This is a genomic window from Nitrosomonas oligotropha (genome assembly GCF_900106555.1).
Taxonomy (GTDB): domain Bacteria; phylum Pseudomonadota; class Gammaproteobacteria; order Burkholderiales; family Nitrosomonadaceae; genus Nitrosomonas; species Nitrosomonas oligotropha_A.
The window spans coordinates 173014-288356 of sequence record NZ_FNOE01000001.1 but is presented as its reverse complement, the minus strand read 5'-3'; the positions used below and the strand labels follow the sequence as shown (position 1 = coordinate 288356).

The 115343-nt window shown below is 49.8% G+C and carries 110 protein-coding genes, 1 tRNA gene and 2 pseudogenes (2 of these 113 only partly in view); 45 read left to right on the top strand and 68 right to left on the bottom strand.

Annotated elements, in window-relative coordinates; all coding sequences use genetic code 11:
• A protein-coding gene (cphA, locus tag BLU57_RS01390) for a cyanophycin synthetase (RefSeq protein WP_090315231.1) crosses the window boundary here: on the top strand, positions 1 to 2546 show its 3' portion. It extends 28 nt beyond the left edge of the window; 2546 of the gene's 2574 nt are visible here — the last part of the coding sequence; its start codon lies off the left edge, out of view; it ends in the stop codon at positions 2544 to 2546.
• Positions 2547 to 3111: 565 nt separating this feature from the next.
• Here the strand turns inward: cphA and ftsZ are convergent.
• From ftsZ to mraZ, 16 genes are all read right to left on the bottom strand, one after another.
• The gene (gene ftsZ / locus BLU57_RS01385) at positions 3112 to 4263 is read right to left on the bottom strand and encodes a cell division protein FtsZ (protein WP_090315228.1); all 1152 of its coding nucleotides are present in this window, start codon (positions 4261 to 4263) and stop codon (positions 3112 to 3114) included.
• 68 nt (positions 4264 to 4331) lie between these two features.
• A complete protein-coding gene (ftsA, locus tag BLU57_RS01380) occupies positions 4332 to 5570 on the bottom strand; it encodes a cell division protein FtsA (protein WP_090315226.1) in 1239 nt (412 codons plus the stop codon).
• A 20-nt stretch (positions 5571 to 5590) separates the two neighbouring features.
• On the bottom strand, positions 5591 to 6367 hold the full coding sequence (locus BLU57_RS01375; RefSeq protein WP_090315224.1) for a cell division protein FtsQ/DivIB: 777 nt from the start codon (positions 6365 to 6367) through the stop codon (positions 5591 to 5593).
• Entirely contained in the window at positions 6357 to 7274 is a 918-nt protein-coding gene (locus tag BLU57_RS01370) for a D-alanine--D-alanine ligase (protein ID WP_090315222.1), read from the bottom strand. Before BLU57_RS01370 ends, BLU57_RS01375 begins: the two co-directional genes overlap by 11 nt.
• Positions 7274 to 8230, bottom strand: a complete 957-nt coding sequence (gene murB, locus BLU57_RS01365; RefSeq protein ID WP_256206052.1) for a UDP-N-acetylmuramate dehydrogenase — start codon at positions 8228 to 8230, stop codon at positions 7274 to 7276. The genes BLU57_RS01370 and murB overlap by 1 nt, the downstream gene beginning before the upstream one ends.
• 46 nt (positions 8231 to 8276) lie before the next feature.
• Entirely contained in the window at positions 8277 to 9704 is a 1428-nt protein-coding gene (gene murC, locus BLU57_RS01360) for a UDP-N-acetylmuramate--L-alanine ligase (RefSeq protein WP_090315218.1), read from the bottom strand.
• Positions 9694 to 10785: an undecaprenyldiphospho-muramoylpentapeptide beta-N-acetylglucosaminyltransferase gene (murG, locus tag BLU57_RS01355; RefSeq protein ID WP_090315216.1), complete on the bottom strand. Its 1092-nt coding sequence runs from the start codon at positions 10783 to 10785 to the stop codon at positions 9694 to 9696. Before murG ends, murC begins: the two co-directional genes overlap by 11 nt.
• On the bottom strand, positions 10782 to 11942 hold the full coding sequence (gene ftsW, locus BLU57_RS01350) for a putative lipid II flippase FtsW (RefSeq protein ID WP_090315214.1): 1161 nt from the start codon (positions 11940 to 11942) through the stop codon (positions 10782 to 10784). The genes murG and ftsW overlap by 4 nt, the downstream gene beginning before the upstream one ends.
• 3 nt (positions 11943 to 11945) lie before the next feature.
• Entirely contained in the window at positions 11946 to 13361 is a 1416-nt protein-coding gene (gene murD / locus BLU57_RS01345; protein WP_090315212.1) for a UDP-N-acetylmuramoyl-L-alanine--D-glutamate ligase, read from the bottom strand.
• Positions 13358 to 14443 carry a phospho-N-acetylmuramoyl-pentapeptide-transferase gene (gene mraY, locus BLU57_RS01340; RefSeq protein ID WP_090315210.1) on the bottom strand — a complete coding sequence of 362 codons (1086 nt, stop codon included), beginning with the start codon at positions 14441 to 14443 and terminating at the stop codon, positions 13358 to 13360. Before mraY ends, murD begins: the two co-directional genes overlap by 4 nt.
• A complete protein-coding gene (locus BLU57_RS01335) occupies positions 14434 to 15837 on the bottom strand; it encodes a UDP-N-acetylmuramoyl-tripeptide--D-alanyl-D-alanine ligase (protein WP_090315208.1) in 1404 nt (467 codons plus the stop codon). The genes mraY and BLU57_RS01335 overlap by 10 nt, the downstream gene beginning before the upstream one ends.
• Complete coding sequence (locus BLU57_RS01330) at positions 15834 to 17381, bottom strand: UDP-N-acetylmuramoyl-L-alanyl-D-glutamate--2,6-diaminopimelate ligase (RefSeq protein ID WP_090315206.1); 1548 nt, start codon at positions 17379 to 17381, stop codon at positions 15834 to 15836. Before BLU57_RS01330 ends, BLU57_RS01335 begins: the two co-directional genes overlap by 4 nt.
• Before the next feature lie 5 nt (positions 17382 to 17386).
• Positions 17387 to 19111: a peptidoglycan D,D-transpeptidase FtsI family protein gene (locus tag BLU57_RS01325; RefSeq protein ID WP_090315204.1), complete on the bottom strand. Its 1725-nt coding sequence runs from the start codon at positions 19109 to 19111 to the stop codon at positions 17387 to 17389.
• On the bottom strand, positions 19108 to 19410 hold the full coding sequence (ftsL, locus tag BLU57_RS01320) for a cell division protein FtsL (RefSeq protein WP_090315202.1): 303 nt from the start codon (positions 19408 to 19410) through the stop codon (positions 19108 to 19110). Before ftsL ends, BLU57_RS01325 begins: the two co-directional genes overlap by 4 nt.
• Positions 19411 to 19414: 4 nt before the next feature.
• Positions 19415 to 20359, bottom strand: coding sequence for a 16S rRNA (cytosine(1402)-N(4))-methyltransferase RsmH (gene rsmH / locus BLU57_RS01315; RefSeq protein ID WP_090315200.1), 945 nt, complete (start codon positions 20357 to 20359; stop codon positions 19415 to 19417).
• Between the two features lie 21 nt (positions 20360 to 20380).
• Complete coding sequence (gene mraZ, locus BLU57_RS01310) at positions 20381 to 20827, bottom strand: division/cell wall cluster transcriptional repressor MraZ (RefSeq protein WP_090315199.1); 447 nt, start codon at positions 20825 to 20827, stop codon at positions 20381 to 20383.
• 316 nt (positions 20828 to 21143) lie between these two features.
• On the opposite strand from mraZ, the gene BLU57_RS01305 reads away from it, so the two are divergent.
• Positions 21144 to 21761, top strand: a complete 618-nt coding sequence (locus tag BLU57_RS01305) for a DNA-3-methyladenine glycosylase family protein (RefSeq protein ID WP_090315197.1) — start codon at positions 21144 to 21146, stop codon at positions 21759 to 21761.
• Positions 21762 to 21781: 20 nt separating this feature from the next.
• On the opposite strand, the gene BLU57_RS01300 is transcribed toward BLU57_RS01305, so the two are convergent.
• Complete coding sequence (locus tag BLU57_RS01300) at positions 21782 to 22756, bottom strand: DUF2971 domain-containing protein (RefSeq protein ID WP_090315194.1); 975 nt, start codon at positions 22754 to 22756, stop codon at positions 21782 to 21784.
• Positions 22757 to 23123: 367 nt separating this feature from the next.
• On the opposite strand from BLU57_RS01300, the pseudogene BLU57_RS16810 reads away from it, so the two are divergent.
• The 10 genes and pseudogenes from BLU57_RS16810 to BLU57_RS01255 form a co-directional block, all read left to right on the top strand.
• Positions 23124 to 23240 (top strand): annotated as a pseudogene (locus BLU57_RS16810) (hypothetical protein); the annotation flags it as partial.
• 35 nt (positions 23241 to 23275) lie between these two features.
• A complete protein-coding gene (locus tag BLU57_RS16200; RefSeq protein WP_218131616.1) occupies positions 23276 to 23527 on the top strand; it encodes a nucleotidyltransferase substrate binding protein in 252 nt (83 codons plus the stop codon).
• Between the two features lie 13 nt (positions 23528 to 23540).
• Positions 23541 to 23846 (top strand): nucleotidyltransferase family protein, encoded by a 306-nt coding sequence (locus tag BLU57_RS01290; protein ID WP_218131615.1) that lies wholly within the window; start codon positions 23541 to 23543, stop codon positions 23844 to 23846.
• 55 nt (positions 23847 to 23901) lie between these two features.
• Positions 23902 to 25059 (top strand): cysteine desulfurase family protein, encoded by a 1158-nt coding sequence (locus BLU57_RS01285; protein ID WP_090315190.1) that lies wholly within the window; start codon positions 23902 to 23904, stop codon positions 25057 to 25059.
• An 86-nt stretch (positions 25060 to 25145) separates the two neighbouring features.
• Entirely contained in the window at positions 25146 to 25904 is a 759-nt protein-coding gene (locus BLU57_RS01280) for a phosphocholine cytidylyltransferase family protein (RefSeq protein ID WP_090315188.1), read from the top strand.
• Positions 25901 to 26353 (top strand): HIT family protein, encoded by a 453-nt coding sequence (locus BLU57_RS01275; protein WP_090315186.1) that lies wholly within the window; start codon positions 25901 to 25903, stop codon positions 26351 to 26353. Before BLU57_RS01280 ends, BLU57_RS01275 begins: the two co-directional genes overlap by 4 nt.
• 22 nt (positions 26354 to 26375) lie before the next feature.
• Positions 26376 to 27446 carry a fatty acid desaturase family protein gene (locus BLU57_RS01270; protein ID WP_090315184.1) on the top strand — a complete coding sequence of 357 codons (1071 nt, stop codon included), beginning with the start codon at positions 26376 to 26378 and terminating at the stop codon, positions 27444 to 27446.
• A complete protein-coding gene (locus BLU57_RS01265) occupies positions 27446 to 28174 on the top strand; it encodes a 2,3-bisphosphoglycerate-dependent phosphoglycerate mutase (RefSeq protein WP_090315182.1) in 729 nt (242 codons plus the stop codon). Before BLU57_RS01270 ends, BLU57_RS01265 begins: the two co-directional genes overlap by 1 nt.
• A 15-nt stretch (positions 28175 to 28189) precedes the next feature.
• Positions 28190 to 28789 (top strand): DNA-deoxyinosine glycosylase, encoded by a 600-nt coding sequence (locus BLU57_RS01260; protein WP_090315180.1) that lies wholly within the window; start codon positions 28190 to 28192, stop codon positions 28787 to 28789.
• 278 nt (positions 28790 to 29067) lie between these two features.
• A complete protein-coding gene (locus BLU57_RS01255) occupies positions 29068 to 30096 on the top strand; it encodes a VanZ family protein (protein ID WP_090315177.1) in 1029 nt (342 codons plus the stop codon).
• A gap of 45 nt (positions 30097 to 30141) precedes the next feature.
• Here the strand turns inward: BLU57_RS01255 and BLU57_RS01250 are convergent, their stop codons facing one another.
• From BLU57_RS01250 to BLU57_RS01230, 5 genes are all read right to left on the bottom strand, one after another.
• A complete protein-coding gene (locus BLU57_RS01250) occupies positions 30142 to 31599 on the bottom strand; it encodes a DUF4139 domain-containing protein (RefSeq protein ID WP_090315175.1) in 1458 nt (485 codons plus the stop codon).
• Between the two features lie 33 nt (positions 31600 to 31632).
• A complete protein-coding gene (locus BLU57_RS01245; protein WP_090315173.1) occupies positions 31633 to 31992 on the bottom strand; it encodes a DUF3135 domain-containing protein in 360 nt (119 codons plus the stop codon).
• A gap of 256 nt (positions 31993 to 32248) precedes the next feature.
• The gene (locus tag BLU57_RS01240) at positions 32249 to 33523 is read right to left on the bottom strand and encodes a methyl-accepting chemotaxis protein (protein ID WP_176776337.1); all 1275 of its coding nucleotides are present in this window, start codon (positions 33521 to 33523) and stop codon (positions 32249 to 32251) included.
• Positions 33516 to 33725 (bottom strand): PAS domain-containing protein, encoded by a 210-nt coding sequence (locus tag BLU57_RS01235; protein WP_176776336.1) that lies wholly within the window; start codon positions 33723 to 33725, stop codon positions 33516 to 33518. Before BLU57_RS01235 ends, BLU57_RS01240 begins: the two co-directional genes overlap by 8 nt.
• Positions 33726 to 33988: 263 nt before the next feature.
• Entirely contained in the window at positions 33989 to 34456 is a 468-nt protein-coding gene (locus BLU57_RS01230; protein ID WP_256206028.1) for a YbaN family protein, read from the bottom strand.
• A gap of 172 nt (positions 34457 to 34628) precedes the next feature.
• Between BLU57_RS01230 and BLU57_RS01225 the strand changes: the two genes are divergently transcribed.
• The 4 genes from BLU57_RS01225 (at position 34629) to BLU57_RS01210 (ending at position 39881) form a co-directional block, all read left to right on the top strand.
• Positions 34629 to 35081, top strand: coding sequence for an FKBP-type peptidyl-prolyl cis-trans isomerase (locus tag BLU57_RS01225; protein WP_090315301.1), 453 nt, complete (start codon positions 34629 to 34631; stop codon positions 35079 to 35081).
• A 179-nt stretch (positions 35082 to 35260) separates the two neighbouring features.
• Positions 35261 to 38467 (top strand): DUF748 domain-containing protein, encoded by a 3207-nt coding sequence (locus BLU57_RS01220; RefSeq protein ID WP_090315167.1) that lies wholly within the window; start codon positions 35261 to 35263, stop codon positions 38465 to 38467.
• A gap of 72 nt (positions 38468 to 38539) precedes the next feature.
• Positions 38540 to 39052 carry a DUF2141 domain-containing protein gene (locus tag BLU57_RS01215; RefSeq protein ID WP_090315165.1) on the top strand — a complete coding sequence of 171 codons (513 nt, stop codon included), beginning with the start codon at positions 38540 to 38542 and terminating at the stop codon, positions 39050 to 39052.
• A 10-nt stretch (positions 39053 to 39062) separates the two neighbouring features.
• Positions 39063 to 39881, top strand: coding sequence for an alpha/beta hydrolase (locus BLU57_RS01210; RefSeq protein WP_256206029.1), 819 nt, complete (start codon positions 39063 to 39065; stop codon positions 39879 to 39881).
• A gap of 20 nt (positions 39882 to 39901) precedes the next feature.
• Here the strand turns inward: BLU57_RS01210 and BLU57_RS01205 are convergent, their stop codons facing one another.
• Positions 39902 to 40447, bottom strand: a complete 546-nt coding sequence (locus tag BLU57_RS01205; RefSeq protein ID WP_176776335.1) for a hypothetical protein — start codon at positions 40445 to 40447, stop codon at positions 39902 to 39904.
• Between the two features lie 211 nt (positions 40448 to 40658).
• Here BLU57_RS01205 and BLU57_RS01200 point away from each other — a divergent pair, with 211 nt between their 5' ends.
• Positions 40659 to 41186, top strand: coding sequence for a CinA family protein (locus tag BLU57_RS01200; RefSeq protein WP_090315163.1), 528 nt, complete (start codon positions 40659 to 40661; stop codon positions 41184 to 41186).
• A gap of 18 nt (positions 41187 to 41204) precedes the next feature.
• Here the strand turns inward: BLU57_RS01200 and BLU57_RS01195 are convergent, their stop codons facing one another.
• From BLU57_RS01195 to BLU57_RS01185, 4 genes and pseudogenes are all read right to left on the bottom strand, one after another.
• On the bottom strand, positions 41205 to 41822 hold the full coding sequence (locus BLU57_RS01195; RefSeq protein WP_090315161.1) for a YqhA family protein: 618 nt from the start codon (positions 41820 to 41822) through the stop codon (positions 41205 to 41207).
• Between the two features lie 212 nt (positions 41823 to 42034).
• A pseudogene (locus tag BLU57_RS16805) lies at positions 42035 to 42169 on the bottom strand (integrase core domain-containing protein); the annotation flags it as partial.
• 339 nt (positions 42170 to 42508) lie between these two features.
• Positions 42509 to 42709: a helix-turn-helix domain-containing protein gene (locus BLU57_RS16800; protein WP_218131614.1), complete on the bottom strand. Its 201-nt coding sequence runs from the start codon at positions 42707 to 42709 to the stop codon at positions 42509 to 42511.
• A gap of 217 nt (positions 42710 to 42926) precedes the next feature.
• Positions 42927 to 44144, bottom strand: coding sequence for an NnrS family protein (locus BLU57_RS01185; RefSeq protein ID WP_256206030.1), 1218 nt, complete (start codon positions 44142 to 44144; stop codon positions 42927 to 42929).
• A gap of 133 nt (positions 44145 to 44277) precedes the next feature.
• On the opposite strand from BLU57_RS01185, the gene BLU57_RS01180 reads away from it, so the two are divergent.
• From BLU57_RS01180 to scpB, 6 genes are read left to right on the top strand one after another with little or no spacing between them, the layout of a single operon-like run.
• A complete protein-coding gene (locus BLU57_RS01180) occupies positions 44278 to 45138 on the top strand; it encodes a 3',5'-nucleoside bisphosphate phosphatase (protein WP_090315157.1) in 861 nt (286 codons plus the stop codon).
• Between the two features lie 42 nt (positions 45139 to 45180).
• Positions 45181 to 45813, top strand: a complete 633-nt coding sequence (locus BLU57_RS01175) for an L-threonylcarbamoyladenylate synthase (protein WP_090315154.1) — start codon at positions 45181 to 45183, stop codon at positions 45811 to 45813.
• The gene (locus BLU57_RS01170; protein WP_090315152.1) at positions 45806 to 46471 is read left to right on the top strand and encodes a site-2 protease family protein; all 666 of its coding nucleotides are present in this window, start codon (positions 45806 to 45808) and stop codon (positions 46469 to 46471) included. The genes BLU57_RS01175 and BLU57_RS01170 overlap by 8 nt, the downstream gene beginning before the upstream one ends.
• Positions 46472 to 46497: 26 nt before the next feature.
• Positions 46498 to 47700: a tryptophan--tRNA ligase gene (locus BLU57_RS01165; RefSeq protein WP_090315150.1), complete on the top strand. Its 1203-nt coding sequence runs from the start codon at positions 46498 to 46500 to the stop codon at positions 47698 to 47700.
• A gap of 24 nt (positions 47701 to 47724) precedes the next feature.
• A complete protein-coding gene (locus tag BLU57_RS01160; RefSeq protein WP_090315296.1) occupies positions 47725 to 48525 on the top strand; it encodes a segregation and condensation protein A in 801 nt (266 codons plus the stop codon).
• The gene (gene scpB, locus BLU57_RS01155; protein WP_090315148.1) at positions 48500 to 49135 is read left to right on the top strand and encodes an SMC-Scp complex subunit ScpB; all 636 of its coding nucleotides are present in this window, start codon (positions 48500 to 48502) and stop codon (positions 49133 to 49135) included. The genes BLU57_RS01160 and scpB overlap by 26 nt, the downstream gene beginning before the upstream one ends.
• Here scpB and BLU57_RS01150 read toward each other — a convergent pair.
• The gene (locus BLU57_RS01150) at positions 49129 to 49959 is read right to left on the bottom strand and encodes an inositol monophosphatase family protein (RefSeq protein WP_090315146.1); all 831 of its coding nucleotides are present in this window, start codon (positions 49957 to 49959) and stop codon (positions 49129 to 49131) included. The two genes, scpB and BLU57_RS01150, sit on opposite strands and share 7 nt — an antisense overlap.
• 184 nt (positions 49960 to 50143) lie before the next feature.
• Entirely contained in the window at positions 50144 to 51037 is an 894-nt protein-coding gene (locus tag BLU57_RS16395) for a PEP-CTERM sorting domain-containing protein (RefSeq protein ID WP_256334334.1), read from the bottom strand.
• A 509-nt stretch (positions 51038 to 51546) separates the two neighbouring features.
• On the opposite strand from BLU57_RS16395, the gene BLU57_RS01140 reads away from it, so the two are divergent.
• From BLU57_RS01140 to BLU57_RS01125, 4 genes are all read left to right on the top strand, one after another.
• The gene (locus tag BLU57_RS01140; RefSeq protein ID WP_090315145.1) at positions 51547 to 52230 is read left to right on the top strand and encodes a response regulator transcription factor; all 684 of its coding nucleotides are present in this window, start codon (positions 51547 to 51549) and stop codon (positions 52228 to 52230) included.
• 297 nt (positions 52231 to 52527) lie between these two features.
• A complete protein-coding gene (locus tag BLU57_RS01135; protein WP_256206031.1) occupies positions 52528 to 53217 on the top strand; it encodes a response regulator transcription factor in 690 nt (229 codons plus the stop codon).
• Positions 53218 to 53437: 220 nt separating this feature from the next.
• On the top strand, positions 53438 to 54430 hold the full coding sequence (locus tag BLU57_RS01130) for a multicopper oxidase domain-containing protein (protein WP_090315141.1): 993 nt from the start codon (positions 53438 to 53440) through the stop codon (positions 54428 to 54430).
• A 36-nt stretch (positions 54431 to 54466) separates the two neighbouring features.
• Positions 54467 to 57253: a multicopper oxidase domain-containing protein gene (locus BLU57_RS01125; protein ID WP_256206032.1), complete on the top strand. Its 2787-nt coding sequence runs from the start codon at positions 54467 to 54469 to the stop codon at positions 57251 to 57253.
• A 343-nt stretch (positions 57254 to 57596) separates the two neighbouring features.
• Here BLU57_RS01125 and BLU57_RS01120 read toward each other — a convergent pair whose 3' ends face one another.
• Positions 57597 to 58514, bottom strand: coding sequence for a hypothetical protein (locus tag BLU57_RS01120; protein ID WP_090315290.1), 918 nt, complete (start codon positions 58512 to 58514; stop codon positions 57597 to 57599).
• Positions 58515 to 58813: 299 nt separating this feature from the next.
• Here BLU57_RS01120 and aat point away from each other — a divergent pair, with 299 nt between their 5' ends.
• Genes aat through BLU57_RS01090 form a run of 6 tightly spaced genes read left to right on the top strand, consistent with a single transcriptional unit; the run spans position 58814 to position 63053 of the window.
• Positions 58814 to 59512 (top strand): leucyl/phenylalanyl-tRNA--protein transferase, encoded by a 699-nt coding sequence (gene aat, locus BLU57_RS01115; protein ID WP_090315138.1) that lies wholly within the window; start codon positions 58814 to 58816, stop codon positions 59510 to 59512.
• A gap of 12 nt (positions 59513 to 59524) precedes the next feature.
• Positions 59525 to 60232: an arginyltransferase gene (locus tag BLU57_RS01110; protein WP_090315136.1), complete on the top strand. Its 708-nt coding sequence runs from the start codon at positions 59525 to 59527 to the stop codon at positions 60230 to 60232.
• 39 nt (positions 60233 to 60271) lie between these two features.
• The gene (locus BLU57_RS01105) at positions 60272 to 61303 is read left to right on the top strand and encodes a quinone-dependent dihydroorotate dehydrogenase (RefSeq protein WP_090315133.1); all 1032 of its coding nucleotides are present in this window, start codon (positions 60272 to 60274) and stop codon (positions 61301 to 61303) included.
• 1 nt (position 61304) lies between these two features.
• Entirely contained in the window at positions 61305 to 61964 is a 660-nt protein-coding gene (gene rsxB / locus BLU57_RS01100) for an electron transport complex subunit RsxB (protein WP_090315129.1), read from the top strand.
• Position 61965: 1 nt separating this feature from the next.
• On the top strand, positions 61966 to 62604 hold the full coding sequence (gene nth / locus BLU57_RS01095) for an endonuclease III (RefSeq protein WP_090315128.1): 639 nt from the start codon (positions 61966 to 61968) through the stop codon (positions 62602 to 62604).
• 11 nt (positions 62605 to 62615) lie between these two features.
• Positions 62616 to 63053 carry a DUF1841 family protein gene (locus BLU57_RS01090; protein WP_090315126.1) on the top strand — a complete coding sequence of 146 codons (438 nt, stop codon included), beginning with the start codon at positions 62616 to 62618 and terminating at the stop codon, positions 63051 to 63053.
• 73 nt (positions 63054 to 63126) lie between these two features.
• Here the strand turns inward: BLU57_RS01090 and BLU57_RS01085 are convergent, their stop codons facing one another.
• The 18 genes from BLU57_RS01085 to fnr all read right to left on the bottom strand — a co-directional run bounded on the left by BLU57_RS01085 (position 63127) and on the right by fnr (position 80179).
• Positions 63127 to 63456, bottom strand: a complete 330-nt coding sequence (locus tag BLU57_RS01085; RefSeq protein ID WP_090315123.1) for a c-type cytochrome — start codon at positions 63454 to 63456, stop codon at positions 63127 to 63129.
• Positions 63457 to 63483: 27 nt separating this feature from the next.
• Entirely contained in the window at positions 63484 to 63810 is a 327-nt protein-coding gene (locus tag BLU57_RS01080) for a c-type cytochrome (protein WP_090315120.1), read from the bottom strand.
• 107 nt (positions 63811 to 63917) lie between these two features.
• Positions 63918 to 65843, bottom strand: a complete 1926-nt coding sequence (locus BLU57_RS01075) for an ATP-binding cassette domain-containing protein (RefSeq protein ID WP_090315118.1) — start codon at positions 65841 to 65843, stop codon at positions 63918 to 63920.
• A gap of 180 nt (positions 65844 to 66023) precedes the next feature.
• The gene (locus tag BLU57_RS01070; protein ID WP_090315116.1) at positions 66024 to 66449 is read right to left on the bottom strand and encodes an Hsp20/alpha crystallin family protein; all 426 of its coding nucleotides are present in this window, start codon (positions 66447 to 66449) and stop codon (positions 66024 to 66026) included.
• Positions 66450 to 66666: 217 nt separating this feature from the next.
• Complete coding sequence (locus tag BLU57_RS01065; RefSeq protein ID WP_090315114.1) at positions 66667 to 67314, bottom strand: hypothetical protein; 648 nt, start codon at positions 67312 to 67314, stop codon at positions 66667 to 66669.
• A 367-nt stretch (positions 67315 to 67681) separates the two neighbouring features.
• Positions 67682 to 68278: a ribonuclease HII gene (rnhB, locus tag BLU57_RS01060; protein WP_256206033.1), complete on the bottom strand. Its 597-nt coding sequence runs from the start codon at positions 68276 to 68278 to the stop codon at positions 67682 to 67684.
• 24 nt (positions 68279 to 68302) lie between these two features.
• Positions 68303 to 68746, bottom strand: coding sequence for a 3-hydroxyacyl-ACP dehydratase FabZ (gene fabZ / locus BLU57_RS01055; protein WP_090315112.1), 444 nt, complete (start codon positions 68744 to 68746; stop codon positions 68303 to 68305).
• 56 nt (positions 68747 to 68802) lie between these two features.
• Entirely contained in the window at positions 68803 to 69294 is a 492-nt protein-coding gene (locus BLU57_RS01050; protein ID WP_090315287.1) for an OmpH/Skp family outer membrane protein, read from the bottom strand.
• Between the two features lie 67 nt (positions 69295 to 69361).
• On the bottom strand, positions 69362 to 71668 hold the full coding sequence (gene bamA / locus BLU57_RS01045; RefSeq protein ID WP_090315111.1) for an outer membrane protein assembly factor BamA: 2307 nt from the start codon (positions 71666 to 71668) through the stop codon (positions 69362 to 69364).
• A 3-nt stretch (positions 71669 to 71671) separates the two neighbouring features.
• Entirely contained in the window at positions 71672 to 73039 is a 1368-nt protein-coding gene (rseP, locus tag BLU57_RS01040; protein ID WP_090315110.1) for an RIP metalloprotease RseP, read from the bottom strand.
• A 152-nt stretch (positions 73040 to 73191) separates the two neighbouring features.
• Positions 73192 to 74379, bottom strand: a complete 1188-nt coding sequence (gene ispC, locus BLU57_RS01035; RefSeq protein WP_090315108.1) for a 1-deoxy-D-xylulose-5-phosphate reductoisomerase — start codon at positions 74377 to 74379, stop codon at positions 73192 to 73194.
• Positions 74376 to 75200: a phosphatidate cytidylyltransferase gene (locus BLU57_RS01030; protein WP_090315106.1), complete on the bottom strand. Its 825-nt coding sequence runs from the start codon at positions 75198 to 75200 to the stop codon at positions 74376 to 74378. The genes ispC and BLU57_RS01030 overlap by 4 nt, the downstream gene beginning before the upstream one ends.
• Before the next feature lie 21 nt (positions 75201 to 75221).
• On the bottom strand, positions 75222 to 75983 hold the full coding sequence (uppS, locus tag BLU57_RS01025) for a polyprenyl diphosphate synthase (protein ID WP_090315104.1): 762 nt from the start codon (positions 75981 to 75983) through the stop codon (positions 75222 to 75224).
• 1 nt (position 75984) lies between these two features.
• Positions 75985 to 76542: a ribosome recycling factor gene (frr, locus tag BLU57_RS01020; RefSeq protein ID WP_090315099.1), complete on the bottom strand. Its 558-nt coding sequence runs from the start codon at positions 76540 to 76542 to the stop codon at positions 75985 to 75987.
• A gap of 50 nt (positions 76543 to 76592) precedes the next feature.
• A complete protein-coding gene (gene pyrH / locus BLU57_RS01015; protein WP_090315098.1) occupies positions 76593 to 77309 on the bottom strand; it encodes a UMP kinase in 717 nt (238 codons plus the stop codon).
• 32 nt (positions 77310 to 77341) lie between these two features.
• Positions 77342 to 78226, bottom strand: a complete 885-nt coding sequence (gene tsf / locus BLU57_RS01010; RefSeq protein WP_090315096.1) for a translation elongation factor Ts — start codon at positions 78224 to 78226, stop codon at positions 77342 to 77344.
• Between the two features lie 206 nt (positions 78227 to 78432).
• Complete coding sequence (gene rpsB / locus BLU57_RS01005; RefSeq protein WP_090315095.1) at positions 78433 to 79158, bottom strand: 30S ribosomal protein S2; 726 nt, start codon at positions 79156 to 79158, stop codon at positions 78433 to 78435.
• A 271-nt stretch (positions 79159 to 79429) separates the two neighbouring features.
• On the bottom strand, positions 79430 to 80179 hold the full coding sequence (gene fnr, locus BLU57_RS01000) for a fumarate/nitrate reduction transcriptional regulator Fnr (protein WP_090315093.1): 750 nt from the start codon (positions 80177 to 80179) through the stop codon (positions 79430 to 79432).
• A 178-nt stretch (positions 80180 to 80357) separates the two neighbouring features.
• Here fnr and hemN point away from each other — a divergent pair, with 178 nt between their 5' ends.
• Positions 80358 to 81824: an oxygen-independent coproporphyrinogen III oxidase gene (gene hemN / locus BLU57_RS00995; RefSeq protein WP_371113135.1), complete on the top strand. Its 1467-nt coding sequence runs from the start codon at positions 80358 to 80360 to the stop codon at positions 81822 to 81824.
• A gap of 29 nt (positions 81825 to 81853) precedes the next feature.
• Here hemN and BLU57_RS00990 read toward each other — a convergent pair whose 3' ends face one another.
• On the bottom strand, positions 81854 to 82162 hold the full coding sequence (locus tag BLU57_RS00990) for a c-type cytochrome (RefSeq protein WP_090315091.1): 309 nt from the start codon (positions 82160 to 82162) through the stop codon (positions 81854 to 81856).
• Between the two features lie 655 nt (positions 82163 to 82817).
• Between BLU57_RS00990 and BLU57_RS00985 the strand changes: the two genes are divergently transcribed.
• From BLU57_RS00985 to BLU57_RS00975, 3 genes are all read left to right on the top strand, one after another.
• Positions 82818 to 83582 (top strand): DUF2490 domain-containing protein, encoded by a 765-nt coding sequence (locus tag BLU57_RS00985; protein WP_090315090.1) that lies wholly within the window; start codon positions 82818 to 82820, stop codon positions 83580 to 83582.
• Positions 83583 to 83828: 246 nt separating this feature from the next.
• Positions 83829 to 86744, top strand: a complete 2916-nt coding sequence (rapA, locus tag BLU57_RS00980) for an RNA polymerase-associated protein RapA (protein ID WP_090315088.1) — start codon at positions 83829 to 83831, stop codon at positions 86742 to 86744.
• A 104-nt stretch (positions 86745 to 86848) separates the two neighbouring features.
• Positions 86849 to 87148: a GIY-YIG nuclease family protein gene (locus BLU57_RS00975; RefSeq protein WP_090315283.1), complete on the top strand. Its 300-nt coding sequence runs from the start codon at positions 86849 to 86851 to the stop codon at positions 87146 to 87148.
• Between the two features lie 304 nt (positions 87149 to 87452).
• Here BLU57_RS00975 and BLU57_RS15960 read toward each other — a convergent pair whose 3' ends face one another.
• From BLU57_RS15960 to BLU57_RS00905, 15 genes are all read right to left on the bottom strand, one after another.
• On the bottom strand, positions 87453 to 89264 hold the full coding sequence (locus BLU57_RS15960) for a type ISP restriction/modification enzyme (protein ID WP_218131613.1): 1812 nt from the start codon (positions 89262 to 89264) through the stop codon (positions 87453 to 87455).
• Positions 89265 to 89353: 89 nt separating this feature from the next.
• Positions 89354 to 90883 (bottom strand): hypothetical protein, encoded by a 1530-nt coding sequence (locus BLU57_RS16180; RefSeq protein WP_218131612.1) that lies wholly within the window; start codon positions 90881 to 90883, stop codon positions 89354 to 89356.
• 12 nt (positions 90884 to 90895) lie between these two features.
• Positions 90896 to 92770 carry a restriction endonuclease gene (locus BLU57_RS16175; RefSeq protein ID WP_218131611.1) on the bottom strand — a complete coding sequence of 625 codons (1875 nt, stop codon included), beginning with the start codon at positions 92768 to 92770 and terminating at the stop codon, positions 90896 to 90898.
• Between the two features lie 10 nt (positions 92771 to 92780).
• Positions 92781 to 93890 carry a protein adenylyltransferase Fic gene (fic, locus tag BLU57_RS00960; protein ID WP_090315086.1) on the bottom strand — a complete coding sequence of 370 codons (1110 nt, stop codon included), beginning with the start codon at positions 93888 to 93890 and terminating at the stop codon, positions 92781 to 92783.
• 112 nt (positions 93891 to 94002) lie between these two features.
• On the bottom strand, positions 94003 to 95094 hold the full coding sequence (gene ychF / locus BLU57_RS00955) for a redox-regulated ATPase YchF (RefSeq protein ID WP_090315084.1): 1092 nt from the start codon (positions 95092 to 95094) through the stop codon (positions 94003 to 94005).
• A gap of 56 nt (positions 95095 to 95150) precedes the next feature.
• Positions 95151 to 95720 (bottom strand): aminoacyl-tRNA hydrolase, encoded by a 570-nt coding sequence (pth, locus tag BLU57_RS00950; RefSeq protein WP_090315082.1) that lies wholly within the window; start codon positions 95718 to 95720, stop codon positions 95151 to 95153.
• Positions 95721 to 95856: 136 nt separating this feature from the next.
• Complete coding sequence (locus BLU57_RS00945; RefSeq protein ID WP_090315081.1) at positions 95857 to 96477, bottom strand: 50S ribosomal protein L25/general stress protein Ctc; 621 nt, start codon at positions 96475 to 96477, stop codon at positions 95857 to 95859.
• Between the two features lie 60 nt (positions 96478 to 96537).
• A complete protein-coding gene (locus BLU57_RS00940) occupies positions 96538 to 97488 on the bottom strand; it encodes a ribose-phosphate pyrophosphokinase (RefSeq protein ID WP_090315077.1) in 951 nt (316 codons plus the stop codon).
• A gap of 156 nt (positions 97489 to 97644) precedes the next feature.
• A tRNA-Gln gene (locus BLU57_RS00935) sits at positions 97645 to 97719 on the bottom strand.
• Between the two features lie 6 nt (positions 97720 to 97725).
• Positions 97726 to 98565, bottom strand: coding sequence for a 4-(cytidine 5'-diphospho)-2-C-methyl-D-erythritol kinase (gene ispE, locus BLU57_RS00930; protein ID WP_090315075.1), 840 nt, complete (start codon positions 98563 to 98565; stop codon positions 97726 to 97728).
• Positions 98566 to 98607: 42 nt separating this feature from the next.
• Positions 98608 to 99282: a lipoprotein insertase outer membrane protein LolB gene (gene lolB / locus BLU57_RS00925; protein ID WP_256206036.1), complete on the bottom strand. Its 675-nt coding sequence runs from the start codon at positions 99280 to 99282 to the stop codon at positions 98608 to 98610.
• A 36-nt stretch (positions 99283 to 99318) separates the two neighbouring features.
• Positions 99319 to 99597 carry a cell division topological specificity factor MinE gene (gene minE / locus BLU57_RS00920; RefSeq protein ID WP_090315071.1) on the bottom strand — a complete coding sequence of 93 codons (279 nt, stop codon included), beginning with the start codon at positions 99595 to 99597 and terminating at the stop codon, positions 99319 to 99321.
• A complete protein-coding gene (gene minD, locus BLU57_RS00915; protein WP_090315069.1) occupies positions 99594 to 100406 on the bottom strand; it encodes a septum site-determining protein MinD in 813 nt (270 codons plus the stop codon). Before minD ends, minE begins: the two co-directional genes overlap by 4 nt.
• Before the next feature lie 24 nt (positions 100407 to 100430).
• Positions 100431 to 101201, bottom strand: a complete 771-nt coding sequence (minC, locus tag BLU57_RS00910) for a septum site-determining protein MinC (protein WP_090315067.1) — start codon at positions 101199 to 101201, stop codon at positions 100431 to 100433.
• 96 nt (positions 101202 to 101297) lie between these two features.
• Positions 101298 to 103034 carry a tetratricopeptide repeat protein gene (locus tag BLU57_RS00905; RefSeq protein ID WP_090315066.1) on the bottom strand — a complete coding sequence of 579 codons (1737 nt, stop codon included), beginning with the start codon at positions 103032 to 103034 and terminating at the stop codon, positions 101298 to 101300.
• Between the two features lie 428 nt (positions 103035 to 103462).
• Here BLU57_RS00905 and lnt point away from each other — a divergent pair, with 428 nt between their 5' ends.
• The 7 genes from lnt to BLU57_RS00870 all read left to right on the top strand — a co-directional run bounded on the left by lnt (position 103463) and on the right by BLU57_RS00870 (position 110625).
• Complete coding sequence (gene lnt, locus BLU57_RS00900) at positions 103463 to 104920, top strand: apolipoprotein N-acyltransferase (RefSeq protein ID WP_256206055.1); 1458 nt, start codon at positions 103463 to 103465, stop codon at positions 104918 to 104920.
• A gap of 45 nt (positions 104921 to 104965) precedes the next feature.
• Complete coding sequence (glyQ, locus tag BLU57_RS00895) at positions 104966 to 105892, top strand: glycine--tRNA ligase subunit alpha (RefSeq protein ID WP_090315061.1); 927 nt, start codon at positions 104966 to 104968, stop codon at positions 105890 to 105892.
• Complete coding sequence (gene glyS / locus BLU57_RS00890) at positions 105889 to 108039, top strand: glycine--tRNA ligase subunit beta (protein ID WP_090315059.1); 2151 nt, start codon at positions 105889 to 105891, stop codon at positions 108037 to 108039. Before glyQ ends, glyS begins: the two co-directional genes overlap by 4 nt.
• A gap of 1 nt (position 108040) precedes the next feature.
• Positions 108041 to 108580: a D-glycero-beta-D-manno-heptose 1,7-bisphosphate 7-phosphatase gene (gene gmhB / locus BLU57_RS00885; protein ID WP_090315057.1), complete on the top strand. Its 540-nt coding sequence runs from the start codon at positions 108041 to 108043 to the stop codon at positions 108578 to 108580.
• Positions 108581 to 108582: 2 nt separating this feature from the next.
• Complete coding sequence (locus BLU57_RS00880) at positions 108583 to 109308, top strand: lysophospholipid acyltransferase family protein (RefSeq protein WP_090315055.1); 726 nt, start codon at positions 108583 to 108585, stop codon at positions 109306 to 109308.
• 7 nt (positions 109309 to 109315) lie between these two features.
• Entirely contained in the window at positions 109316 to 110002 is a 687-nt protein-coding gene (locus BLU57_RS00875) for a M48 family metallopeptidase (protein ID WP_090315280.1), read from the top strand.
• Positions 110003 to 110139: 137 nt separating this feature from the next.
• Entirely contained in the window at positions 110140 to 110625 is a 486-nt protein-coding gene (locus BLU57_RS00870) for an FKBP-type peptidyl-prolyl cis-trans isomerase (protein WP_090315053.1), read from the top strand.
• Positions 110626 to 110656: 31 nt separating this feature from the next.
• On the opposite strand, the gene mutS is transcribed toward BLU57_RS00870, so the two are convergent.
• Positions 110657 to 113257 (bottom strand): DNA mismatch repair protein MutS, encoded by a 2601-nt coding sequence (gene mutS / locus BLU57_RS00865; RefSeq protein WP_090315051.1) that lies wholly within the window; start codon positions 113255 to 113257, stop codon positions 110657 to 110659.
• Between the two features lie 531 nt (positions 113258 to 113788).
• On the opposite strand from mutS, the gene BLU57_RS00860 reads away from it, so the two are divergent.
• Complete coding sequence (locus BLU57_RS00860; RefSeq protein ID WP_090315049.1) at positions 113789 to 114199, top strand: hypothetical protein; 411 nt, start codon at positions 113789 to 113791, stop codon at positions 114197 to 114199.
• Positions 114200 to 114221: 22 nt separating this feature from the next.
• Here BLU57_RS00860 and BLU57_RS00855 read toward each other — a convergent pair whose 3' ends face one another.
• The 3 genes in view from BLU57_RS00855 to BLU57_RS00845 are tightly spaced (at most 13 nt apart) and all read right to left on the bottom strand, a layout consistent with a single transcriptional unit that may run on beyond the window.
• Complete coding sequence (locus BLU57_RS00855) at positions 114222 to 114689, bottom strand: c-type cytochrome (protein ID WP_090315047.1); 468 nt, start codon at positions 114687 to 114689, stop codon at positions 114222 to 114224.
• Between the two features lie 13 nt (positions 114690 to 114702).
• The gene (locus BLU57_RS00850) at positions 114703 to 115233 is read right to left on the bottom strand and encodes a DUF411 domain-containing protein (RefSeq protein ID WP_090315045.1); all 531 of its coding nucleotides are present in this window, start codon (positions 115231 to 115233) and stop codon (positions 114703 to 114705) included.
• Positions 115230 to 115343, bottom strand: partial view of a cupredoxin domain-containing protein gene (locus BLU57_RS00845; RefSeq protein WP_090315042.1) — the end only. The gene runs 339 nt beyond the window's last position; 114 of the gene's 453 nt are visible here — the last part of the coding sequence; its start codon lies beyond the right edge, outside the window; the stop codon is at positions 115230 to 115232. Before BLU57_RS00845 ends, BLU57_RS00850 begins: the two co-directional genes overlap by 4 nt.

The following is a 115343-nucleotide window of genomic DNA, read 5'->3' as shown; positions in this document are numbered from 1 at the left end:
GCGGACCCAATTTATGGAGTCAGCATACTTCGATTGAAGCTACCGTTTTTTGTAGCGGCTCTGAAAATAGTATCGATACCATTCCCGGCTTTGAAGCACGGCTACGTGAGCGTTTTCCTGAGATTTCTTTACTCCAGCCCGCCGGTCATCATGAAGCGGTCACCATGGCCCATGTGCTTGAATTCGCAACGCTAGGCTTGCAAGTTCAGGCAGGTTGCCCGGTTACATTCAGTCGCACGGTACAAACACCGGAAGCCAATACCTATCGCGTTATCGTAGGATACAGCGAAGAAAAAGTTGGTTTGCTGGCTTTTGAGCTGGCACAAGCTTTATGTACCTCGGCTATTGATGATAGCGCTTTTGATTTATCGGATGCGTTGCATCGCTTACGCGAACTCAATGAAGATATCCGTCTGGGCCCAAGCACGGGAGCCATTGTACAAGCAGCGGTTGCGCGCGGCATTCCGTTTCGCCGCTTGACTGAAGGCAGTCTGGTGCAATTTGGTTGGGGCAGTAAGCAGCGCCGTATTCAAGCATCCGAGAGCGATCGTACCAGTGCAGTCGCAGAATCGATTGTGCAAGATAAAGAATTAACGAAAACTTTACTGCATGCCGCCGGCATACCGGTACCTCTCGGCCGAGAGGTGCATGATGTTGAAGATGCTTGGTTAGCCGCCTGCGAAATTGGTGTGCCTGTCGTGATAAAACCTCTGGATAGTAACCAAGGCAAAGGTGTCACTGTTAATCTTGTCACCGCTGAGCAAGTCAAAGCGGCGTATATGATTGCAGCCGAAATCAGTGATAATGTTCTGGTAGAACGCTATATCCCCGGACATGATTACCGCATGCTGGTTGTCGGCAATAAATTGGTTGCTGCCGCGCGGCGCGAACCGCCGCAAGTCATTGGCGACGGCGTGCAAAGCATTTATGAATTGGTGGAGCAAATCAATCGTGATCCCATGCGCGGCGAAGGTCATGTCACCTCATTAACCAAGATACATCTGGATGAGATATCCATTGCACATTTAGCTGCACAAGGATTGACAGCCGAATCGATTCCGGTGAAAGGAATGCGCGTTGTGTTACGCAAGAATGCCAATTTATCAACTGGGGGCACGGCGACTGATGTGACCGACGATGTACATCCCGAATTAGCGGCACGCGTAATTGCTGCCGCAAAAGTGGTAGGGTTGGATATTTGCGGTGTTGATGTGGTTTGCGACAATGTCATGAGCTCTTTAGAAGACCAGGGAGGCGGCGTTATTGAGGTAAATGCAGCGCCCGGTTTGCGGATGCACTTGCAGCCATCGTATGGGAAAGGCCGCGCAGTGGGCGAAGCCATTATTGATTACATGTTTCCCCAAGGAGAGAATGCACGCATTCCCGTGATCGCCGTCACCGGCACCAACGGTAAAACAACGACAACTCGTCTGATCGCCAATGTTCTGCAGAGAGATCAGAAACGCGTTGGCGTTACTTGCACTGATGGTGTTTATGTCGACGAGCAGTGCATGGATACCGGAGATTGCAGCGGGCCGAAGAGTGCAAGAAACATTCTTTTTCATCCCGATGTCGATGCTGCGATATTAGAAACCGCGCGAGGCGGTTTGTTACGCGAAGGCCTGGGATTCGATCGTTGTGACGTTGCCGTTGTAACCAATATTGGCATGGGTGATCATCTTGGTATGGCTTATATCAATACAGCTGAAGAGTTGGCTGTGGTTAAGCGGATTGTTGTGCAGAATGTAGCGCCCAAAACCGGTTATGCGGTGCTTAATGCGGCTGATCCGCTGGTTGCCAGCATGGCTGAACATTGCCCCGGCTCGGTTATTTTCTTTGCTCAAGACCGCCATCACCCGGTGTTGGCTATGCATCGCGCGCAGCACAAACGTGTTATCTATATGGAAAGCAGCTGCATTGTCGCTGCGAGTGAAACTGTTGAATACCGCATCCCGTTAAACGAAATCCCTTTGACGAAGAACGGTAGCATCAATTTCCAAATTGAGAATGTGATGGCTGCTATTGGCGCTGGCTGGGCGCTCGGCCTGGAATGGGCAGTTATTCACGACGGTGTCGCTAGTTTTGTCAGCAATACGCAAACTGCACCGGGCCGTTTTAATCTCTTTAATTACCGCAACGCAACCTTGATTGCCGACTACGGACATAATCCCGATGCGATCCAAGCCCTAGTCAGCGCAATTGATAATATTCCGTCAAAGAAACGTTCAGTCGTCATCAGTGCGGCAGGCGACCGGCGTGATGAGGATATTCGTCAACAGACACGAATCCTCGGTGATGCATTTGATGAGGTGGTGCTATATCAGGATCAATGTCAACGCGGTCGTGCGGATGGAGAAGTATTGTCTTTATTGCGCGAAGGTTTGGGTAATGCCAAACGCACGCAAAAAGTCAGCGAAATCGTTGGAGAAGCGATTGCCATTGATGCGGCTTTGTCCAATTTGCAGGATGGTGAGTTATGTCTTATTCTGGTCGATCAAGTTGAGCAATCACTGGGACAGATTAATAACCGTATTGCATTGGGATAATCGGGCTCAACTTTTTATTAGATATGAGCGTTATGAAATTTCATGTAATGTTGAATCTTGAATAAATAACGCTCATACGCTATCGCAATCCTTACCACAAGCTCTAAAATCAAGAGCAATAACGAATATTCCCTGAAAGTATTCGCAATGAATACGAAGTTCTGCATTGATAGCTAGCCGGTGAGCTTGTCACCCGTTATCGAGTTGCAAATAGTGGCAAAGTACGCGGCACGGTTACGACGATTCTTGCCATATCACAGCAAAATACAGCACTTGCCCCATCGTGCGGTCGAATGACGGTACTTAACGAGACAAGCAAAGTAACAAAGCATTACGAACCGGTATCCGGCTTTATTAAGCTATCCCACAAAATCCAGCAACCTTCTCCTTCTGAGAATCTACTGTATATCTAAAGCTATCCTATAACTTGACTATCGCAACCGACTTGCCAGATTTTATACCCCACCTTATACGGCGGGGTATTCATTACTTTGTTTAATTCTCTGATTTCCAATTTCTCACTCCCAAAGATGTGGAAAATTAAATCTTGAGAAATTAAATCTGATTAATCGGCTTGTCTTCTCAAGAAAGCGGGTATATCCATTGGATCAACGCCTGATTGACGCATCGCTGCAACGGTGGCGTTACTTCTTCTGCCTGTGCGCATCACGGCTGGTTCTTCGGTGGAAAAAACGGAATCCCTGTCGTCGGTACCGGTGCGTGTATGCACCACGGTTAACGGAGAATTTTGGCTTTGACTGACCAAGCTGCCAAGTCCGGTAGCCACCATGGTAACGCGCAGATTATCGGCCATATTTTCATCAATGACGGTACCGACAATAATCGTTGCATCCTCGGCGGTCATGTCTTTAATGGTGCTCATCACTTCATGCACTTCGCGCATTTTTAGCGATGAACTGGCGGTGATGTTCACTAGAATGCCGCGCGCTCCGGACAAGGAGATATCCTCGAGCAGCGGGCTTGATACCGCACGTTCGGCTGCAACCCGGGCACGATCAACACCCATTGCGACTGCTGAGCCCATCATCGCCATACCCATTTCCGACATCACGGTTCTAACATCGGCAAAATCAACGTTGACCAGACCCGGGCAATTAATCACTTCGGCGATACCCGCTACTGCGCCATACAGCACGTCATTGGCAGCTTTAAATGCATCCAGCATGGAAATATCGTTACCTAGCACCATCATCAGCTTATCGTTAGGAATCACAATGAGCGAATCCACATGTTGTGACAACGCTTCCATTCCTGCCTTGGCAGCCGCCAGACGTTTGCCTTCAAAAGCAAATGGCTTGCTGACCACAGCCACCGTTAAAATACCCATTTCTTTGGCGACCTGCGCAACCACCGGCGCAGCACCGGTACCTGTACCGCCACCCATGCCAGCGGTGATAAACAACATATCCGCGCCTTGAATCAATTCTGCAATACGGTCGCGATCTTCCAGCGCAGCTTCCCGGCCGATTTCAGGATTCGCGCCCGCGCCCAGTCCCTTGGTAATACCCGTACCCAGTTGCAGTACGGTCGGTGCTTTATTGCTTTTCAATGCCTGGGCATCAGTATTCATACTGATGAACTCAACGCCTTGCATGCCGTTCTGGATCATATGATCCACAGCATTGCTGCCGCACCCACCAACGCCGACAACCTTGATGACTGCCTCTTGAGTTTCGTTATTCATGATTTCGAACATATTGTTTCTCCTTTAGTACATTGAAATTAAAGCCGCCTGACTGCTAATACAACCCGTGAAATTTGATATTAAAAATTTCTTTGAAACCACCCCTTCATTCTGGAGAAAATCTGCTTGGCAGAGCCTCCTTGTAATCTTGAACCATGCTGATGCTGTAACTGTTCGATACCCGCCAGAATTAAACCAATACCGGTCGAATAGCGCGGTGTATGAATCACGTCTTTCAAATTGCCATGATAATTGGGCAAACCCAATCTGACCGGCATGTGAAAGATTTCCTCGCCCAATTCCACCATGCCGCGTAACGAAGCCGACCCACCCGTGATTACGATGCCCGATGACAGCAATTCTTCAAATCCGCTGCGGCGCAATTCCGCTTGCACCATGCAATACAGTTCCTCTGCCCGTGGCTCGATCACTTCCGCCAGCGTTTGCCGCGAAAGCTGGCGCGAACCCCGGTTACCGACATCGGGAACTTCCACCATCTCTTTTGTATCAGCCAGACTCCTCAGTGCACAGCCGTAGCGACACTTGATGTCTTCCGCGCTTTTGGTCGGTGTACGTAAGGCCATCGCTATGTCATTGGTGATTTGATCCCCGGCAATCGGAATCACCGCGGTATGGCGGATGGCGCCATGCGTGAACACGGCAATATCGGTTGTACCGCCGCCAATATCGACCAGACAGACACCCAAATCTTTTTCGTCATCAGATAACACGGCCATTGCAGAAGCCAGCGGCTGCAATATCAAATCGCGCACTTCCAAACCGCAGCGATGCACGCACTTGACGATATTCTGCGCCGCAGAGACCGCGCCCGTGACAATATGCACTTTCACTTCCAGCCGTATGCCGCTCATGCCCACCGGTTCACGAACATCTTCCTGGCCGTCAATAATGAATTCTTGATTCAGGATATGCAGGATCTGCTGATCAGCGGGAATATTCACGGCTTTGGCCGCTTCCATGACGCGCTCGACATCTTTCTCAGTGACTTCCTTATCCTTGATAGGCACCATGCCATCCGAATTAAAACCCTTGATATGGCTGCCAGCGATGCCGGTATACACTTCATTTATCTTGCAATCCGCCATAAGTTCCGCCTCTTCCAGCGCACGCTGAATCGCATTCACCGTCGTCTCGATATTGGCCACAACACCTTTTTTCAATCCGCGCGATGGATGGCTGCCCAAACCGATCACTTCAAAACCGCCTTCCGGAATCACCTCGGCGACAATGGCAACAATTTTCGACGTGCCAATATCAAGACCGACAATCAAATTTCTATTCTCTCGAGCTTTATTCATTTAATCCCATCTCCGTGGCCTCACGTTTCTCTCCTCGCGCCGGATTTACGTGGTACTTGTTGCATCATTTCAGGCATGCGGATGGCAAAACCATTGGGATAACGTAAATCAACATATGCCAATGGTTCTTGCTGATTTAACCGCGCAATACTGTGGTTATATACTGAAACATAACGAACCAATCTCTCTTCAATTTCATTTCGCCCCAATTCCAGAATCGTTCCGGTATTTAACTGCAAACGCCAGGCATAGCGCGGTGTCAGGCTTATTTCCGCGATATGCTGCTGCAATGGCTTCAGTATTTTGTTAAAACGCCGGAATTGCTGCGCCACTTCATGCGCGCTGGCCTCGTTGGGGCCGGTAAACACCGGCAAATCAGCATCAACCGTCACCCGGAACACCTCACCGTAAGTATTGACCAAGGCATGACTGCCCCAATAAGCCAATGCTTGATGCTCTTCCAGTATCACATTCAAACCATGCGGCCACTCTCTTTTCACTCTGGCCTCACGCACCCAGGGTAATTTTACAAAAGCTTCGCGCACTTCAGTGAGATTTACCGAAATAAAATTTCCTGCAATTTCATCCCTGACCAGTTGTTCAATTTGCTCGCGCGTCACATGCTGTAACTCGGCCTTATTTTTCTCTTTCCCATATATGACTTGCACATTAATTTCTTTGATGGGGAACAGCGGCGGCTGGATGAGTTGCAAACTGATCGCATACAGCACCGCCATCGCCACCAAAGTGAGCAATATTTTGGATAACAAATTCAAGGCGTGATGGTTATTCCACATGAGCCAGATCCAATATTCTCAAAACCAGATCCTCAAACGGGATTCCGGCTGTTCTTGCCGCCATCGGCACCAAACTATGGCTGGTCATTCCGGGCGAAGTATTGGCTTCGAGGAAATAAAACTGATTGGTTTCACTCAAGATCAAATCGACCCTTCCCCAACCCTGGCACCCCAGCACTTGGTAAGCCTGTAATGCCTGCCGCTGGATCGCCGCCTCCAATTCCGCCGGTAAACCGCTCGGGCAAAAGTATTTTGTCTCATTCGAGAAATACTTGGCTTCATAGTCGTAAAGCTCACCCGCAATTTCAATCCGCACCACCGGCAGCGGCGTTTCACCCAGAATCGCCACGGTCAATTCCTTACCGGCAATAAATTCTTCCGCGAGCACCAGCGCATCATGCTGAGCGGCCAGTTGATACGCTTGCGCCAAATCCTCGGCGCGCTTCACTTTAGTCAAACCAATGGTTGAACCCTCGCGCGCCGGTTTGACGATCAGCGGTAAACCCAACGTTTCGGCGACTTGTTCAAAATCGCTATCCGCTTGCAGCAATACGTAGCGCGGGGATTGGATACCGGCTGCCTGCCAGATCAATTTGGTGCGCCATTTATCCATCGCCAATGCACTGGCCATTACGCCGCTGCCGGTATACGGTAATCCCATTAATTCCAGCGCGCCTTGAATGGTGCCATCCTCGCCAAAACGGCCGTGCAGTGCGATAAAAGCTTTATCGAAACCTTGTTGCAGCAGTTTTTCCATGGATTGTCCGGCCGGGTCGAAAGGATGCGCATCGACACCGCTGCGCAGTAACGCATCCAGCACAGCCTGCCCGCTTTGCAGCGATATTTCCCGCTCGGCCGACCGGCCGCCCAGCAGAACCGCAACTTTGCCGAATTGATGCGCGGCCATTACGTCAGCCTCCTGGCATCGCCGATGATCCGGACTTCCTGAATCAATGCTATCCCTGTTGCTTTTTTAACCCTGCTTTGCACCATCATGATTAAAGCTTCAATATCCGCCGCACTGGCATTACCCGTATTGACGATAAAATTGGCATGTTTGGGCGACACCATCGCGCCGCCAATGTGGCATCCCTTCAAGCCGCACGCTTCGATCAAACGCGCCGCGTAATCTCCCGGCGGATTGCGAAATACCGAACCGGCATTCGGCAGATTGAGCGGTTGACTGGCTACCCGCTGCGCCAGCAATTGCTTGATGCGTTGCCGGGATTGTGCCTGATCGCCTTGCGCCAAGCGGAAATAGGCACCGGTAAACCATTCCGCGCCTATCGTACCAGCCGGTTCGCTCTGCCGTTTCACACTGCGATAAGCAATCGCGTACTCGCCGGGCTGGCGCACTACGATTTCTCCGTTGCGCTTGATGATTTGCACTTGCGCCACAATTTCCCAGGTTTCCGAACCGTAGCATCCGGCATTCATCGCCAGCGCGCCGCCAACCGTGCCCGGTATTCCGGCCAGAAACTCCGCACCAGCCAGATTGTGTTTGGCGGCAAACCGGGCTACCTTGGCGCAGGCCACACCAGCACTCGCGTAGATGAGCCCGCCGGATTGATTCTGTTCGATCAAGCGCAAATCGTTTAAACGCGCATGCAATGCCACCACCGTGCCGCGCAGCCCGCCGTCTCTGACCAGCAAATTGCTGCCCAGCCCAATCACATGAATGACTTCGTACGGCGATGCACGCAGAAAATCCGCCCAATCGTCCAGATCCGCCGGTTGGTAGTAACGATCCGCATCACCGCCCGCCCGCCAGGTTGTATGTTTGCTCATCGGCTCATCGATGCGCATTTCGCCCCGCAATGCGGACACGCCTGCCTCACCGGTTGTTTGATCGGCAACTGGCATGGCAAATCTCGTATTTTGCGGCAAAGCGGTCATGTCTCATCAATCCTCAGCATTCATAGCCATTAACCACGGTCAGCTTTTTTCCCATTTGCGCAATGTGCGGCGCCACTCTGGCTACCGAACCCGCGCCCATCACCAGCACAACATCGCCGTCCTGCACGATATCCAGTATCGCTACTGGTAAGTCATCCACTTCTTCGATATAAATCGGCTCCACTTTGCCCTGCACCCGGATGGAGCGCGCCAGCGATTTGCTATCCGCCGCGACAATCGGCTCTTCACCTGCGGGATAAACTTCCGTGAGCAGCAATATGTCCACTTGTGATAAAACCCGGGTGAAATCCTCGAAGACATCCCGGGTGCGCGTGTAGCGGTGCGGCTGAAAAGCCACTACCAGACGGCGGTTTGGAAACGCGCCGCGCGCTGCTTTGATGGTCGCTTCCATTTCTGCCGGATGATGTCCATAGTCATCCACCAGCGTAAAACTTTTCTGTCCGCTCAAGCGGATATCGCCGTATTGCTGGAAGCGCCTTTCGACCCCTTTGAATTCCGACAACGCTTTGACGATCGCGCTATCCGGCACACCAATTTCATTCGCAACCGCAATCGCCGCCAGGGCATTCTGAATGTTATGTAAACCGGGCAGATTCAGCGTGATATCCAGTTTGCGGGCGGAGCCGTTCACACCGACCACCGCAGTAAATCTCATCCGGTGATGATCTTGCCGGATATCGATGGCGCGCACTTGCGCCTCTTCGGACAAGCCGTACGTGGTGATCGGTTTGGTAATCGACGGCATGACTTCGCGTATATTGGCATCATCCATACAAACCACCGCCATGCCGTAAAAAGGTAAATGCTGCACGAAATCGACAAAAGTTTGCTTCAACCGGCTGAAATCGTGACCGTAGGTTTCCATATGATCCGCATCGATGTTCGTCACGACCGCGAGCATCGGCTGCAAATACAAAAACGAAGCATCCGATTCATCCGCTTCTACCACGATGAACTCACCGCTGCCCAGTTTGGCATGACAACCCGCTGCTTCCAGTTTTCCACCGATGACAAAAGTCGGATCCATATCCGCCGCCGCCAGAATGCTGGCAATTAAACTGGTGGTAGTGGTTTTGCCGTGCGTGCCGGCAATCGCGATGCCGCTGCGCAGGCGCAGCAATTCCGCCAGCATCATGGCGCGCGGCACGACAGGAATATTTTTATTTTTGGCGGCAATCGCCTCCGGATTGTCGGGTTTCACCGCCGTGGAAGTAACGACGACATCCGCTCCGGCAATTTGCTCGCTGGCATGCCCCGCATAAACCTTGATGCCGAGCTTGGCCAAACGCTGCGTCACCGGATTACTCATCAAGTCAGAACCGCTGACCTGATACCCCAGGTTGACAAAAACCTCGGCGATACCGCTCATGCCCGCGCCGCCGATGCCGACAAAATGGATATGTTTGACTTTATGCTTCATGCAGTGCTCCGCTCAATTCGATACAGCCTTCAGCTACGATCCGAGTTGCTTCCGGTTTTGCCTGGCTGCGCGCAGCCATCGCCATGCCGAGCAATTTTTCCCGGGTTAAATCCGTCAATAAATCCGCCAGCTTTTGCGCGGTCAATTCATGCTGCGGCAACAGCACAGCAGCACCGTGGCGGGAAAGAAATTGCGCATTACCGGTTTGATGATCGTCGACGGCATGCGGATACGGCACCAGGATGCTGGCGACACCGGCCGCGCTTAATTCCGCTACTGTCAGCGCGCCGGCGCGGCACAACACCACATCGCAGTCCGCGTAGCGTTTGGCCATATCGTCGATAAACGCTGTCACTTCGCCATCCAATTGCAGTGCTTGATAGGTCGTTTTAACCGTTTCCATTTGCGCTGTCCCCGTTTGATGCACCACTGCCGGGCGCGTATTCTCCGGCAGTAATTTAAGCGCTTGCGGTACCACAGTATTCAAAACTTGCGCCCCCAGGCTGCCGCCCACAACGAGCACATTCAACTTGCCTTGCCGTTCCTGGAAACGTTTCTCCGGCACTTCTATATGCGCAATTTCTGATCGCACCGGATTACCGGAACAAACCGTTTTATCCTGATCGCTCCGGATGGCGCCGGGAAAGCCAAGAAAAATTCTATCCGCTAACTTCGCCAGGATTTTATTGGTTAACCCCGCGACCGAATTCTGTTCATGAATCACCAATGGCTTGTTGAGCAACGAAGCCATCATTCCGCCCGGAAAAGCCGGATAACCACCCATGCCGAGAACCACATCCGGTTTTACCCGCTGAATAATCCGCAGACTCTGCCAGAACGCCTTGAGCAAACGCAGCGGCAATAGCAGCCACGTGACCAACCGCTTACCTCGCAATCCGGAAAAACTGATAACTTCGGTTTCATAACCCCGTTGCGGCACCAGTTTTAATTCCATTCCGGCTTCGGTTCCCAGCCAAACCACGCGCCAACCCGCTTGCCGCAAATAATCAGCCACCGCCAATCCCGGAAACACATGACCGCCGGTGCCGCCTGCCATAATTAAAATGGTATGCGCGCTCATACGTTCAGCCCCCGCAGCCGCTGCCGGCTTTCCCAGTCTATACGCAGCAAAACCGCCAGCGCAATGCAAATCGCTGTAATGCTGCTACCGCCAAAACTTAGCAGCGGCAACGTTAAACCCTTGGTGGGCAAAACACCCATATTGACGCCCATGTTGATCAGCGCCTGCACACCGATCCACATGCCGATTCCCTGCGCCACCAGCGCCGAGAAAGGACTACCCAATTTGGCCGCCAAGCGGCCGATGACAAAAGCGCGGGTAATGAGCCAGATAAACAATACGATCACGGTAGCCACACCGGCAAAACCCAGTTCTTCGGCCAGCACCGACAGTAAGAAATCGGTGTGCGCTTCGGGCAGATAGAACAATTTCTCGACACTGCCGCCCAAGCCGACACCAAGCCACTCGCCGCGTCCGAATGCAATCAGTGCATGACTGAGCTGATAACCTTTGCCATACGGATCGGCCCAAGGATCCATAAAAGCAACCACGCGATTCAACCGGTACGGCGAACTCAAAATCAACTCATACAAACCAAACGCCAGGATAGCGATCAGGCTGACGAATATTTTCAAACTGACACCGCCGAGAAATAAAATCGACATCGCCAGCGCGGCTACCACGAAGAAAGCGCCGAAATCCGGTTCGAGCAGCAATAAAGCACCCACGATGGATAATACGACCGCGATCGGCACAAACCCCTTGAAGAAAGAATTCAGGTCGGCTGCCTTGCGGTTGACGTAGTCCGCGGCGTACAACACCATACAAAACTTCATGAACTCGGACGGCTGGATATTCACCACATACAGCGAAATCCAGCGCTGACTGCCGTTCACTTCATGTCCGATACCCGGAATCAGTACCAATACCAACAGTAGAATGCTGGTCATGAGCAGATAAGTTACGTATTTCTGCCACATCTGCATCGGCACTTGAAAAGCGATCAATCCCAGCAACAACCCGACACCCAGATAAGCGCTGTGGCGCAACAAGTAATGACCGGCCCGGTCGGGGCCAAATTGCGCTTCGGCAATGGCTATCGAGGCGGAATAAATCATTACCAAGCCGATACTCAGCAACAGCAAAGCCGACCACACCAGCGCCTGGTCAAAATCGGCCGTCATTCTTGGTTTCTGATTGTTTGCCTGGTAAATCATCGGTTAATGTTTTTTCTGTCCAAAACTGAAAAATTTGTTTTCCATATCTTTGACGGCCGCAACAAATACTTCCGCGCGGTGAATATAGTTTCTGAACATATCGAAACTGGCGCATGCCGGTGAAAGCAACACCACATCGCCGGATTGCGCCAGCAAGAAACTCTTCTGCATGGCTTCTTCCATGGTCACGGCAAAATGCAACGGCACGCCGCAGTCTTTCAATTCATTCGCAATTATGTTTGCATCCCGGCCAATCAGCACCACGGCGCGGGCATTATTGGCAACCGCTTCCCGCAGATACGAGAAGTCCTGTCCCTTGCCGTCGCCACCGGCGATTAATATGACGTTTTGCTTCATACCGCTCAGTGCAGCTACGGTGGCACCCACATTGGTACTTTTGGAATCATCAAAGAAAGTAACGCCGTTGAACGCAGCGACTTTTTCCATGCGATGCGGCAGACCGCGAAATTCGCGCAACGCGATCAAAAGCGGATCGATGGCCACACCCAGGGCGCGGCACATGGCTAATGCCGCCAGCGCATTGACCGCGTTATGCAAGCCGCTGACAACCAGTTCGGAAGTTTTCATTAATTGCACATCGCCTTCCATCAACCACAAATCGTCGCCATCGTGCATGAGACCGAAATCGGCATGGCTGGGCGGCTCATCGACGCCAAAAGTAATTTGTTTTCTGTCCGGTAGTGCCATAGCGCAGACACCGGGATCATTCCGGTTGAGCACTTGTATGCCTTTACCAGCTTTCTCATGCAGAAACACTCTGGCTTTGGCGGTTGCGTAATCGCGCATGCCGGTATAGCGATCCAGATGGTCTTCGCTCAGATTTAACACGGTCGCCACATCCGCATTCAAATTGTGCGTCGTTTCCAATTGAAAACTGGATGTTTCCAGAACCCAAGCCTGCGGCCAATCGCCTGCGTCGATCCGCTGCATCAGCGCATTCAGCGCGGCGGGGCCGATATTTCCCGCCACTTCCACATTCCAGCCGGATTTCTTTAACATCGCGCCGGTCATCGCCGTGACTGTGGTTTTTCCATTCGATCCGGAGATGGCGACAACTTTCGGTTTGGGCCGGTTGCTTTGCTCCAGCGCCCAGGAAAAAAGCACCATATCGCCAATGACCGGCACGCCGCGTTGCACCGCTTGCTGCACGCACGGATCTGCCAACGGAACGCCGGGGCTGATGGCGATCATATCGATATCGTTAAAAATGGATGCTGTGAATTTGCCTTTATGCAGCTGCACGGATGGAAACCCGGCGGTGATTTGCTGCCAGTTGGGTGGCTCGGAACGGCTATCCGCAGCGCGCACCCTGACACCCTGACGTAGCAGCCATTTCACCATGGACAAGCCGGTCTCACCCATTCCCAGCACTAGAACTGTTTTATCTTGCAAATTCATCGTAATTTTAATGTCGATAATCCAACCAATACTAAAATAAAGGTGATGATCCAAAACCGGACCACCACCTGATTTTCTTTCCAGCCTTTTAATTCAAAATGATGATGTAATGGCGCCATGCGGAATACCCGCTTGCCCAGCAGCTTAAATGATGCCACCTGCAACATCACGGACAGCGCTTCCACGACAAAAACGCCGCCCATAATCACCAGCACAATCTCCTGCCGTACGATGACGGTGACGATTCCCAATGCCGCGCCCAGCGCCAAGGCGCCGACGTCACCCATGAAAACCTCGGCGGGATACGCGTTAAACCACAAAAAGGCAAGCCCGGCACCGGCCATGGCGCCGCAAAACACCGCCAATTCCCCGGCATTAGGGATATAAGGAATGCCGAGATACTTGGCGAATACCACGTGTCCGGCGGCGTAGGCAAAAATCGCCAGCGCGCTGCTGATCATGACGGTCGGCATAATGGCCAAACCGTCCAAACCATCGGTAAGATTGACTGCATTGCTGGTGCCGACAATGACAAAATAAGTCAGTATGACAAAACCTGTTACACCCAACGGAATCGCCACTTCCTTGAAGAAGGGCACGATCATGTCGGTTTGCGCCGGAATTTCCGCGATCGACGCCAGATACATCGCAATCGCCAGCGCGATTAGCGACTGCCAGAAAAATTTTGCGCGTGCGGATAATCCTTTCGGATTGCGGTAAACCACTTTGCGATAGTCATCGACCCAGCCGATCACACCGAATCCCAGCGTGGTTGCCAGCACTACCCAGATATAGCGGTTGCTCAAATCCGCCCACAGCAGCGTGGTTAAAACAATCGCCATCAGAATCAAGGCGCCGCCCATCGTCGGCGTACCGGTTTTGACAAGATGTGTTTGCGGACCATCATCGCGCACCGATTGTCCGATTTTATAAGCCGTCAGTTTACGGATCATCACCGGGCCGATCATGAAGGAAATCACTAATGCAGTCAGCGTGGCCATCACGGTGCGCAAGGTAATATAGCTAAATACATTGAAAGCGCGAATGTCTTGAGCCAGCCATTGTGAGAGGGTTAGCAGCATGATGGCTCCACTGGTTGTTCCAATTGCCGCACCACCCGCTCCATGCGCATAAAGCGCGACCCTTTCACCAACAGCGTCACATCACCCGCCAGCAAACTTTCCGTCGCATGCAGCAATTCGTCGATATCGTTGAAATGCCGTGCACCCTTGCCGAATTCTTCGGCTGCGTAAGCGCTTAACTCGCCCAGCGTGAATAATTGATCCAGTCCGGCATTGCGCGCATCACGCCCGATCGTGCGATGCAGATCAATGGCGGATTTACCCAATTCGCCCATGTCGCCGAGCACCAGTATTTTTTTCCCCGTCGTGGCAGCCAGCACTGCAAGAGCGGCGCGCACGGATTCCGGATTGGCGTTGTAGGTATCATCAATCAGCTGCGCATGGTGCAAACCGGATTTTTTCTGCAATCGTCCCTTCACGCCTTGAAACGATTCGAGTCCAGCGGCAATCGATGCTTTCCCGATACCCGCTGCGATAACCGCTGCCGCCGCTGCCAAAGCGTTATAGACGTTATGCACCCCGGGCGCCTGTAACTTAACTTCCACAATGCCATCCGGCAATTTCAACTGAATTCTGTTGCTCAACCGGTCTGCTTGATACTCGGCACTCACAGCTGCTTTTTCGCGCAAACCAAAATCGACAATCTTGCGCGCACCAGCGCATTCCCGCCATAAAGCAGCATAGCGATCGTCCGCATTGATTACAGCCGTTCCCTGCTGATCCAATCCGGCAAATATCTCCGCCTTAGCGCGTGCGACCGTTTCAACGGAACCCAGTCCCTCGATATGCGCAGCACCGGCATTGGTAATGACGGCAACACCCGGTTTTGCCAGCTGAGTCAGGTAACCAATCTCACCCACATGATTCATACCCATCTCAATCACTGCATAACGATGCTGTTGCCGTAAACGCAGCAACATCAGCGGCACACCGATATCGTTATTCAGATTCCCTTCGGTGGCGAGAATCCGCTCCGCTGGGGCATTTATTGTGACTTCACCGCCTGCGGTTGCTTGACGCAATATCGCGGCGATCATTTCCTTGACCGTAGTCTTGCCATTGCTACCGGTCACAGCGATGAGCGGCAGCGTAAAACGGTTACGCCAATACGCGGCCAATTGCCCTAGGCTTAAGCGCGTATCTTGCACGCGCAGCAATGGAATCCCGGCGGATAAAGCGTTTTCCCCGGCCGCTTGCGGAACCAGCGCGGCGGCGGCGCCTTTTTCCTTAGCGCTCAGAACAAATTCACTGCCATCGAATCTCTCGCCGGTTAGTGCCACAAATAAATCACCCGGCTTGAGCGTGCGGCTATCCGTGCTCACCCCGGTAAATAGCCCGTCTTGTCCGTTCCATCCGGCCTGCAATACTTGCGCCGCTTCCCGGATCGTCATCATGATTGCACCCGCACTTTCCTGGCCAAATCTTTCAGCACCTGCTGCACAATGTCGGCATCACTGAAAGGAATTTTCTGGCCTTTTATTTCCTGATACTTTTCATGACCTTTGCCCGCAATCAGCACGATGTCGTTGTGCTGCGCATTGGCGATGGCCTGATATATAGCCAGCGCCCGGTCGCTCTCAATCTGGTAATTGTCTGCACCCGCGCCTGCTGTAATATCTTTAATAATGCTCAAAGGATCTTCCGAACGCGGATTATCGCTGGTAAAAATGACTTCATCCGCCAATCGCGTAGCAACTTCACCCACCATCGCGCGCTTGCCGACATCCCGGTCGCCGCCGCAACCAATAACGCAAAACAGCCGCGCATTCCGTCCGGATGTCCGTTTCTTCGATTGTGCACTGCGCAAAAGCTCGCGTGACGTGCACAGCACTTTCTCCAACGCATCGGGGGTATGGGCGTAATCGACGATCACAATCGGCTGGTCAATCCCTTCGTATTTTTCCATCCGGCCCGGAATGGATTGCACACTGTGAAGCGCCCGGACCGCGTCCGGCAATCGAATTCCGCTTGCCAGCATAGCCGCCACGACAGCCAGCAAGTTTGATGCATTAAATTTACCCAGCAAACCAATTCTCAAATGTTCGCGATTATCCTCAAATTCAATATCAAACTCCAGACCATGAAGATCAACTTTTAAATTGGATCCATAGACCATTTTAAATTGCCTTGCATAGCGTTCTTCCGGATAGTGAAATCCATAGCCGATGAAGGTGATGGGTTTGTTAGCGAGCTGCCGCGATAGCTCGACACCCAGCACATCGTCCATGTTGACAACCGCATACCGCAATCCTGGCCAGAAAAACAGGCGCGCCTTGGCTGCGGCGTAAGCATCCATATCCAAGTGATAATCCAGATGGTCGCGCGACACATTGGTCAGCACGGCAATCGCGAATGTGGTGCCGCTAACCCGCCCCTGCACCAGGCCGTGCGAGGATACTTCCATCGCAACGCCATGCGCATCCTGATCAACAAATCGTGCCAGCGAACGTTGCAGCACCGCGGCATCGGGCGTTGTATTCCCCGCCGCTTCCAACGCGCCGCAAAAACCATTTCCCAGCGTTCCCAGAATGGCTGTCTTTTTGCCCAGACTCGTCATCGCTTGCGCATACCAGTGACTGCACGATGTTTTGCCGTTGGTACCGGTAATCCCGACCATCCATAATTTCTCCGATGGCTGATCATAAACATAGCTGGCAATCAGTCCCGCTTTAGCCTTCAGTTCATCGATGGCCAGTGCTGGAATCCGCCATTCGTGGTTCCACGTGAAATTCTGCGGATCCCACAGAACCGCATTGGCGCCCGCAGCAATGGCTTGCGGAATAAATTTTCGCCCATCGGTGATATCACCTGCATAGGCCAGGAATGTATCGCCGGGCTTTATCTGGCGGCTATCCGTGACCAGGTTTTTAACCGGAACACCCAGCTCATCCAACCGATGATAATCAAATAACTGAGATGTTTTTTTCTTGATCGTCATCGCAGTCATCCTTCGTCACCCATTTCTGGGGTTGCGGTAAAGGTAACGACATTATTGGCCGGCGCATCGGGCGGAATATTCAGAATGCGTAAAGCGCCGGACATGACTTTACTGAAAACCGGTGCTGCTACGGCTCCGCCGAAATATTTTCCGGCGGAAGGCTCATCAATCATCACGGCGATGATCAGGCGCGGATTCGATGCTGGCGCATAGCCGACAAACGTGGAGATATAGCGCTTATTGGCATATTGACCATCGATCAGTTTATGCGCCGTCCCCGTTTTACCGGCCACGCGATACCCGCTAATCTGCGCCAGCGGCGCCGTGCCACCGGGCTTGGTCGCCATTTCCAGCATGCGATTCATCGCCTGCGCGGTATCGCGCGAAATGACGCGTTGCCCCATGACCGGCATGTTTTGTTTCAAGAGCGAGATCGGTTTTAATTCGCCGCCGCTGGCAAAAATCGTGTAAGCGCGCGCCAATTGCATCAGGCTGGTGGATATGCCATGACCGTACGACATGGTGGCTTGTTCGATCGGACGCCATTTGTTGTAAGGCCGCAAAATGCCGCTTGCTTCACCGGGAAAACCGGAATTCGTCAATGCGCCAAATCCAGAGCGGTTAAACATCTCCCACATCGTTTGCGATTCGAGCGACAGTGCGATTTTTGCCGTTCCGACGTTGCTTGACTGCTGAATGATTTGCGCAACCGTCAGCTCGCCTTTGTTGCTGACATCGCGAATGGTTTTTCTGCCCACTTGCCACATTCCCGGCGCGGTTTGCAGCACCGTATTGGCGTTGACTTTGCCGATCTCCATCGCAATCGCTACGGTAAACGGCTTTAACGTCGAACCCGGCTCGAACGTATCGATCAGCGCCCGGTTACGTAACCGTTCATTGGTAATCGATGATCGCCGGTTCGGGTTGTACGCCGGTAAATTGGTCAAGGCCAGAATCTCACCGGTTTGCGCATCCAGCACAACGATGCTGCCCGCTTTGGCGTTATTGGCCAGCACTGCTTCTTTTAATTCCGCGTGGGCGCGATACTGAATTCTCCTATCGATCGACAACACCAGATCTTCGCCCGGCTTGGGCGCACGGATGTTTTCCACATCCTCGATGATCTGTCCTTTGTTATCTTTAAGCACACGGCGCCGTCCCAGCTCGCCCGCGAGCTTATCCTGCCAGCCACGCTCCACGCCTTCCTGGCCTTCATCGTTGATATCGGTAAAACCGAGCACATGCGCGGCAAACTCGCTTTCGGGATAGTAGCGTTTCGATTCGCTGGCGAAATAGATGCCTTTGATCTTCAATTTCATGATCTTTTCGGCGATATCCGGTACTACTTGCCGTTTCAAATAAACAAACCGGCTGTTTTCCCGACTGATGCGGGCATTGATCTCGGTACTGTCCATCTCGAGCAAACCGGCCAGTTGCTTCAATTGCTCCGGCTTGATATCGATCACTTTCGGATCGGCGTAAACAGAGGCGACCGGCGAACTGATCGCCAGAATATGGCCATTGCGGTCGGTAATCATGCCGCGATCGGCGTTCATTTCCACTATGCGGCTATAGCGCGACTCTCCTTTTTCCTGCAGAAAATCATGATTCATTCCCTGCAAGTAAGCCGCGCGTCCCGCTAAACCAATCAAACCGAGCGCCAGGAAACCAAACAGCAGCCGTGAGCGCCACGCTGATAGTTTGATTTGCCGTACTTCGGGTTTGATCATGGTTTTAACCCTTCCGTGTTCAAGCGTTTTTCTGCATCGTTAATGGATACAATTTGTATGCTGGAAGCAGCGGGCACGGTCATATTCAACCGGTCTTTGGCAATCTGCTCGATCCGCCCGTGCATGATTAATGTGCTTTGTTCCAGTTGCAATCTTCCCCATTCCACATCCAGCTTGCGCTCGATTCCTTTTTCATTTTCCAGCGCCATAAACAGTTTGCGCACCATGTGCTGCGAGGTCACCACGCCCAGCGCGCTCGCGATCAATATAAAAACTAGAAAAATGTTCAGTTTGAACATTCTGTTACCCGTTTATGGTTACTCTTTCAGCCACACGCATCACCGCACTCCTGGCGCGCACATTTTCCGTTACTTCCTGCTCTCCCGCACGCACTGCCCGGCCGATCACGCGCAACGTTTGATTGCTGAACCGCAGCAAATCCTTTTCTTGCAGCGGGATGCCGCGAGGCAGTTCGTCCATGCTGGCAGCCTTGCGCATAAATAGTTTGGCCATGCGATCCTCCAAAGAGTGAAAACTGATCACCACCAACCTTCCGCCCGGATTCAGCAACTCCACACACTGCGGCAAAACGAGCGACAATTCCTCAAGCTCCTGGTTGAGATAGATCCGTATCGCCTGAAAAGTGCGCGTCGCCGGATGCCGGACAATTTCCCGCTGGCGCTGCCGCGAACGCAAAACCGTTGCGACAATCTCGGCAAGTTGTGATGTGGTAACAATAGGCTGCCGCGTTCTTGCCACAATAATCGCTCTTGCAATCTGCCGAGCAAACCGTTCTTCGCCATATTCCTTGATCACCCATCCCAGTTGATCTTCTGCGACTGTCGCCAGCCACTCCGCCGCCGTTTGGCCCTTCGTTGTATCCATGCGCATATCGAGCGGTCCATCGGCGCGGAAGCTGAAACCGCGCGAAATTTCCTCCAGCTGCGGCGACGACACACCCAAATCCAGCAAAATCCCGTCAACCTTGGCAACGTCCAGCTGCTGCAATATGCGCCGCATATGCGAGAAGCTGCCATGCCGGATGCAAAACCGTTTATCCACAATCGCTTGGCCCGACAGCACCGCATCCGGATCTCTATCCAAGGCGATTAACCGGCCTTGCTCACCCAATCGAGACAAAATCAAACGGCTATGGCCACCACGTCCAAACGTTGCATCCACATACACACCTTCCGGTTTGATAGCCAATGCATCGACCGCTTCGTGCAACAACACCGAAATGTGCATGAATCGCTGCTACCGCTTTAATTACAGCGAGAAGCCATCCAGCTCAGGCGGCATATCGCCATCCTTGAAAGCCAGCGCATCTTCAATTTGTAAATTCCATTGCACTTCATCCCACAATTCAAACTTAGCCCCCTGGCCAACCAAAACCACATCCTTGGATAATCCGGCAAAAAGGCGCAGCGGCGGCGGCAGCAAAATGCGGCCAGCAGCATCCATCTCGACGTCACTGGCATTACCCACCAGCAGCCGCTGCAAATTGCGGGTCTTCGAATCAAAACTAGAAAGATTATTGAGCTTTTGTTCTATCGGTTCCCAGGCTGGCTGAGGATAAATCAATAAACACTTTGAAGGATCGACAGTGACGATCAAATGCCCTGAGCAGGTAGACATCAGCTCGCTACGGTATCTTGCGGGTATCGCAAGCCTACCTTTTGCATCAAGACTAAGTTGCGTGACGCCACGAAACATGCTGTCTCCTCAAATTAAGGGAAAATCCATCGAGGCTCACCAAATTTTCCCACATTTTCCCACCACTTCCCACTTTAATCAAAAAATCCCTGTTAGTCAAGCAAGTAATTGGGTTTTTATAGTTATATGACAAAGACTTAAACGTGATGCGGATTGCCATCAAATGGGCAGCAAAATGTTCAAATAAATAAGATAGATAGAAGAAAGATTGGATGTGAACTGTCAATTTCGCTGCAAAATTGGCCGCAAGCAAGCTTGTTTATGCAGGCAAAAAGTTGCACACTGCACGGCTTAACTTTCCCACTTCAGCACTCAAATGACACCCGGATACTGGATACAAGCCACACAAGAATTGGCGGCATGCGATCCCGTCATGCACCAATTGATCGGGCAGTTTCCCGATGCCACATTGGTCTCGCGCGGCTGCGCATTCACGACGCTGGCGCGCTCGATCGTCGGGCAACAAATCTCCGTCAAAGCCGCCGAAAGCGTCTGGCAAAAAGTGATCGGCGCGATCCCGGATATCACACCGCATACCATCGCGGCGGCCGAACAGGATTTATTGAGAACATGCGGCTTGTCCGCGAGAAAAATCACCTACCTGCAAGATTTATCGCGGCACTTCCGCGAAGGGGATCTGAGCGAAACCGCGTGGGGGGAAATGAATGACGAAGCCGTCATCAAGCAACTCATCCAAGTCAAAGGCATCGGCCGCTGGACGGCGGAAATGTTCCTGATTTTCCACCTGCATCGCCCCGATGTGCTGCCGCTCGACGACATCGGCCTGCAACGCGCCATGAGCCTGCACTATCTTGATAAACAACCGGTCGATAAAAAAATTATGCTCGAACTGGCTAAACCTTGGCAGCCGTGGCGCTCGGTCGCCACATGGTACTTATGGCGCAGCCTGGATCCGCTGCCGGTGGCGTATTAAGCAGCTCGACATCTAAAAAATTAGGCTCGAATTGGGATGCCTGAAATAACAACACGGTCTTGTGCATCATGTATTCCAATTTCTTGGAGCGCATACACAAATGCATTGAATTGAACTAAAGGATACTCAGAGGGGCCGATAATAAGACGATCAAAAATATTACAGAAATCCATTTCCTCGATACCAATCATTTTTTTGTTTAAAGGTAGTTTGTGAACAATTTGCGGAACACTACCAACCACCACAACTTCTTGTTCTATAAGCATTGATGACCATAGTTTTGGGTAATAAAAAATTCTCCATTCCCGCTCTTCTTGAAACCCGTGATGCTTCAGACATGTCACATTAACCAAAAGCATTGTGAATATATGATCGATCAACATATCAGGATCAATTGATCTTAAGAAAACTTGATTCTCTTCGATTCTTTCAATAACAGTATTAATTTCGCTATGTAACTCTTCTTTCTCAAGATAGGATACCGGATTAAAACCAATTACTAAGTCATCAGGTAAACCAATATTATTTGGAACCTTAAAAACAATGGCTACGCGCGTTGAGCTTCCTCCAAATGCCCTCCACATCGATAATCTACCATGATCATCCTCTTTGTCATCATGTTCAGATACTGATGCGATATATGTTTCCATTCGAATATTTGGAAGCCATTGATTAAAATCTTTAAAAACCTTTTCGGCTATGCCTGGGGAACAGGAATTTAGTGCCTCTGAGAATTTATCCTGATTAGATTGTTCTAGAAAAAAAGAATTCAGCAACTCAAATCCATGATTTACTTCTCGGAAATCTGACATGCACATTGTGTTACGCATCCATAACTGCTTGGTATTAATGATTTTTAGCGCAGATTCTGACGATGTGTAATGCACAAATCTCGCATGATTCTTTTCACCATAAAAACTTTTCTTATTCGTACTAACCGCTGGTAATAAGATACCTTCAATCTTTTTCGTGCACTCAAACTCTTCTGAAATCATGGTTAAAGATTTTTATCAAAAATTTACAGGATTTTTTGGCAACATCTTACCCGATCATGCATTCACTATTCTATTTCGTAACATCACATTTTAGGATTGGATTGTGAACTCGAGGATGTAATATACCTTGCTTCAAGGAATCAAACTAAAGCTATAGTGCAAAAATTTAAGTCAAAATATTTTTTATCTACATGAGAAAATCTTATTAATTTTTATCCCTTGTTTAAAGGTCAGATATTTTGAATGTGAAAGTCACACCTATTGTTAGTTTTCCTCTTGTTTTCTTGAATTCACCCCCCCTCAACTGCCACCATTTTTTCCTCTGGATATTCGCTTATAATCCATCATCTCATCCGGTTTACACCCCATGATCGACTACCAATACTTGCAGAAATCGCTCAATCATTTGCAAGCGCAATTTCTAAACTACCAATCGCTGGATCCGGCATTGCCGAAGCTGATGCAGGAGGCGGTCGCGGAGTCGGTGATTCAGCGCTTTGAAGTGTGTTATGACTGCTTGTGGAAAGTGTTGAAGCGCTACTGGTTGAAGTATTGGGTATTCCGGAAGTGCCGAACAGTCCGAAGCCGATTTTCCGGTTGGCAGCTGAAAACAACCTGCTGCCTTCCGCTGTTGAGCGATGGCTGGATTATGCCGAAGCGCGCACTCATACCACACACGATTACAGCGGCGAAAAAGCCAAAGCGTGTTTGTCGCTGATGGGTGATTTTATTCGCGATGCCACTGCGCTCTATCAGTCGCTGAGCAAATAAGACGACAATGCAAATGCTTGATATTACGCCGGATCAGCGCAAAATCCTGCTCGATCTGCTGAATGATTATCTGCCGGATGTAACGGTTTGGGCTTACGGTTCGCGTATCAAAGCAACGGCACGCTCGCAATCCGATTTGGATTTGGCGGTTTTTGCAGCTGCGGAGCAAAAGCGAGCTGTCGCCGCTTTGAAAGAAGCATTGGAAGAAAGTCAGCTGCCGTTTCGGGTCGATCTATTTGTCTGGGATGAAATCCCGGCACAGTTTCGCGAAAACATTCAGCAGTCACATGTGGTTTTGGTCAATGCGCGTTCGTCATAGCATCCTCATTAAGGTTTATCATTCGGTTTTTACCAATTAACTGTCCACGAGATTCATGGAACCCATTTACTTCGACCACAATGCCACCACCCGCGTCGACGACGCTGTTTTAGAAGCGATGCTGCCGTATTTCCAACAAGAATTCGGCAACGCATCGAGCCGTCACGGTTACGGCATCGCTGCCCGGCGGGCGATCGACAAGGCGCGCAAGCAGGTGGCGGAGGCGGTCGGGGTGCAACCGGTACAGGTGGTTTTCACCAGCGGCGGTTCGGAAGCGAATAATTTGTTTGTGCGTGGCGCGGTCGATAGTTTGAAACCGGGGAATCTGTTCATCAGCGCGATCGAGCATCCGTGTGTGCTGAAACCGGCGCAAGCGATTGCGCGGCGCGGTTGCGATCCTTGGCCGTTGCAGCAACTGGCGATCAATGCGGACGGGCAAGCCGATATTGCTGCCGCTGCGGCGGCAATGCAAACCAATAAACCGGGATTGGTATCGGTGATGCTGGCGAATAACGAAACCGGCGTGATCCAGGATGTTGCCGCCATTGCCGAGCTGGCGCGTTCGCATGGCGCTTACGTGCACACCGATGCGATTCAGGGATTGGGTAAAATTCCGGTCGATTTTACTGCGCTGAAAGTCCATGCGATGACGTTATCCGCGCATAAAATTTACGGGCCGAAAGGCGCGGCAGCGTTGATCGTCGACAAGCGTTTGCTATTAAAACCGTTGATTTACGGCGGCGGGCACGAAAACGGCTTACGTTCCGGCACCGAGAATGCGCCTGCGATTGTGGGATTTGGTGTGGCGTGCGAATTGGCCGTCGCGCGCTTGGCGGAAACTGCGCAGCACGTTGCCAAGTTGCGTGATCGGCTGGAAGCCGGGTTGACTGGCATGGGCGCGGCGATTTTCGGCGGACAGGCGGCACGCATTCCAAATACCTGTTATTTCGCGCTGCCGGATATCGAGGGCGATACGCTGGTGGTTAAATTGGACAAAGCCGGTTTTGCCGTTGCCGCCGGAGCGGCTTGCTCCAGCGTGAATCCAGGGCAAAGCCATGTGCTGGCGGCGATGCAAATTGATCCGATGCTCGCGCGCTGCGCGGTGCGTGTCAGCCTGGGCCGTGACAACACACTTCAACAAGTGGACGATTTTTTGCGCGCCACGCAACGCATTGTTGCAGAATTGCGCCAGATCAACAGTCTCTCCTTCTAAAAATACCTCGCTAAATCCAAACTTGGTTACAATGCAGCGTCGCTATTATCGCTTTGTATACAAAGCTGCCTAAAATCCATTCATTTATGACGAATCAAACCACAAAGCCAGTCAAAGCCATCATCCTGAGCGCAGGGCAGGGACGGCGCTTACTGCCGCTGACCGAGAACACCCCGAAATGCCTGCTGCCGGTTGCCGGCAAACCCGTGCTGGCTTGGCAAATTGACGCTTTGCTCGCGGCCGGTGTCGAAGAGGTCACCATTATCACGGGTTTCCAGGTGGCGCAGATTGAGGAGTTACTGCAACAACGGCACGCTCATCATCCCAAGATCAAAATCCTGTTCAATCCCTTTTACGAAGTGGCGGATAATCTGGCGAGCTGCTGGATTGCGCGCACCGAAATGGATAGCGATTTTTTGATATTGAACGGCGATACCGTGATCGAAACCGCGTTGCTGGATAAAGTCTTGAATTCAGAATTCGCGCCCATTACACTGAGCGTGGATTTTAAGGATAGCTACGACGCCGACGATATGAAAGTACAATTGAACGCCGATGGCTGGGTGCAGCAAGTGAGCAAAATCGTGCCGCCGCATCAGGTCAACGCGGAATCCATCGGGCTGATTTATTTTCGCGGCAATGGTGTGCCACTATTCCGGCAAGCCGTGGAAGAAGCATTGCGTCATCCGGCGGAGCTGAAATCGTGGTATTTGTCGATTATCGATCGCCTGGCCAAAGAACATTTAGTGAACTCCTGCTCGATCAACGGATTTCGCTGGTGTGAAATCGATTTTATCGAGGATTTAGCCAGAGCCGGTATCATCTTTGACGAGAACGCATCATGATCAGCGCCACCGAGCCAGAGCTGAATGCCACCATGCGCAAGTTTGGCGCGCCGCAAACGATTATCTGGTCGTTTCAATACTGGTCGGTATTACTGCGTCCCGCACAGGCGACACTAGGCGCTCTAGTTCTGGCCGCGCATGAACCGGCACAGGCCTTTTCGCAGCTGAGTCCGGCCAGCTTCGCGGAACTGCACAGCATCACCGGGCAAATTGAATCGGCACTGGCGAAAGCCTTCCACTATGACAAAATCAATTATTTGATGTTGATGATGGTCGACCCCGATGTGCACTTTCATGTGATTCCACGGTATGCACAACCGAAGCCGTTTGCCGGGATGGAATTTATCGACGCGGGCTGGCCCGCCATGCCGAACCTGGGGCAAGTCAACATCACCGATGCAACGATCAATCAGCACATCATGAATCACCTTCAATCCTGCTGGTCTTAAGCGAAACTAAGCGAGACGACACGTGACCGAAGAAAAAGTCCCTTACATCAAAGAATTTCCACTGCGTGAAGCGCATCATCTGGTACGCGACCTGATGACGCCGAAGCCATGGATTTACTGGACGGATTTTCTGTTTCACATCACGCTGGGCTGGGCGGCTTTTTTTACCGCGCTGTTTTCACCGTTTTTCTCGCTCTGGCAACTGGGCGGATTCATCGTCGCTGTACTTGCCTTGTACCGTTCGGCGATTTTTGTACATGAGCTGGCACATTTAAAGAAGGGTACATTCAAGAACTTCCGTCTGGTGTGGAATATCATCTGCGGCATTCCGTTCATGATTCCGTCGTTCACCTACGATGGCGTGCATAACGACCATCACAAACCGGATGTGTACGGCACCAGCGCGGATGGCGAGTACCTGCCGTTTGCGACGCATAAACCGGCGGAAATGGTGGTTTATGTGTTGCTGTCTTTTTTGATTCCAATTGTACTGGCTGCGCGCTTCGTGCTGTTGACGCCGGTTTCGTATCTGATTCCGCCATTGCGCAAAATCGTCTGGGAACGCGCATCATCATTGACGATTGACCCCACTTACAGGCGCGCGCCGGATGCGGTCCGCAACGATCTCAATTGGCGCCAGCAAGAACTCGGTGCTTTCCTGTTCGGCGCGAGCGTCATCGCACTGGTTGTATTGGGTGTGCTTCCTTATTCGTTGCTGGTGTTGTGGTACCTCACCGCAGTCGCCGTGTTCATTCTCAATTCGCTGCGCACATTGGCGGCGCATGCTTACCGCAATCCAGGCGATCGCAAAATGACATTGGCCGAACAATACCTGGATTCGGTCAATATTCCCGGCAATGTTCTGATCACGCCGCTATGGGCGCCGGTCGGCTTGCGTTTTCACGCTACGCATCACTTGTTCATGAGCATGCCGTATCACAACCTCGGTAAAGCGCAACGCCGCTTAGTCAATAACCTGACCGATAATTCGCAATACATCAAAACCATCCGCAGCGGTTTATGGCCAGCACTCAAACAAATTTGGCACGAATCCTCCGAAGCCGCCAAAACGTCACCGCAACAAAACGGCTAATGCTGAAAGCCATCCCAACGGTACAAAACGCCCAGCAACGCATCACCCAGCTTGTCTTGCTGCGACACGGACAGAGCATCTGGAATCGCGACAAGAAATTCACCGGCTGGAGCGATATTCCGTTGAGCGCGAAAGGCGAGCAGGAAGCGGAACAAGCCGCTTATTTACTAAAGCAGGCCGGTCTTACCTTCGATCTATGTTTTACCTCCTCCTTGCAGCGCGCAAAAACCACCGCGCGGATTGTGCTCTCCGCCATGCAACTGGATCTACCGGTGCATGAAAGCTGGCGTTTGAACGAGCGCCATTACGGCGCGCTGGAAGGCATGGAACGCTGGCCAGCCATCAAGAAGTTCGGTATCTGGCCAATTCTGGGCTGCCAAATCAAATTTGATGCAACACCGCCGTATCTGGATGCACACGATCCCCGCTTTCCCGGCAATCTACCGGGTTACGCCGGTATCGATAAAAATGAGCTGCCGCTCGCAGAAAGCATGCAAAACACCCTGGCGCGGGTAAAACCCTATTGGGAAGAAACCATTCAACCGGAAATTCAGCACGGAAAACGTGCCCTGATAGTTTCCCATCGCAATACCTTGCGCGTAGTCACGATGCTGCTGGAACATCTCACTCCCGGGCAAGTGATGAAAACAAGATTGGCTACCGGCCGACCGCTGGTTTACGAACTGGATCAGCAAGGTCACGCCGTGCGGCATTATTACGTCGACTAACCGGCTGCAAAAGGCATGCCGACCGTTTATAGTTTTCCTCCCATCGCCGGCAGCGAGGCGAGAATTCTGATCCTCGGCAGCATGCCGGGCGAAGCATCATTAGTCGCCAACCAGTATTACGCCCACCGCCGCAATGCTTTTTGGCCGATCATGGCGCAACTGCTACAAATCGATGTGGAAGCTTCGTATCAGGAAAAAATTGCCGCGCTGCGATCATCGCCGATCGCACTGTGGGATGTGCTCAAATCGTGCAAGCGCAACGGCAGCCTGGATTCGATGATTGAAACCGGCACGCAAATCAACAATGACTTCCAGTCCTTTTTTTCCGCACACCGCGCCATCACGCAGGTATTTTTTAACGGCGGAACAGCGGAAGCTTGTTTTAAACACTATGTATTGCCCGCCCATAACTTGGGATTGCTCAAACTCTCACGATTACCTTCCACAAGCCCCGCCAATGCCCGTTTATCATTTGACGATAAATGCGGAATCTGGCACGAAACGATTGGCTCAGCATTGCGTTCCTGCCATCCCATGCCAAAAATAAAGCAGACGCTTGACGGCGAAGCCCGGGATGCGTTTTACTTATGCACTGGTAGCACGGAACAAAAATGATTAATCAATATTCGACTGAAAGGAATGCACGCGATGAAAAAACTCATTGTCATTGTCCTCGTTATTTTTGCCGCTGGATACGTTAGCTTGATGGTCCAGTATTTTTAGAAATCCATAGCGGTTGATGGCGAAAACCGCCTTATCTTAAGGCATGCGATGCGAAACAAAGCCCGCACGGAATGATCCGGCAATACGAAGGAACAAGTTTTTTGATCTCTTTTCCTGAATACGGAAACGGACTGGATCTTTCTATCCGGTTGCGCGCAGCGGGCTGACGTATGCCTTTGTTCAAAACAAATTGCTTTTTATTCATACTTCTGGCCATTGCCACCCTGATAACCCACGCCAGATTTGAACAGTATGTGCAAATTGGTCCCGAGCTTCAGACCGCCAATTGGAAGTTCCGGACCACGGAAAGCAGCCGGGTCGAGGTCACGGAAAATGGCTTGAGCCTGTTTTCCAGCGATGCCAAAACCGGCGCCAGCGCGCTCCAGCAACTTCCAATGGTAAAACCCGGCACTGTCTTATTAGTATCCGCTGATATGCGCTGCACCAATGTGATGGCAGGCATACCCCCCTGGAACTCCGCCCGGCTTCTATTGGCACAAAATGATGGCAAGAAAGACCGCTGGGATCTGCCCCACGCGGCGATTGCCCTGACAGGAACCCACGACTGGAAAAATTACCGCAAGGTTTTCACCATCGCACCCGGAATCCAAAACATCTGGCTAACCGCACAATTGAGCCAATCCACCGGCTCGCTGCAGATTAAAAATATGCGGGTTTATCCGGTTTACGAAAATCCGGATTATAAATGGGTTCGCGATATCATTCTGTTGGCTTGGGGTGGATATTTCCTGCTGTTTACCGGTTCATTTCTGTTCATGGACAAGAAAAACATTCTCGCCCGCTTCCTGCTGGTTTCCGCTTTTACTGCCATCATTGCCGGGACAACCCTGCCAGGCGATATGAAGAACCAGGTCTCCAACGAAGTTAAAATTCAAATCGACGCCGAAAGTGAATCTTTTAAAACAGTCATTCCTTGGGATTTATCCAAAGTCTGGCATCTCGGTTTCTTTTTCCTGTTCGGTCTAATTCTCAGCGTGATGATGAAAAAAGAGCTCATCCTGCAAACGATCACGATTATTCTTCTACTGGCTGGTGGCACAGAAATCGCGCAACTGTTTATTGAAGGGCGAACTCCGTTAGTGAGCGACTTCTTTATTGATGCGGCGGGAGGAGTAACCGGTATGATTTTGATCAGGGCATTTGTTTCAAATCAACATGAAAACAAAGCCGCTGCATAATGATTCTTGAACAGCGGAAAATTTTTAACCGCTAAAAACCCGTCATCAGAACCTGACCTGGACGCGATACTTCAGCGTAACTGCGCTTTCCGCTGGAATAGCGACTTGCCATACGGCTGTGTTACTGGCTGGTTTATGGTGCGGCTGGCTTTCTTCGATTATTTTCCAGTCGCCCGGTATGGGTTCTTGCACAGTGACCGTAGCCATTTCTTTTTTGGCATTTTTGAGCGTGATTTCGTAAGCGCTTTCAAAACGGTTAATGCCATTGTTCCCTATGCTTAATTGCTTAAAATCGGTTTGTTTTTTATCCGCTGTGACATCAAAAGACTGTCCCAGCTTTACCCGCACGATCTCGTTCTTCGGTGTGTGATCTATGCGATCTTCACCGACGAACTGGGCATTTCCGGCTTTATCGCGTTTATAGGCGCGTAAAATACCTTTGGGCAGCGGCATGCCTAACCGGGCCGATTCTTTATTATCAAACTGCATGAACACGCTCACTTTCAGTTTCTGTCCCAGATCACCATAACCGGAAGCGTAGTAATAATCGCTGCCCGCCAGCACCAGCTCTTTTCGGGCAGGCACGCCGGAGGCATTCAGCAGCGCGACTTGCTTGGTTTGGTTCTCGGCGATCGTCGTTAACCGATCCAGGTTATAGAGATGATATTCCATCAGCGATTCCTGGCGCATCGGTTCGACAGCGCTATCCGCCGCCATTTTGGCTCGCATCGCTACCGGTGCCGCGAATTCTTGCTGCACCCGGTTGATATCACCGGCCACCAATTGCAGCTTCGCATTAACATAACGAGTACCGCTGGTATTCGTCAGCGTTACCCAGCCGGATAAATCCAGTTGATCATCCGCATCATTCAGTTCAGCGACATAGTCTGCTTTCCAAGCCAGACCACCGGTTAAATAACTCAGTTCCAACGCTTGCGCTGTGTGGCCATGATGAATTCCCTCGATCACTAGCGTGGGGCGATCGCGCAAGTTGCCGGGCACATTCTCGAAGGTGATACGTCCCGGCAGTCCGGTTTCAATACGATCGGCCATTTTGAGCACCACACCCTCAGTAGCGGCCAGCACCAGTGCGCTCTCTTTGCTCTCAACACCGGTAGCCGGATTGATTTTAACGACCGACACTGTTTGACCGACGTATTTATTCAGCAGGCTTTGCGGCGTGAGCAAATCGAAATTGAAGTTTTGCTCGGCAATTGTAATGCTACCCGGATTGGTGACACTCCTTAACAACGCCGTTTCAGGCCGCATAAGCGCGCTGACATCGCGCCAGGCCAGATTAAAATCACCCTTGGCCAAGGAAACATTCCGCACATCTTTTATCAGTGCTAAGTCACTGTTATAGATAGTTACTGCCACCGCTTTCTGATCATTCAGCGTGCTCAGCCGCTCGTCAGCACCGGCCATGACCGCACCCTGGCCAAACGATAGAATGCAGCTTGTAATTAACAACACAGGATAAAAAGCGCGGCGCGTTGTACGCATTGAATTCCCCTATTGAAGAAGCTTAAAGCGGGTTTACTTGCCGGATTTAGGCCGTTCAAACGACAAGACTTTACCGGCGGGAGCTTGTTCCAAAGTATGCAGTATTTTTTTAGGTTCCTGAAGCGCTTTGAACAAACCCGTTTCTCCCAGCACATTGGCCCACATTTTCTGCGAAATCAGTAAACAGGCAGCCATCGGGTTGCCGGCCTGCTTGCGAATTTGATCAACTTGCCATTGCAGGCCTGTCATGCGCGGTTTGAGATGATCCGGTGCTTGCGCAATCAATTCATTGATCATGTCCTGGCGCATGGCTTCAAACTTCTCAGGTTCCTCGCGAGCAATCCTGGACCACTGGTCAAAATCAAAATCCGGTATTTTTTCTTTTTCATCCATGAAAATATTTTAGCACTTTGATATCAGAGCGGATGAGCGATGTGCTGACAATCAATGCAAATTGTGGCAACTAAAATGCATTATTCCACGCTCTGATCCAATTATATCCTGATGCTACGGACAAAAAATTTGGATTCAGGAGCTATAGCGCTCAGTCAAATCCCACGCGGAGTTATTTTCCTGTAATCAATAAAAAAGCCGGAATCAGCTGCGCGTCAATTCCGGCTTTTTGGATAATCCAATCTTATTGGCTTTGTTACTTAAATTGATCCGCCAAACCAGAGATTATTTTGACTTTATCAGTCATCGCACGACTGGGCGATGATAATTTCTCTACTAATTGTCCATTCTGCTGCGTTACCTCATCGATTTGTGAGATTGCTTGGTTAATCTGCTCAATGCCATTGGCTTGTTCAATTGATGATTGAGAAATTTCACCGACAATATCGGAAATTTTCTTGACACTCTCCGTGATCGTTTTTAACGAATCAGCCGATTGATTTACCAACTGAGTACCATTTTCCACTTTGGAAACACTATCGTTAATAAGCGCTTTGATTTGTTTTGCCGATTCGGCACTGCGGCCAGCCAGACTACGCACTTCATTAGCCACCACAGCAAAACCGCGCCCTTGTTCCCCAGCACGGGCAGCTTCCACTGCCGCATTCAACGCCAGCAAATTGGTTTGGAATGCAATTTCATCAATCACATTGGTAATGTCGGCAATTTTCTTGCTGCTTTCGTTAATCTGCGACATTGCTTGCATTGTGCTTGACACCACCAAGCCGCTTTTCTCAGCTTGTTTGCGCGCTTCCATAACCAGAACATTGGCTTGTTTAGCATTATCGGCATTTTGCTGCACGGTCGAGGTGATTTCTTCCATACTGGATGCCGTTTCTTCCAGACTGGAAGCTTGATTTTCCGTACGGCTTGACAGATCCACGCTACCCGTTGCTATTTCAGAAGCAGCATTTTCCAATACTTCAGATGACTCTTTGACACGGCCAATTGCAGTACGGAGTTTCGCCGTTTGGAATATCTGCGCATATTCCAATTGGCCCAGTTCATCGGTTCTACCTGTATAGATATAACGTGCTACAGGATCATTAGCAATTTTTTCTGATTTTGCAGCAAGTGCCCGGAGCGGGCTCAACATTTGGTGAATCACGGTAAAACTGATCAAACTGCCAACCGTACAACCTGCTAAAGCAAAAAGTAACGAAATTTGCTCAGCCAGCACTAATCCAGTGAAAAGCAGTGCAAAAACACCCGTCACAGCCAATGCGATTTTGGCGGATAAACCGATTGGGAATCGAGTTAATTTAACCGCATCCAGCTTTGAACGCCGTTTATCATCGGCAGATTTTTTTGACATGATCTTGGTGTACAAAGCATCTGCACGATCAACCCAGACTTTTTCCGGTTTTACCCTGACTGACTGATAACCGACAATATTGCCTTCTTTGTAGAGCGGGCTGGCAAAGGCATCCACCCAATAGTGATCGCCATTCTTGTTGCGGTTTTTAACCATGCCCATCCAGGGTACCGGCTTTCAACGACTCCCATAACATTGCATACGCTTCCGGCGGCACGTCGGGATGGCGGATGATATTATGATTCTTATGTTCGAGTTCTTCCCACGTATAACCACTCATTCGGATAAAGTCTTCATTAGCCGACGTGAGCGCTCCCTTTAAATTTGTCGTAGAAATTATTTCACAATCATTATTCATTCCCATATCACGTTGGGTAACGGGTTCATTAATTCTCATTGCATCCGCTCATTGAAATAAGTAAGAGTTTTCTTACGTAAATAATTGATATAACTTTAGCTCGATTTGTTACATCAACCAAGGTCAGAAAAATCCATATCTAACAAATGATTACAAAACTATAATCATTTCATTGAGATTTATTCACATCACCGATGAGGAAATTGATGGCAAGCATTTAATGCTTAAATGAAATCTTAAATTCAGAACTCCGTCATTGCAATTCAGACCTTTCTAACCGGAATCCGCCAAATGTAAAAGGCCAGTATGCTGCCGATTACAACCAGCATTATTTTCTGCCATAGTTCAGGCACAATCAGAATTGAACTGCCAAATGACAATGTCATCAAAAAATACACCCAACGTTTAACACGCTGCGGAATGCTGCGATAGAGAGTCCATTCACGAATGATCGGTCCGGCAATCCGGTTTTCCAGCAATTTTCGATGAAAGTACTCGGAGCCGCGTGCAAAACAGGCCGCCGCCAGTAACACAAACGGCGTCGTTGGTAATACCGGCAAAATTGCCCCTAATACGGCCAGAAATAACGCCACAAAGCCAGCGCCCAGATACATGGCGCGCACCACCGGCGAATCATGCAAGCATAATAAATCGGCCGCTTGTTGCTCCACTAGCGGCTGCTCGTTCCGGCTGGTTTCACGTTGTTCGGGTAAGTGCATATTGGATGTCATAAAGAAAAAAGCTGTTACCGTAAAAAATACTGCACACTATGTGCTTTGATCAAACCCTGGTAAAAACGATCCCTTCAAGCAGCCAGTGATAAAAAGAATTGATGTTACCAGTTATAATATACAAGCGTTAATTGCTAAAATTAGCCGGATTTTATTTATTCTCGAGGAAACCATGCGTACTATTAAAACACTGTTTCACTTAAGTTTCGTTCTGCTGGCACTGACACTGCTGTCCCAGACTGTCTTCGCTGCATCGTCCGATGGTCCCGCGTTTCAAAAAATCGATACCAAAACAGGCGCCGGCGAAGAAGCGGAAATTGGCAAAACCGTCAGCGTACATTATACCGGCTGGCTTTACGATGAAAGCGCGCCCGACAAAAAAGGCAAGAAATTCGATAGCTCCTATGATCGTAAGGAACATTTTTCTTTCATGCTCGGTGCAGGACGTGTGATCAAAGGCTGGGATCAAGGTGTTCAAGGCATGAAAGTCGGCGGACAGCGCACGCTCATTATTCCGTCCTCAATGGCTTATGGCTCGCGCGGTGCTGGCAACGTCATTCCTCCGGATGCAACCTTGATATTTGACGTCGAACTCATCAGTCTGAAAGCAGGCGCGTATCATTAACATAAGCCGTTTATCCGGTTCCGGTAAATTTCGTAAATTGAGCGATCAGATTGATTCTGCAATAGTTTCTGAGCAGCTCAATTTACCCCCGGTTAGAAATTTATATCATCAACATCATATCCATCTAAAATGTTTTGAACACTTCGCTAACTCGCTGTAGAAATTGACAGGGCATCGCTATGACTCCGACCTCGCAGCAACGTGTTATTCGATACAAACGGCTGGGCATTATCCTCGGCGTAATTGCGGTTCTGTTTGCCGTATTAGCTGCGCTTGGCACCTACTGGCTGCCCGGTTATGCCAAATCGCAGCTCGAAATCCGCCTTTCAGAAATTCTGCAACGCCCGGTAACGGTTGCATCGATTGAACTAAAACCGCGCACGCTCGAGTTGAACATACAGGGTTTCCGCATTGACGAGAAAGCGGATAACACTGAAAAAAACACGGCTCTTTTTTCCTTCAACACGCTGCACATCGGTCTCAGCTTGGAATCGCTCAAGCAACGCGCCGCTGTGGTTTCGTCCATCACCCTGACAGAACCGCAACTGCATCTGGTGCGGAAAAGCAAAGATCAGTTGAATATCTCCGATTTACTGGAACGGTTCAATCAACCGGCGGAACCGGAGGATACTGCAAATAAAACCGTTATTCCTTTTTCAATCAGCAATATCGCTATTCAAGGCGGGCGCGTTGAATTTATCGATCAGCACGAACATGCCGAACACAGCATCAGTGAAATCAATTTCGATATTCCAATCGTCGCCAATACCGGCGGTACGCAAAACGACTGGATAGCGCCGCATTTCAGCTCGAAAATTAACGGCGCACTTCTATCACTGGACGGTAAATTGCGTCCTTTTGCCGCCACTCAGGAAGCAACGCTGACTTTTAAGCTGGATAATGCGGATTTAACCCGCTTTGACCGCTATGTCACTTTGCCGGAAGGAATTCGTTTGCTTTCCGGTTTTTACGACAGTAACCTGAATCTCTCTTTCACCCAGGAAGCGGATAAAGAACCGCAAATAGAAGTGACCGGCGCCACTTCGCTGCGGCAGCTCACCCTTAAGAATAGTGCCGTAGCCGCGCCTTATCAGGCGCAATTGAAACATTTGAATATCGCGTTGACCAAAGCCGATCCGACCGGAAAGCAACCTTCGCGGATAAAACTCCATATCGACCAAGCCGCACTGACGCGCGATGGCGAAAAAGAACCGGCGCTATCGCTCGCCAAATTGGCCATTCCTGATATCACCATCAATACCGCGGCACAAAAAATTGCCTTAGGCACCATTACACTGGACGGATTTAACACAACATTACGCCGCGATGCGCAGGGAAATCTCGATCTTTCCCGGCTGTTTGAATCTTCCGGTTCTGCCGAGTCTTCCATGAGCGCACCGGCAGAGCGGGTGCTGATTCCGATTCCTGGCAGAAAACCCGCCCGTCCTGCCAACGCTACCCAAACAGCCGGAAAAGAACCGCAGCAGCAGAAACTCGCGCGCGCGGATAGTGGCAGCAGCGAGAAAAAATCCTCTGCCGGTAAGCCTTGGGTGCCGCACATCAAAAGCATCCAATTCAAATCGGCCAAGCTGCGCTATGAAGATTTGTCGCTCACGAAAGTCACTCCGATGGTTATCGATTCGCTCGATTTGGCGCTGGAAGACATCGATCTTGACGGCGTAGAGCCGCTGCAACTCACGTTACAAGGACAAGTCAATCAACACGGCAGCATCAAAACCAGCGGTGCACTGGCATGGTCGCCGTTGTCAGCGGACTTGCTGCTGAACCTCAATGCGGTTGATCTGGTATCGCTGCAAGGCTGGCTGGGCGACAAACTCACCGCGCTGCTTACCAGCGGTGACATTTCTTTCGCGGGAAATTTCAAGGCCAGCGGCGATCCGTTAAAAATTCAATTGAGCGGTGAAGGAAAACTGGGCAACTTCAATATCTTCGATAGTAAAAATGCCTATGATTTGCTGCGCTGGAAAAAACTGGAAATCGGCCACCTCAACTTCAGCAATGATCCGCTGCTGGTGGATATCAACACACTTTATTTGAGCGATTTCTTTGCGCGCATGATCATTCAGCCGGATGGCACGCTCAATCTGAAACAAATCATTCAAACCGGAAAACCGTCGGAACCGGTCGCATCGATTGCCGCAGCGGCATCCAAGGATCTTGGCGCAACCAGGGCAAAAAGCGAAACACCGGTGCATATCGGCAAGATTTACCTGCAACAAGGCAACATCGATTTCAACGACCGGTTTATTAAACCGAATTACCGCGCCAAGCTGACCGCGCTTGCTGGCCAGGTTGGCCCGCTCAATCCGGGCAAATCAGGAAAAGTCGATATCCGCGGCATGGTCAGCAAGACCGCGCCTTTGCATATTCAAGGAACCATCGATCCGTTCAGTGCCGAATTGCTGCTGGATATCGTTGCACAGGTTAAAGGTATCGATCTGCCGCCATTTAGCCCTTATTCGGGAAAATATATCGGTTACGAAATTGAGAAGGGAAAACTATCGGCTGACGTCAATTACCAGATCGAGAATGGCGCATTGACAGCGGATAACAAGATTTTTATCGATCAATTCACCCTCGGCGGGAAAGTCGAGAGTGAAAATGCAGTATCGCTCCCGCTCGATCTCGCCATCTCGCTGCTTAAGAATCGCCGCGGTGAAATCAATCTTCATCTGCCGCTCAAGGGCTCCATCGACGATCCCGACTTCAATCTCGGCGACATTGTCTTTTCAGCGTTTATCAACATGATCTCCAAGGCGATCACTTCGCCTTTCGCGCTGCTTGGATCGGTATTTGAAGGCGGTGAGGAATTATCCGAGATTTCCTTTACACCCGGCTTTGCGGATATCGAGACTGAATCTGCGCAGCGCCTGGAAACCTTAGCCGGAGTTTTAAAAGACCGCTCATCACTGCAACTGGAAATTTCCGGCCGTGTCGATCCGGATACGGATCACGAAGGACTGAAGCTGGCCATGTTGCAAAACAAAGTCAAAGCGCAGAAATTAGCCGAAGACACCAAAAAAGGCATCGCCAGCGGCGCCATCACGGATATCAAATTGACTCCGCAGGAATACAACAAATATCTTGAAATCGTCTACAAAAAGGAATCTTTCGACAAACCCAAGAACGCCATCGGATTGGCCAAAAGCCTTCCCAGCGCTGAAATGGAACAACTCATTCTGAACCATCTCACAGTTACCGATAGCGACTTGCAAGCATTGGCGGAGAACCGCGCCAACGCTGCACGCAACTGGCTGGTCGAGCATGGCGAGATTTCCAGCGAGCGCATTTTTGTCGTCGGTATCCACGAAACCGGCGAGAGCGCTCAAAAGAAAGGCAGCAAAGCTGAGTTTTCATTGAAATAAGCGTTCGCGCGATGTTCATACTCAACCGCATCCCATTAACTCGCTTCGATAACCATCACTTATTCTGACGCAATGAAAAAACTGACCCCTCTATTTTTTGCAAAATTGCCTCGCCCATTGCTCATCCTCGCGCTGGGCTTTCTGATCGCAACGCCATCCCAGTCCGCCGGAACACTCAATATCAATCCGAAAGATGCGCCTGACACCTGCAATACACGCACCGCTCAGGTCAGGGTGACGGTAAAAAATGTAATAGCCGGTGGTGCTTTAAACATCGAGTTGTACGATGATCCGGATCATTTTCTCTCCAAAAAAGGGCGCAAACGCAAAGTGCGCATCCCGGCAGCCGCAGGGCAGCAAACCGCTTGCATCAATCTTGATCGGACCGGCACTTATGCCGTGGCGGTTTATCAGGACTTGGACGGTGACCGGAAATTAAAAAAGAACTGGAATCTGTTACCGCTCGAACCTTTTGGTTTATCGAACAATCCTGAACAATCTGCCGGTTTTCCCAGATTCAGCGATTCCGCATTTACCACCGGCAAGCTCGGCGCGAATATCGTGATCAATCTGCAGCAGCCTTAATGCGCGTAACATGCTGCGTATGCTGCTCAATCTGCTGATCACGCTGCTTGTCGCGTATGTAGTGATTGTTTTGCTGGTGTATTTTGGCCAATCCCGCCTGGTTTATTTCCCGGAAAAACAGCTCGGTAATACCCCCGGCGCAGTCGGGCTGGATTATAGCTCGGTCCACATCCCTACCAGCGACGGCGAAACATTGCATGGCTGGTGGATGCCCGTGCCGGATGCCAAAGGCACGGTATTGTTCTTTCATGGCAACGCCGGCAATATTTCCCATCGCATCAATTACCTGACCATGTTCAAGCGGCTGGGTTATGACACATTATTGTTCGATTATCGCGGTTATGGCCAGAGCAGCGGCACACCGTCGGAATCCGGCACGTATCTGGATGCAGAAGCAGCTTGGCATTATTTGACTACGACGAAGGAAATTGCGCCCAAGCGGATTGTCCTGTTCGGTGAATCGCTCGGCGGCGCGGTGGCAGCTTGGCTGGCAGCACGGGAAAAACCCGGTTTGCTGGTATTGGCTTCGACCTTTACCTCGGCTCCCGAACTGGCTGGAGAAATCTACCCATTCCTGCCGGTACGGTGGATCAGCCGCTTTGCATACAACACGCTGGCATCGCTACAGTCGGTATCCTGCCCGGTTTTCATCGCGCACAGCCCGCAGGATGACATCGTTCCGTTTCATCATGGCGAGCGGCTATTTCAGACGGCACCCGAACCGAAGCAATTTTTACCGCTGGAAGGCGGTCACAATACCGGTTTCATTTTTATGCAACCGGCGTGGAAAAGAACCTTGGGCGCTTTTATGGATGAACATTTACGCTAGGGTATGTGTTTATCGCGTCATTAATCCCTTTGATTCCCGCGATCATGATCTTTTTTGCCGCGATTTCCGTGATCATCCTTATCGTGATTCTTGTGATCTCCTCGGCCAGGATGATCGCGGTCACCGTGCCGGCCTTGAGAATTTTCCTGCGGATAGCGGCGTGATTCACCGTAGCGTTCACGGTAACGATCTGAATCGCGCCCCTCATCATAGCGGCCCGGACTATCGTATTGTCTGTTTGGATGCATCTGCTGGCTCTGATAATGCGGCAGATAAACATCGTTATACCAGTTACGTTGCACAAAATAGACCGGTTGATAGCAGGCGTTGTAACGATGGCAGTATTTGTCCCATCGTTTAGCATGGCCGGGCGGCACGTACAGATAAACCGGCTGCTGCTGAACAGCGACAGCAGGAGGAATTGCCAAAACAGGATTCGGATAAATCAATTGCGGCACCGGATACTGATTGCCCAGCGTAATTTGACCATAAAACCCGGGCTGGCCAATGCTGATGGTAACCCCAACATCACTTGCCAATACTGGTACCGGAATAACTGAAATCATTATTGCCAGTAAAAAATTTCGCATCTGCATACCTCTTAGTCATGATTGAAATGAAAGCGGCCCTTTTTGCCGTCCAGCTTATCAGGAAACACTTTTGACTAAATAGTACTGCACTCGCCGTAAAAAAGTAAAAAATAAATCCATGCCTAAAAACGATTCGCTTCACCTATAATCATTACGGGAAAATTGCTCTATTTTTCCGTAACGTACGATTCCGGAGCCGAAAATTTCTGATATTGAACACAATATTTATGACCTGGCGGTAAAAACAGGGCAAAACCTTGTTCAGCGCGGCTGGATCCTGGTAACTGCGGAATCCTGCACTGGCGGCTGGGTGGGACAAGCTGTGACGGCGGTGCCGGGCAGCTCGGCTTGGTATGAACGCGGCTATATCACCTACAGCAATGCCGCCAAACGGGAAATGCTCGGGGTGCAACAAGCCACCTTGGACCGGTATGGTGCCGTCTCGCCGCAAACCGCGCAAGAAATGGCCATCGGTGCACTCAACCGCAGCCATGCGCAGATCAGTGTATCGATTACCGGAATCGCCGGACCGGACGGCGGCACAGCAACGAAACCCGTCGGCATGGTGTGCTTCGCTTGGGCGGCTCAGGATGACTTAGTGCAACAAGAAACCCGTTACTTTACCGGCGACCGCGAAGCCGTCCGGCGTCAGGCCGTAGCTACAGCGTTACAGGGTATCTTGCGGATATTGGACAATGCAACGGCTGTAGCCTGAGACAGTAAACGGTTGCGATCAGTGATCGTCCGACTGCAAACTGGTTTGCGTAATAATGCGATCGCAATAGGCGATGGCAAGCGCCGAAAACAAAAACGCCATGTGGATGCCTGTTTGCGCCAGTAATGTCTTTTCGTCATAAGCACCGGCGTTGATAAACGTTTTCAACAAATGAATCGACGAAATACCGATGATCGCCGTGGCCAGTTTCACTTTCAACACCGACGCATTGACATGCGACAACCACTCCGGCTGATCTGGATGTCCTTCCAGATTCATGCGTGAGACGAAAGTCTCATACCCGCCGATAATAACCATGATCAGTAGATTCGAAATCATCACCACGTCGATCAATCCCAGCACGACGAGCATGATGGCCGTTTCGGTCAGCTTGGCCGGTCTTTCCGCACCCTTGATCGTAACGGTATCGAGGATATGCTCCAATGCATTTTTGTTTCCCATCACGGCGCCGATCAGATCGGTCAACTCAACCCAAAAGTGAAACACATACACGCACTGCGCCAACACCAATCCCAGATATAAAGGCAACTGCAACCAGCGGGTGAAGAAAAGAAAATGTGCAATGGCGGGAATTCCCCGCGCTCGTGTTTTCTGAGTGTTATCTTTTTGTTCCATATCTTCTTATGCTGTAAAAAAATGCCGCAAGAATAGCACAGCGGCGGTTAAAAATATCCGGCTTTTTTATAAAAATTGCACCGGGAATTTGATGTTGCAAATCATAAATTTCGATAGCCTGGAACTGCAAACAAGTTACCGGTTTTACTAGCTTGGTAGTTGGAACAGATTATTTAAGAAACCACTGAACAAATCCCGAAGTGTAAGAAATATCAGGGTTGTTTACAGAGAGGTTGATTAAAATAAGCGTTGAGTGTTTCATAAGGGGTTGCATTATTCAAACTCATATGGGGCTTTACGGTATTGTAGAAGTCAATGAAATGGGAAAGCAGAATGCGCCGATCGGCGCTATCTTTAAAGCAAGTTGGCTATGTCGCATATCCATTAGCGTGCGGATGACTCGTTCGGCTTTGCCGTTGGTTTGTGGACGCTTAATACGGGTAAACTTCTGACCGATACGATGTTGCCTGCAAGCTTTGCCGAAAGTATGGTTGTCAGTTCCTTTAAATTCCGTACCGTTATCGGAATAAGCGCAGTCGATCTGATGCAGACATTGGGCAATGACAGTGTCTATGAGAAAGCTAGCTGTGCTGAGTTTTATTGGGAAAATACGGCATACAGCTCCCTGGAGAAGTCATCGATGGCCACAAACAGATATTCGCGAGGTTCATTGGCGGATTGTCCTTTCAACAAGGAAAGTCGCTTGGTATCGAAGTGAACCAGCTCGCCTGGGTAAGACTTGTTATAGCGCTTGGAGTAAATTCCTGGAGTCTCGTGCGTTTCAGGACATCATAAATCGTTGGCCGGCTGACATGGAAGCGTTCCGCCAAATGCGCTACCTTCCACAGCCGGGTTTGATATAGCCGCCAGATTTCCTGGCGATCCAATAAAGTTAATCGGGTGCGTTTATGTATGTTTATTTACAGCATTCTTCCAAATACTATAAACAACGCCAGAAATTCTTACACCAACTAAAAATACTCAAATTTTGGACTCAGATTTAACCTGATCTACTACAGCCCCATAAAAATTTACCCTTGAAGTGTTGCTTCACTGCCAGATACAGTCCGAAATCACACAAAATCACTTATAATTAGCAATTTATCACCCCGCCTTCCCATCCACCCTCGCACGCCAATAAATCGGTGCAAACTTGACCGCCCACAACCCAAAACACGTCAACCAAACCAGCGCCGCCAACACGTAAAACATCGGTGCAATCGCCGGGATGAGGTCGGCCAGAATACGGATCACGGCGGTCGCCTGGAAGCCCAGGAACAGCAGCCAGGTAATGCGGTCGAGTTCCAGTGGCCGCCCGGAGTGGCCGAGGGTGACGCGTGAGGCCATCGCGAGGATCATGCCGGAGAAGAAACCGATGCCGATGGCGTGCAGCGGCGCGAGACCGAACAACAGGCTACCGGAGGCGAAATACACCAGGCTTTGCACGGTGTACAGCAACATGGCGATACCGAACCAGGCAAACGAGACATGCAACACGGCCAGCAGGCTCACTTGGAAGCTGCGCATAAATCCCCAGCGGTACGATAAATACAGCGCGCACCCGGCCAACGGGAAATCTACAATCCACAGATAGGTGGTTAATTCCATCCATTGCAGGCAGCCGTGTGCGGCGATGCAAGCGAGCATCAGCCACAGCATCCAGAACGGCCGCACCATTTCGTAATTGTCGAGCACGCGGCTGGAGAAAAACGGGATCATGCGATGCGAAACGGTCAGTACGATCGGCAGCAGGAAAAACCAGATACCGGCATGGCGGGCAAAATTGAGTACCACCGCACTGTCAGTAACCAGCCAGACCAAATACGCCGCCACGCCCAGCCAGCCCATCAACAGCCCGACGCTGGCGACCTGGGCATGACGCTTGTCTTGCGCCGGTGTCGTGAGCAGAATGCGAAACAGCACGTAAACGGCAATGCTCCACCCGGCCAGCATCAGTTCCACGCCGGTAATGCTGATGACTTTGTGCGTCAGCAAGCCTGCATAAAACAGCACCACGCCCGCCGCCATCAAAGCACAGGTGGCGATATATTCTTGCGGTTTTACCTTTTCACCGTTCATCCAGTTGGGATACGTGGTGAACAGAAAACCGAAAATAAAAAACGGGAAAAAACCATAAATCATCAGGAATGCGTGCGCCCAGGTCGGGACGATGCTCCAAGCGGTCATCGATCCGGCGATTCCGTAACGCCCTGTCAGGTCGAATATCCACCATAATACCGTCAGCACGCCTTGCAACGCGCCTGCCAGAAAGAGGCTGCGATGCGGCGCAGCGGCCAGATGATCGCGAACAGTTTGTAGCATAGTCATTGGGAGTCCTTACAAAATGGTTTTTCTATCATGGATCTAACTATCTCTTTCATTATCCAATACAATTATTTCTCTTCAATCGGGTTATTTGCTATCATGCGTGTCCCGCGATGCGCAACGGATTTACATGCTCAATATTGATTTGCATTGTCACTCCACCATTTCCGATGGTGTGTTATCACCCGCTCAACTGGTTGAGCGCGCCGCTTTGCGCGGCGTCGAAACGCTGGCGTTAACCGATCACGACGATATCGCCGGACTCGTAGAAGCGCGGCAGGCCGCCGAAACGAAAAGTATCACATTTATAAACGGCGTGGAAATATCCGTCAGCTGGCGCGGCCGCACTTTGCATATCGTCGGACTGGACATTGATCCGGGTTACGCGCCGCTGGTTGAAGGTTTGACCGCCGTTCGCGCCGGACGCACCCAACGGGCCGAGAATATTGCCGCAGAGCTGGCAAAAACCGGTATCCACGGCAGCCTGGAAGGCGCTTATGCCTATGTCGGTGTGCGCCGTTTGATCGGACGCACACACTTTGCGCGTTTTCTGGTTGAACAAGGGTATGCCAAGGATGTTAAATCGGTCTTCAAGAGATATCTGGTTAAAGGCAAACCCGGGTATGCGCCGCACGAATGGGCCTCGCTCAGCGATGCGGTCAGCTGGATCTGCGGTAGCGGCGGCCACGCCGTGATTGCGCATCCGGGCCGCTACGATCTGGGCAAAAATGTGCTCAGCGATTTGCTCGACGAATTTTGCGCACTCGGCGGATCAGGCCTCGAAGTCGTTACATCCAGCCATACCTTGGAGCAGGCACAGCGGTTTGCCCAGCATGCCAAGGACAGAAATCTGCTGGCATCGTGCGGTTCGGATTTTCACGGACCGGGGGAAAGCCATTTCGATCTCGGGCAGTTACCTGAGTTCCCACCCGGTTGCACTCCGGTCTGGCAGCATTGGAAAAATACGATTACAGCCGAGCTTGCGTATTGATGTTTTGATGTGAAATTCAAATAATCCAGATACCGTTTCACTGTGGCCCAATTTTTCTCCATTCATACTGACACCCCGCATTTACGCTTGATCAAACAAGCGGTCGCCATCGTGCGCAGCGGCGGAATCATCGTGTATCCGACCGATTCGTGCTACGCCTTGGGTTGCCACCTCGGCGATAAAGAAGCGATGACGCGCATTCGCACCATCCGGGAAGTGGATGAACGCCATCATTTCACGCTGGTATGCCGCAATCTGGCGGAAATCGCCACCTACGCCAAAGTCGACAACAGCCAATACCGCCTGCTCAAAGCCACAACGCCCGGCAGCTACACGTTTATTTTACAGGCAACCCGCGAAGTACCTCGCCGCATGCAACACCCGAAACGCAACACCATCGGCCTGCGCATTCCCGATCATCCGGTGGTGCTGGCACTGCTGGAAGAACTCGGCGAACCGTTGCTCAGCTCCACATTGATATTGCCGGGAGACGATTTTCCGCTGAACGATGCGGAAGAAATCCGCGAGCGCCTGGAACATCAAGTGGAATTAGTCATGGATGCCGGTTCCTGTGGCATCGACATGACCACCGTGATCGATTTGACGACCGACGTGCCGGTATTGGTACGTCAAGGCAAAGGCAGCCTCGAACCCTTCGGGATCGATCATGGATGAAATCATCCAAGGTATCGCCATTTACGCATTACCGGTAATTTTTGCCATCACCATGCATGAAGCGGCGCATGGTTATGTCGCCAAGAAATTCGGCGATCTCACCGCTTATGACGCCGGGCGCATCAGTCTCAATCCAGCGCGGCATATCGATCCTGTCGGCACGATCGTGGTGCCGCTATCGCTGTTTGTTCTCAGTAAACTGACCGTCGGTGCAGGATTCTTGTTCGGCTGGGCCAAACCAGTACCGGTCAATTTCGCCAATTTGCGCCACCCGAAGCGCGATATGCTGTGGGTCGCCGCTGCCGGACCCGGCGCCAACCTGCTGATGGCGTTTTTCTGGGCATTGATGATCAAGCTGGCGCTTGCCATGCCCGAGAGCAGTTTTGCCAAACCGTTGGCGCTGATGGGAATCGCGGGAATCGAAATCAACGTCGTCCTGATGGTGCTTAATCTGCTACCACTACCGCCGCTGGACGGCGGCCGCATGACCATGAGTTTGCTACCGCACCGCTGGGCTTACCAATTTTCCCGGATTGAGCCTTACGGCTTTATGATATTGCTGGTATTGTTATTCAGCGGTATTTTGAGTACCGTGATCGGACCGGTGATTCTCTGGGCTAAAATCATCATCGTATCCATTTTTGGGTTATATATTTAACAACGTTTTACATTTAGGATTTCAACATGTTTGCTGATCGCGTTTTATCAGGTATGCGCCCCACCGGCAGCCTGCATTTAGGACATTATCACGGCGTATTAAAAAACTGGGTGAAGTTGCAGCAGCAATACGAATGCCTTTTTTTTGTCGCCGATTGGCATGCCTTAACAACGCATTACGACACGCCGGAAATCATCGAACAGAATGTCTGGGACATGGTCATCGACTGGCTGGCTGCGGGCGTTGATCCGTCGCAGGCGATTTTATTCATTCAATCCAAAGTCCCGGCGCACGCCGAGTTGTATCTGCTGTTGTCGATGATGACGCCGCTCGGCTGGCTGGAACGCGTGCCGACGTATAAAGACCAGCAGGAAAAATTATCCGAGAAAGATCTCAGCACCTACGGTTTCCTTGGCTATCCGCTGTTGCAAAGCGCCGATATTCTGATTTACCGCGCCAACCGGGTTCCGGTCGGTGAAGATCAAGCGCCACACCTGGAATTTACGCGCGAAATTTCCCGCCGCTTCAATCATATCTATGGCAAGGGACCGGGGTTTGAAGAAAAAGCAGAAGCGGCGATCAAAAAGCTGGGATCGAAAAAATCCAAGCTGTACACCGAGTTGCGCAACCTATATCAGGAGCAGGGCGACGAAAACGCGCTGGAAGAAGCCCGCTCGTTGCTGAACGAACAGCAGAATTTGAGCCTGGGTGACCGCGAGCGTTTGTTCGGTTATCTGGAAGGCGGCGGCAAAATGATTTTGACCGAGCCGGAAACATTACTGACCGAAGCATCGCGGATGCCGGGATTGGATGGGCAGAAAATGTCTAAGTCATATAACAACACCATCAGTCTGCGCGAAGATCCGGAAAGCATCCGCAAAAAAGTCCGCACCATGCCGACCGATCCGGCGCGTGTACGGCGCAGCGATCCAGGCGATCCGGCCAAATGCCCGGTATGGCAGTTCCACTTGGTGTACTCCGATGACAAAACCCGGGAATGGGTGCAGCGAGGATGCAAGAACGCGGAAATCGGCTGTCTGGATTGCAAAACGCCAGTGATTGACAAAATTCTCGCGGAACAAGCGCCCATGTACGAGCGCATCAAAAAGTATGAAGAAGACCCGACTTTGGTGCGCAATATCATCGCCGATGGCTGCGAAAAAGCCAACAAACTGGCGGAAGAAACCATGCGCGATATCCGCGAAGCGATGGGGCTCAGTTATTCTTGATGTGTTCTCATATTGCACGAAACAGTGAATCTGGTTATTGAAGCCGTCGAATCCCAGCCGGTCGCCAGAATCTGCGGCGAACCGCTGCTGGAAATTCCTCAGGACTTATATATTCCGCCGGATGCGCTGGAAGTTTTTCTGGATACCTTCCAAGGCCCGCTAGACTTACTGTTGTATCTGATCCGCAAGCACAATCTGAATATTCTCGATATTCCGATGGCTGAGCTCACGCAGCAATACATGACTTATGTCGAAATGATGCGCGTGGATCAACTGGAACTGGCCGCCGAATATCTGCTGATGACTGCGCTGCTGATCGAAATCAAATCACGCATGCTGCTGCCGAATCCCAAGACGGCTGTGGAGGAAGAGCACGATCCGCGCGCCGAGCTGGTGCGGCGCTTGCTGGAGTACGAGCAAATGAAAACAGCCGCGCTGCGCTTGAATCAATTACCGCAAGCCGAGCGCGATTTCAGCATCATTCATGTATGGATAGAACAAAAACGGACCGAGCAATTACCCCATATCAATATGGACGATTTACGTAGCGCCTGGGTGGCCATTCTGACGCGCGCCAAAGTCAACCGCCACCATCACATCAAACGCGAAGCCCTATCCGTGCGTGCTTATATGAGCCAAGTGCTGCGCGATCTGCGCGGATTTGAGCAGGTTGAATTTTATGATTTGTTCAGCCCCCTGGCGACCGTCGCCGAAGTCGTCGTCACTTTCCTGGCTATCCTGGAATTGGCCAAGGAGTTGCTGCTGGAAATCTCTCAATCTCCCGATAGCGGAATGATTTATGTCCGTTCGATCAATGCCGCCTGAGTATAGTCAGCCTGAAGTACAGGATTCGCTCAGTCCTGCAAAAACCAGGCAAATTCTGGAGGCCGCCTTGCTTACAGCGCAAGAGCCTTTACCGTTCAGCGAATTACGGAAATTATTCAATAACGAGTTAAGTGCTGCGGTCTTAGCGAATTTATTGGAGGAAGTCCGCGAGGAATGGCGCGATAGCGGCATAGAACTGGTCACTGTCGCCAGCGGCTGGCGCTTTCAGACCAAAGCAGAGATGCAGTCGTATTTGGAACGCTTAACGCCGCAAAAAGCACCGCGTTATTCCCGCGCGATTCTGGAAACGCTCGCGATCATCGCTTACCGTCAGCCGGTCACTCGTGGCGATATCGAAGAAATACGCGGTGTTGGTGTTTCCAGCGCCATAATCAAAACACTTATGGCACGCGGCTGGATTGAAGCAGTCGGACACCGCAACGTGCCGGGAAAACCGGAATTATTTGCCACTACAGCGCATTTTCTCGACGACTTGAATCTGCGCTCGATTGAAGAACTGCCGCCGCTGGAAGAAATGAAATCCTTGCTTGAGTCCGGCAGTGAGAATGAGCATCTGCCGTTGGAACAACCGGAAGCATCCGGTCATTGAGATTTTGCCGCGCGCTGCACTTCGATGAGCGCCGGTGTGAGATGCGGCGCGATCACTTGCAGCAAGTGTCCGAATATCTTCGGATTTCCGGCAATTATCTGGCCACTTTCCAATTGTGTTTCATTGCCTTCCAGATCACCAACCAGTCCGCCGGCCTCAGTAATCAACAAACATCCAGCCGCCATATCCCATGGCGCTAAACCGATTTCCCAGAAACCATCGTAGCGGCCACACGCGACATACGCCAAATCCAATGCAGCAGAACCCGGACGGCGGATTCCCGCGATGCGCGGCACGAGGTCTTTCAACATGGCAAAATACGCATCGATGTGCGTCAAATCACGAAACGGCAAGCCCGTGCCGATCAGGCAATCGTCCAGCTTGGTGCGTTTAGCGACGCGAATGCGGCGATCGTTCAGAAAGGCGCCGCATCCACGGCTGGCGGTAAATAATTCATTATTCGTGGGATCGTAAACCACCGCATGACTCAATGCACCTTTATGCTTGAGCGCGATAGAAACCGAGTACTTCGGAAAACCGTGCAAGAAATTGGTCGTTCCATCCAGAGGATCGATAATCCACTGATATTCAGAATTTTTCTGATCGCCTCGGTGCCCGCTCTCTTCCGCCAGAATCGCATGATCGGGATAAGCGGTCTGCAACACCTTGATAATGGCTTCCTCAGCCGCGCCATCGACCTCGCTGACATAATCGCTGTGCGATTTTTTCGATACATTGAGTAAATCCAGATTTTGCGATGCCTGATTGATAATACTACCGGCACGGCGCGCGGCTTTCACCGCGATGGTCAGCATGGGATGCATAGTGTTGATTCAGCTTTTACAAAAAGCGCGATTTTATTATGAATCGAACTTACTTGCTTGATTTTATAGTGCTGCGGATTGCCTAATCAAATAGATTGAATTTATTTCGAATGACAAACCAGGATATAAAAAACCCGCACTTCAATGCGAAGTGCGGGTTTCTTGAGAACTAAAGCTTTATGCCTTAAGCACTGATACGGCGACGAGCTGAGAAGCCAATCAAACCCAAACCAGCCAACAACATTGCATAAGTTTCTGGTTCTGGAACGGCCAGGATGTATTCATAGCCGAAAGAAACAGATTGACCATTAGCAATAGCACCTAGATCATAAGCCAGATTGATTGAGCTATCCGCAAAACCATAGCTACCAATTGCTTGTGCAGCAGCCAGCATTACACCAGGATCGACTGGGCTGCAGCAGCTAAGCGGATCAACATAACCAGCTATCGAGAATGCAGATGCACTGGTGGTGTTAGCCAGTGTTACCGCCCATCCGTCCAGACTGGTAGCTCTCACAGCAGCTGCACCTCCTAGCCCCAGGATATCATTTGTTGTGCCATTTCCTAAATCAGGAGTAGCAGTTCTACCTTGATCTGGGTCAATACCAACGCCCCATTGAACACCGGTAGCATCAGATCCGGTATTGTTGGTCAGATTAATGGTTACTGCAACATGACCAACTTGAGCACCCGATGTTGGAATGCTGATGGTTTCGGTCAAAGCCCAACCACCACCGCCACCGCCAAGATTGGTCACGACTGATATGCTACCGGCGATCGGTCCGAAAGCTACGGTAGCTAATGGATTATTACCCAATACTTCATCGGCAATCGCAATCGATCCGCCATTAGCATTGAGCGACCAATTTGATGCCATTGTATCGATGTTAACGAATTCTCTTCCTGCAAAGTTTAAACCGGTGGCACTACCGGAATAGAAATAGCCTGCATCGTCAATGGTAGCTGAAGTCAGACCATTGGTAATCGTGGTTGGTGCAGCTTGAGCTGCGGTAACGAATGCACTGCACAAAGCCAGCGCTACAGCTTTTGTAATATGGTTTTTTAATTCAAATTTCATAATTATTACTCCTTATTTTAAATTCTAAGACCACTAAATTTAATTAATTTTTCATATATATACATATATCCCCCTTTTTTAGGGGTATGCATATTTTGTCGATAAAATGTCCATATTGCAATAAGGATTTTGCTTATATTTCATTTTTTATTATTACCCAATAATCTGACAGCAAAAAAACACATAGAAGCAATTATTTTTCATTGGGTTATAAGTAATTTTAAAAAGATATTGTAAAAAAAGGTATCTCAAAATATCTGACAAAAATTTTATTAAAAATTTTTTATTTTCACTTTCTTAAAATCTCTTTTTTAAATTCATCCGGCAATCTTGATTGGCCATAACAGCAAATAACACCGGCTATCCGCTTCTTATTGCCGCTTGGCACACTGCCATTCATTCATAGAATAACAATCACAAATAAGCCTTAATCGGCAGCGGGTTCAAATCGCTCGCAGAATCCTTTTAATCACGCTCCATGCCTATAACAAAATATTACAAGAATCAGGATGACGGATAGATTACATCATAAAGTTCGTATACTTGTTGCAGAAAATTTTGATCTTATTCGCATAGGCTTACGCACTTTATTCAAGGATCACGCCTCCGTGCATCTGGTCGCCGAAACCAGCGACATAGCCAATCTTTTTGCGCTGGTAGCTGAGCATCGCCCCGATGTGGCGCTCATTGATTGGCAGTTAAGTGAAAGTGTCGATGCTGAGCACATTTGCAAATTAACGCGCTTGCACCCTCAAACCAAGGTACTGGCATTTTCTGATTGCATCAGCGAACCGATCAATTTACTCGCATTCCATTCCGGTGCATCAGGCATTATCAGCAAACACCACTCCTCCCAAGTACTACTGAATGCCATCCATGCCATTCATGCGGGAAAAACCTGGTTTAACCGTGACACCGCAGGACCGGAGCAACAACAGGAGCAATCCAGTTCCGATCCACAGGCAGAAATACGGTGCAATGACAGCATTTGGGCTCATCCTAAATTCAGCAATTGCGAACGCCGCATTGCTTTTCTGGCAACCCAAGGTTTATCCGCTAAAGAAATAAGTATACGGCTGGATATCACGGAAAAAACTGTTCGTAACCAATTATCTGCAATCTACCGAAAAACCGGTGTCAAAAAACAAATTGAATTATGTCTTATAGCTTCTCAGTTTGATCTCTTCAAATAATCCTACACAACAGGGACATTTTTTCTGATAAATTCCCGATAATGACATTTTCATAGGGACAAATGCCATCTATTTATCAGCATGTAAATTTGATAAAATCCACTGCCAAATTAGACAGATAGAATAATTTATCTTTATAATCTATATATTACATAATATATCTCGAACGAATACGAGATTTGGTGTAATTTGGGTACGACTCCTGCAAATAAATCAGCCCTTCCTTTTCAGGGCTACATATAATTTAAAATACTAAAAAGCATGGTCGAGGAGTCTCATACAAAAATACGTCTCTTAGTGGCTGAAAGTTTTGAGCTCGTGCGTATCGGCTTGCGTTCACTGTTTGAAAACAACCATTCCATTCACCTCGTTGCAGAGGCCAGCTCAATCGAAGACTTATTCAAGCTGGCAGCACAGCATAAGCCGGATATCGTTCTTATGGATTTACAGCTCAGCGGTGGCAACTATGCCGAACATATCACCAAATTGCTGCATGCTTGTCCGCAAAGCAAGGTACTGGCTTTTTCTCACCAGAATAGCGAACAAACGCACCTAAAAACCTTTCGCTCCGGAGCGATGGGCATTATCAGCAAACATCACTCTTCCGATTTGCTGTTGAAAGCCATCCATGCCATTCACTCGGGACAAATCTGGTTCGATCGCAACGTTACCAAACTGCTCTGGCAAGCGCAGTTTGATTCCAATCCACCGGTAGAAATAAAAACCGATAAACGCTCATCGCAGCAACCCAAATTAAGCGATAGTGAGCGCCATATTGCCTATCTGGCATGTAAAGGCTTATCGGCGAAAGAAATCAGCGCGCAATTACTAGTCACGGAAAAAACGGTTAGGAACCAACTTTCTGTTATTTATAGAAAAATTGGCGTAAAGAAACAGATTGAGCTGTGCCTGAAAGCTCCGTTATATAACTACTTCAAAGAATCCTACCTTTTTGGGACATTTTTCCCACAAGATCACGAAAAATAGCATCATCTTAAGGACAAATGACTTCTATTTAACAGAAAATAGATTTGTTAAACTCCCGCCCGCATTAATAATAAATAGAAAGCAACTATCAACTTCTGCGATCTATAGACCAAATCGTACATCACAAAAGAAATCGTAAGCTTCAGGCATTCAATTGCAGGAAGCTTCTTACGCCTTTTCATTTGTGGTGCACTTTTTCATAAAAAGGAGGGTGTTTATAATGACGTTTCAATCCAATCAACAGTGGCATGTCAAGGAATTCCCCGGGAATTCGCTGGCGATGCCAAATAGCGCTTTGTTAAAACAATCGCTTGCTGCAATCTGTCTTGTATCCGCAATGTCGTTTCTGCCCGTGGCAGAGAGTTCCGCAGCCAATCACATCATACGTATGACTGCGGAAGAAACGCGCAACGACGGATTCGGTAATAAATTGATGGCTTACAAGATGCTGAGCCACATAGTTGATGGCGCGGACATCACCGGCCGCTACAGTCATGATGCGACCATTCCCGGTCCTACAATCGTGTTAACCGAAGGCGATAAAGTTGAAATAACGCTTGAAAACGCAATACCGGGTGCATTTACACACACTCCTGGCGTCAGCAAACAAGTCAGTTTGCATGTGCATGGTGTTCACTACAAAATTGACAGCGACGGCACGCTCAAGGTGATTAACAATCACGACGACGAAGGCGCGGGCGATGGTTTGGAAGCTTCGTACAAAGACTACCATTACACGTGGGATGTGGCGCCTGGAACGGCAGGCACCTGGGCTTATCACGATCACAATTTTGAAACCCATAACGGAGCCGAAACCAGAGGTCTGTTCGGCGCCATTATCGTTAATCCTGCCGGTTCTGCTGCCTACGCCAAAGAATATGTGCTTTATCTCGGAGACGATGCTTTCTGGGGTATGGAAATCGACGGCGCAAGCAAACAGCAATCGAAACACGGTGTTAATCCATCATTATCCGCGGCCAAAAACAGCGATGTCAGATTTCATCTGATTGCATTGGGCACCGACATCCACAATTTTTCATTGAACGGCTACAAATGGTTCGATCCGGGAACTAACAAGCTTATCAATCAAGCTGCAATCGGCCCGCTTGAGAAACACGTATTTGCCGTGAAAGCTAAAGGCAGCACGCAATACGTTGATAACAACTTCTCCAACAAACTGATGGGTATGACCGGTCAATTTATCGTCAAATAATCATTTGCCAACATACCTAAGTATAAGGATGACACTATGAGTAAAAATATTTTTGGTATTAAGAATCCAGCTCCGATGCTAGCAGCTCTTATGCTGTTTGCCATTACTGCGCTGATATCCCCGATGGCGCTATCTGCGGTGCAAAGTTTTAATATCACAGCCAAAACCCTGCCGAACGGTCAATTAGCTTATGCTCTTGGCAGCGATGCCGAAGCCGTGATTCCGGGTCCGGCATTGTTCGTAAGACAAGGCGACACGATCAATGTGACGCTGACCAACACCACATCGGCCGAAGTCGGTTTTAGCGTGCCCGGTTTGCAGGACAAGGGCAAAGGCGCTGCGAACGCACTGCCAGGGCAAACGCAAAACTATACTTTCCATGCCAACAAATCCGGTACGTTCGTTTACCATGGCAACGGCAAGGAAATGCTCGGTTTGTTCGGTGCGCTGATTGTTGATCCCACCAGCGGACCAATCGACCGGTATATCGACGACAATGGCGCTACCGTGCCGGTAGCGCAGGCGGACATTGATAAACAGTTCGTATTGTTTATGGTCGGTTCAACTTTCTGGGGCACCGAAATCTCTGGCGATGGCACAACGCAAAAACCGCTCTGGGCGAATCCGAATCCCGGCGCAGTAGAAAACGATATCGTCCGTTTCCATATTTTATCGGTAGGACCCGGTCATACTTTCCATTTGCACGCGCATCGCTGGTTTAAAACCGGTACCAATGCGACCATCGACGTCAAATTATTGCAAGACGGCACCGATACTCATTCTTTCACCGTCAAAGCGGGCAGCGGCGTCGGCGCGGGCGATTGGCAATATCACTGCCATCTAGTTTCACATATGGAAGCCGGCATGCACGGTAGCTTCAAAGTGGCACCGGCCGGTGGTAGTGGCGCCAGTGTAGTCGGCGCATCGCCATACGGACGGATCCTGCTCGGTCCTAAAGACGAACCCGGCTTGGTGACGTTTGAAGTCAGCGATGAACCGGCCAGCTGGTTCAGAAGTGCGCGCGGAGATGCCATTGTTGGATTGCGCAACAAGGATGTGGGATTAACCGGCCCGGATGAAGATAAGTCTCTGGATATTAAAACCAAGTCCTTGGAAGTCATCGCTCCGGGCAGCAGCGTGAACTTTGTCATGTCGGACACCAACGGCGTGCATACCATCAGCTCGCTGCTGTGGCCATCAGGGGCGGCTCACATGCCTTTCAACCAAACCACAGCGTACCGGGGCGGCGGCATTGTCAAACTGGACACACCGGGACTGTACGTCTTTACTTGTAAAGTGCATCCCTTTATGTTTGCCGCAGTCATCGTCGACGATCCTGATACTGTAGGTCTTGATCTAGGCAATCCGGCCGCAGATTATAAAATTGATCTGGTGACCGGCATCAAAGGGCTGCCAACCAGCACTGACCTTGCGGTCCGTTTGCTGAAAACATTTTTCATCGCCACGGCACCGGATAATTGGCAAGATTATTCAACCGGCCATTGGAGCGTGAAGTTTCCAACGTTGCCGGTCAGAATATCCGGCGCACCTTTCGGCAATATCGCCAGCGGCGGGCTGGCAGCACCGTTATCCGCAGTGCTGAATAGCGATCAGCCGATTGCATTCGGTTCTAAACCAGCCGTGCCTGGCGTGGGCGAAGTATGGGTTAATACGCAGTTCGAAAAAACCGCCGGAAAATACAAGCCGGGCACGATCACGGTAGTCGATGCCAGTAATTGGACTGTCAAACGCAAGATTGCATTACCCGAGATCAACATGAATAATCCGCATAACATGTGGACCAACCGGGATCAATCGGTCGTTTACCAGACCCAATGGTTTGATAACAAATTAACCTTGATTAATCATGCCGACGGTAAATTGATCAAGAACATACAAGTGGGTTATTCACCTTCCCATGTGATGACGTTACCATCTACCGACGATGTCACGATCGCAAACAACGGTGAAGACAGCATTATGATGATGCCAGCTGGCACCAGTTATGTCTTCAAGGCATTGCCGACGCAAGCAGCCGGGCAAAGTACGGCTCATCCGCACGGACATTGGATCAGCGCGGACGGTAGCAAGATCGTAACGCCGAATATCAGTACCGGTGACGTCGGGATTTATGGCAGCAATGGCGGCATTGAAGCCAGAACTCCCACAGGAAACAATGCTCCTGGTGCGCACCCGGTTGCCATCGGTATGATGCCGGATTCAAGCAAAATTTATGCGACCAATCTGCTACATCATACCTTGAGCGTGCTGGATGGAGCGGGTAATTTGCTGAAAACCGTTAACCTCATTGCTGACTACAACCCGATTACCGGAGCATTTGCGGACAATGACGGCAACGGGAAAATTGCGGTAGGCGTACTGCCCATTCAAACACCGGTTGCCCCGGACGGTAAGTCTATGGTTATCGCTTCGATGGGTGGGCAAATCGTGGTCGTTGATACCTCAACCGATACAATCGCTGCAATGCTGGATTGTGATCCCGGTTGTCATGGCGCAAACTTCGGCGCAAAACAAGGTGGCGGTTACTATGCTTATGTCACCAGCAAGTTTTCTAACCGGCTTGCCGTTGTCGATACCGACCCGAATGGTGACGGCAACTTAAGCGATGCAACGATTGCTGGATATGTTCCACTTGTGACCGGTGGAAATACGGCTACCGATGATACAGTTAGCCGCTTACCCGGATTTGGCGGCCAGGGAGTACTTGCCATTCCTAATGTCTATAACGGTTGGGTGCAAAACCTGCCGGAAACATGGAAAAGCGGCTTAACAACCGCACAGCGCGATCCCATAGGGCATTAATCAGAGTGCAACTGTCAGCCAGCTTAAACTGGCTGGCGGTTGCGTTTTATCGGCTCGACACAAAAAATTTTTGCCAACCGAATCGAATAAACATTGGCTGACAACAAGCTTTCCCGGTCATATTTCCGTCCATTCGTTAGTAAGTTAGAGCATAGCGGCATGCAGGCGCTCTGGAGATGTGTATAAAAAAACACCCCGCTAAATGAATAGTGAGGTGCCAAGGCTTCGTTATGCGCTGATACTCTTCTGGTTGCGAACGAGCAAAGAAAAATGAAAGGTCTAGGAAGAAATATTAACCATGTTGTGAATTCGTCCTTTTCCTGTATATACCTTTTTAAAATCGTTAGAACCCGATTCCAACATAACCACCTGCGGTCATGCCGCTCAAATTAACACCATCCGTCTTATTCACCAATTGATAGCGGCCATCGATACCAATAAAGAAATCTTTCCAGATATTGTAGTCAACACCTGCGCCAAACTGAATACCTGGTGCTAAATACGTAATGGCTTCAGAAGTTGGACTCATAACGTGAATTGCTAAACCTGCAGGAATAATCCAAGGTCTAATTTTGGAGCCTTCAAAAAATTTGATTTTAGGGGATGCTGTTAAAGTAAACTGACTGACTGTTACATTAATCGGATTCTGCGGAGCGCCCACTAACATAGTAGGCGCATTAGCAAGCGCGTTGCCCTGAACATGGTTGCCAAATTGTTTATATTCAAACATCAATTCTGCAAAGACAGTCGTTTTTGGCATAAACCCCCACATATCTCTGGTCAATCCCCAATCAATACCTGCACCCACGTACCATCCATCTTTACCAGCCTGATCTTGAGCTCCAACCGGCGCGACAATACTTTGTATGCTTGAGCCGTTACGCTGATTCATTTGATGTGTAAAACCACCACGGAAATGCAGCATACGAGTTTTTTCTGTGATATCCGAACCAATCCGTTGTGTTAGAGGATCTACCCTATCTAGGAGCGCTGCTTTCCTCTCTTCAAGACTATTTATTTTCTGTTCTGTCTGAGTAGCGGTTTGTTCTATACTTTTAACCTTTTGTGCAGCCTGAGCGGATTCAGATTTTATTCTTTGTAATTCAACTTGAATAGCTTGCAAGCTTTGTTCTAATTGCTTAATACGCTCAGCAGCTGCATCACCTGCCACGGCTTGAGGTGCAGCCATTGCAACAGCCGCTAAAAGCGAACCAGCAAGAAAATTGCCGGTTAATTTTTTATTGGGTGATAAATACTTCATAACATTCTCCTTTAGAGGGTTGGTTTTTTTATTAGCAACTGACTTCAACCGCGACAGCATAAAAAAAAAGATTTATAGCTACATTGATCTGCATCAACTTGAACGAAGAACACCATTAATACTTTGCTGCTTGCAGCAGAAGTACTTGATTTAAAACAACCTAAAAATTGGGACATTTACCTCTATTTATCAGGATATTTGACTAACAGGGTGCGCAGCGTGTTGCTTCGGGATATATGTCACATATTTTCCCAAGCAACGATTTGATAAAATCACTGATGAATTAAATAGATAGAGAAATTATTCCCAAAATGAACTCTTTTACACCGTTTCCACCCGTGGAAAATGCGCTTACCGAGCCCAACGGGTTATTGGCTGTGGGAGGGGATTTATCACCGCAACGCTTGCTTGCGGCTTATTACAAGGGCATTTTTCCTTGGTTCAATGAAGACGATCCCATCCTTTGGTGGAGTCCGGATCCACGAATGGTGCTGTTTCCTGCCGAATTAAAAATTTCCCGGTCATTACGCAAGACGCTAAAAAAAGACCACTACCACATATGCACGGACCGCAGTTTTACCCAGGTCATGCAAGCCTGTGCCGCGCCGCGCAAAGATCAGGCAGGCACATGGATACATCCGCAAATGATTGCGGCTTATAGCACTCTGCACGAAATGGGATTGGCGCACTCGGTCGAAACCTGGATTGATGGTGAACTTGCTGGCGGGCTTTATGGTGTTGCGCTAGGAAAAGTATTTTTTGGTGAATCGATGTTCTCACGCCAGCCGGATGCATCAAAAATCGCCTTCGTGCACCTGGTAAAGCAGCTACAATATTGGGAATTTGGCTTGATTGATTGCCAGGTCAGAACCAGTCACCTGGCATCTTTGGGTGCACGGGAAATTTCACGAACGGAATTCAGTCAAACGCTGGATGACTTAATAACCGGAATCGAACCCGGCAACACATGGAATTTTGATCGCATTCCAATCGAATAATGACAGATACCCGTGCTTAAATTTCACACCACCAATCCTTATTCATGCAGTTACTTGCCCGGCAAGCTCGCTTGCTCCGAGGTCGTCACGCCGGAACATCATATCGATGCGCAAGCTTATGGAAAATTAGTGCAAGCCGGTTTCCGCCGCAGCGGCCATTATACCTACCGACCATGCTGCGAGCACTGTCATGCTTGTCTTTCCGTAAGGGTAAAGGTCGCCGCCTTTGTGCCTAAGCGCGCGCAGCGCCGTGCCTGGAAACAACATCAGCATTTATCCGCCACCGTGCATCCGCTGCATTACAAACCAGCGCATTACGCGCTTTATCAACGTTATCAGACCAATCGCCATTTTGGCGGCGGCATGGATAATGATTGCCGCGAGCAGTATCACAATTTTCTATTGCAGAGTCATGTGAATTCCAGATTGGTTGAATTCCATGACAAAGAGCAATTGCGCATGGTCAGTATTATCGATGTGCTGCCAGACGGTCTGTCGTCGGTCTATACTTTCTACGATGCCGAGGTCGCTCAGGCGAGTTTTGGGACTTACAACATCCTATGGCAGATTGAACAGTGCCGGGAACACCATCTGGAGTACCTTTACCTGGGTTATTGGATCAAAGAAAACCGGAAAATGCGTTATAAAGCCAATTTTCAACCGCTTGAAATCTTAATTAACAATCAGTGGGTTTTGCTAGACAGTAGCATTTTTTCGTAAAATCGATTCAAATCCGCAACTCTTCAAAATAAAATCAGCATGTTCTACACACTTCTTCGCCCGCTCCTTTTTAAGCTTGATCCCGAATCTGCACATCACGTCACGTTCAATGGCATTGAGCTGGCCAGAAAGTTGGGTTTATTAACGCCTACTGTCATCGCTTGTCCGTCCCGCACTGTCATGGGATTAAGTTTTCCCAATCCGGTCGGGCTTGCCGCCGGGCTGGACAAAAATGGCGAATACCTGGATGCGCTAGCCATGCTGGGGTTCGGTTTTATCGAAATTGGCACTGTCACGCCACGGCCGCAACCGGGAAATCCGGCGCCACGGATATTTCGTATTCCCGAAGCCAGTGCAATCATTAACCGGCTGGGTTTCAATAATCTAGGCGTGGATCAATTGGTTGAAAACGTCAGGCATTCAGCTTATCGAGGCATACTCGGTATCAATATCGGTAAGAATTTCGATACCCCGCTGGAAAAAGCCGTTGACGATTATCGAATAGGTTTACAGAAGGTTTACCCATATGCCAGTTACGTGACGGTCAATATCTCGTCACCAAACACACAGAATTTGCGGCAGCTGCAAAACGCCGATGCACTTGATCAGTTACTCGATCAACTAAAGTTAGAACAAGCCAAGCTGGCACAAGTACATGCAAAATATGTCCCGATGGCAGTCAAAATCGCCCCTGATCTGAGCGAAACTCAGATCCAATCGATTGCCGCACTGCTGATAAAACATCGCATCGACGGTGTAATTGCCACCAATACTACGATTGCACGGACAGGCATCGAGGACTTACCGGCCGCACAGGAAAGCGGCGGATTAAGCGGCGCCCCGTTGACGCAACGCGCCACTGCGGTTATCCGGCAATTACATAGCATGCTGCAGGGTGCCATGCCGGTTATCGGCGTCGGCGGCATCTTGTCGGCACATGACGCGCAAGACAAGCTGGCGGCAGGCGCAAGCCTGGTACAGCTCTATACCGGTCTGATTTATCGCGGCCCGGATTTGGTTAAGGAAATTGCGCGGGCTGTCTGTACTGATCACGCAAAAAAATCGAATTAACATGAATCCATTGTTGATAGAAGCAATCGACGCGCTATTGCCGCAAACGCAATGCGGAAAATGCGGCTTTCCCGGCTGCAGGCCTTACGCGGAAGCGATAGCCGAAGGTCGCGCGGATATTAATCAATGCCCTCCCGGCGATCAGGAAGGTATCGGGAAATTGGCACAATTATTGGGCGTGCCGCCCAAACCTTTGAACACGTCACATGGCCTTCCCCGGCCCGGTAAAGTTATTGCCAGAATTGACGAGCAGTTGTGCATCGGCTGCACGTTCTGTACCCGGGTTTGTCCTGTTGATGCCATTGTTGGAGCTGGCAAACAAATGCACACGGTCATCGCCGCAGAATGCACCGGCTGTGAGTTATGCATCGCGCCTTGTCCTATGGATTGTATTAGCCTTGTGTCCGTCGCTGAGAAAACTGACGATATATGGCGGAAGCAAGCCGCCGATAGCGCGCGCTCACGGTATCACTTCAGATTACAGCGTTTAGCAAGAGAAAAACAGACCAGTCCCAAAGCGCTCAGATCCAAAGCCATTGCACAACCGAAAATAACCCCTGCTGCAGCGGAAGAACGTAAGCACGCCATCGTGCAAGCAGCCTTAAAACGTGCCATGGCCATCCGTGCCCAAGCTGATAACAACCGCCCGCCGGTGAAATGACATGAATTCAGCCAAGCGGCACGAAATCTTTACTTGCTTGCAATCAACCAATCCGCATCCAACCACCGAGCTAGAATATCGTTCTCCTTTTGAACTGCTGATCGCGGTTATTTTATCGGCGCAAGCTACTGACAAGAGCGTGAATCTGGCAACACGAAAATTATTTCCTCAAGCCAATACACCGGAGAAAATTCTTGCTCTGGGTGAGGCGGGTTTGCTTGAATGTATCAAAAGCATCGGATTATATAAAACCAAGGCGAAAAATATTCTGGCAACCTGCCAATTGCTAATACAGCATCATCATAGCGAAGTACCACGTACGCGCGAACAACTGGAAGCATTGCCCGGGGTCGGACGTAAAACTGCCAATGTCATTCTGAATACCGCGTTCGGCGAACCTACGATTGCAGTGGATACACATATTTTCCGGGTTGCCAATCGCACCGGATTAGCACCCGGCAAAAATGTGCTGGAAGTCGAATTAAAGCTGCTCAAGGCAGTACCGAAGGAATTTCGTCATGATGCACACCATTGGCTAATCCTACATGGCCGGTATGTTTGCAAAGCCAGAAAACCGGCCTGTGCAATTTGCACGATCAATCATTTATGTGAATTCAAAGACAAAAATTTTGCACTCTAATCACACTAGCTATGTTTAAACCATCGAGAGAACAAGCGCGGCAATTATTTTTCGACACGTGGCGTAAGTACCGCCAGCGGGAAATATTATCCGGTATCGAAACGATCGCACTTGAGGTCATTCTGTTGCACCCGGAATACCATGACATTCTTGGCGACCCCGAGCGCTATTTGGATAAGGATTACTTACCGGAAATGGGTGACACTAATCCATTTCTGCACATGAGCATGCACGTAGCGATCAAAGAACAGCTATCCATTAATCAACCGGTTGGAATTTGCGAGCGATTTGCTCGTTTACAGAAGAATTGCGGAAGTGAACACATTGCCGCACATCAGACGATGGAATGTCTGGCAGAAATGATATGGCAAGCGCAGCGCGCGCAGTCCGCGCCGGATGCCAGCATCTACTTCGATTGTTTGGATAAACAGCTAGGTTCGGTCAATTAAAATGAAAGCGGGATAAAACCATCAACTGGTATTTATCCCGCTTTTGAATTCGCGTTGTCAGCTCAAATAAATATTATTTGTTTGAATTCAGACCACCTGCCTGACTGGAATAATAGAAAGCCAGGTTTTCAATATCGGCCGGGGTCAAATTGGCAGTCATTCCCGCCATAATCGGGTCATTCCGGGTGCCGGATTTGTAATCTTTCAATGCTTTTGCTATGTAAGTTCTGTATTGTCCGCCAATTTTGGGGAAATTTGGTGCCGGGCTATTACCGTCAACACCATGACAGGAAGCACAAACTTCAGCTGCTTTACTTTTACCTGCTTCAATATCAGCAGCCATTACTTGACTTGATAATATCAACGCTGCTCCGCTCACTGCGGCAATTAAATAATTCTTCATAATTCGTTCCTTGCGTGAATGACTCAGTTAATTTTTAGAATAGTATGCAGCAAGATCTTCTATATCTTGTTGAGACAATGTCTTAGCCAAGGCTGTCATGGTAGGATGGCTACGTGAGCCATTTTTGTAACCTTCCAACGCTTTAATGATATATTCTGCATGTTGTCCGCCCAGCTTTGGAACATGATAAGCGCTAGGAAAAGCGGTTTTATAACCTTGAATCCCGTGACAACCTGCACACATTGATAACTTGTCTTTTGCTGCCGCTGCGTCTCCAGCTGCTTGAGTTGCTCCCGAAAATGCCAAGAACATGCCCAAGGCAAGTAGTAAATTCATAATCGATTTTTGTTTCATGTAAGCCTCCTTCTCTCAAAAGTTGAACTTTAAACGATGCGCCCGATTTGGTCAATGAATAAGTGTAAGCATGTCCATGTTGTTTATGGGGAAATTTGTTACCGGAGCTACGTTTTTGCAATAGATTTCGACTCCAATTCTTCCCATTTTGCAAGGCAGTCTGTCAATTCTTTTTCAATCGCCGCTAAGCGTGTTTGTAATGCTTTTACTTCGTCTGGGTAATCACGATAAATTGCTGGTTCGTTCAGGCGTAAAGTAATATTGGCCTGCTCCCGTTCCAACATATCAATTTTACCAGGTAATGCTTCAAGTTCACGTGTTTCCTGATAACTCAGTTTTTTAGTCCGAGCAAGTTTTGGCGCTGTAGAACCACTGTTTGGTGAGGTTTCCGGCTGCTTTGATAATATTTTTTGCTGATTGCTATTATCTTCAAACTGTTTTGCACGTATCCAATCTTCATAACCGCCAATATATTCACATAATTTTCCATTTCCTTCAAATGCAATTACTTGTGTAACGACATTATCCAGAAATTCCCGGTCATGACTGACCAAAAACAACGTACCGGAATAATCTTGCAACAAGGCTTCCAGCAATTCCAGCGTTTCGATATCCAGATCGTTGGTGGGCTCGTCCAGTACCAGCACGTTGGCAGGGCGGGTAAATAATCGCGCCAGCAACAAACGATTGCGTTCGCCGCCTGAAAGTGATTTGACGGGCGATCGAGCGCGTTCCGGGGGAAACAAGAAATCCTCCAGATAACTGATAACATGCTTACGCTTACCGTTAATCTCAACAAAATCCGAACCGGGGCTGATGGTATCCGTCAGAACCATTTCTTCATTGAGCTGCTCACGCATCTGATCGAAATAAGCAACCGACACTTTGGTGCCTTGCTGAATGTTGCCGGAATCCGGTTGCAATTCGCCCAAAATCAATTTTAATAACGTCGATTTTCCAGCGCCATTCGGACCCAGCAATCCCACCCGGTCACCGCGCATAATGCGACAGGAGAAATCCGTGATAATCGCTTTGTCACCGTAGCTTTTACTAACATGCGCCAGTTCAGCAACCAACTTGCCCGAACGTTCACCCGCGTCGACACTGATATTGGCCTTTCCAACCTTGTCCCGGCGCGCCGCGCGTTCCAAACGCAATGATTCCAGCCTTCGCACTCTGCCTTCGTTACGTGTGCGCCGCGCTTCGATTCCTTTGCGTATCCAAACTTCTTCCTGCGCCAGGAATTTATCGAATTTCCGGTTATGTATCGCTTCGACTTCCAGCATTTCCGCTTTCTGGCGCTGGTAATCGGAGAAATTGCCGGAGAAAGTCTGCAAATTTCCGCGATCTAGCTCAATAATTCTGGTCGCTACATTATCGAGAAAACGGCGGTCATGCGTGATAAACAAAACGCTACCGGAAAAATCCCGCAGCAATCCTTCCAGCCATTCAATGGAAGAAAAATCCAAATGATTGGTAGGCTCATCCAGTAACAGCACATCCGGCGATATCACCAGCGCACGCGCCAGCGCCACACGTTTTTTTAACCCTCCGGAGAGATGATCAATCAGAGTATCCGCAGGCAAATTCAGCTTATCGATCACAGTTTCTATTTTTGCTTGCAGGTTCCATCCGCCGTCGACTTCCAAAGCGCCTTGCAAATCTTGCAGACGGATCAGCAACGCTTCGGTATTTTCCGGTGTTTCGCCTAATTCATGCGAAATAGCGTGATACTCCAGCAATATCCGGCTGATATTGCCCAATCCCGTGGAAACTTCTTGATATACCGTGTTAGTGGGATTCAGAAGCGGCTCTTGCGGCACATACGCCAGCTTTAAATTGGGCGCACGCCATAGCCGGCCGTCATCGAGTTTAATCTCGCCAGCCAATGATCGCAGTAAGCTTGATTTACCGCCGCCGTTTCTGCCGATCAGACCAACACGCTCGCCCGGGTCGAGCTGCAAGTTGGCATGATCAAGCAAAGCATGGTGGCCAAAAGCCAGGCAGGCATTTTCCAGTGTAATGAGCGGCATCAGTGAAGTTTAATGTGGATAAAATCGATTGCGGGATTAATCAAGTTATTGATTTTTCATTTCCCAATAAACCAAAAGGAGGCAATTTTGTCATGCTTTGGCCCGCTTGGCAAAAACAGGAGTAATAAAAATGGAGCCCGAAGGCTCCATTTCGCATGGTTGCGCGTCAAAAAGACTGCATTACTCGGCCGCAGTGACGCTAATTTTCTTCGGTTGCACGGCTTCACGCTTCGGTATAACCACCTCCAGCACGCCGTGTTTTGACGATGCGGAAATCGCTTCAGCGTTAGCGGTATCCGGCAGACTGAAGCGGCGGTAGAAGGAGCCGTACGTACGCTCAACGCGTTTATAGCCTTCTTTTTCGGTTTTACTTTCCGATTTTTTCTCACCTTTGATGGTGAGTACGCCATCTTCCATGCTGATATCGATTTCTTCCGGTTTTACTCCCGGAATATCCGCATGAATAACAAATTTATCCGCTTCTTCCCTAATATCCACCGCGGGAGACCACTCGGCCGTTGCGGTAGAGCCTTCGGCGACACTGCGTTCCAATTCTCTTTGCAGTTGACTCAACAATCCCCAAGGTTCATAACGTGTAATAGCCATACTCAATTTCTCCTTATCAATTAAAAAAGCACATTGTGTAAGTTCAACATCAACGCCTCATTCAATCTCAAATTGCTCTAGGTTTAATGCAGCGTTCTCACAGTTACAAAAAATACACTTTCAAACCTGATATAAGGATCAATTATTTTTTTTCAAGCACCCTGGAAAAATCATTCAATACGATTATTACAATTCTCAATACAAATCAGATATGTAGCTATCGCACGTAACGCCGCCGCAAGCCATAAAAGGCCGTCGCAAGTACCGCTAGCAGCAAAGCAACCCAGACTCCATTCCGTTTCATCCACTCCGACAGATTCGCCTGAACGGAAAAATTCGCTTCGGCGAGACCCAGCGCTTTAGTGTCTGCCTGCGCATTATCTTGCGTCACTATATGCAGCTGAAACTTCAAAACCTGTTCCCCGGATGATTCCGGCGTCACGCGCCAACGCCACTTAGCTTTGCCGCCATAATCCGAAACCGGATCCTGCGCGCCCAATCTGTCAATTTCAAAACCATCGCCAGCGATCTCAGCCTTCATATTGAGCGACACAACACCGCGAATTCCCTGTATCGAAGTTCCTTCGGACGCCGTCGCTACAATCTCATTCAAAAACTTGGCAAGATGTTTTGTTTCCAGATTGACCGCCACCTCAAACGGTTCATATTGTTTCACCTCCGACGGAATCGTAATCACCGTGCTATCCAGCGGCAATTTCATGATCACCGGATTGTGTAGCCTTTTAGCCGACAACATATGCAACACCGCGTTGATCGAAAAAGGCACCAGCAATAAAACAGCCAACATGGCAATTGGCACGATGAAATTAAAATTCAAACCGAATTGAGGTTCTGAGTCACGCATGATTTCTCCAGCGATGGGTTCATATTCAGGAGCAAATCATAACATTGTTGTAAGACAAACTGAGCGAATCTCGGGTATAGCGAACACTACTTGCGATACCCCATCTATCGGAACGATTCACTGGCATTAATCAGCTCAATCGCTAAAAGTAGCTCAATATCCGGCGAAAATGAACACATGGTTACGAGTTTATCCGGTAATTTCGTGCAAAACGCCATGCTTACGCAAAGGTATTGTGATTTAACTTACGGCGCGGAGAGAGGCATCCATTGCGAATGATGCGCTTCACTGCGCTCAGCACATCCTAAGGCTCTCATTTGGTTTTAAAAGATGATGCAGAATGAAAGCCATCGTAGCGATTCAATGATCATCGCAGGTTTAAGGCATTGACCGGTGCAAAACTTTGCCGGTGTATTTTACAAGCGCCATATTCTTGCAGTGCGGCCAAATGCGCTTTGGTTCCATAGCCTTTGTGCTTATCAAAGCCATAACATGGATAAAGCTGGTGCAATCGCTTCATTTCTGCGTCACGTGCAGTTTTGGCTAAAATAGAAGCAGCTGAAATGGCGGGTATCAGACTGTCACCCCGGATGATGGTGCGCACCGGACATGGCAAGCGCGGGCTTTGATTTCCATCGACGAGTGCGATATCAGGCACAAACGGTAAGCTTCTCACGGCACGTTGCATGGCCAATAAGCTTGCTTGCAGGATGTTGAGCTGATCGATTTCTTCGACTGTAGCCGATGCCACAGCCCATGCGGCAGCATGTTGTTTGATCATGATTGCAAGCGCATCGCGCTTGCTTTCACTTAGCTTTTTAGAATCAGCCAATCCTGTGATCGGGTGATCGGCATTCAGTATCACACAGGCTGCATAAACGGGTCCGGCAAGAGGTCCCCGGCCAGCTTCATCGACGCCGCAAATCAGTTCATTGGCGGCAGCTTCAGCTCCGTTGCCAGTCACTATTTTAATCGATAGGATTGGATCCTAGACACTTCTGGCGGTACACATCAGTTGAGCTTCAGTCACCAGTTGTCCATCGACTTCCGCACGCGCCGAATATTTCCACAGTCCTTTGATTTGCCGTTCGATGGCGACTTTGAGGATTAACTGATCACCGGCAATGACCGGTCTCTTGAAACGGACACCGTCGATACCGACAAAATAGTAAACCGTGTCTTCTTTGTTAACCGTATCTTCGGTTCTCAGCGTCAGAATCGCGGCAGCTTGCGCTAATGCTTCGACAATCAAAACACCCGGCATGACGGGATGATGGGGAAAATGTCCGGAAAAAAACGGCTCATTAATGGAAACATTTTTCAATGCGACGATATCCTTACCCGCTTCATATGAAATGACCCGGTCTACCAGTAAAATCGGGTAGCGGTGCGGTAAGTATTTTAAGATTTCGTGAATATTCATAGTGCTCATTTTATTTTCCTTTCTAGCCCTAGGGACGCAATCAACATTGATTGAATTGTGACTTGTTATTCTTTGTCGAGCGTTTTAATCACTTTATCCGTGATATCGATACGCTGACTTCTATACACCGAGTCTTGCAATTGCAATATCAGATCATAATTTTCCGCTTCAGCGATTTTGCTGATAGCACGATTGGTGCGCTCCAGGATGACGCTGTATTCTTCGTTTTGACGCACGCTCAGATCTTCGCGCATTTGGCGCTGCGCGCGTTGATATTCCCGGCTCAGATTGGCGAGGTTTCTTTCCAGGTTGCGCCGTTCGGTTTCTTCCATCTTTATGCTGTTTTTTTCCAGCTTATCTTGCAGGTTCTTGGCTTCCAAAGCCATTTTCTTGATATCTTCGTCACGCGGCACGAATTCCTGCTCGATTTTTTTTTGCGCTTGGATCGCAGGCGCGGATTCGCGTAGAATTTTTTCGGTATTCACTACGCCGATTTTGATATCGCCAGCAAAGGCAACCGTGAATCCACAGGCAATGATAGCAGCGGTTACCGTCATAACCAGATTGCGCCGCTGTTGATTGATTTGTTGTTTCAACATATACACTACCGGAGTCTCAACTAAATCAGAATTGTTGCCCGAACATGAACTGGAATCTTTGCAAATTATCGCCGGGCTGATCATTCAAGGGTTGCGCAATACTAACTTTCAATGGCCCCATCGGTGAGACCCAGGTAAGCGCCAATCCGGCCGAGTAACGCATAAAATTATTCAGGTCGCCGAATTTATTGAATGTGGTACCGCCATCCAGGAATGTGCTCAAGCGCAACGATCGATCGTCTTTCATAAAGGGTACCGGGAACATCAGTTCGATATTACCCACAACACGCTTGCTGGCGCCAACGGCGAACAAGATTGAATTGCTGTTTGAGGTATTTGTAAACTGATCACGAGGACCCAAAGAGTTCAAATTATACCCCCGCACGGAATTATTACCGCCAGCAAAAAAGTTTTTGAAGAACGGCAATGTATTTCCGGTATACCCGTCACCGTAACCGGCTTCGCCATTTAGCATCAAAGTGAAGAAATCGGTAATGGGAAAATACCATTTTTGATTGTAACTGACTTTGTAGTAATTCAAATCCCCGCCCGGCACACTGACTTCACCGAACAATCGATGCGTCGTGCCGGAAGTGGGCCAGATGGCGCTGTCACGGCGGTCTCGAGCCCAGCTGACGGTAAATGGAAAATTATTAGTGGATTCGCCGAATTTATCAACAAACTCCAGGTAACGCCTCGGGCTATCTGAAAAAGTACCGATATGCGTATTTTCCGCAGCCAATCCGAAAGAAACGATATCGCCTTCGGCAATCGGTATACCCAACCGTACGCCAGCCCCGACAGTTTCCGTTTTAAATGCGCCCACCTGCGTCAAAGGCCGGGTATTCAAATCCCGCTTGTAAACATCGAAACCGAGGCTGACTCCGTCCACGGTAAAATAGGGATTGGTGAATGAAGCGGCATAGGTTTTATTGATAAGGCCGGTATTAACATCCAGACTGAAAAAATTACCGGTGCCAAAAATATTGTTCTGCGAAACCGAGCCATTCAGAATAATACCTTGTTGCTGCGAATAACCGGCACCGAACATGATGGACCCGGTCGGTCTTTCTTCCACCTTGACATTGATATCCACCTGATCCGTTTTATTGGGTACGGCAGGCGTTTCGACATTGACGCTATTGAAGAAAAATAAGCGGTCCACACGCACTTTGGAGAGATTGATATTTTTCGTGGAATACCAAGCGCCTTCCATTTGCCGGAACTCGCGCCGGATCACTTCGTCACGTGTGCGGTCGTTACCTGTGATGTTAATTTTCCGGATATAAACCCGGCGGCCTGGATCAACAAAGAATGTAAATCCAGCTTGCCGTTTTTCATGATCGATTTCCGGCGATGCATTGATATTGGCAAAGGCATATCCATCGTCACCCAGGCGATCGGTCATGGATTTGATCGACTCGGTCAGCTTTTGCCGGGCGAATACCGCGCCGCTTTTGAGTAAAATCAGTTTGCGCAATTCTTCTTCCGGCACAATGGTATCGCCAGCCACTTTGATATCGGAGACGGTATATTGAGCGCCTTCGGTGACGTTGACGGTGATATAGATGTCGCGTAAGTCCGGCGTAATCGATACTTGCGTTGATTCAATATTGAATTCAAGATAGCCGCGATCCAAATAATAAGAACGCAGCGTTTCCAGGTCGGCGGCTAGTTTCTGCTTTGAATATTGGTCATTTTTGGTGAACCAGCTCAATAAATCAGGTTTTCTGAGCACCAGTATGCCACGCAACTCTTTGTCGGGAAATTTTTCATTACCAACAAAGCTTATTTTCTTAATTCTGGCTGTGCGGCCTTCCTTGATGTCAAAATTAATCGCCACACGGTTACGTTCAAGAGGCGTTGTGGTTGTGGTAATTTTGACGGCATATTTGCCACGGCTGATGTACTGACGCTTCAATTCCAGCTCCGCTCTTTCCAGCAACGAACGGCTGAAAATCCGCGATTCTGATATGCCTGCTTGCTTTAATCCTTCGAGCAGTTTGTCTTTCTCGAATTCCTTCGCGCCATTGATACTGATTTGCGCAATTGCCGGCCGCTCTACAACTTCCACGATCAAGATGTTGTTTTCGGATTTTAATTTTACATCTTTGAAAAAACCGGTTGCATAAAGCGCCTTGATCGCCTCGGTGGCTTTGTCTTCATTCATAGCATCGCCGACTTTAATCGGCAGATAACTGAATACCGTGCCGGCTTCGGTACGTTGTATGCCTTCAACACGGATATCTTTGACAATGAAAGAATCGCTGGCCCAACAGGAGAGTGCATAAAAAAAGCTGACAAGTGCAACGGCAAAATGCTGGAATTTCATTATCTAGCCAGTAATAAGCCGGTTAATATCGTTATAGATGGCAAATGTCATCAGGGTAAACAACATGGCCATGCCAATCTTCTGCCCAATGATGATGGCTTTGTCAGGAAGCGGATTGCCTCTGATGATTTCAATCAGATAATACATGAGGTGCCCGCCATCCAGAATCGGAATCGGCAACAAGTTTAGAACGCCTATACTGACACTGATCAACGCCAGAAACGCCAGATACGATACCAACCCCATCTGCGCGGATTGGCCGGCGTAATCGGCAATGGAAATCGGTCCGCTGACATTTTTCAGGGAAACGTCGCCCGTGATCATTTTGGTTAGCATTTGCAATGTCAGTATGGTCGTTTCCCAAGTCTTCTCGATGGCTTTCTGGAATGCTTTGCCGGGAGAATAACTGACGGTGACGAGCAATTCGTCAAACTCAGCCTGGTTGATAACCGGTGCCACACCGATTTTGCCGACTTGCTTGCCATTTTCAACCGTTGTTTCCGGCGTAACAGTCAGCGCGATCATTTCGCCGCTGCGCAAAATTTCCAGCTCCAGTGTCCGTCCGGCGCTCGAGCGTATTTCTTTGACAAAATCCATCCAAGTATGGATTTCCGTATCATAGACAGCGATGATTTCATCGCCTGCTTGCAGCCCGGCTTTGTTGCCAACTCCATCGGCTATGACCTGTCCGATGACTGGCTTGATGATGGGTTGATAACTGGTGAGTCCAATAATGCCTGGAAAATTTTCATTGAGCTTATCCGGATCGACACGGCTTAAATCCAGTTTACGCAAATTGATTTCACCATTTTTATTAACGGTTTGTATCGTTACGTTCGCGGATTGATCAATTGCGTATCGTAATAAAGCCCAACGCGCATCCTGCCAGCTGGCGACCGGCTCGTTTTCGATGCTGACAATGGTCTCACCTTCTACAAATTGCGCATGGGCGGCAGCCGTAGCAGGCTCAACCGGACCCACCACGGGCTTCATACCATTAACACCGAGAATGAAGAGCAGCCAATATAAAACAATCGCTAACAAAAAATTGGCTATAGGTCCCGCAGCTACGATAGCGAAACGCCGGGCGACCGGCTGACGGTTGAATGCGCGCGGTAAATCCTCCGCTGCAACGTGGCCTTCATTTTCATCCAGCATCTTGACATAGCCACCCAGTGGAATTGCGGCAATCACCCATTCTGTCTGGTCTTTTCCCCAGCGTTTACTGAAAATGGGTTGACCGAATCCAATGCAAAACCGCAGCACTTTCACACCATTCCAGCGCGCCACCAGATAATGGCCAAACTCATGAAATGTAATCAATATACCCAGGGCCAGTATGAATGAAATGATAGTATAGGTTATTGACATAGTGGATTATTACGTAAGGGATGCAGGTAGATGGGGGGTTGTGATCGCACGATACTTATCATTTCACTGCTGATGCTGATTGAATAATACGCGATACTATCATTAATTCAGGAAAATAGAATCTAGTCACTGTAACAATTTTCTTACGTGGATTATTGCAAGTTTGCAAGCCAATTCCGCGCGACATCACGGGCCAGTGTGTCTGTTTTCAATACGTCATCCAATGTCGCCATTTCTTCTTGCCGCACTGTTTCCATGGCATGCGCAATCATGACCGGGATGGCGGTAAACGGCATATGTCTTTTAAGAAACGATTCCACTGCGATCTCATTGGCAGCATTCAGCACTGCGGGCATATTTCCGCCCGCGGCGAGTGCTTGATAGGCTAATTTCAAACACGGGAATTTTTTAAAATCAGGCTCTTCAAAATCCAGGTGGGCAACCTTGAACATATCCAAAGCGGATACTCCGCTTTCTATCCGCTCGGGGAAACCCATCGCATGGGCAATAGGTGTGCGCATATCCGGATTCCCCAATTGCGCAATGACCGAGCCGTCGACATAAGCAACCATGGAATGAATAACACTTTGCGGATGAATCACCACTTGGATTTTCTCCGGCGGCGCCTCAAACAGCCAATGCGCCTCAATCACTTCCAATCCTTTATTCATCATGGTGGCGGAATCCACCGAAATTTTTTGCCCCATGTCCCAATTCGGATGCGCACAGGCTTGCTCCGGCGTCACGCTCGCGAGTGATTCCAACGGTGCGCGACGGAACGGCCCGCCCGAAGCAGTCAGTAGAATGCGGCTGATACCTGCTGCCACCAAATTGCCATTGAAATGATGCGGCAATGACTGGTAGATAGCGTTATGCTCGCTGTCGATCGGTAATAATGTGGCATTATGCTGTTTGACCAAATCCATAAAAATACGCCCGGCCATGACCAGCGTTTCTTTATTGGCGAGCAGCACCAGTTTTCCGGTTCGTGCTGCCGCAAACGTTGGGCGGATGCCGGCTGCACCCACAATGGCAGCCATCACGGCATCGACTTCGGGAAGCGAGGCAACCTTTTCCAGCGATTCGATACCGGCCAGAACTTCCGTCCGGATCCCGGCTGCTTTAATTGCATCAGCCAGTTGCCCGGCACTGGCCGTATCCAGCATGACCGCAAATCGCGGCTGAAAGCGCTGGCACTGCGCGAGCATTTTTTCGACACTGTGATTGGCCGTTAATGCAAAAGCCTGAAAACGGTCCGGATGCCGTGCGATAACATCCAGCGTGCTCTCCCCGATGCTGCCGGTAGAGCCAAGAACAGTGATTTGACGGATAGTTTTCATAGTGCTGGGGAATAAAAAATGAGTAAGGCTAAAATGGCAAATGGCAGCGAAGCGGTCAAAGCGTCGATTCGATCTAAAATACCGCCATGACCCGGCAGAATATTTCCACTATCCTTAACACCAGCTTGACGTTTCATCAGCGATTCATATAAATCGCCGATGATACCCAATATCGCCATCAGCAACAGTAACGGTATCAATTTAGCCGCCAAAGATTCTTCAATAAACCAAAAATCCCAAGCCAGGCCATAAATGAATACTGCAATAAGAGCGCCAAATACACCTTCCCAGGTTTTATTTGGGCTGATCTGACTGGCGAGTTTTCGCTTACCCAATGATCTTCCGGTGAAATACGCCGCAGTATCGGAAATCCAGATAGTAGCCATGAGGCCCAGTAAAAGCGCCGGACTGATAGCGCGCAATTGATACAGCGCGAGACATGTGGGTAACAAAAGCATCCAGCCAGCCAACATTAAGAGTAGCGGATTTTTAATAGTGTAAAGCTGATTCAGATAGGGTGGCACACTGATGATCCAAAAAGCGACCGATACAATATAAACCCAGATCAAATCTGAAGAGTAAACGTTGGTTTTTAACGATTCACTCATCTGAAACAACAATTCTCCCCCAATGAATGTAGTCAGGAGCATAAAAATGATGGTATTTCTTACCGAAAATCCGGCTAACCGGCTCCATTCGCGCGACCCGATCACTGTCAGTGACAGTAACACAATAGCCCAAAAGATATCTTGCAAGAAAAACAATGCCGACAAGAACAAAGGAAGAATGATAATTGCAGTCAGGATGCGGGTTTTAAGCATAAAAAGGCTACTTTTTACCCTTCAGCGGACAAGTAACATTTGCAGTTGCTCGCTGGTACGGCCAAATCGACGCTCACGCTGCTGGTAAGACTGGATGGCCAATTCAAGTTCATGCTCGTCAAAATCCGGCCATAAGGTATTGGTGAAATATAATTCGGTGTAGGCCAGTTGCCATAATAAAAAATTACTGACGCGATATTCGCCGCCGGTGCGGATGAACAAGTCCGGCTCGGGCGCATAACTCATGGATAGATATTGCGCCAAACTTTCTTCTTCAAAGTTAAGCGGCAGATCTTTTGATTGTGCCATCATCTTGCGCATGGCCTGCATGATATCCCAACGGCCGCCATAATTGGCCGCAATCGTAAATGTGAGACGTGTATTATTGGCAGTGAGTTGCTCGCCAAGGTGAATAAATTCTACGATTTTAGGATCGAATTTTGATATGTCGCCGATGACTTTAAAACGGATGCCATTTTCATGCAATTTGGCGATTTCTTGCTCCAATGCGCCAAGAAACAGTTGCATTAAAGACGTAACTTCATCCGTAGGTCGTCGCCAGTTTTCGCTGCTGAAAGCAAATAGCGTGAGGAAGGCAACACCGCGTTCCATACAGGCTTTAATAACACCGCGAACTGTTTCGACACCTTGCTTATGCCCTGCAATCCGAGGCATGTAACGGCTTTGTGCCCAACGGCCGTTACCATCCATAATAATAGCGATGTGTTTGGGTACTGAACCTGTTTCGGGTATTTCTGGGGTTGAACTCGGGCCTTGAGGCATATCAAACCGCCATCAGTTCGGCTTCCTTAACCTGTAAAACCTTATCAATTTCTAAGATATAACGATCGGTTAACTTTTGAATTTCGTCTTGCCCCCGGCGTTCCTCGTCTTCTGATATATCTTTAGACTTTAATAAGTCTTTCAAGTGTGCATTCGCATCCCGGCGGATATTACGCATGGCCACTCGAACTGCTTCCGCTTCATGCTTAACCACTTTGATCAGGTCACGGCGACGATCTTCAGTAAGCGCCGGCATGGGCACACGAACCGTTTCACCTACCGGCATCGGATTTAAACCCAGATCAGATTCGCGAATAGCTTTCTCGATGGCGTTAGCCATTTTCTTTTCCCAAGGAATGACTCCGATCGTCCGCGCGTCTATGAGGTTGATATTGGCGACTTGGTTGATCGGCGTTTGCGTGCCATAATAATCAACAGTGACATGGTCCAGTAAACCAGTGTGTGCTCGCCCGCTTCTAACTTTACTCAAATCCACTTTCAATGCTTCCAGGCTTTTTTGCATTTTTTGTTCAGCGGATTTTTTTACATCGGCAATCATAATATCCTATCCCTCTTGAATCTATTTCAGAAGACCCGACTATCGTAGCATCAGACCGTCACCAACGTTCCTTCATCTTCTCCTGTGATTATACGTTTAAGAGCGCCAGTCTTGAAAATACTGAATACATTGAGCGGTAATTTTTGATCCCGGCATAACGTCAGTGCTGTGGCATCCATTACCTGTAAATTCTTCGTGATCGCTTCATCAAAAGATAACTGGTGAAAGCGCGTCGCATCCGGATTAATTTTCGGATCACTGGTATAAATGCCATCCACCTTGGTCGCTTTAAGCATGATATCTGCATTCATTTCCATGCCCCGCAAAGCGGCTGCGGTATCAGTAGTAAAAAAAGGATTGCCCGTTCCTGCCGCAAAAATTACCACCCTGCCGTCTTTCAGATAACGAATGGCACGTCCGCGAATATAAGGTTCCACAACTTGTTCGATGCGTAAAGCAGATTGTATTCGCGGCACCAAGCCGACGAGCTTCATTGCGTCTTGCAGTGCCAGGGCATTCATCACCGTGGCTAACATGCCCATATAATCCGCAGTAACGCGCTCAAGCCCGTCATTAGCGGACTTCATGCCACGAAAAATGTTTCCGCCGCCAACCACTATGGCAATTTCAACACCTAATTTACTGACCTCTTGAATCTCAGCAACAATTCTGCCCATCACTGCATGATTGATCCCATACTTATCTTCACCCATCAGGGCTTCGCCGGATAGTTTCAGTAAAATACGTTTATAGGCAACAGCAGTCATTGATCGTTAATTGGAGATGATGATAACTCGTGCTACTTTGCTTGTTCCATCTGGGCTTTCACTTCTTCCGCAAAATTCTCGGATTTCTTTTCTATCCCTTCTCCAACCACAAACATCGTAAATCCGTTTACTTTGGCGGATTTTTTAGCCAGTAATTTTTCTACGGTTTGTTCCGGATCCTTGACAAAAGGCTGACCTAATAAGGTAATTTCAGCCAGATACTTTGCAATACGGCCATCGACCATTTTTTCAATGATATTTGCCGGTTTGCCGCTATCAGCTGCTTGTGCCGTGAAGATCTGCCGCTCATGCGCCAAAACATCCGCAGATACTTGCTCTTTGGAAACGCACATGGGTTTACTTGCAGCGATGTGCATAGCCAGATCTTTGCCCAACACTTCATCACCGCCGGTATAATCGATCATTACACCAATTTTAGTGCCATGAAGATAATAAGCCAGCTGGCCTTGTGTTTCATGACGTCCGCAGCGGCGGATGCTGATATTTTCACCCAGCTTCATGATCAATGCTTTACGAACCGTTTCAACAGTTTCACCGCTCGGCAGCGCCGCTTCGCTTAATACTGCAACATCCGTAATATTCTTTGTGGCTATCAACCCGGCCAAGTTTTTGGCAAAACTGATAATATCTTCATTTCTAGCCACAAAATCCGTTTCACAGTTAACTTCAACCAGTGCACCGCATTTGCTGTCAGTCGAAATATACGCGCCAATGACACCTTCAGCAGCGATTCGCCCTGCTGCCTTACTTGCTTTGGCACCGCTTTTAATTCTTAACAGATCTTCCGCCGCTTTCATATCACCATCAGTCTCTGCCAGCGCTTTTTTGCATTCCATCATGCCAAGACCGGTCATTTCACGCAATTCTTTGACCATGCTCGCGGTAATTTCCGCCATATTTACTCCAGTTACAAAATTAATTTATGAATGAATAAGATTTTAATCAAGATAAGATTAAAATTTACTTAACATTCAATGGCAAATTAAACAATCTTCACAAATCTGCCACGGGTTGATAAGCCTTACCTTGAAACAGTCAAATGGTATTTAATACCCAATGTAGCTAGCACGCTTGCGGCAGCTATCAAGTAAATGCAAATTTCTTAACTTTGCTCAGCCTCTGCACTCATTTGAACGATTTCTTGAATAGATTGATTACGTCCTTCCAGAATAGCATCGGCTACACCGCGCGCATATAGGCGTATCGCCCGGCTCGAATCGTCATTTCCAGGAATAATGTACTGTAAATTATCGGGGTTATGATTAGTATCAACGACACCAATAACTGGAATACCAAGCTTTCTGGCTTCTGTAATAGCGCCTTTTTGATAACCTACATCGATGACAAACAGCGCATCCGGCAATCCTTTCATATCCTTAATACCGCCCAAGCTGCTATTGAGCTTATCCAATTCGCGTTGAAGATCAAGCGCTTCTTTTTTCACAAGCTTATCCAGCGTTCCATCTTGTGTCATTACTTCCATTTCTTGTAAACGCTTAATTGATTGCTTGATAGTCTTGAAATTAGTCAGCATTCCGCCTAACCAGCGTTGATCTACGTAAGGTGATCCGCAACGCTGGGCTTCCTCGCGCACAATGTCGCGCGCCTGACGTTTAGTACCGACAAATAAAACAACACCCTTGTTTGCTGATAATTGACGCACATATTTCATGGCTTCTTCATACATCACCAAAGTTTTTTCGAGATTGATGATGTGAATTTTATTGCGATGGCCGAAGATATAGGGGGCCATTTTGGGATTCCAGAAGCGGGTTTGATGACCAAAATGAACACCTGCTTCCAGCATTTGACGCATAGTTACTGACATAAATTCTCCTTAAGGATTGAGCCTCCATTCGCTTTAATGATTCAAAATTAAGAGCGAATGTGTGTATTTAATTCAACTTGTATTTCATGCGCTACCGCATGGACCGTTAAATTATGGCCGTATTATATAGCATTTTCCTTGGCTTACTCAAGCTGACAGAAGAACAGAATAACGCAGGAATTAATACGGATGTGCAACAAGCGCTTTTCTAGCGTGGCGCTATGATAATAATCGTTGAAGATTTAAGGCTTTTTAGCAACTATTAAAACTTTCAAGTGATACAGGACGAGTTTCCCATTTTTAATCTTAAGCGGGCAATATCATTTATTTGTATGCGTTTATTATCCACAGTGATGATATTCTCGTCTTGCAATTTTGAAAACGCACGGCTGACAGTCTCTAATTTAAGACCAAGATAGCTTCCAATTTCCTCGCGCGTCATGCGGAGATTGAATTCTGACTCGGAGTAACCGCGCATTAAAAAGCGGCGTGACAAATTGAGCAGAAATGACGCCAAACGTTCTTCGGCCTTCATACTGCCAAGTAGCAGCATTACGCCATGGTCTCGGACAATTTCACGGCTCATGATTTTATGAAAATGACGCATGAGAGAGGGAATGGTGCGGCTAATTTCTTCCAGCTTGGCGAAGGGAATTTCACACACTTCGCTATCCTCAAGCGCTATCGCATCGCACGTATGAGTTTCCGTACTGATGGCATCCAAACCCAGCAACTCTCCTGTCATATGAAAACCGGTCACTTGCTGACGTCCATCTTCCTCAAGCACACAGGTCTTCAAAAATCCGCTGCGAATGGCAAACAAGGATTGAAAGCTAGAACCAGTACGATGCAGGTAGCCGCCTCGCTGAATTTTCCGTTTATGGCTGACGACATCACCCAGAACCTGAATTTCTTGATCATTAAGACCGACAGGCAAACAAAGCTCGCGCAAACTGCAAGTAGCGCAGCTAGATCGAATGTGCGAGATATCGAGATGATGAAGCGATGTATCGTTAAGCAAAGTGTTTTCCAAATAGGGAATTACATTTCAACGCTTTAATTGATCTGAATCAAAATTAACATTTCTAACCCGCAACATAATTCTACGATATTGCCGGAGGAGTGGATATTCTTTTTTAAATTGATCGCATTCAGCACTACACATTTGGTTATGAAAACCAGTAAATGATGGCATATCAATGCAGATTTCTTTGGGTAACATTCTTCACAAAATGAGATTCCCAGTGCATCCACTAAGATTTTCCGATTCATCTACTGATTTGCTTCAAATCAGCTCCGAACTCATTCGGAGGTTCGGTGTTTACAATGCTGATTATCGCTTGTACCCGGAGACGGATTACTTTGCCGAAACATTTGATGCGCGCACCTATTCCAGATGGTTGAACAATTGCAAATCAGGGCACTTCCGTCGGCCAATCTCATTATATGTGCATATCCCATTTTGCCGTTCTTTATGTTTTTACTGTCAATTTAATCAGATCATCGCCGACAAAAACGACAGCATATCGACCTATCTCGATTACTTATCACGTGAAATAAGACTACAAGCGCAGTTTTTCAGAGAAGACCCGAAGCTAGAGCAGCTATATTTCGGAGGGGGCACACCGACACTGCTAAATGATGTTCAGTTAAGCAATATCTTAAAAGAAATCCAACAAAATTTTAACCTGATAAAAGACGGTGAATTCTCAATCGAAATCGATTCGCGGCAAATGCCTGACCTATCCATGCAGGCTTTGAAAGAAATAGGTTTTAATTGCGCGATTATCGGTGTTCAGGATTTCGATGATCATGTGCAACAATCCGTCCATCGCGTTCAGACAGAAAATGCCACGCTGCTTGCTATCCATGACGCTCAACAAGCCGGCTTTAAAACCATAAGAACGGAATTGATTTATGGGTTACCCAAGCAAACTGTAAAAAAGTTTGAATACACGCTGGGAAAAATCATAACGGCCGACCCGGATCAAATTAACTTATTAAATTTCCAGCACCTGCCAGAAAAATTTAAACCGCAACAAAATATAAATCCGGAAGATTTGCCTGATATAGAAACCGGATTGGAAATGCTGTTGCTTGCTATTGCCCGTTTAACGGCAGCAGGATACCTGCACATCGGCATGAACCTGTTTGCTAAACACGATGATCAACTGATCACTGCACAACGCCAAGGCCGGCTTTACTACGGTTTGCAAGGTTATTCGATCTATCCTGACAGCTATCGCGTCGCATTGGGAGTTTCGGGAATCGGAAGCATTGGCCCGGCTTTAAGCCAAAATGATTGCGATCTGCTGCAGTATTACAGCAAACTGGAACACAATATTCTGCCGATCAGACGCGGTATCGAATTAAGTCCCGACGATTTAATCCGGCGCTCTGTCATGCAAGCACTTATTTGTCATTCCGTGCTTTCATTTGAGTCGGTGGAAGCATATTTTCCCATTGAATTCAAAAATTATTTTGCTAAGGAATTGGCAGAACTCACGGTTTATGAACAAGCTGGCTTGGTCACGCTAAATGATCAGGAAATTACAGTGACACCCAAGGGACAATTATTGATGAACAGTATTTGCGCAGTTTTTGATAAGTATCTGCGCGCTGTGCAGCAACGTAAACCGCTCGATACCCATTTGAATTTTACCTGAGAATCGCTGGATTCCCAGGTAATGTGGAATTATTTGACTTGGCTATTCGTTAAAATATATTCAGCCAAACGGTCGGCAGATTCACCCTGAATATTCTTAAATGCCGGCATTCTCATACTGCCCGATTGAAATTTCTTGATAATTGCATCCTTATTAGCCACTTTTTCGCTTAATACCATTGCCACATTAGCGCTTAAAGGCTTATGGCATTCTGTACAAGCGGAGCTAAAAATTGTTTCTCCGGATGCATCTGCTGGCGGAGCATAGTCTTTGCTTGCGCCACAGCCGGCTAAAATGAATAGCGCCGATATCGTTAATGCAAAATTTAATTTTTTCATTCCCTGACTCCAATTTATTTACTTCAATAAAAATACCGGGAGTAATCCCGATCCCTACTTGGTTGCTTATAAAATTTATCAGCTCCGCGCTTTAGAAGACCAACCACACCCAGTATCATAACAGCTTGCCAAACAAATGTTTTAAGACAGTTTCCCGGCATCCCGGGGTCATCGGGCGTTAATAAGAGCATTCAGCATTACTTACAAATCAAACACAATCAATGAGATAACACATATTTACCGAAGCTGCCAAACTGATTAAAATCTCCGTTTCAATAGCATTGTTGGCGTTAAGTGTAATTCTTAACAATTTCTTGACATTTCCCATGTTATTGTGCGCAGCAGCTCTGAATTATTATTAATTTAGGCTATTCAATTTTAATAACAATCAATGACAATAGCATCATTTACGTTAAGTGTGATTCTTAACAATTTCTTAACATTTACTATGCTACTGTGCGCAGCACTGTAGTAAAAGAACGACAAAAATTCTTTTTCTACAAAAAAATCAAGTGTTGCGCTAAAAAAATGAAGTTAGCAACCCGCTATCATCAATATAATTGAAGCAGTTGCATGCAGTAGAGTTTTTTTGTATTGGTAACAAAACATTAACCAACAGTTTAGTAAAATCACATTGCATTAATAGGGAGATTGCATGTTTAAAAAGATAAGTACTGCTATTTTGTTGACTGCATTTGGCTTGTCGCTGAACAATCCGGCTGCTGCTGACGCTACGGTAGAAGATTTTGAAGTTTGGGGAGGTATTTTCTCACAGGGTAATTTCGGTTTCGTAAACCCACAAAACCCCGAATTGAAAAAATTCAGATGGTGGATGGAAGGACAGGGCCGGTTTGGTAATGATGCTTCTCAATTTTCGCAATCGTTGGTTCGTCCTGGTGTAGGTTATGCGATAACCGACAAAATTGTGGCGTGGGTCGGTTACGCTTGGGCGCCGACAGCTGAACCATTAGCATTAAAGACAGGGCATCCATTTAATGAGCATCGTATCTGGCAACAAGTAACCTGGGCGGATAATTTTTCATTCGGTAGATTATCGGCGCGCAGCCGTCTTGAGCAACGATTCTTTGACCATCATTCTCCCATGCCCGGTCCAAATGATGTAGGTCATCGATTCCGCCAACTGGTTAAACTTGCAGTTCCAATGCCGTCGGTAGATCCGAATCTTAGTTTTATCGTTCAAAGTGAATTGTTTATCGGCTTGACGAATATTGATAATAATCCTGGTTTTATTTCTCAAGGTTACGATCAAAACCGGGCATTCGTTGGATTGGGTTACAAAGTCAACCCAATTGCGACCGTTGAATTGGGCTATATGAATCAATTCATTAACAGACCGCACAGCGCTCGTCCTGACCAAATGATGCATAACTTGGTAGCCAGTTTGTTCCTGAACTTCTAAGACACACTATGTGGTACTAAGCAGTTAACACCTAGTTTGTGTTCCAAATAGCCGGTTAACTTCCTAATCTTAGGAAATTAACCGGCTAATTTTTCCCCCGATCGCTAGATTGTATTCGCGGATAACAAAAATCCGGCTCTTCTTTTCGATTTTCTGCATTGAATATCAGCAGACACAAGAAATAGTAACTTTTTCTTCGCATTCTATTACTATACTGCTCCTTTTCGACCACTCACAAAGTAACACATGCAAGATTTTAAACCAGGCCAGTGTTGGATCTGCGATGTCGATCTGCAACTGGGATTAGGCACGGTGCAAACCGTCGAACACCGGATCGTCACCATTTTGTTTAAAGCAACCGGTGAAACCCGTTCATACGCCAAGCAATCGGCGCCGCTAACGCGGGTAATCTTTAAACCGGGCGATACCATCAGCGCTCAGGATGGCGCCGTCATCAAAGTCACCGGCGTGATCGAACGCAATGGATTGATTGTTTATACCGGCACCCGCGCAGACGGCAACCGGATTGAGCTGGCGGAAGACCGGCTAGCACCGCAGGTACAATTAAACCGTCCGTCCGAACGCCTATTCACCGGCCAATTCGACCAGGACAAATGGTTTCGCATCCGCTATCAAACACTGCTGATCCGCAACCAGCTGGCAATCGCCCCGCTGTATGGACTGGTGGGCACGCGCACCAGTTTGATTCCGCACCAACTCTATATTGCCCGTGAAGTGGGCCGCCGTTTTGCGCCGCGCGTGCTGCTGGCGGACGAAGTGGGGCTGGGAAAAACCATCGAAGCTGGTCTGATTTTGCACCAGCAATTACTCACCGAGCGCGCCAAGCGCGTGCTCATCGTGGTTCCGGAAACCTTGATCCATCAATGGCTGGTAGAAATGCTGCGGCGTTTTAATTTGCAATTCAGCATTTTTGACGAAGAGCGCTGTTTGTCGCTGGAAGCAAGCGATGAAGATGAAGACGAGGACGAGGAAGTCGAAAAAGATCAGCAAGACGAGAATCCTTTTCACAGCGAGCAACTGGTGCTGTGCAGCCTACATTTTCTGCGACAGCATCCAAAACGGTTTGAACAAGCGCTGGAAGGCCGCTGGGATTTGCTAGTGGTCGACGAAGCGCATCATTTACACTGGTCACCACAAACCGCCAGCCCGCAATACACCATGATCGAGCAGTTGGCGGCACGCACTCCGGGCGTGCTGTTACTGACCGCAACACCGGAACAATTGGGTAAAGCCAGCCACTACGCCCGCCTGCGCCTGCTCGACCCGCACCGCTTCAACAGTTTTTCCGGATTTGTCACCGAAGAACAATCGTACGAACCCATCGCCTGTGCCGTCGAAGCATTGCTCGAAGGGAAAGATTTGACCGGAGACACCCGCCAATTGATCGCGGACACGCTTGACCCGGCCCAAGCCCAAGCACTACTGGCGGAACTGCAAGACCAGCAAGCCCGGAATAAACTCGCGGAATCATTGCTCGACCGGCATGGCACCGGGCGCATTCTGTTCCGCAACACCCGCGCGGCGGTCAAAGGGTTTCCCGCGCGCCAGCTGGTCGCCAGTCCGCTCCCGGTACCGGCGGAATACCTGCCATTCCTGGTAACGTTTGAAACCACGCCACTGTCCAAGCCGCAATTGCTGCTATGCCCGGAACTCATCTACCAGGTGCGATGCGAAGACGATCAGCCGTACTGGAGCGAAATCGACCCGCGCGTGAATTGGCTGATCGCAACGCTCAAGCGGGTGAAACCGGAAAAGGTGCTGGTCATCGCTGCCAATGCGCAAACCGCGCGCGATCTGGCGCAAGCGCTGAAAGAAACCACCGGGCAATTCATTCCGGTATTCCACGAAAGCATGAGTCTGATCGAGCGCGACCGCGCCGCAGCATTCTTTGCCGACAAGGAAACCGGCGGGCAAGTGCTGATCTGCTCGGAAATCGGCAGCGAAGGGCGCAATTTCCAGTTTGCGCATCATCTGGTCCTATTCGATCTGCCGCTCAATCCCGATCTGCTCGAGCAGCGCATTGGCCGCCTGGATCGCATCGGCCAGACCGACACCATTCAAATCCATGTACCCTATCTGGAAAACAGCGCGCTGGCGGTGATGTTCCATTGGTACCACGAAGGCTTGAATGCATTCGAGAAAACCTGCCCGGCCGGTCAAACGGTGTTTGTCAAAGTCGAAGAACAGCTCATCGCTGCGCTACATCAGCGCCAGACTCAGGCCGAAGCATTGGCCGGATTGATCGGCGTCACGCAAACGGCGCACCGGGAATTGAACGAAGCGCTCGACCGCGGGCGCGACAAGCTACTGGAATACAACTCGTTCCGGCCGCTCGCAGCGGAACAGCTCACGCATGCCGCACGCGCGCAGGATAACGACCCGCTGCTGCCGCAATACATGGAAACGGTATTCGATTGCTGCGGCGTGCATATCGAAGACCACCGCAGCGGCAGCTTTCTGATCGAACCGAGCGAACACATGAGCATGCCGTTTCCCGGCTTGCAGGACGAAGGCTCGGTCATCACCTACGCGCGCGAAGTGGCACTGGCCAACGAGGACATGCACTTCCTGACGTGGGAACACCCGATGGTCACTCACGCCATGGAACGGATTCTGAGCCACGAAAACGGCAACGCCGTGGTGGCCATGATGAAACACAAACAAGTACAACCCGGCACCTTGCTGCTGGAAACCCTGTTTGTGCTCGAAGCCAGCGGACACAACGTGCAGCAAAGCAACCGCTACCTACCGCCCGCCGTAATCCGCATTGTGCTCGACGAACACGGCAGCAGCGACTACCCGTTCCTGAATCACGACTCGATCAATCAACACCTGCAACCGGTCGCCACCGGCATCGCCAAGCAAGTGATCCAACTGAAAGAAGACCCCATCCGCGAGCTATTAACCGCCAGCGAACAACAAGCCAGCGCGCAAGCCCCGCAACTCATTGCCGCCGCCGAAACGCGCATCCGTCAGACCTTCGTCCCGGAAATCGAACGCCTCAAAGCGCTGCAACAAGTCAACCCGAACGTACGCGACGAGGAAATCCAGTTCTTTGAACAACAATTGCAACAACTGACCGGCGCGCTGAAATCCAGCAATTTGCGGCTCGATGCTGTAAGGGTGATTGTGGCGACGTAAATTCATCGGGAATCGACGATGCAAAAAAAGCAACATCAAAAACGGGATTCCCGCTTTCGCGAGAATGACGAGAGGGCAGGGAATGCCGGAGAAAAAGCGGCATGATGGCTCCGGCGGTGTATTTACTGGCCAGTCAAAGAAACGGGACGCTCTACATTGGCGTGACATCCAACCTGATACAGCGCATTTGGCAGCATCGCGAAGGCTTGGCGGAAGGTTTTACCAAAAAATATCGGGTTAAAACCCTGGTCTGGTATGAACAGCACGCTACGATGGAAAGCGCCATTGCCCGGGAAAAGGCATTGAAAAAATGGAACCGCGCCTGGAAATTGAAACTGATTGAAGAAACCAATCCGCAGTGGCGGGACCTCTGGCCGGAAATAAATGGAGAGACGGAACCTTAAGGAAACTTTGAATAACTCATGTTTGTCATTCCGAATAAAGTGAGGAATCTTTGTGAATCAACGCCATAGATTTCTCGCTACGCTCGAAATGACAGTTATTCAGAATTTCCTTAACCCCCCCGTCCTTCTACTGCAACATTTCATCATCCCCTCACACCTCTACAATCCGTCATCTCCGCACAAATACCTCGTCATCCCCGCTCATTTACCCGTCATCCCCGCGCAGGCGGGGATCCAGAACAACCACCGCGCTCCCCGACTGGATTCCCGCCTGCGCGGGAATGACGGAGAGAAAAGTGGTGCCTCAATCGCTGGCGATTTCCAGCGCTGGCAAGTTGTTGACGATCTTCATCGTTTCCAGGTTCACCGTCACCACACGCAGAAATAATTCCAGCGGATAGCGCGGATTACCCATCGTTTCGATGGCCCAGTCGTTGGCGTCGTTGATAATGCCGCTATCCTTGTCGGTTTTCACGCGCTGGCGTTCGATCACCCAGTCCAGTGCCGCTTTGCCGTTGACCACGTCGTCGTAGGCTTCTGGCGGAATGCCGCTGACGCTGATGTGCGCGTTGTAGATCAGCCGGGTCAGGTCTTTCTTGCCATCGGTTTTCGGTACTTTCATCTTCTCCACACGCCAAAAACTCTCCTGTTCGCCACTCCCGCACATAGATCCGTCATTTCCGTTCGTATACCTATCATTTCCGTCCCCATATCCGTCATTCCCGCGCAGGCGGGAATCCAGCGACCTGGCATCGCCGGCACCTAGCACCGTGGCGCTCGGGTACATCGGCACAGTTTCATAGTTCAGGTGCAACTCGGCCAGCGCCCGTCCGGCTTTGGAAAACGCCCAAAAATTAGCAACGGTTTTCACGCACGGCATGCGCGGCAATTCCTTGCTCAAATTGTCGGCATAGCGACTGCGATAATCCTTTGAGTGCAGCAGGCCATAGACGTAATAGAAAATATCCTCCTTGCCGATCGTTTCATGTGGATACGCCTGCTGAAAATACGCCAGCCCTTCAGCGGTGATGGCATCGCGGCGCACGTACCCACCATTCTTCCGTTCATTGCCGTCATTCCTCAACTCCTTGTCGCCGTTCCCGTGCCCCTCGCCGTCATTCCTAAATCCATCACCGTCATTCTCGTGCCTTTTATCATTCCCGAGCCTTTCATCGTCATTCCCGCGCAGGCGGGAATCCAGCGGTTTTTCTTCGATAAAATCCAGCGTGGTCTGGGTTCCCGCCTGCGCGGGAACGACGGGATCGTAGAGGTAGAGCGGAAAGCATTGGGCACCGCCATCAATTTGCAATTCTGGCACACGATTTACCATCAAAGCCAGTTGGCCATCGCCGCTCCATCGTTGCTTAACCATAATCAACAAATTCTCCGCAGCCGCATCTGGAAAAATGCGTGGCATTTGATAGACCATTTCGTTAAATGTGCGATTGAAATACAGCCACTGCTTGGTGAAAGGCCGGTACAGGCTGAGTGTTAGCTCTTCCGGTTTAAACGTGAAGTGACGATCCTTGGTAAGTTCCTTCTTGAGCGCTCGTGTCCAACTGATTTGCGATGGATCGGTATTGATAAAGTTGTTCACCAACACTTCGCGCGATTTCTTGTCCAGCGCTGGGTGAACGATGTCAAATCGCGCTACTTCGTGATTGTAGAAATCGATCATGCGTTTCATGTTGCTGGTCACGACGGTTTTACTGGCGTTGTAACACCACGCATCGCGGGCAGTAACAACGCCCATTGAGAAATTCTCGAATAGCTTAGGATTATTGTCTTTTTTGTCACCCAGTGCGATAAATTCACTAAAACTGCCGTCACGCTGGCGCAGCCAGTCGCCATGCACATCGGGGATGATGATTTGCCACGCATGGGCTGCATTGATACCTGCAATGGAGCCGAATGCGGCGATTTTTTCCAGCTTGTCGCCGCGGCTGAGGTAGTCGCCGATGTCGTGGAAATGAATCCGGCCATGCGGCTGCGCGTTGGGATTTTTGACCAATAGCGAAATGGCAATCGGCGCGCGGCTGCCGCTGCCGAACACGTTGTCCTTTTCCTTGCGTCGTTGTTCGCCACTGGTGCGGGCGTTGCCTCGCAGGTGAAACATATGAATACTGGAAAACTCCTCGGCCAGACATTGCCGCAGCCCGTCGGCGGTGTTGGCGTCGAGCCAGCCGGCGTTGGTGACAAAACCGATCACGCCGGTATTGCCGATGCGATCCGACGCCCAGCGGATGGCGCGGATATAGCTGTCGTACAGCGCATTTTTGTTGGTAGCTGTGGAACGTGCGGCGTAGGTGTCGCGGATGCGTTTATCCAGATGCGTTTATCCAGATTCGTATAGGCGAGGTTCTGGTTGTTGTCGTTGGCGCTTTCCTGCCCGGCAGAATACGGCGGATTCCCCATAATCACCCGAATATCCAGTTTCTTCTGCCGTTTGCGGCGGGCGCTGTTGTCGACCAGCAGCGCGTCCACCAGATCGTCCTTTTCGTACATCTGGAAGGTATCGGTCAAGCAAATGCCCTCGAACGGCTGGTAAGGGACGTTGCCAGCCGTAGTTTCGTCATACCCACGCAGGCGGGTATCCAGTGGTGCGCTTTGCGCGCCGTCGTTTGCATGACTGGATTCCGGGTCAAGCCCGGAATGACGGGGTGGAAGATGCTGCGGGGTGTTCATGATGCCGTGGTATACCGCTTCGATGTTGATCGCAGCGATGTAGTAGGCCAGCAATACGATTTCGTTGGCGTGGATTTCGTGGCGGTATTTGTGCGGCAGTTCGTCGCGGGTAATCAGCCCGCTTTGCAGCAGGCGAGTGATGAACGTGCCGGTGCCGGTAAACGGATCGAGGATGTGCACCCCCTTGCTGCCCAACGTTTGGCCGAATTCCGTTTGCAGAATATGCTGCACGCTGTGGATGATGAAATCGACTACTTCCACCGGTGTGTAAACGATGCCGAGACGCTCGGTCATGCGCGGAAAGGCATTGCGGAAAAACTTGTCGTATAGTTCGACCACGAGTTTCTGCTTGGCCTGAGTCTTGGCTTCCGGTGTGGTCTTTGCGCTGTCGATACCTTCAGCTCGTAATTTCACGCTGTCGTACATGGCTTGGAGCGTGTCGGCTTCCTTGTCGATGTGGTGTTCGTGCAGCACGTCCAGCACGGCTTGCATGGCGATGCTCATCGGGTTGTGGCGGGCGAAGCTGTAGTCCTTGAACAGCGCGTCGAATACCGGTTTGGTGATGAGGTGCTGCGCCAGCATTTCGATGATTTCACCATCGCGGATGCTGTTGTTCAGGTCGTCGCGAAGTTCCTCGGCAAAGGCGGCGAAAGCTTCACGTTCACGGGTGTTGACCGGGTTTTCCAGGATGCCGGTGATGCGGTCGATATGCGTGCGGGCTATCTTGGCGATGTCGTTGGCCCACTCTTCCCAGTGGTGGCGGTTACCGACCTTTTGCACCAACTTGGCGTAGAGCGCGCGCTCGATTTCACCGATTTCGAATTCCAATTTGGTTTGCTCTGGTTTGCGGTAAGCCGCTTCAGGCTGACCCAGCGTGTAGCGCCCTTGGCCGGTCTGGTCCTTGGTTTTGCCTGGGGTTTTGGGCTGTTTTTTCTGGATCTTGTCGGTGATGGCGATGACTTCCATTTTGCTGGTGTCGCGCCCGATCAGGTCGAGTTTGTTGATCATCGCATCGAAGCGGTCATCGTGCGAACGCAGCGCTTGCAGCACTTGCCATACGACTTAGTAGGTCTGGTTGTCGTTCAGCGCTTCGTGCGGCTCGACACCCGCCGGGATCACCACCGGCAGGATGACATAGCCGCGCTTCTTGCCCGGCGCGTTACGCATCACGCGCCCGACCGATTGCACCACGTCGACTTGGGAATTGCGCGGCGTCAGGAACAGCACGGCATCCAAAGCGGGCACGTCCACGCCTTCGGACAGACAACGCACATTGGAAAGGATGCGGCAGGTGTTATCCGGAATTTCAGCTTTGAGCCAATCCAGTTTAGTTTCTTTCTCACTGGCATTCATGCTGCCATCCACATGTTCGGCTTCGCAATTAAGACGCGCAACCTGCTCGAATTCCTCAGTTTCCTGATAGGCTTGCACTACCGCTTGGAACATGCCCGCAATTTGCTTGGAGCTGACTTTGTTCGTCTTGCCGCCTTTGGCCAATTCGATCACCTGACAGAAAGCCACGGCGCGTTGCATGGCTTGCCCATCGCCAATCAGATCATCGGCCAAACCCTGTTTGGATAGCGCTTTCCAGCAGCCGATGATCTTGGCGGCATCATCCACCTTGAGCTGGTTATCCGGGTCTTTCAGCAGATTCTGGATGCGGCGGTTGATGTGCGATTCTTCCACCGCCAGCACGATCACTTTATAGTCCACCAGCAGATTGCGCTTGACGGCTTCCGAGAAGGTAATGACATAAAGCTCCCTGCCATAGAGCGCTTCATCATCCATTGAGCACAGCGCAACCTTGTCTTTTTCCGCGCTGGCTTTTGCCACCTCGCCATAAATGCGTGGCGTGGCGGTCATGTAAAGCCGCTTGGCGGAGCGGATATAGGCATTATCATGCACGCGCACAAAGGCGCTTTCATCCTCGCTATCGAAAGTAGCGCCGGTGGTGCGGTGCGCTTCGTCGCAGATGATCAGGTCAAAATCAGCCAGATCAAAGTCATGCTGGGCGCGGCTGATCACGTCTATGGAATGATAGGTGCTAAACACCACGCTCATGTGCTGCGCATCGTGGCGCTTGCTCATTTCAGTCGCTAACCTTGCCGGTTCGGTGGTGGCAGGATAACGCAGCTCGTGCTTGAAAGTTTGCACCGTGTCGTCATCCTTTTTGCGTTTCTTGCCGACATCGCTGTCGGAACACACGGCGAAGCTGTGCAGCGGGGTATCGCTTTCCTGCGTCCACTCGGTCAGGGTTTGCGACAGCAGATTTAGACTAGGCACCAAGAAAAGCACGCGCCCGTTTTTACCGGCCAATTCCTCGGCGATTTTCTGCGCTGTGAAAGTCTTGCCAGTGCCGCAGGCCATGATGAGTTTGCCGCGGTCTGTGTCTGCCAAGCCACGCGCAACAGCATCCAACGCATATTTTTGATGGTCGCGTAACTGCTTTCTGGTTTTTAACACCGGAGCTGCTTTGGGCTGGTATCGACCCCAATCAATCTGGCTATTTTCCAGATCGTGCAGGTCTATTTTGCTGACCGGCGGTTGCTGGTCACGCAAGGCGTCTTCAGCGTGTTCGCTCCAGCGGTTGGTCGTGCTGACAATGATGCGGTGCGTGAAGGTTTTTTTGCCCGAGGCGGTGAAAAAACTATCGATGTCGCTTTTTTGTAAGCGGTAATCTTCGTCGTAGAGCTTGCATTGAATGGCGTGATATTCGCCGGTGCTGGTTTTGGCCACCAGATCAATACCGGTATCATGTCCATCCAGTCCCTGTAATTTTGCCCAGTCGCGATACATCCAAACATTAATGTACAGATCGCGGTAGGTGGCTTCGTGGCGCAGGTAACACAGGATCAATTCTTCAAAATAAGTGCCTTTTTCGCGCTCGGTGGCGGCGGCAAGACGATAGTCGTCGAGTAGTTTTTTCAGTGCTGACATGGAATGTTCTTCACGCTGAATAAGGGAAGATGATATTGCTATCTCGTGTTAGTAATTGCATCAGTTTCGGGTGAATAAACAGCTTTTCCCGTCCCACGGTTCTTTCCTCCAGCACGCCGATTTCGACCAGTTGCTTAAGATAGCGCGAGGCGGCTTGACGTCCGGCGATGTTTTTTTCGACCAGATTTTGAATCCGGCAGTAAGGTAGATCGAAAATCAGATCGACCAGTTCGCGGCTGTAGATTTTCGGTGCCGATTGTTTCACATGCTCAATCGTTAATCCTGACAGGCTGCGGATTGCGGCGATCTTGGCGGTGGTCCAGCGGGCCGTGTCTTCGATGCCTTGCAGCAAGTAGACAATCCAGGGTTCCCATGCCTGATTGCGCGTGACATCGAGCAGGAGGCGGTAATACTCGGCTTTGTTTTTAATGATGTAGCGGCTCAGATACAAAATCGGCAGCGTCAGCAAGTCTTCCTGGATCAGAAACAGGCTATTCAGCACGCGCCCGGTGCGGCCATTGCCGTCGGTGAACGGGTGAATCGCCTCGAATTGGTAATGCCCGGCTGCCATGCGAATCAGCGGGTCGACATCGCGCGCTTCGTGCAAGTAACGCTCCCAGTTGGCTAATTGGATGCGCAGTAGTTCTTCCCCGGCGGGCGGCGTATAGATCACTTCGCCGGTCGCTTGATTGGCGAGTGCTGTTCCGGGTACCCGCCGCATTTGCATGTCCGTGCCCTTGATGCGTGTACATACTTGTTCCGCAGTGCGGGTGTTCAGCGGGTGCTGTTGCAATGTTTGGAACCCTTCGAGCAAAGCGCTGCTGTAGCGCAGGGCTTCGCGCGTGGCCGGGTCGGCGTACTCGTTCGCGTTTTGAAACTGAAACAGCCGGTCTGTGGTGGTAACAATGTTCTCGATTTCCGAGCTGGCTTGGGCTTCAAGCAGCGGCAGGGTATTGATCAGAACGCCCTGATTGGGAATGAGTTCGGCAGCTTGCTTGAGTTCTGCCAGGGCGGCCCGGGCGGCGATGCATTGCTTGAGTACCGTGCGCGTTTCAAGCTCGGTTGCGGGAGGTAAAAGAGGGAGATCGTTATAAGGCTGATCCGAACGCCAACGGGTCATGGTTTAATTTTTGCATTTTTGCGACACGTTGTCAGTTTATGTCGTTTGCAGCGACAGGTCAATCAAACATGTCGCAAAAACCTAAAATCTGCGACATGTTCAATCAGGAAACTTAGACGTTAAACCGGAAGTGCATCACGTCTCCGTCCTTGACGACATATTCCTTGCCTTCGAGGCGCATTTTGCCCGCTTCCTTGGCGCCTTGTTCGCCGTTGTAGGCGATGAAGTCGTCGTAGCTGATGACTTCGGCACGGATGAAGCCTTTCTCGAAGTCAGTGTGGATGACACCGGCGGCTTGCGGGGCGGTATCGCCTTTGTGGATGGTCCAGGCGCGGACTTCTTTGACACCGGCGGTGAAGTACGTTTGCAGTCCAAGCAATTCGTAACCCGCGCGCACCAGGCGGTTGAGGCCGGGTTCTTCCAGGTTTAGGTCGGCTAGGAAGATTTTCTTATCTTCATCGGACAATTCTGCGATTTCAGCTTCGAGCGCGGCGCAGATGGCGACGACCGGCGCACCTTCCTGGGCGGCATATTCTTGCACGCGGGTCAGCAGCGGGTTGTTTTCAAAACCGTGGTCGTCGACATTGGCGACGTAGATCGCGGGTTTGGCGGTCAGTAAGCACAGCGGCTGCAATAAGAGTTTTTGCTCTTTATCCAAGTCCATTGTTCTGGCGGGTTTGCCTTGGTCAAGATGCGCTTGAACTTGCTCCAGCAGGGCACATAACTTGATCGCATCCTTGTTGCCGGATTTGGCCACCTTGGATTCGCGCAGTAATGTTTTTTCAACTGTGGCGAGATCGGCTAAGGACAATTCGGTTTGAATGACTTCGATATCGGAGATCGGATCGACTTTACCGGCGACGTGCACGACGTTGTCATCGTTGAAGCAGCGCACCATGTTGACGATGCCGTCGGTCTCGCGGATGTTGGCGAGGAATTTGTTGCCCAATCCTTCGCCTTTGGATGCGCCCGCGACCAGTCCGGCGATATCGACGAATTCGACGATGGCCGGTTGTATTTTTTGCGGTTTGACGATGCCGCTAAGTTTTAGCAAGCGTGGATCAGGTACTTCGACAATGCCGACATTCGGATCGATGGTGCAAAAAGGATAGTTTTCCGCCGCGATGCCTGCTTTGGTCAAGGCATTAAACAAGGTGGATTTGCCGACATTGGGTAGACCCACGATTCCACATTTCAGACTCATGACCGGTTTCTCATTAAAAAGGGTTAAATAACAATATGATGAATTATTGCTGGAATTTATGCTTTCGTGTGCAGTTTCAGCATGGCCGCTTCGCACGCGCCTTGCGCGATGAGCGGCCAGACTTCCAGGCTTTTTTGAATGGCTTCATCGATCAGCGGTGCTTCTTCTTTTCTCGGCGGATGCAACACATAACTGGCCACGGCATTGCGGTCGCCAGGATGACCGATGCCGATGCGCAGCCGCCAGAAATCCTGCGTGCCCAATTTTGCGGCGATATCCTTGAGGCCGTTATGCCCGCCCAAACCGCCGCCTCTTTTTAGTTTGGCGATGCCTGGGAGTAAATCCAGTTCATCGTGGACCACGATAATTTCATCCGGCTGGATTTTATAAAATTGACACAAGGCGGCTACCGATTGGCCGCTTCGATTCATAAAGGTTTGCGGTTCCAGCAACCACAAGTCGGTATCTTTCTCCCGCACCTGCGCGCACAATCCATGAAACCGGGCTTCCGGTCTTAACGTGGCGTGCAGCGTATGCGCTAACCGGTCAACCCACTCAAAACCGGCATTATGGCGCGTACCGGCATACTCTCTGCCGGGATTACCCAATCCAACGACAAGTTTCATGAAATGGTGTCAGGTTTCAGTGAGAATTTATCGGGTTACTGAGAGCATGCCCAGAAACGAAAAATCTGCCGGTGTATATTGCAACCCCGGCAGATTTGTCCAATTTCCAGAACAGCTCAGTGTGTTGTCGCTCAGCTTACTTTTTCTCAGCGCCCGATCCCTCGGCACCGGCTTCATCGGACAATACCGAGCGTGGAATGACGATCGTGGCTACCGGCAGATTTTCACCTTTGCTCAGTGCCACGGTTTCTACGCCTTTAGGCATGACCAAGTCGCTCAAATGCAGTGTGTGTCCGGCAGTGAGTTCGGCCAGATCGACTGAAATAAATTCAGGCAGATCATCGGGCAGACAGCTGATGTCTACTTCCGTCAGGATATGAGAAACGATACCGCCGGAGGTTTTTACACCCGGTGCAACTTCGGCATTGATAAAGTGCAACGGCACTTTCATGTGTATTTTCTTGTTCTTGTCGACGCGTTGAAAATCCACATGCAACACTTGCTGTTTGTAAGGATGCATTTGAATGTCGCGCAGCAGTACGGGCTCTTTTTTCCCTGCGACATCTAACGTCAACACGGAAGCGTGAAAAGCTTCCAGCTTGAGTTTGTGATACAGATCGTTGTGATCCATCTCAATCGATTGCGCTTCTTGATCACCACCATAAATGACTGCCGGAACTTTACCGGAACCACGCAGGCGGCGGCTCGCACCCTTTCCCTGCAACGTGCGCTTACCGGCGCTGATTTCTATTTTCATTGTGATACTCCATAAAGATGGTTTGCTCGCGACCAAACAAACCGGTTAAAAAAACTTAATCTATTCCATGAATAATGAGCTTAAAGAGCTTTCATTGCTGATACGCAACATGGTTTCCGCCAGCAGATTGGCGATGCTCAACTGACAAATGCGATCGCACGCCTGCGCGTCCTCGCGCAATGGTATGGTATCCGTCACCACCAGCTTATCCAACGCCGAGTTCTGGATGCGTTCCACCGCATTACCGGATAATACCGCGTGCGTGGAATACGCTATCACGGCTTTCGCGCCGTGCTCTTTTAATGCATTGGCTGCCTGACACAGCGTATTGGCGGTATCCACCATGTCATCAATAATCACACAAGTGCGGTCTTTGACCTCACCGATGATGTTCATGACTTTTGCTTCATTGGGTTTGGGGCGGCGTTTGTCGATGATGGCTAGATCGCATTCCAAGCGCTTTGCCAGATGGCGGGCGCGGACTACACCGCCGACATCCGGCGATACCACGATTAGATTCTGGTAATTATGTTTCCAGATATCGCCGAGCAAAATGGGCATGCCATATATATTATCAACCGGCATATCGAAAAAACCCTGGATTTGATCCGAATGCAAATCCATCGTGAGCAGCCGATCAATACCCACGGTGCTCAGCATATTGGCAACCACTTTGGCGGTAATCGGAACGCGCGCCGAGCGCGGCCGTCTATCTTGACGGGCATAACCGAAATAGGGGATTGCAGCGGTAATACGGCTGGCTGACGCGCGTTTCAGCGCATCCACCATGACCATTATCTCCATCAAGCTATCATTAGTGGGCGCGCATGTGGATTGCAATACAAACACATCCTTACCGCGCACATTCTCGAGAATTTCCACCATGACTTCACCGTCGCTGAAACGTCCGACAGTAGCGCGTCCCAGATGGATATTGAGATGCTTCACGGCATCCTCCGCCAATTTGGGATTCGCAGTTCCGGTAAAGACCATCAAACTGTCATAAGCCATGATATTTCTTTGCGCTAGCTAGCTGGATAAGGGAGTACAGGTTTCTCTGGTTAAATAAGCAGCTGTGATGATCACAGTTTTGTTTAATTCCGCATCCATTCTCAATCGGAATGAATGAATAGTCTCCTCTCCGGAGTTACTGCCATGCCAAGATACTGGCTGGGGAGGTAGGGATCGAACCTACGAATGCCGGAATCAAAATCCGGTGCCTTACCACTTGGCGACTCCCCAAAATCTTCAATTTAGGGTTTTGTGCATCGGATGGCAATCCAATCCTTTTGCGACAAAGCCTTTCATATCATCTGGAATCTGTTCAAAAGCAGCTCGCGCGGCCCGTTCTGTGGCAAATTCTGCAAATACACACGCGCCTGAACCGCTCATCGCCGCTATTGTAGTATTTTCTAGCCGCTTTAGCCACTCTAAGCATCTTGCCACTTCAGGATACGCCCGGCAAACGACTAATTCTAAATCGTTATGCCCTTGCCAGACAGAAAAGGGCGGTATTGTGATGGGTATCGTGTTGCGTGTCAATTCCTTACTGGTAAAAATCTCTGCGGTCGATACTTGCACCGGTGGTACTAGAACCAGGTACCAAGCGGGTGGCAGTTCAATAGCGGCGAGTTTTTCACCAACTCCTTCAGCGAAGGCATTTTGTCCAAAAATAAATACCGGCACATCGGCACCCAGTTGAAGCCCTAATTCGAGCAATTGCTCAGGATTTAAATTCACTTTCCACAAGTGATTCAGTGCCAGCAATGTGGTAGCGGCATCAGAACTCCCGCCGCCCAGACCGCCGCCCATCGGGATTTGTTTTTGCATAAAGATATCCACACCCTGCGTGGTCCCGGTTTTCTGTTGCAGCAGTTTGGCGGCACGGACGCATAAATCTTTATCTTCCGGCACACCGGCAATCGGATTATGCAGCCTGACGATACCATCCGGGCGTACTGCAAAACTAAGTTGATCGGAAAAATCGAGAAACCGGAAAACCGTTTGCAGCAAATGATAACCATCTTGTCTGCGGCCAACGACATGTAAAAAAAGATTCAGCTTGGCAGGAGCGGGGAATGTGAACATAGAAATAAGGATCGAGCGCTTATGCTTTAACGGCAGTAACGGTTATTCAACTTTCCAATCATCCACAACCAAGCGGATTTTCAGCTTCTGATAGACTAAATTCAGTACCCGGGGAAGCGCTGCGGCGTTGGGTTGTGCCGCCGTGAAACCCTGATAATGAATGTGCCAGCCATCTTGCCGGATCGCGATAATCTGATTTTTATTATCGAAATCCTTTTGCGACGCGTTTGCAGGCGAGTGCATGCCCTGTATCCAGAATTGCAACCCATTGAGCGGCAGGCGCCAGCCGAGAATTTCTTCCGTCAAACTTTCCACATCGTTGGCATAAAAAGCTTCCAATTTAGAGGTAATCAGCCGCACGCCTTCGTGATCTTTGGAAATTTCCGCAACCGCTTGACCTAACGGTGTGAATAGCAAAATTTCATCACTGGCGGCCAGATGCTGCCAGCGGAAGCTGCCGGAAAAACTTTGATTCTCGTCTTGAATCGCTATTCTGCCCAGGATGTTGAAATCAGGGGCAACCGCGTTATGCGCACCCGCAACAGGCTCTGTTTGGATGGTCGTGACGGCCGCTTCGGGTTGCGTTTGAACGGGTAATAGCTGGCAGCCGGAAAATAACGGAAAAATACAACTGGACAGAATTCCCAGAATAATCTTCCACGGTTGAATTCTGAACTTGTTTGCTGGTAATTCAATATAAAAACGGGCCGATATCAATTGCGCAATTACCAACGGATTATGGAGTGTGCTTCGTTAACTATTGATCGTCTTGTTCGTTTGCTGAAAATCAGGCAATACGATATTGAGTTCCAGCGTTTCCTGATTCTCGTCTTGTTCAAAGTTAACCGATATCGCATCCTGATCAACGTTCACGTACTTCCGGATAACCTCTAACAGTTCTTTCTGCAATTGTGGCAGGTACGAAGGTTGATTACGGTAGCTGCGCTCATGCGCAACCAGAATTTGTAATCGTTCTTTCGCCAGCGAAGCGGTTTTGGGTTTGGATGATCTGAAATAGTCCAGTAAACTCATTTTCTTCCTCCGAATAGCCTTCTGAGAAACCCTTGTTTACCATCGATAAACCGATGCGGCAGCTTTTCTCCCAAGTAACGCGCAACGACATCGGCGTATGCCTGACCGGCTTCACTCTTCTCATCGAGAATGACCGGCATACCTGCGTTTGATGCGGATAGAACCGATTTCGATTCGGGAATAATGCCCAATAATTCCAGCGACAGGATTTCCTGCACATCCTCCAGACTCAGCATCTCACCCAGCTTAACCCTGTCGGCATCATACCGGGTCAGTAATAAATACTCTTTAATGGGCTCTTCATTTCTTTCGGCCCGGCGTGATTTACTGGATAGAATCCCCAGCATGCGATCCGAATCGCGGACGGAAGAAATTTCCGGGTTGGTAACGACAAATGCATCATCAGCAAAATAAAGCGCCAGATTGGCGCCTTTCTCAATACCGGCGGGTGAGTCGCATACAATATACTCAAAATCCTTGGATAATTCGTCTAAAACCTTGCCCACGCCTTCCTGCGTCAGCGCGTCTTTGTCGCGTGTTTGAGATGCCGGCAGGATATACAGCAGATTGCAGTTCTTATCGCGAATGAGCGCTTGATTGAGACTGGCTTCGCCATTGATCACATTGATAAAATCATAAACAACCCGGCGTTCGCAGCCGAGAATCAAATCCAAGTTCCGCAGGCCCACATCAAAATCGATGACCGCTGTTTTATGCCCTTTTTTCGCCAGCCCCATGGCGATCGCTGCGCTTGTGGTTGTTTTACCAACGCCGCCCTTGCCTGATGTCACGACTATAATTCTTGCCAATTGAGCCTCCTTTGCTGTTTGGTCTTAAGCAATCTCTTTAATGATCAACGCATGATTCTGCAAATAGATCTGCACGGGATGATTGTATGTCTGCTTATTCAAATCCTCGCTGGTTTTATAATCGCCCGCGATGGAAATAAGCTCTGCCTGTAAATCGAAACAAAATATCCGGGCAGCTGTATTGCCATGCACGCCTGCCAAAGCACGCCCTCTTAACGTATTATAGACGTGTATATTGCCTTCGGCCATAATTTCGGCGCCAGCGCTGACCTGTGACAAAATGATCAAATCGCCGGCCGCATAAATCCGTTGCCCAGAGCGGATCGGCTGCGTCACTAAGGTTGCCGTTGCGGCAACCGGCGGAATCGGAACAGGCCGGATGGATGGCTCTTTGACCGTCACTGCTTCAGGTTGCGCGGCGGGCTGTTGAGCCGCTTCCTGTTTCTGCGGTTCCCCAATGATGATGGAACTGCCTTGCTCGCGTACCGTATCGATCGGAATGAATAAGGCGCGCGCCTGTTTATTCTGGCTCTCATTACCGCCGCGGATACCGACCGGAAAAAAACTGACTCTGCGCAACAGCTGGATGATCTGCGTGAAATCCAGATCCTGATTTTGCTTGTTTAATTCGCGCAAATCGATAATCAGCGGAGAATCTTTGAAGAATTCCGGCGCTAGGTTGATTTTTTCATGCAGTGTCTGTTCGATTGCAGCCAGATCGTTGGTGTAAAGAATCAAGATGGGCGCGAAAAAAGTGCTGCTTTTGAATTCCAGTGCTGGAGTGGTGTTTAGCATTTTAATTGTTTGACAGGCTCACAGAGATTCATCGCAGGATCAATAGCACTGTTTAATGATGTTTGAAAAGGAACCGGTTACGTCCATGAAACCGATTTAATCAACCGCTTTCTTTTTTGTTAACCGTTGCAATGTTTCCAGCAGGATTTCGTTGTCCGGATCTTTTTCCAAGGCAGTACGCCATATATTTTTGGCATCGTCTTTAGCGCCTTGTACCCAAAGCACTTCACCCAAGTGCGCCGCAATTTCAGCATCCGGGCGGGCGGCAAATGCCAAATTCAAGAAATTCAATCCTTCCACGACATTTCCCATGCGGTAGTATACCCAACCCAAGCTATCCATAATATAGGGATCCTCCGGATTGAGCTCAACGGCTTTCCTGATCAATTTCAACGCTTCCGGTAAATGCATACCACGCTCAGCGAAGCTGTAACCCAAGGCATTATAGGCATGCGCATTTTCCGGTTTTAGCTTGATCAGTTTACGCAGATCCTGCTCCAGGATTTTAAATTTACCCAGCTTGTCGGCTGCTAAGGCGCGGTCATAAAGCAGCTCGGGATAATCCGGCAGTTTCTTTAATCCTGCATCGAGCAAATCGTAGACTTCTTGGTGGGCCTTGGAACGCCGCAGAATCTGCGCTTCCGCCAATATCAAATGCGCGGCCTGCTGATCATTGGCGGCGGGCAGTTTTTGCAGGTGCGCGCGCGCTTCCTGCAAATGACCTTTTAATGCCAATAAATCCGCATAACGGATTTGTGCCGGTAAATAACGTCCCCCACTTTTTACCTGCTGATACGCTTCCATGGCTAAATCGGGGCGATTGGTTTCCTCATAAATCTGCGCCAAGTGGAAGTAAACCGCATTGGTGTCTTTGTATCCCAGGGTCAGTGCCTTTTTGAAACTGGCTTCGGTAACATCAAAATCACCCATCTCCGTGGCCAGTAATCCGGCTGCTAGGGTAATTTCAGCGTCTTCGGGATTTTTATCCAATAACCATTGCACTTGCTCGCGCGCCTGATCAATCTCGTTTGCACCGATCAATACCCGGGTATAAGCCACTCTGACTTCGTTAGATGCCGGATATTTTTCGAGATAGCCGCGGTAGAATTCGCTCGCATCAGCAGCGGAAACGCGTTGCAATATTCTGCCGTTATGAACGGCGGCGATTTCCCATTCAGGGCGCAAAACCAGCGCGCGCTGCATCTCATCCAATGCCAGCTGATGCTGATTGGCAAACCATGCTGCCTGGGAAATGGCGAAATGGACTTCCGGAACATCCTTATACGGTTGCGAAAGCTGTTGTATCAATTGCAATGTCGCGGTTTTGTCCGGATTGCGTGACAACAATTGGTTGAGTTGCATGAAGGCATTGTCGACGCCTTCTTTTTCCGTAGCCAGCAGTTTTTCGAGATGGGGCCGCGCGGCATCCAGCTTGCCAAGATTGACCAGCAATGCAGCGATGGTTTGGCGCGCATCGACGGAATCAGGCTCGAGTCCAACCCACAGAGTGGCTGCTTGTTCCGCCGCAAAGGGATTGCCGGCATGCAGGGAAATTTCTGTTGCGCGCTTGGCGATGCGGGGATCGCGCGTCGTTTTGGCCAGCTTGACATAGCGGTTGACCGCAATATCCAAGCTACCCCGCTGCAATGCGGTTTCACCGACTAAAAAATCAAACAGAATGGGCGCAGTCAGCTCCTGCTTGGGTAAATTCAGCTGACTGACTTCATCCGGATCGGTGGATTCCCCTGTTTTTTCTGCCTCCTTGTTGGAAGGAAGCTGCGCGCAGGCAGTAAGTCCGGACAGCAATAACACGCATAGAATTTTAAATTTCATGAGAAATCCGATTGATTTTCAAATATAAGATAAAACGTACAACTTCTGTGCAGCATTCGCAGGATTCATAAATCATTAAGCATTCAGTCATTTTTCGTGCAGCCGTGCGCTGGATTCAAGACCGGATGTTACGCAAAACAGTGCGCATATTCTACTTTTATACCGGCAATAAAGTGAATAAATAATTATTTAGCATAAGTCGTATGGAATGTCACCCGGAAAAGTAAGATTAAAATTGTACGCAAAGATGTCACGGGTTAATTTATGATAAAGCAAATGCTGAGAACACCATTAAAATATGAAAGTTCAGTGCAGTTTCTATGGTATCCGGTAATTTCCGGCGGCTGACCATTTTTCCCATCTTCATCGCTAATTGGACTCGATTGAAAAATCCTTTGTTACAACTGATTATTGTTTTTCTGCTGGGTATGCTGACCGTCCTCGGTTTTGCCCCTTTCTATCTTTTTCCGGTGCCGGTCATCACCGTGGCTGTATTGCTGGGATTGTGCCACAAAAGCCAAAGTCCGCTGAAAAATGCCGCATTGGGATTCGGTTTTGGCATGGGGCTGTTTAGCGCCGGAGTCACCTGGATTTACGTCAGCTTGCACGATTTTGGCGCAATGCCGATGCCCATCGCGGTGGTTGCATTGATCGTACTCTGTGCTTACCTGTCGCTGTTTCCGGCTTTAGGTTTTTGGCTTCTGACCCGATCCCGCCTGACTTCGCCTTTTCTTTGGGCATCGCTGGCTGCGGCCTTATGGGTGCTGTCGGAATGGTTGCGCGGCACGTTATTTACCGGTTTTCCCTGGCTGGCACTGGGCTATTCGCAAGCGCCGTTGAGTCCCTTGGCGGGTTTTGCACCGGTTTTCGGTGTTTACGGTATTTCGTTTTTGCTGATATTCAGCGCGGCTTTGCTTTTTTTCTGGCTTGACCAAGGGATTAAAAAATGGCGTTACGCATTGCCTTTGCTACTGATATGGTGCGGCGGGTATGGCTTGCAGTTGATCGACTGGGTTAAACCGGAAGGAGAGCCGGTTAGCGTGAGTTTACTGCAAGGTAATATTCCACAAGACATGAAGTGGCGTGAAGATCACCTGGAAAGCACCATGCAAACATACGCCAAGCTGATCGTGGAAAGCGATAGCCGCTTGATCGTGACGCCGGAAATTTCCATTCCGTTGTTCAGCGATACCGTGCCGCCACGGTATTTGTCGTATCTGGCCGAGCACGCCAGGAATAATAACGGCGACGTGTTGATCGGCCTGGCCGAGCGCACTGGCCGCGAGGGCAACGAATATTACAACACCATGTTCAGCTTCGGTACCGCGCCGGAACAAAGTTACCGCAAGCATCACCTGGTTCCCTTCGGCGAATATATTCCGTTCAAGCCGCTTTTTGGCTGGGTGATTCAAGTACTGCAAATCCCGCTGTCCGATTTTTCGCGCGGCGGTTTGGATCAGCAGCCGATGAACTTAGCCGGGCAGCGGGTAGCGATCAATATCTGTTACGAAGATGTATTTGGCGAGGAAATTATCTATCAATTGCCGCAAGCCACGATGCTGGTCAATGTCAGCAATGATGCCTGGTTCGGGCGCTCAATCGGACCGCAGCAACACTTACAGATTTCGCAAATGCGCGCCTTGGAAACCGGACGCTATATGCTGCGCGCCACGAATACCGGTGTGACTGCGATCATCGACGAGCGTGGCCGAGTGTTACAAACCATCGAAATTTTCACCACCGCGGCGCTGCATGGATTGGCGCAAGGCTTTACCGGTGCGACACCGTATGTGCGCATGGGAAATTACCCAGTGCTAGGGCTGGCCGGATTGTTATTGTGCATCGGTTTACTATCCGCCTTTCGCGCGGCATGGAAAACCCGGTAAAATCCGCATAATTTTTCTTTTAATGGCGATAAAACTCGACTTTTCATGCCGACATTGACCTTCCAGGAAATTATCCTGACCTTGCAGCAATATTGGAACGAGCAGGGATGCGCGATTTTGCAGCCGTACGATATGGAAGTGGGCGCGGGCACCAGCCATACCGCCACATTTCTACGCGCCATCGGCCCCGAACCGTGGAAAGCCGCTTATGTACAACCGGCGCGCCGTCCCAAAGACGGGCGTTACGGCGACAACCCCAATCGCTTGCAGCATTATTATCAGTTTCAGGTGGTATTGAAACCGGCACCAAAAAACATTCTGGATTTGTATCTCGATTCGCTGCGCCTACTGGGATTTGATTTGACGCAAAACGACGTGCGCTTAGTCGAGGACGATTGGGAAAATCCGACGCTGGGCGCGTGGGGATTGGGCTGGGAAACCTGGCTGAATGGCATGGAAGTCACGCAATTCACCTATTTCCAGCAAGTCGGTGGCATTGACTGCAAACCGATCACCGGCGAAATCACCTACGGACTGGAGCGTCTGGCGATGTATTTGCAGGGCGTGGAAAGCGTGTTCGATCTAACCTGGACCAAAGGTTTAACGTACCGCGACGTGTACCATCAAAACGAAGTCGAGCAATCTAAATATAACTTTGAACACAGCGATACCGAATTTCTATTTCTGGCGTTCGGCAAGTATGAAGCGCAAGCCAATCATCTCATCGAACAGCAGTTGGCGTTGCCAGCCTACGAGCAAGTGTTGAAAGCGGCGCATACGTTCAATCTGCTCGATGCGCGCGGTGCTATTTCAGTGACCGAGCGTGCCGCCTATATCGGTCGCATCCGCAACCTGTCGCGCCAAGTTGCCAAAGCCTATTACGATAGCCGTAAAAACCTCAATCCGCCGTTCCCGATGGCGCCGCGCGAATGGGTCGCACAAATGCCCGACATGCAGGAATCCGCATCATGAGCAAGAATCTGCTGGTTGAATTATTGGTCGAGGAATTGCCGCCCAAATCGCTGAAACAACTGGGCGCCAGTTTTGCGCAATTGCTGGCTGACAGCTTGAAAGCGCAAGGTTTGATCGCGCACGACGCAACCATCACGCCGTACGCCGCCCCGAGACGATTGGCGGTGCATATCGTCAACGTCGCGGCGCAAGCCGCCGATCAAGCGGTCACGCAAAAACTGATGCCGGTCAAAGTCGGACTGGACGCGCAAGGCCAGGCTACGCCACCGTTATTGAAAAAACTAGCCAGCCTCGGCGCGGATGCCTCGGTCGTGCCGCAGCTGAAGCGTGCGTTGGATGGCAAAACCGAAACGTTGTTTTGGGATACCACCGTGACAGGCATAGCACTGACCGATGGACTGCAAAAAGCGTTAGAGGAAGCGATTGGACAATTACCGATCCCGAAGGTGATGACGTATCAATTGGCGGATGGCTGGAGCAGCGTCAACTTTGTGCGTCCCGCGCACGCACTGACTGCATTGCACGGCGCGGACGTCGTGCCGGTCAGCGTGCTTGGCTTGCAAGCCGGACGCGAAACGCAGGGGCACCGCTTCGAAGCCAAAGTCAATCCGATCGTGCTGCACAACGCCGACAGTTACGCGCAACAACTGCAAACCGAGGGTGCCGTGCTTGCCAGTTTCGCCGAGCGCCGCACCGAAATCACGCGCCAGCTCGCCGCCGCTGCGGCGCATGAACACCTGACACCGGTCGATGACGACGCACTACTCGATGAAGTCACCGCGCTGGTCGAACATCCGAATGTGCTGGTTGGCCAATTTGATGCCGAATTCCTGCAAGTACCGCAGGAATGCCTGATTCTGACAATGAAAGCGAACCAGAAATATTTTCCATTGCTTGATGCCAACGGAAAACTGGCCAACAAATTCCTGCTGGTTTCCAACATCCGCCCCGTCGATCCCACACAAGTCATCACCGGTAACGAACGCGTAGTACGCTCACGCCTCGCCGACGCCAAGTTTTTCTTCGATCAGGATCGCAAAAAGACGTTGGCATCGCGCTTGCCGGAATTGGATAAGGTGGTTTATCACAACAAAGCGTATACACAAGGAAAACGCATACACTCTGTTTGCGCCATCGCCAAAATGATTGGCGCACAGTTGGGAGGCAATGAGCTGGCCGATCAGGCCGTTGAGGCTTCTAAGTTGGCCAAGGCAGACTTGCTGACCGACATGGTCGGTGAATTTCCTGAACTGCAAGGCATCATGGGGCGCTATTACGCGCAGCATGAAGGTTTAAGCGACGATGTCGCGTTTGCCATCGAAGATCAGTACAAACCGCGTTTTGCCGGCGACGAATTGCCGCGTAACCCGGCGGGGATTTGTCTGGCGCTTGCGGATAAACTGGAAACACTGGTGATCATGTTCATAATCGGTGAAGTACCAACCGGTGACAAAGATCCGTTCGCGTTGCGCCGTCATGCATTGGGAGTCATTCGCATTCTGATCGAAAAAAACCTGGCTCATTTTAAATTGAATCAATTAATCGATCAGACTTATCGAGAAATATTGAGTATCACCGCGATTCCGAATCCACAAGGGGTTTTTCTGAAATTACCCCCTAACCTGGAAGAATTACTGCTGCAATTGAAGAAATTTTTCTGGGAACGCCTCGTTGGCTATTTGCGCGAGCAAGGCTACACCGCCCAGGAAGTCGACGCCGTACTCAGCCTGAATCCACAGCATTTAAGCGATATTCCCAAACGTCTCGCCGCCGTGCGGGCGTTTGCCGCACTGCCGGAAGCGGTCAGTCTGGCGGCGGCCAACAAGCGGGTCGGTAATATCCTTAAGAAATCCGAAGGCTCTATCGCTGATGTTGTGAATCCTGATTGGTTGCCGGAAGCCGATGAGCAATCGCTTTACCAAGCGTTGCAAGACATTGAGCCGAAAACCAAAAAAGCTTTTGCCGCTGGTGATTACACCGCTTCGCTGCAACTGCTGGCAACGTTGAAAGCTCCAGTCGACACTTTTTTCGATCACGTGATGGTGAACGTCGATGATGTGCAATTGCGCAATAACCGTCTTGCTTTGCTGAAGCAACTGCATCAGACGATGAATCAAATCGCCGATCTTTCCAAGCTGGCCGCCTGACATGAAGCTGATCATCCTCGACCAAACCGGCGTGATTAATCAGAGCAGCGGTACGTTTATCAAAACGCCGGACGAATGGATTGCGATTCCTGGTAGCCTGGAAGCGATCGCCCGCTTGACGCATGCCGGGTATCGCGTGGTGATCGCTACCAACCAATCGGGCATCGGGCGCGGGCTGCTCGATATGGCGACTTATAACGCCATCAATGACAAAATGTACAAAGCGGTCAATCACGCAGGCGGGCGCATCGATGCGATATTCTTCTGCCCGCATACCAACGCGGATAAGTGTTCCTGCCGCAAACCGGCGACTGGGTTGTTCGATGAGATCATGCAGCGTTACGGCGTCAATCTGAAAAATGTCATGGTAGTCGGCGATTCGTTGAAAGATTTGCAAGCGGCGGCTGCGGTCGGTGCAGTACCGGTGTTGGTGCTGACCGGCAATGGAGAAACAACGCGCGTCTCTCAGGAAATTCCGGCGCATACGCAGATTTTCGACAATCTCGCCGCCGTGGCCGATGCGTTGGTTGGAGAAGAATAATAGTGGCCATTTTCCGTTCGGCGCTGTACATGCTGCTGCAAATCATCATCACGCCGCCGTATGCCATTTTTACGCTGGCGTGCTTTCCACTGTCGCCGCATAACCGCTACCGCGTGACCTCGAGCTGGACGCGCATCATGCTGTTTCTGTTGTGGCACTTGTGCGGTATCCGCTATCGCATCATCGGCGCGGAAAATATCCCAAAAACCCCGAGCATCGTGCTCTCCAAACATCAGTCGGCATGGGAAACACTGGCTTTCCAGGAAATTTTTCCGCCGCAGGTGTGGGTGCTGAAAAAAGAACTGCTACGTATTCCGTTTTTCGGCTGGGGCTTGGCGATGACCAGTCCGATCGCGATCGACCGCAGCGCGCGGAAGAAAGCTTTGGAACAAATTGTCGAGCAAGGCAAGGACCGTTTGCAACAAGGCTTCTGGATCGTGATCTTTCCCGAAGGCACACGCATCCCGCCGGGACAACGCGGTAAATACCGCATTGGCGGGGCCTGGCTGGCGACGCACACCAATGTGCCAGTGGTGCCGGTCGCGCACAATGCCGGTGAGTTGTGGGGAAGAAATTCTTTCGTCAAACACCCCGGCACCATTACCGTTAGCATCGGCCAGCCGATCGATCCCACCGGTATGGAAGCCGGGGAATTGAACGCACAAGTGGAAGCCTGGATCGAGGACGAAATGCTGCGCATCGGCCGGAAGAACCTGCAAGAATCATAACGTGCTCGTGCAAGCCACTACGACGCTCAACGGCCGGGAAATTACCTACACGCTCAAACGTTGTCAGCGCAAATCGATCGGTTTACAAATTGATCACCACGGTTTGCGCATCAGCGCGCCGCTGCAAACCGCACTCCCGCACATCGATACCGTTCTGCGGGAAAAAGCCGGTTGGATCACGAAAAAGCTCGATCAATGGCAAGCCAAAAAAAACCTCGCATTGACGTGGACGCACGATGCGGCCTATCCGCTGCTCGGCGAACCTTGGCACATCGCACTGAAACCATCCGGCGAGATCGACATGACGCGGCAATTTACCTGCAGTGAAGCGAAACAATCCCTCGCGCAACTCAATCCCCGCCAAATCGAGCAATTCGTCATGGCCTGGTACGGCCAGCAAGCGGTTGCGTGCTTCAAAGAACGCATTGCAATCTACGCCCCGGCATTGAATGTACCCCCGCCGCCATTCCGTCTGTCACGCGCCAAAACTCGCTGGGGCAGCTGCAACAGCCGTGGTCTTGTCACGCTTAACTGGCGCTTGATCCAACTGCCGCTGCATTTGATCGACTACGTCGTCGCGCATGAACTGGCGCATCTGATTGAAATGAACCATTCAAAGACGTTTTGGAGACTGGTTGAGACGATTTACCCCGATTATCAGGTTGCCCGGAAAATGCTCAAAAACTATGGTTGATCTCTTGTTTTGCAGGAAAAAAATAGCTTTATGCGTATAATGGGCACCTATTCAATATAAGTTTTAGTAACCAATAATCATCTTGATTATTAGAAGTTTTTTAATTTTGCAATTACCAAAGCGAGGATAAACATAACATGCGCGTTTTAAAAGATACCGTGGTCTCACTCAACTATGAATTGTCGGACGCTTCGGGAAAAATTCTGGAAAAAACAGATACACCGATCAGTTATTTACACGGTGGCTATGGCGGTATTTTTCCCCTGGTTGAAGAAGCGTTGCATGAAAAGGAGGTTGGTCATTCCTGCACGGTTTCGATGGAGCCGGAAGATACTTTCGGTGAGTATGACGCTGAATTAATTCGCGTGGAGCCGCGCAATTCATTCCCCGATAATGTGTCAATCGGCATGCACTTCGAAGGCGGCGCGGAAGATTCCGATGATTTTATTCTCTACAAAGTCACTGACGTCACGGAAGACTCGGTTATTGTCGACGGTAACCACCCATTCGCCGGGATGCGGTTGAATTTTGCCTGCACCGTGACGGATGTACGTCCGGCCACTGAGGAAGAAATCGCGCACGAGCATGTTCACGGCGCGCATGGACATGGGCATGAGCATTAATGCAGCAAAAATTGCGCTGGGGTGATAAAAGCTAGCTGTTATCCGCAGTACCCAGGGCTTCTTTCAATACATAGAGTTGTTCCAATGCTTGCCGGGGATTCAATTCGTCCGGCGAAAGCTTTTGCAGCATGGTAATGACGGGATGTTCTTGCACGCTTTCCTCTTGCGGCCCGGCAATCGAAACAGAAAACAGATCCAATTGCGGTTCTTGTTTTACACTTTCCTGTTCCAACTTAATCAAGTGTTTTTTCGCCAGCTTGATCACCGCATCGGGAACGCCTGCGAGTGCAGCCACTTGCAGGCCATAACTTTGACTGGCCGGTCCTTCGGCAACCTTGTGCAGAAAAACAATACGGTGCTTATACTCGACCGCATCCAAATGCACGTTTTGGAGCTGTTTGAATTCTTCCGCAAGCTTGGTCAATTCAAAATAATGCGTGGCAAAAAGGGTAAAACTGCGGTTCTTGATCATTAGATGGCGCGCAATGGCAAACGCCAAAGCCAAACCGTCAAATGTCGACGTACCGCGCCCGACTTCGTCCATCAGCACCAGGCTGTGCGCCGTGGCGTTATGCAGAATGTTAGCGGTTTCGGTCATTTCCACCATAAACGTCGAGCGTCCGCTGGCCAAATCGTCGGCAGCACCGATACGAGTAAAGATTTGATCCAAGATTCCAATTTGTACAACTTTAGCCGGTACATAACTGCCGCAATGCGCCAGCAAGGCAATCAACGCAATTTGCCGCATGTAGGTTGATTTACCGCCCATGTTGGGACCGGTAATCATCAGCATGCGCGGTTTTCCGCTATGCTCGGCGCCCAGCTGCACATCATTGGCGACAAAGTTTTCCACCTGCTGCTCCACCACCGGATGGCGGCCGGTATCGATGATAAACACATCCTCACCGGCTAACTGCGGAGCAGCATAATCGAGCGCTTGGGCACGTTCGGCAAATGCGCACAGAACATCGATTTCCGCGACGCTCGCGGCGATTTTTTGCAGCGCATGAATATACTGGGCAAGCGCATTCAACAGTCCCTCGTACAAATATTTTTCCCGCGCCAGTGCCCGGTCTTGCGCGGATAAGGCTTTCTCTTCGAAGGTCTTCAGTTCCGGCGTAATGTAGCGCTCGGCATTCTTTAGCGTTTGTCTGCGCCGGTAATCGTCGGGGATTTTCTCGCTGTGCGCATGCGTGACTTCGATATAAAAACCATGCACACGGTTATATTCCACCTTAAGGTTAGGAATGCCGGTACGTTCCTTTTCGCGCATTTCCAGTTGCAACAAAAATTCACCGCAATTGTTTTGCAGCGCACGCAACTCATCGAGCTCAGCGTCAAAACCATCGGCAATGACATTACCTTCGCGCAACACCACGCCCGGCTCCGGCAACAAGGCTTTGCTCAGTAACTCAACCACTGCGGGTTCAATCTGCATGACGTGAAGCAATTGGCCGATGCGCTCACTGTTACAGTGGGCGGTAGCCAAAATGACTTGCGGCAGCAGTTTCAAACTGTCACGCAAACCCGATAAATCCCTTGGTCGCGCCGATTTCAGCGCAATACGCGCGGTTATCCGTTCGATATCGGCGCATTGCCGCAGCAGAACGCGCACGGCCGCAAAATGATGCTGCCCGTTTTCTCCGATCAACGCCGCCACGCTATCGAGCCGCTGTTGTATGATGGTGCGATCGCGCAGCGGATGATGCAGCCAGAATTGCAGCAAGCGGCTGCCCATATTGGTGGCGCAGGTGTCGAGCAACGACAGCAACGTCGGCGATCGCTCGGCGCGTATCGTTTCGGAAATTTCCAAATTGCGGCGCGTTGCGGCATCCATGCGCACATAAATGCTTTCCCGCTCCGCTTGCAACGACGAAATATGGGGTGCGGCGGATCCTTGCGTCAGGCGCGTGTATTCCAATAATGCCCCGGCGGCACACAGCGCGGTGGACAAATCATCGCAACCGAAACCGCTGAGATCATGGGTTGCAAATTGCCGCGTCAGCGTATTGCGCGTACTGTCATGATCAAATTGCCACTGCGGCAAACGCTTCAACGCCCAGTTTCTTCCTTGTATCTCAGGCAATTTCAATGATTCGGGCAAAAGAATCTCCGCCGGTTGCAAACGCTCCAGTTCGCTGAGCAGATTGTGCGGCACCGTTTCCAGCACGCGTAACTGCCCCGCCGCGAGATTCAACCAAGCCAACCCCAAGGTCGACTCCTGTATCGACAACGCCAATAAGATGCAATCGCGCTTATCTTCCAGCAAAGCCGCATCGGTCAGGGTTCCCGGCGTGATGATGCGCGTCACTTCCCGAGCTACTGGCCCCTTACTGGTCGCCGGATCTCCGACCTGCTCGCAGATCGCAATGGATTCGCCCGCCTTGACCAACTTTGCCAGATACTGCTCGGCCGCATGGTAGGGCACGCCCGCCATTTTGATGGGCTCCCCGGCAGAAGCGCCGCGTTGTGTCAGCGTGATCCCCAGGAGCTTTGCCGCTTTTTCCGCATCGTCAAAAAACAATTCATAAAAATCCCCCATGCGGTAAAACATTAGCATATCCGGATGCTGCGCCTTGATGCGCAAATATTGCTGCATCATCGGCGTATGCTGTTCTTTTTGGGTTTTCATTTATTCACGCAATGATTATTTTTGCATTGGAAAATGCATCATTTGTTTAAAATCTTTCCGCCCACACGAATCTCTTGATGTCTCACGATTCTCTTTAAACGCTGCATTGATTCAAAATAGGATAAACCTGGACCGAGTGGATGACTGGCATAGAACGGCGATTGATGCTACCTCAGTATTCGCACGGTATTATAGGCAAATTATTTGGATAATTCCGGGAAATTGATTTGCGCGGATAGAAACAAATGAATTAGGGAAACGCTGATTAATTCGGCGAACGAGATGAAGCACGAGGCGCACGGAACACAGCAACCGAGACATATCTACAAGATAGGCAAGGGAGCGAGTACCGCGCAACGAAGTGATTCGCTCGTGTAGTCAATTAATCAGCGTTTCCTTAGAAATTAAGTGATGCGCCATCGCGTTGCAGGCGTGTAGAATGGAAAATACTGAACAAACCGGGGAATTAACTGACGCTGCTTTGCAGCGTGAAAAACACACAGTAATTCTTTTTTGAATAGGCGCTATACCATGCGAACAACTCTTTTTTTGCTGGCACTGACTTTTTCCCTCATGGCTTGGGCTGATGAGGATAAGGGTATGACGGATACGGAAAAACAATCACGTCAGCTGGAAAAAGCGTTAGCTCGCATACAGCAAGAATCTCAATCCATTCAACAGCAATTCATGATGATTCAAGAATTACGCCGCAATGATATCGCTGAGCCTTCCATGAATATACCGTTGCCGAGCACACCCGGGCAAAGTATTCCGGTGCCTAATTACAATAATTTAATGCAGCAGAAACAAGAAAGGGATCAACGGATTGAAAAATATACAGCCGACTTAAACCGGCTGTATGCACGTTTCACAGAACTGGAAAATGAAAAACAGGTTATCCTGGAACAAATAAAATCACTGGAACAAAAAACGGAAGAATGACGATCATCAGCGGTGCTGACGGCTACTTTCCTTCAAAATTCTTGAACCAGATGTCATAAATTTCGTCCGACCATAGGGATTTTATCCAGACGATCACATCATCCACCTGCTGTTCAGTTAGCTTACCCTCCCATGCGGGCATGGAGCCAATTTCAGGCGGCGTTCCTTTGAGTATCGTTTTTTTCAAAACGTCGGTCGAATGATGCCAGGCATGCGCGGTGCTATCCAATGGCGGTGGCGGATATTTTCCATCCGCGCCAGGTTTACGCCATTCCGGGGTCGCTTCACCGTTAGGTCCATGACATCCAATGCAATTGGCGTTATAGACACTCTCACCGCGTTTGATTTGCGCTTGATCCAAATTCCGCTTTATTAAGCCTGTCTTGCTATCGACCTGATGCTGGCCGGAAGAAACGCCGGGCGGCGCAGAATTACCGCAACCCAGCATTGTTGCAACAAAAATGCAGAGCACCACATTACGCACGATCATGAAAAAGCCGCTACTACTTCAAGCGCATCACAGAACTGCTTTTCTCCGGCTCAGCATTAGCCGGTTCCGCTTCTTGCACGGCTTTCTTGGCATAAGGGTCATAACGGTGATAAATCTTCGTATCCTTACGCGCTTGATCCCGTTCTTCGATCAGCAGAACATTATATGGATCGACTCGTCCGCTGCCTTCCATACCCGGTGTGCCGTGCGGCATATCAGGCACTGATAAGCCGATGGCTTTGGGTTTTTCCTTCAGCATGCGAATGATATCCGGCGCCGGTACATGCCCTTCAATCGCATAGCCGTTGATCAACGCGGTATGGCAAGAACCCAAGGATTCGGAAATACCCGATTTTTTGCGGATTTCCTTATTGCCTACATCGTGCGTTTTTACGGTAAAACCGTGATCACGCATGTGATCAACCCATTTAGCGCAGCACCCGCAGGTCGGGCTTTTATAAACATCAACCGTCGTTGTAGCGGCTGCTTGCGCAGCAACACCTAACAATCCAGCTGCCAGTATCGCACCTATTCGTAATTTCATTTTTTCTCCACAATGATTGTTCCATGCATCTTCTTAAAATGGCCCGGCAGCGGGCAGGCAAAATCAATTGTCCCTGCGTGCGTGAATTGCCAGATCAGTTCTTTTTGCTC

Coding starts and splice junctions, on each gene's coding strand:
- ftsZ (WP_090315228.1), bottom strand. CDS start 4,263: ATGTTCGAAATCATGAATAACGAAACTCAAGAGGCAGTCATCAAGGTT.
- ftsA (WP_090315226.1), bottom strand. CDS start 5,570: ATGAATAAAGCTCGAGAGAATAGAAATTTGATTGTCGGTCTTGATATT.
- BLU57_RS01375 (WP_090315224.1), bottom strand. CDS start 6,367: ATGTGGAATAACCATCACGCCTTGAATTTGTTATCCAAAATATTGCTC.
- BLU57_RS01370 (WP_090315222.1), bottom strand. CDS start 7,274: ATGGCCGCGCATCAATTCGGCAAAGTTGCGGTTCTGCTGGGCGGCCGG.
- murB (WP_256206052.1), bottom strand. CDS start 8,230: ATGCCAGTTGCCGATCAAACAACCGGTGAGGCAGGCGTGTCCGCATTG.
- murC (WP_090315218.1), bottom strand. CDS start 9,704: ATGAAGCATAAAGTCAAACATATCCATTTTGTCGGCATCGGCGGCGCG.
- murG (WP_090315216.1), bottom strand. CDS start 10,785: ATGAGCGCGCATACCATTTTAATTATGGCAGGCGGCACCGGCGGTCAT.
- ftsW (WP_090315214.1), bottom strand. CDS start 11,942: ATGATTTACCAGGCAAACAATCAGAAACCAAGAATGACGGCCGATTTT.
- murD (WP_090315212.1), bottom strand. CDS start 13,361: ATGAATTTGCAAGATAAAACAGTTCTAGTGCTGGGAATGGGTGAGACC.
- mraY (WP_090315210.1), bottom strand. CDS start 14,443: ATGCTGCTAACCCTCTCACAATGGCTGGCTCAAGACATTCGCGCTTTC.
- BLU57_RS01335 (WP_090315208.1), bottom strand. CDS start 15,837: ATGATGACGATCCGGGAAGCGGCGCAAGTATTGCAGGCCGGATGGAAC.
- BLU57_RS01330 (WP_090315206.1), bottom strand. CDS start 17,381: ATGACGATCAAGAAAAAAACATCTCAGTTATTTGATTATCATCGGTTG.
- BLU57_RS01325 (WP_090315204.1), bottom strand. CDS start 19,111: ATGATCAAACCCGAAGTACGGCAAATCAAACTATCAGCGTGGCGCTCA.
- ftsL (WP_090315202.1), bottom strand. CDS start 19,410: ATGTTCAAACTGAACATTTTTCTAGTTTTTATATTGATCGCGAGCGCG.
- rsmH (WP_090315200.1), bottom strand. CDS start 20,359: ATGCACATTTCGGTGTTGTTGCACGAAGCGGTCGATGCATTGGCTATC.
- mraZ (WP_090315199.1), bottom strand. CDS start 20,827: ATGTTTCGTGGCGTCACGCAACTTAGTCTTGATGCAAAAGGTAGGCTT.
- BLU57_RS01305 (WP_090315197.1), top strand. CDS start 21,144: ATGACACCCGGATACTGGATACAAGCCACACAAGAATTGGCGGCATGC.
- BLU57_RS01300 (WP_090315194.1), bottom strand. CDS start 22,756: ATGATTTCAGAAGAGTTTGAGTGCACGAAAAAGATTGAAGGTATCTTA.
- BLU57_RS01290 (WP_218131615.1), top strand. CDS start 23,541: ATGCTTGATATTACGCCGGATCAGCGCAAAATCCTGCTCGATCTGCTG.
- BLU57_RS01285 (WP_090315190.1), top strand. CDS start 23,902: ATGGAACCCATTTACTTCGACCACAATGCCACCACCCGCGTCGACGAC.
- BLU57_RS01280 (WP_090315188.1), top strand. CDS start 25,146: ATGACGAATCAAACCACAAAGCCAGTCAAAGCCATCATCCTGAGCGCA.
- BLU57_RS01275 (WP_090315186.1), top strand. CDS start 25,901: ATGATCAGCGCCACCGAGCCAGAGCTGAATGCCACCATGCGCAAGTTT.
- BLU57_RS01265 (WP_090315182.1), top strand. CDS start 27,446: ATGCTGAAAGCCATCCCAACGGTACAAAACGCCCAGCAACGCATCACC.
- BLU57_RS01260 (WP_090315180.1), top strand. CDS start 28,190: ATGCCGACCGTTTATAGTTTTCCTCCCATCGCCGGCAGCGAGGCGAGA.
- BLU57_RS01255 (WP_090315177.1), top strand. CDS start 29,068: ATGCCTTTGTTCAAAACAAATTGCTTTTTATTCATACTTCTGGCCATT.
- BLU57_RS01250 (WP_090315175.1), bottom strand. CDS start 31,599: ATGCGTACAACGCGCCGCGCTTTTTATCCTGTGTTGTTAATTACAAGC.
- BLU57_RS01245 (WP_090315173.1), bottom strand. CDS start 31,992: ATGGATGAAAAAGAAAAAATACCGGATTTTGATTTTGACCAGTGGTCC.
- BLU57_RS01240 (WP_176776337.1), bottom strand. CDS start 33,523: ATGGTTAAAAACCGCAACAAGAATGGCGATCACTATTGGGTGGATGCC.
- BLU57_RS01235 (WP_176776336.1), bottom strand. CDS start 33,725: ATGAATAATGATTGTGAAATAATTTCTACGACAAATTTAAAGGGAGCG.
- BLU57_RS01230 (WP_256206028.1), bottom strand. CDS start 34,456: ATGACATCCAATATGCACTTACCCGAACAACGTGAAACCAGCCGGAAC.
- BLU57_RS01225 (WP_090315301.1), top strand. CDS start 34,629: ATGCGTACTATTAAAACACTGTTTCACTTAAGTTTCGTTCTGCTGGCA.
- BLU57_RS01220 (WP_090315167.1), top strand. CDS start 35,261: ATGACTCCGACCTCGCAGCAACGTGTTATTCGATACAAACGGCTGGGC.
- BLU57_RS01215 (WP_090315165.1), top strand. CDS start 38,540: ATGAAAAAACTGACCCCTCTATTTTTTGCAAAATTGCCTCGCCCATTG.
- BLU57_RS01210 (WP_256206029.1), top strand. CDS start 39,063: ATGCTGCGTATGCTGCTCAATCTGCTGATCACGCTGCTTGTCGCGTAT.
- BLU57_RS01205 (WP_176776335.1), bottom strand. CDS start 40,447: ATGATTTCAGTTATTCCGGTACCAGTATTGGCAAGTGATGTTGGGGTT.
- BLU57_RS01195 (WP_090315161.1), bottom strand. CDS start 41,822: ATGGAACAAAAAGATAACACTCAGAAAACACGAGCGCGGGGAATTCCC.
- BLU57_RS01185 (WP_256206030.1), bottom strand. CDS start 44,144: ATGCTACAAACTGTTCGCGATCATCTGGCCGCTGCGCCGCATCGCAGC.
- BLU57_RS01180 (WP_090315157.1), top strand. CDS start 44,278: ATGCTCAATATTGATTTGCATTGTCACTCCACCATTTCCGATGGTGTG.
- BLU57_RS01170 (WP_090315152.1), top strand. CDS start 45,806: ATGGATGAAATCATCCAAGGTATCGCCATTTACGCATTACCGGTAATT.
- BLU57_RS01165 (WP_090315150.1), top strand. CDS start 46,498: ATGTTTGCTGATCGCGTTTTATCAGGTATGCGCCCCACCGGCAGCCTG.
- scpB (WP_090315148.1), top strand. CDS start 48,500: ATGTCCGTTCGATCAATGCCGCCTGAGTATAGTCAGCCTGAAGTACAG.
- BLU57_RS01150 (WP_090315146.1), bottom strand. CDS start 49,959: ATGCATCCCATGCTGACCATCGCGGTGAAAGCCGCGCGCCGTGCCGGT.
- BLU57_RS16395 (WP_256334334.1), bottom strand. CDS start 51,037: ATGAAATTTGAATTAAAAAACCATATTACAAAAGCTGTAGCGCTGGCT.
- BLU57_RS01140 (WP_090315145.1), top strand. CDS start 51,547: ATGACGGATAGATTACATCATAAAGTTCGTATACTTGTTGCAGAAAAT.
- BLU57_RS01130 (WP_090315141.1), top strand. CDS start 53,438: ATGACGTTTCAATCCAATCAACAGTGGCATGTCAAGGAATTCCCCGGG.
- BLU57_RS01125 (WP_256206032.1), top strand. CDS start 54,467: ATGAGTAAAAATATTTTTGGTATTAAGAATCCAGCTCCGATGCTAGCA.
- BLU57_RS01120 (WP_090315290.1), bottom strand. CDS start 58,514: ATGAAGTATTTATCACCCAATAAAAAATTAACCGGCAATTTTCTTGCT.
- BLU57_RS01105 (WP_090315133.1), top strand. CDS start 60,272: ATGTTCTACACACTTCTTCGCCCGCTCCTTTTTAAGCTTGATCCCGAA.
- rsxB (WP_090315129.1), top strand. CDS start 61,305: ATGAATCCATTGTTGATAGAAGCAATCGACGCGCTATTGCCGCAAACG.
- nth (WP_090315128.1), top strand. CDS start 61,966: ATGAATTCAGCCAAGCGGCACGAAATCTTTACTTGCTTGCAATCAACC.
- BLU57_RS01090 (WP_090315126.1), top strand. CDS start 62,616: ATGTTTAAACCATCGAGAGAACAAGCGCGGCAATTATTTTTCGACACG.
- BLU57_RS01085 (WP_090315123.1), bottom strand. CDS start 63,456: ATGAAGAATTATTTAATTGCCGCAGTGAGCGGAGCAGCGTTGATATTA.
- BLU57_RS01080 (WP_090315120.1), bottom strand. CDS start 63,810: ATGAAACAAAAATCGATTATGAATTTACTACTTGCCTTGGGCATGTTC.
- BLU57_RS01075 (WP_090315118.1), bottom strand. CDS start 65,843: ATGCCGCTCATTACACTGGAAAATGCCTGCCTGGCTTTTGGCCACCAT.
- BLU57_RS01070 (WP_090315116.1), bottom strand. CDS start 66,449: ATGGCTATTACACGTTATGAACCTTGGGGATTGTTGAGTCAACTGCAA.
- BLU57_RS01065 (WP_090315114.1), bottom strand. CDS start 67,314: ATGCGTGACTCAGAACCTCAATTCGGTTTGAATTTTAATTTCATCGTG.
- fabZ (WP_090315112.1), bottom strand. CDS start 68,746: ATGAGCACTATGAATATTCACGAAATCTTAAAATACTTACCGCACCGC.
- BLU57_RS01050 (WP_090315287.1), bottom strand. CDS start 69,294: ATGACGGTAACCGCTGCTATCATTGCCTGTGGATTCACGGTTGCCTTT.
- bamA (WP_090315111.1), bottom strand. CDS start 71,668: ATGAAATTCCAGCATTTTGCCGTTGCACTTGTCAGCTTTTTTTATGCA.
- rseP (WP_090315110.1), bottom strand. CDS start 73,039: ATGTCAATAACCTATACTATCATTTCATTCATACTGGCCCTGGGTATA.
- ispC (WP_090315108.1), bottom strand. CDS start 74,379: ATGAAAACTATCCGTCAAATCACTGTTCTTGGCTCTACCGGCAGCATC.
- BLU57_RS01030 (WP_090315106.1), bottom strand. CDS start 75,200: ATGCTTAAAACCCGCATCCTGACTGCAATTATCATTCTTCCTTTGTTC.
- uppS (WP_090315104.1), bottom strand. CDS start 75,983: ATGCCTCAAGGCCCGAGTTCAACCCCAGAAATACCCGAAACAGGTTCA.
- frr (WP_090315099.1), bottom strand. CDS start 76,542: ATGATTGCCGATGTAAAAAAATCCGCTGAACAAAAAATGCAAAAAAGC.
- pyrH (WP_090315098.1), bottom strand. CDS start 77,309: ATGACTGCTGTTGCCTATAAACGTATTTTACTGAAACTATCCGGCGAA.
- tsf (WP_090315096.1), bottom strand. CDS start 78,226: ATGGCGGAAATTACCGCGAGCATGGTCAAAGAATTGCGTGAAATGACC.
- rpsB (WP_090315095.1), bottom strand. CDS start 79,158: ATGTCAGTAACTATGCGTCAAATGCTGGAAGCAGGTGTTCATTTTGGT.
- hemN (WP_371113135.1), top strand. CDS start 80,358: ATGCAGATTTCTTTGGGTAACATTCTTCACAAAATGAGATTCCCAGTG.
- BLU57_RS00990 (WP_090315091.1), bottom strand. CDS start 82,162: ATGAAAAAATTAAATTTTGCATTAACGATATCGGCGCTATTCATTTTA.
- BLU57_RS00985 (WP_090315090.1), top strand. CDS start 82,818: ATGTTTAAAAAGATAAGTACTGCTATTTTGTTGACTGCATTTGGCTTG.
- rapA (WP_090315088.1), top strand. CDS start 83,829: ATGCAAGATTTTAAACCAGGCCAGTGTTGGATCTGCGATGTCGATCTG.
- BLU57_RS00975 (WP_090315283.1), top strand. CDS start 86,849: ATGGCTCCGGCGGTGTATTTACTGGCCAGTCAAAGAAACGGGACGCTC.
- BLU57_RS15960 (WP_218131613.1), bottom strand. CDS start 89,264: ATGTTTCACCTGCGAGGCAACGCCCGCACCAGTGGCGAACAACGACGC.
- BLU57_RS16175 (WP_218131611.1), bottom strand. CDS start 92,770: ATGTCAGCACTGAAAAAACTACTCGACGACTATCGTCTTGCCGCCGCC.
- fic (WP_090315086.1), bottom strand. CDS start 93,890: ATGACCCGTTGGCGTTCGGATCAGCCTTATAACGATCTCCCTCTTTTA.
- ychF (WP_090315084.1), bottom strand. CDS start 95,094: ATGAGTCTGAAATGTGGAATCGTGGGTCTACCCAATGTCGGCAAATCC.
- pth (WP_090315082.1), bottom strand. CDS start 95,720: ATGAAACTTGTCGTTGGATTGGGTAATCCCGGCAGAGAGTATGCCGGT.
- BLU57_RS00945 (WP_090315081.1), bottom strand. CDS start 96,477: ATGAAAATAGAAATCAGCGCCGGTAAGCGCACGTTGCAGGGAAAGGGT.
- BLU57_RS00940 (WP_090315077.1), bottom strand. CDS start 97,488: ATGGCTTATGACAGTTTGATGGTCTTTACCGGAACTGCGAATCCCAAA.
- ispE (WP_090315075.1), bottom strand. CDS start 98,565: ATGTTCACATTCCCCGCTCCTGCCAAGCTGAATCTTTTTTTACATGTC.
- minE (WP_090315071.1), bottom strand. CDS start 99,597: ATGAGTTTACTGGACTATTTCAGATCATCCAAACCCAAAACCGCTTCG.
- minC (WP_090315067.1), bottom strand. CDS start 101,201: ATGCTAAACACCACTCCAGCACTGGAATTCAAAAGCAGCACTTTTTTC.
- BLU57_RS00905 (WP_090315066.1), bottom strand. CDS start 103,034: ATGAAATTTAAAATTCTATGCGTGTTATTGCTGTCCGGACTTACTGCC.
- lnt (WP_256206055.1), top strand. CDS start 103,463: ATGCTGACCGTCCTCGGTTTTGCCCCTTTCTATCTTTTTCCGGTGCCG.
- glyQ (WP_090315061.1), top strand. CDS start 104,966: ATGCCGACATTGACCTTCCAGGAAATTATCCTGACCTTGCAGCAATAT.
- glyS (WP_090315059.1), top strand. CDS start 105,889: ATGAGCAAGAATCTGCTGGTTGAATTATTGGTCGAGGAATTGCCGCCC.
- gmhB (WP_090315057.1), top strand. CDS start 108,041: ATGAAGCTGATCATCCTCGACCAAACCGGCGTGATTAATCAGAGCAGC.
- BLU57_RS00870 (WP_090315053.1), top strand. CDS start 110,140: ATGCGCGTTTTAAAAGATACCGTGGTCTCACTCAACTATGAATTGTCG.
- mutS (WP_090315051.1), bottom strand. CDS start 113,257: ATGAAAACCCAAAAAGAACAGCATACGCCGATGATGCAGCAATATTTG.
- BLU57_RS00860 (WP_090315049.1), top strand. CDS start 113,789: ATGCGAACAACTCTTTTTTTGCTGGCACTGACTTTTTCCCTCATGGCT.
- BLU57_RS00855 (WP_090315047.1), bottom strand. CDS start 114,689: ATGATCGTGCGTAATGTGGTGCTCTGCATTTTTGTTGCAACAATGCTG.
- BLU57_RS00850 (WP_090315045.1), bottom strand. CDS start 115,233: ATGAAATTACGAATAGGTGCGATACTGGCAGCTGGATTGTTAGGTGTT.